Raw genomic sequence first — 115,343 nt, 5'->3', positions numbered from 1 at the left:
CACGCCCTGGACCTCCAGCGCCTCACCGGCCGGATCACCGCCTGGGCCGCATCCCCTTCCGCCACCACCCTGGGCGGCCAGATCGTGCTGCTGACCGCCATCCTGGCCGGCGCCGCCGCCCTCGGACTCGCCGCTCAGGCTCTGGGCGCCCTGACCGAACGCCTCATCCTTGCCGCCGACTGGCGTACCTGGCCTCCGGGCCCGCGCCACCTGGCCGCCTGGCGCGTCGCCCGCCGTCAGAGCCGATGGCGGCAGGCCCACGACACCTACCATCGGCTCCTCAACGAGGCCACCACCGCCCTGGCGACCACCGGGCAACGCCCCGACCCCACCCCGCGCCACCGCGCGTACCACGATCGCCTGCGCGTCGCCCTCGAATACCCGGACCGTCCCACCTGGAGCGGCGACCGCCTCCAGGCCCTCGCCGTCCGCCTCGACCGCGACCTGCACCTGGACGTCGCCACCATCTGGCCCCACCTCTGGCTGATCCTCCCCGACCAGGTCCGCGCCGAGATCACCGCCGCCCGAACCGCGCTGACCCGCGCGACCACCCTGGCCGGCTGGACCCTCCTGTACGCCCTGCTCACCGTCTGGTGGTGGCCCGCCGCCCCCCTGGCCCTGATCCTGGCCTCCATCGCCCGCCACCGCGTCCGCACCGCGACCACCGCCTACGCCCAACTCGCCGAGGCCGCCACCCGCCTCCACGCACCGAACCTGGCCCACCACCTCGGCCTCATCGCGACCCCCGACACCGCCTTGACCCCCCGGACCGGCGACGCCCTCACCAGTCTCCTGCACACCCAGCCCCCACCGCCCGACCCCGCGCCTGCGGACCCTGCGCCACCCGCGCGGCGAACCGCCCCGCCCGAGTCCGCATCCGCCGAACCCGATTGACGTGCCCCGGCTTGCCGGAGGGCGGGGCGTTTTCGTGTTTTCCGTGGTCAGGCGATGGTGGCCGTCCAGCGTCCACGCCGCAGATGGATCGTGCCGTCCGGCGTGATGCGCACGTTCGCGCCGTACGGGGGAAGTGTGCCGGTCTGGAGCCAGTAGTCGCGTGCCTCGTCCAGGAAATCCCACAGGCGGCGGGGCCGCCTTGGTGGCGGCCTGCATGGTCGAGGACGACTTGCTGATCGGCACCGCGACACTGCGGCTCGCCAACGTTCTCTTGGCGGCCGGTCGCTTTGCGGAGGCGGTTGAAGTACGGGAAGGCCACTCCTTCCGGGCGTTTCGCGGCCCGTTCGCCCACCATCCTGCTCACCACGCTGGCCACCCTGCCCAGTCGCTGGTCAAGGCGCCGGCTTCGTCCTGCAGGCCATCCAGGAAGATCGCTCCCCAGGATGAAAAGGGCCTCACCGGATCACCTTTTTCCAGCCTGAGCGCCACAGACGTATGACACCGTCCGGCAGGATGAACACGCGCGCCCCGCGCAGGGGAAGAGCGCCGTTCATCAGCCAGTACGTGCGAATGTCGTCGAGAATGTCCCACAGCCGTCGCGGTCCGCTTTGATGAACCGTCGGGATGTCCGAGCCTGTGGCCGCCGCCCGCGCCCACGACCCGTCGGCGTGCAGCATCCACGCCGTGCGCTGCCCTTCCTGTCCTTCCTCGTAGCGGTGTTCGATGCCGGGCGCAACGACTTCCAGCATGGACTGCAGTTCCCAGGCGCCGCCGACATCTATGACGGGGTAGCGGCCTTGGGCGACGTGCTCTCCGGGTTGATCACGTGCGGAGGCGTACAACTCGTTCAGCCGAGGCGGGTACTCCCCTCCGTGTCTTGTTGGCATGAACATCGCCCAGTCGGCTTCTATCCGCCCTTCGGCACCGCCGTCTGCGGTCTTGGTCGCGGTGAGTATCAGCGAGGTGTTGGCGATGACCGTCACGAGCCGTCCGCCCGGCTTGAGCGCCGCCAGCCAGGTGGCCGGTATCGGCCGTACCGAGACCATGGACACGATCCGGTCGTACTCGCCCGGCAGCGGGCCGGTGGCGTCGAGGGTCATGACTCGCGGGTGGAACCCGATGGCGCTCAGCCGCGTTGCCGCCGCATCGACCAGGTAGGGGTCGACATCGATACTGGTCACCTGTTGGTCGCCGAGCAGCCGGCACAGCAGCGCGGCGCTGTAGCCCGAGCCTGTCGCGACGTCGAGCACCGACATGCCCTCGCAGATCTCCCCGTGCCGCAGCATCCGCACCACCAGGCTTGGCAGGGTCGAGGAGGAGGTGGGCCGTCCGGCGACGATGTCTCCGGAGTGGGCATGGTCGGCGTGCCGACCCGCGACCTGGGTGATCAGGGTTTGGTCGCGGTAGGCTGCCGCCAGCCAGGCCGCCTCATCGCCAGGCCCGTCGTGCAGTTCCCAGGTTCCGTAGACCGCACCGGCCGGAGTGTCCCACCATCGCGGAACGAACTGGTGCCGGGGAACCGTCGCCACAGGCATACGCCAGCGCGACCCGCAGGGTGTCACGCCGGCTGCCAGTCGTGCGGCGTGGTCGTGCCATGCCACCGCGAAGCCCTCCTAGTCCGGCTCGCAATAGGACGGATTACATGCCTCTGTTTCGGCCGGGGCGCAGTCGGACCCGTCGCCTTGAGCGGGCTTGCATTCAGGGTTGCACACCATGCCGGGCTGCAGAGCCGGGATCATCCCGACGAGGTCTCGCCATGTGTCACCGCTGATGATCTCGACCAGCGGGGTTCGTTTCACGTTACCGGCCCGCATCCACCGGCCGATGACGCACGGCCACACGTCACCGTCAGGGCCGATCGCCGCCTTTCCCCGGCCGCATCGCCCGCACAGTTGGGAGGCGTTGGGGAACTCCTGTGTGCCTCGCCCGACACCCCGCACCCAGTCGGTGCCGACCGTGTCCACCCCGAGCCCGCGAAGGTCGTCGATTGCCTCTTTGACGCGTTGACCGTTGACGACGTTGATGACAGCGGCCCGAACGGGGATGGCACGGCGCACGGCTTCGGCGATGTTCGCCCGCGTGCGCGCGTGGCTTCCGGTCCTACCGGTCACCGCGTCGTGCTCGGCCGCCTGGGGACGGGACGGGTGGGGGTCGTGCCGTCGTCGGCCTGCCGGTGTGGGGGCGGTTCGCCAGGTCGGCGGCCTCTTATTGGGCGAGGTCGAAGGACAGGCCGCTTGAGCCTTCGCCGCGGCCGATCCTGGAGCGCCTGCGGCTCCAGACGACGGTGCCGCCGTCGCTTGTCCGTGCCAGCATGTGATCGCGGATGAGGCGGCGTCCCTCGCGGGGTAGGCGATCGTCGGCGATCGTTTGCCCGATGGCGACGAATTCCCCGAGTGGCACGGACGTGGGGTCGTCGGCCATCTGCTGGACGGCGAAGGCTGGGGCGTCGCCGCTGGGATCACGTTGCGGTACGAGGGGAAACCAGTGCGGTGGCACGGTGGTGCCGAACCGGTATGTCGGGGGGCCGGTGTCGGGCGGATCGTTTTCCGGGGGTCGGTGCCAATGCTCCGTGCGGTGGATCGGCTCGCCGTTTGGGCCCTCGATGGTGGATTCGATGGCCCAGGCCAGGTTGGCCATCTCGTCCCTGAGCAGCAGGACCTCCTCGACGGGTGCGGAAACCAGTGGCTGCACCGCGGTGGCGGGTAGCAGGAAGCCGCCGTGTACCCCGGACTCCTTGATCGGCGACAGGGTGAACATGGTCCAGCGGGCGGCCGTTCCCGTGCTCGGCGGCACCAGGGTGGTGGTGCCGAAGACGTCGGTGACCAGCAGGTGCGTGGTCAGGAAGAAGGCGCCGACGGGCATGTGGACGGGGACGACGAAGTGGTCGTTGCCGTACAGCAGAGCGAACTGGAGTACGGCCATGCGCGCCAGGTCGGCGGGGTGTGCCTCGACGGCGCCGAGGTCGATGACCGCGTCCTCCTCCTGCCACCAGCGGGGGACGGGCATGCCGGGGAAGGTGACTCTGGTGGGCACCGTGGTGACGTCGTAGGCGTCTTCCTGCCCGGCGGAGGGGGCGGGCTCGGCGTCGAAGGCCCACCACTCCAGGGTGCCGCCGCCGTGCTCCACGGCTTCGAGGGTGACGCCGGGGGCTTCCATGGTGAAGTCGTACTCCATGCGGGCCGGGTCCCATGCGGTCGCCGGCGGCGGGATGAGGGCGTCGCAGAATTGCAGCCAGTCGAGTGCGGCGTCGATGAGTGGCTGGTCGACGACCAGATCCGGCAGGTTCGGCAACGTGGGCGGGGTGGCGCGCAGCGGTGGTGCGAGTGTCCGGTGGGCGAGCGCGCCGTCGGGTACACGGCCCGCGGCGAGATCGTCTTTCGGGGCGAGGGGGAACTGCGTGAGGAAGGGGTGGACGCGGTCCGCCAGGCCCGCCGTTCGCAGGCAGCGCAGCAGTGCCCTGCCGACGTCGACGCGGAGCGATCTGGGCCATCTGGGCCAAGTGACCGGTACGGCTTCCGCCATCGCCTCCACGGGCCCGGCGTCCGGGGGGAGTTCGCGTCGGCCCGCGCGGTCGGCGTAGGCGGTGCACCGGGAGATCCGGCCGACGTGCCGGGCCGTGACGGGACTGCCGCCGTCGTCGCCGAGCAACTCGCCGAGTTGCCACTGGCGTGACAACGTCCAGGCCGGGTCGTAGACCCGCGCGGCCAGTCCTTCCTCCACATCGTCGCTTCTCGTGTGCGGCTCGAAGCGGGCGTAGAAGCCGATGGGCATCGGGCACCTCAGCTCGGGTCGGTCAGGTGGCTGACGCTCAGGCCCGCGCCGACGCCGGGCTCGACATCCTCGCGGTCCATCAGCGCGGGCAACAGCTGCCCCGTCAGCGGCAGCGTGTGCGGATCGACGGCGCGGAGCCTGGCCAGGGCCAGCCCTTCTTCGACGATCCGCACTGCGGCGTCGGCGCTCCACTGCTCCGCGTTGGGCGGCAGCACTCCCAGAAGCGCGACATTCGGCGCGGCGCTGGTCGGCGCGTCGTAGTGGAAGGTCAGGCTGGTCGTTTCGTGGGTGGCGGGCACCACCTCGGTCCAGTCGTCGAGCAGGAGCCCCGCCACGGCGCCCGTCTCCCCGGGGAACGGGGTGTGCGCGAACACGGAGACACGTCCGCCGGGCGTGCGTTCTCCCGCGGACGTCAGGGCCACCCAGCGTTCGCCCGGTGCGATCGGGTGCTGGGTGACCGCGAAGGCGGGCACGGTGGCGTGCACCGCCTCCACGCAGCCCAGCAGCCGGTCGAGCCGGGCGACTCCCGGCCGTACGCGGGCACGCTGCGCGACCACCACGGCGACCGACCGCGGCGTGACCCCGGCGGGCACGCCGCCGGCGAAGGCCGGGTCGGCTCGGCTGCCGAGGGCGGGCAGCACCCAGCCGGTCGGTCCCATCGCGGCGCGGACCCGCTCGTACGCCCATGCGGCACGGGCGGACTCGTCGGCCGGGTCGGGCGCGGGCAGCGCGTCGTGCGCCGCGAGGCGGGTGGTGAGGTCGGCGGCCACGGCGGCGGCGAGCGCGGCCAGTTCGGCGGTCTCGCCGCCGGGTGGCGGGACGGCGTTGGCGGCGCCGACCTGGTCCGCCGCCAGCAGGGCCGCGACCAGGGCGTCTCGATCGTCGGCGGCCCGCAGGGCGTCGCGAACGGCGATCATCTTCTGGACGAGGGCGTCCACCCGCGCGAGCGCCGGGCCGGGGGCCGGAGCGGGCATGATCGGGACGGGAAAGTCGCGTGACTGCAGCGGGCGGGCGGCGGTCAGCAGGTTCCGCAGGGCCGTCGCCATCTCCTCCGCCACGGTCAAGGAGTCGCTTGCCGCCAGGGCGCTGACGGCGGGGTCGATGAGCCTGGCCATGGCGAGCAGCCGCGCCTCCAGGGCGGGCCGCGCGCAGGCCACGAAGTCGAGCGCCGACATGCGCAGGCCGGTCGTGGCGGCGGCCTGAAGCTGGGCGAGGGTCTGGGCGAGGGTTCTGTCGGCGCCTCCGGTGAAGGCGATGTTCACGGTGGCCGGATCCGGGAGTACGGCTCGCGCCCACCGCTCGAGCGCGGGCTCCAGCTCGGCCCTGGGGCCGACCGCCCAGCCCTCCGGCCGGTCGGCCGGTAGGGGGCCCTCGGCCGGGAGCACGATGGCGGCGCGCAGCGTGACGCCGGTCCCGGTGCGCGGCTGGGCGACCACTTCCGGCTCGGGGGGTGGGCTGCCCGCGCCGCTGAGCGCGTCGGTTCCCCCCGCGCTTCGCGCGGGGTTGCCCCGCACCAGTTGGAAGACGCCTTCCGACACGAGCACGTCGGCCACGGCGTCGGCCGCCTCGCGGGCGTCCGCGAGGGCCTCGGTCACCGCGTCGACGGCGGAGGTCCGCTGCGCGTCGGTGAGCGTGCCGAAGTGCGGCCGCAGCGCCTGCCGCACCGCCTGGGCGTCCCCGGAACCGGTGAGCGCGATGAGCCGGAGGGCGTCCACGACGTTGTCGGCGGCGACCTGCTCGACGGGCCCTTGGGGGCTTGTCTTGTTGGCGACGAGGGGGGCGGCCCGTCGTACCACGGCGACGGCGTGCGGGGCGCGGGCGCGTAGGATGCGCTCGACGCGGTAGCCCAGCAGGGCGGCCAGGGGCTGGCCCTCGCGTACCCCGTCCAGCAGGGTGAGCGCGGTGCGGACGCGCCGCGAGGACAGGTCCACGCTGAACGCCTCACCCGCCGCGGTGCTCTGCCCCGGCCGCCGGTGGGCGAGATGGGCCGAGCGGAGCACGGCGGCGGCAGCGGCGTGGCCCACGCCGGGCGCGTGCACGTGGCCTGCGTTCATCGGGTCGAGCAGCACCTCACCCGGCGCGTCCCCGGGCAGGTCGGCGGGGGCCGCCGCGGTGCGGCGCACAGCGGTCACGTCGTACAGCACGCCCCACGCGCCGATGGTGAGACCACGCTCCCGTCCCGGCATCGCCCTGATCCGGCGGAGCCGCTCGGTCGCCAGGGCGGTGAACCACGCGTCGAGCCGGTGGGAGAGCAGGCCGAGCTCGGATCTGAGCACGGCCTCCAGCAGTTCGGGCGGGTGGCGTCGATGGCGGGAGGTGCCGAAGCCGGTGGAGTAGGCCAGCTCGCGCACGGTTTCCAGCGTGTTCAGGAACGGTTCGGCGCCGCTCGGCGGCGGCGTGCCGAGCAGCAGGTCGGCCACCGGGGCGGAGGGATGGGCGGGCAGCACGATCCCGAACCGGTCGTCGAGCCGGTAGTAGATGGTGGGCCCCAGGGGGGTGCGGTCGAGTTCGTGATCCCAGGCGTCGATCGTCTGCGGGTCGAAGACGCCTTCGTCGCGCAGGATCGCCCGGACGGCGTGGTCGGCCGTGGTGAGCAGCGCGGTGCGGGCCAGGGCCGACAGCAGCGAGCCGGAGAACGCGGCGGGGTCGATGAGCTGCCGCACCGTGGTCAGGGTGGAGGACCAGCCGAAGGAGAGCTGGTCGAGGTACTCGTGCGCGGACCGGCCGGGCCCGGGTTCGTCCGGTTGCACGAACGGCACCGTGACCGGCGTGGTCCCCGACAGCGGCGACGTCTCCGCCAGACGGGCGGGGCCGGCCGGCTGACCGCCGGCGAGCATGCTGATCAGGTCGGTGACCTGCTGCCTGGCCTGCGTGATCTCGGCGAGCCTGCCGGGGGCGAGCGCGGGGAGCAGCGCCGCCGCCACGACGGGCCCGAGCATGGTCCGTACGGCGAGCCGCCGGGTGACGCCGTCGGCCCTCAGCAGCGAGAGCAGCGTCCGCGTCGGATCGGTCCCTTTGCCGCCGATCCTGGGCAGGTCGGCCGCGGCGGGTTCCCAGATGTTCGTGCGGAGCCGGTTGAGCAGCCGGAGCAGGCGCGACTCGAACGGCGTCAGGTCGTGGTCGCCCGGCTCCACAAAACCGACGGGAAGGATTCCGTACGGCTGGTCGCCGACGCGGATCGCCGGGATGGGGCCGAGCCCTTCCACCGCCTCGGCCAGGAAGGATCCGGCTTCGAGCAGGTCGCCGGAGGTGAGCACGGGCGACCAGAGCAGGCGCAGCGTGGGGAGCGCGACATCGGCCAGCAGGCGCCGGACGCACCGGGCGGCCTCGCGGACCCGGAGGTCGGCCCCGTGGACGTGGCCGAACACGGAGGGGCCGATCCCCAGCAGCCGGGCGGCCTCGTTGCCGTCCGCCGCCGGTTCGTCGACCAGCGTGGCGCCCGGCTTGACCAGCGGCCAGAGGTCCCCCTCGACCCGGAACACCTCCTGCGCCGGGGGTCTGCTCGTGCGGTCGGGCCGGGTGCCCGGCAGGGCGTTGGTGGGGGCGCCCGGGCGTACGAAGGAAAGGCCGTCGGTGTAGTGGTGGGCGTCGAGCAGCGCTTCCAGGGCGGCCGCGGACGAGGCGGGGTCACGGGAGACGTGGGCGCCGACCACGATGAGCTCGTCCACCCGGGGGGTGCCGGACGTGGGCGGCAGCGTGATGGTCAGGGCCATGCCGGCCTTCCGGGCCGCCGCGAAGTCGAGCATCCAGTCGGGGACCGCGGTGAGCGGTGCGGGGCTCACGTCGAGCGGCTCCCGGACGAGGGTGCTCGCGCCCGGGAGGATCTGCTGTCCGATCCGGGCCCGCGCGAGCCAGCGGTCGGGGAGCAGCGCCGCCCGGGCCCCCCTCCTCCAGCGGTCGGGCGCCTCCCGGGGATTGCCGAGGCGGGCGGAGTGAGCGATCCAGGCGGCGCGGGCCGGGGAGGTCGCCGCGATCAGCTCCTCCCAGGCTCTGACGAAGTCGATCAGGTCCCGGCCCGCCTCGACCCGGTCGAGGAAGGTCCTTCGCAGGCTGCGTTCCCTGGGCGTCAGGGCGGGGTCGTGGGCGTCGACATGGAGGTCGTCGGGGAAGATCCGGACGAGCAGGACGGGCGTTCCGGCTCCTGCGGCGGGGCGGGCGAACGTGTGCCGTCCCGGTACGCCGGGATCCTGCCAGGCGAAGCGGGTCTCCAGCCGGGCGGGCAGCAGGAGCAGCGGCAGGCGGCCGTCCAGAAGCGCGAAAGGGTCGGCGATCGTGCCGAGCAGCGCCTCCCGGTGACCGGTGAGCTCGTCGGCGGCCCGGGCGCGGGCCGCCTCGAGATCGGGGATCGCCGCGTCGAGGGCGGCGATCCGATCGGCGGCGGCGTCCGCGGCGGCGCCGTCGCCTCGGGCGATCGCCGTGTCGCGGGCGAGAACCGCTCCGTCGCGGCTCCCCCGGGCGGCCCGCACCGCCTCGTCGGCGGCGCGCAGCGCCTCGCGGGCGGCGCCGACGGCCGTGAGGGGGGTGGTCATGCCCTCCTCCTCGGGAGGATGTCGGAGCCGTGGACGAGCAGGCGGAAGGGGCGCCGCAGCAGGATGGCCGCCAGGGAGTCGGAGCGCCCGTCCCACTCGGGCGGCATGCCGGGGATCCTGCTGAGGAAGCCGGGCGTGGTGGTCGCGGTCAGGTCCAGGTAGCCGCCCGCGGTCGTCGCGACGTCGGGGCGGCCGAGGCCCGCCCAGGTCGTGTAGCGGCCGTCGGACGTCTCTCCGGAGACCGCGCCGAGGCCGAAACAGGGCTCGGTCGGCTGTTCCTGGAAGACGACGTAGTGGCCGGGGTCGCCGGCCGCCTCGGCGGCCGACACCTCGAACCCGAAGAACACCGCGTCGGGCTCTAGCCCTCCGGAGAACACCGGCAGTTCGGCCGTGGCGTCCACCGGCGCCGGCACGCGCCTGCCGTCCTTCAGCATCGCCTTGACCATGAAGACGGCGACGCGGGGGAAGCGGCGCACCAGTTCGCCGCGGATGACCAGGACGAACCGGTCGGCCGGTCCCGCCCTCGCCGCATGAGCGCCCAGCGGGCCGGATCCCCAGGTGTGGATCTCGGTGATGTCTCCCGGCGAGGGACCCGGCGCGGATCCGGGGTCGAAGAAGTGCCGGAAGACGGTGCCTCGCTGGTCGGTGGGGTAGCCGCGCCACAACAGCTCGCGGCTCATCTCGTGGTTCATGCCGGTGAGGAACGCCTCGACGAACATCTGGTTGGCGACGACGCCGGCGACCGTCTCGGCGGGAACGTGCGCGAGGCCCGGAAGTATCCAGTCCTGCCCCTGCTCGGCCAGGAAGCGGGCCATCGGCGCGGTGATCCGCGGAGCGACCATGATGGGGTCGATGCGGTCGGCGGATCGCGAGCCCGCGGGGAGGCGCAGCCGGGCGCCCACCCGCCGCGGGATGGTCGTGGCCGGATGGAGTCTGTCGCGGGCGTCGGCGGCGATCACGTCGAGGGGGGTGGGCCGGCAGGGCGCCGTCGTGCCGCGTTCTCGCAGCGTGTCGAGGAGGTCCGCCAAGGCCGCGCGGTCCTGCGCCCGCCCGGCCGGTACGCCTGCGCGGAGGGCGCCCACGACCTCGTCGGGGGTGACGAGGGCGGCGGGGGCCGGATCGGGCGGCGGGGCCTGCCGGTCCCCCCGCGCCAGGGCGGCGGTGATGTCGGCCGGGTCGTAGCGGGTGTCGTCGTGCCGGCGCTCGACGCGGCGGATGAGCGGGCCGCGCCGCCGTACCAGCCGGATCCACTGGCCCGACAGGCACACGCGCGGCAGGCAGTGCTCGTCGATGACGCCGGCCGGCGTGCGGGCGGGATCGGCCGTCGAGCGCAGCCGCGACAGCGCCGGACCGGCGAACTCCAGCGCCCGCACGTCGGGCAGCGGCATCAGGTGCCGCAGGTGGAGCCGGGCGGCTGCGGCCACGGCCAGTTCGGCCTGGCGCAGGAGTTGATTGGCCTTGAGGATCTCGCCCGCCTGTTCCCAGGCGGCGGCCATGAACTCCTCCTGCCTGGCGCGCACGACCTCCGCCCCCATGCCCGCGGCGACCCGAAGGCCCGGGTGCAGGTTGAGCGCGGACAGCCAGGCGGGCCAGTCCGGGTTCGGTACGCCGACCGGCGCGGCCGCGTGCCATCTGCCGTACACGGGCGGGGCGACGGCGTCGGTCACGTTGACGGCCGCCAGGAGCGCGTCCGCGAGGCCGCCGTCCGCTCCCGCCGCGGGGTCGTCGCCCTCCAGCCGCAACGCGCCGAACAGGTCGGCGACCGTCCCCGGGGGAAGGCCGAAGCCGGGCGAGCCCGTGTCCATCGGCCGCCTGCCCACCAGGGGAATGCCGTCGGCGTCGACGATCTCGTCGAGTCTGACCGGTTTGAGCCTCCTGACGAGCTGCTTGAACTCCCCTTCGGGACCGGTGGCGAACGTCCAGGAGTCGTAGACGGGTAGAACCGCCTCCGTCGCGCCGGGCGCCCAGGCGAGATCGTCCGGCCCGGCCGTCACCTCCTCGCCCAGCCCCGCCTGCCGCCCCGCCTCGAACACCGGCACCACGCAGGCCAGGTAGGGGGTGCCGGAGTCGAGCAGCCGGGGAGCCACCAGGCGGGACAGGGTGCGTCGCGGCTCGGTGTCGAACATGCCGGTGATCTCCGCGGCGGTGCCCGGCAGATCGCCGATGACCTGGACGTGCGCCCAGGCGTGCAGCTCGTCCGGAGGGGGCAGTTCCTCGCCCGCCCTGTCCGATATGCGCAGCACCGGCAGGGGAGAGCCGGGCGTCAGGCCGAACGAGACCCCCGTCCGGAGCCTGACGACGATCAGGCACAGCCAGGGCCTGAGCGTGCCGTGCCGCAGCGGCGCCCGCCCGTCCGCGTCCGGCGCGGTCCGCTCGCCGAACGGCGTGTAGCGCCACGGCAGGTCGGGGTCGTCGAACTCCACGTGCGCGAAGACGTCGGTGCCGACGGCCGGGCTGTCCGGCTCCGGAAACCGGCGGATCACCTGGGCCGGATTGAGCCCGATCACGTCGCCCGGGCCGTGCAGGAAGATCTCGCGGCGTGCCCCGGATCGCAGCCCCTGCACCTCGACGTCCACGGCGAAGCCCGCCCGGCGTTCGGTGCGGCCGGCCCCCTCGACGCTTCGGATGGCGCCGGCCGCGCCGGAGCGCAGCCACCGCAGGAAGGTGTACCGGTTCACCTCGTCACCTCCCCGGCGGTGACGAGCTGTCCTTCGCCCCGTCGCTCCGCGGCCTGGGCGTAGCTCGTGGGGGCGGCCGGGGGCGTGTCCGGCAGGGCGCCGACGGGCACGACCACATACCGCTCCTCGACGACCTCGACGCGCTGATCCGGCCCGCGTACGGCCTGCGCCCGCCTGGAGGCCGACCCGGCCGCCGCACCGGACGCCACCAGCAGGCCGGCCAGAGCGGGATCGAGCCTCCTGCCGACCGGGTCGGGTGTGGGGGCGTCGACGTCGTCGATCACGGCCTCGTCGTAGACGATGTCGGCCGTCCGCGCGATCGGCGTCCCCGCCGCGTCCTGCGGCCAGCGGTGCGCGGAGACGGTCGCGGTCACCCCGGAGGGCATCTGCTCGAACGCCGGGCGGCTGAGCCGCTCGTCGTCGCTGAGCTCGGCGTACTGGGCGGCGGCGAAGCCGTCGAACACGGCGGGCGGGTCCACCTGGCGCGTCCCGCCCACGGTCACCGCCCGCACCTCGAAGCGCGTGGCCGTGCCCGGCTCGGGTACGGCGGCGCCGTACCGCGTGATGGTGGTGGACAACGGCAGCGCGCGCTGGCGGACGGTGAAGCGGCCGAACGGGCTCATGACGAGCCCTCCGGCCGGCCCGCCGCGCAGGCTCACCCCGGTGGTCGCCGAGGGCGGCGAGTCGGTGGTCCACGCGTCGTCGGCCTCCAGCGCGGAACGCAGCACCGTCTCCAGGTCGACCCTCGGCGCCTGCGCGGAGACGGCCTCGCCGACGGTGATGTCGACGTCGATCCGGCCCTTCAGGAACAGGATCCCGAACTCCAGGTGGCCGTAGGCGTGCCAGGGCGCCGGACCTTCCAGGTTCGCTTCGAGTTGCGCGTGCAGAAGCGGCGTCCCGCCCCACGACACGTCGATGCCCATGCTCAACGCGACGACGAAATGGAACGGGCTGAACCGGACGAGCGCGTCGAGGCCGGCATGGGCGGCGGCGCTGAACGGGCCCGCCTCCACATGGAGGTCGAGCCGCGCGCCGAACTGGATCGTGTTGGAGGTGATGGCCAGGTACGCCTCCAACCGGATCCGCGGATTGTCCCCTTCGCCGAGGCTGATGCTCAGCCGTTTGAGCGCGGGAAAGCCCGGCGGCGGCGTGAACCGGGGATGGAATCCGCCGACGGCCAGCGCGAACCGGGTGCCGCCCGTCCAGCCGACCCGCATCGCCATGTCCCCGCAGATGGTGAACGCGGCGATCCGCGAGTCGACCAGGGAGGCGTCGATGGACGCCTCGCCCCGGTCCAGGTCGAGGATGCCCACCACGTCGAGGCGGAGCAGGACGACGGGGGCCTTCTCGTCCGGAAGCCGCAGCCGCATCCGGCCCGCGACGATCAGCCGCAGGGGGGACGGCAGCTCCAGGACGAGCGCCAGCTCCATCTCCAGCAGCTGCTTGGGACCCCAGCCGAGCCGCACCATCGGCCCGAAGGCGTGGCGGGCCTCGGCCGGCGGGAACAGCGTGCGCAGCGCGGGCAGGAGCCGGGTGGCGTTGCCGACGGGATCCTTGGGGAAGAGCACGGCATCCAGCGCACCCGTGCGCACGCCCTCGCGCAGCGGCTCCAGCGCCACGGTACGGTTGACCCCGAGCAGTCCGCCGACGCCGAGCAGGGTGAACCCGAAGCCGAGCGGGATCGGCGGGAACTCGGCCGTGATGATCAGCAGCAGCGAGAATCCGGGCCGGCCGTCGGGCAGCCTGGTGTTCAGCAGGCCGATCGCCTTCAGGCTCACCACCTTGACCGACAGCTCCAGCACTCCGGCGTACTCGCCCTTGTCCGGGTCGAGGAACAGGTAGCCGCCGCCGGAGACGGCGGCGGCGTCCAGCGACAGGCCGATTCCCTTCGGAGGTCTGAGGCCGGCTCGGGCCGAGACCGGCCCGAGGCTGCCGGTCCCATCGTCCAGGCGGAGGGTGAGCCCCACACCCTCCACGGTGGCGGTGAGCGGGCCGAGACGGGCGACGACGTTCGACACCAGCCCCACGGCGAACGCTCCGTCGGCGGGTTCGGCCGTCAGCGTGAGCCGCCGGACCGTCACGGGCCCGAGCGCGAGCTGCTCGGCCAGGACCACCGACAGCCGGTCGAGGCCGCCGGTGACGCGCAGGCCGCCCCCGCGCGTCCAGTCCGCCGCCACGTCGACCGGGGCGGCGAGGGCCTGGCCGAGCAGCCTGGCGACGAACGAGTCGCTGCCGCCCGGCCCGAAGGCGACCTGGATGCCGTGGAGCCCGACGCTGACGCCGAGGTCGGGCGGGGCCCCGTCGGTGAGGGTGGCCGACAGGCCGAGGGTCAGCCGGCCCAGGTCGATGTGGAGGCCGTCGTCGGGCCCTAGGCGTACGACCGGCGACGCGACGGAGGCGACCTCGGCGGCGATCGTGATGTCGGCGTCGGCGGTGACCGCGGCGCCGGAGACGGTGAAGGCGCCGCCCGCGTCGAGGGCGAACCGGGCCTTCCAGGCGGCTCCCTCGTGCGCCGCTTGCCAGGTGCCCCGCGGGACGACGTGGGCCAGCACGGTGCCGCCGTCGGCCTCGACCGCGATCGCGATCCACGCGGGTGGCGTCGCCGAGCCCGCGCCCAGCAACTCCTCGCCGGTGAAGATCCACATCGACGGGGGTGACAGCGCGTCGCCCGGACGCCACACGGCCGGGAACCCGGCCCCGATCAGCGAGCCGACCAGTTGCGGGCCGAGGAGATCCCAGGCGACGGCGACGAGGTCCGGCCAGGGCAGGTTTCGCGTGGCGGCCGCCGCGACCAGGTCGTGCAGGGCCGTGCCCGGATCGGTGAGCCACCGGCCCAGCCGGTCGACGCGCACGCCGAGCCGTACGCCGGGCCGTCTGACCACGTTCGGACCCAGACGCACCTCGCCGACAGGGTCGAGCCCGATGACGCCGAGCGCCAGCAGGACGGCGCGGAGCCGGGGCGCGCGGGTTCTGAGCGCCAGGTCGGCGAGGCCCGCGATCACGTCCCGGGCCAGTTCCCCCGCGAGCGCGGCCGCTTCGTCGGGGGCGATCGAGGGCGGCCGCCAGGCCGAGACGACGGCGGCGACCCGGCCGGTGGCCGCGCCGACGGCGGCGACCGCCGCGGCCACGTCCAGAACGTCGGCGGGCTCCTCGGCGAGGGCGTCGTCGAGGGCGAGCGCGCTGCGGGCCAGCTCCGACAGCGGCTCCGCCACCGCCGTCAGATCGGCGATCGAGGTGAGGTCCCAGCCGAAACCGGCGAGCAGATCCCGGACGGCTCTGACCGGATCGTCCGAGTGGACGGCGTCGATGAGGGGGGCGGCGATCACGCCGACCCACCGGCCAAGGTTGTGCTCGGCGCGTTCCACGATGCGTCTCTATCACAGGCACCGGCCCCGGTCTACCATCGCGACGGGAGGCCCACATGCCGCTGCCCCGGCTGGTCGATCTGGTGAATCTCGTCGCGTCGCAGGCCCGCCCGGACGCCGGCGTACTCGGTCCCGTGCTGTTCGCGGGCGAGCGGGGGGCGGGCGCCCGGCCGCTCGGGGAGTACGCCGCCGCCCTGCGCGTGGCCTGTGCCGGACTCTCCGGATGGCCGGAACTGGTCACCCGGCTCCGGCTCCTGCAGCATCCCGTCCGCGACGCGGCGCTGTTCGCCAATCCGGGCGAGTACACCGCCCCGCCCGCCTTCTACGGCGGGCGGTCCCGCGACGAGGTCGATCGCGGCGCCGCATGGGATCTGCTGGCCACCTGCGGCTACGTCGAGGCGACCGGCCTCCCCGTGCCGGTGGTGTCCACGCGGCGGATCTGGCTCGCCCTCGACGTCGAGACCGGCGTCAGGCAGTCGTTCCGGCTGCCGCACCGGGCCGGGGTTCACCGGCTCGATCTCGTCACCTGGGCCGGTGACCTCGGCCGGGTCTGGGCGGAGTGGCACCGGTGGCGGGTGGAGTTCCATCGTTCCGGCGGCAACGAGCCGCGGATTTGGGACGAGGTGGAGAAGGGCCTCGATTTCACCGTGGACGCCAGGCCGCGGCTCGTGGCCGCGCTGACCCGGCGGCTCGGCGCCGAAGACCTCTACGGCTCCGTGGACGCGCTCCGGGTGAGACAACTGCTCACCGACTCCGGCGGCATGACGCCCGCCGACGCGCTGGAGATCATGTACGATCCGGCGGCTCCGCCGTACGATCGGGCGGCCATGCTCGAAGCGGCCAGCCCGGCTCTCCGGCACGGCGATCGCGAGGTGCTGCTGGACACCGTCCGCTGCGGCGCGCTCTGGCACGGCGGGATGGCTCACGGCGCACCGGCCCGGCCGTTGATCCAGGCGCTGAACACGTCGTGGAGCCGGCAGGTCGTCACCACCCTGGCCGACTGGTTCGCCACCCTCTTCCGGCCCGACCTGGCGCAGACGCCCGTACCGGATCCGTGGCCGTCCGGCTTCCTCGTCCACCGGCCGGGAGCCGCGGCCGGCGCGCCACTGTACGGCGGGTTCGACCTGCAGCACGGCGACGCCGACGCCGGGCGCGTCTACGGCGGGACGGCCCGTCCGGCCGATGCCGGCGGCCGGGTGGCGCAACTCGTGGCCGACCTCGCGTCCCTGGGATTCACCGGCGTTCCCGCCGGGACGTCGCAGTTCGACGAGAACGTCCGCGCCACGGTGCGCGAGTTCCAGATCGAGGCGAGCCAACCCTGGCTCTTCGCGCGGCTGGGCGGCGCGGACGCCCGAGTCCGCCCGTGGCGGCGCTACCTGGGACAGGCCCATGGCGTCGTGGACTGGGAAACCCGCCGCTGCCTCCAGATCTGGCTCGAACTCCCCCGCGTGCCCGCGGACGGGCCCGAGCTTTCCACCGAGGCGGGCGTGACGTCCCCGCGCAATCCGGTCAGGATCTGCGCCTGCCGGTCCACCCCGGCGACCGCACCCAGGGAGCCACGGCCGATCTTCGCCGACGACCTGTGGGCGTGGGACTCCATGGTCACCCCCGACCGACGGGTCTGGGCCTTCGACCGGCTGCGTCGCGTGCCCGCGTTCCCCGCCGACGAGCCGGACGGCTCCCACCCCGGCTTCGGCGGGCTGGACCCGCGCTTCGCCTCGGCCGACGTACACGCTCATCGGCTCGGCCGATGGTTGTCCGACGCCGCCGCGAACTTCCACGGCCCTTCGACGTGGCCCCCGTCCGACACCTGGACCACCACGGTGCTCACCTGGCCGCGCTTCCTGCTCGCCTTCGCCGACGCGGTGGTGACCTTTTCGGTGTTCCGCGTCATGTACGCGGCCAGCGCGGTCGAGACCGGCGGCAAGATCGACGCGCTCAACTGCTACGACAGGGCCAGGCTCTCGCTGGGGCCGTTCCACTGGACGCTCTTCCTCAACCCCAAGTCCCAGCCCGGCGATCCCGACGAGGACGCCGTGGGCGAACTCGGCGCCATGCTGTCGTTCTACAAGCACCGGGCTCCCGCCGCATTCCGCCGCGACTTCCAATCCTGGGGGGTGGACGCCGTTCCGTGGCCGCCGCCGCCGGAGTCGCCGGGCAAGTATCTGGCCCCCGTACTGCTGCTGGGACTGCGCCGCCCGGGTGACTCGGCGCTCGACCGCAGCACGCCCCGCGCCCTCAACAACGGCGTGGCCGACCTGGCCGCCATGGAGTGGTTCCGCTCCTGGCGTTCGTTCTTCCGCGTGATGACGGCGCTGCGCACGAGCCCGGACTTCCTCGACCAGGCGCTCCGGTTCGGCCTGCACCGGCTCGACGCGGTCAGGGCGATACCGCTCGACATGCCGAACGTGTTCACCGGCGGCACGCTGGGCGACATCGTGACCAGCGAGCAGGGCTGGGCGGCGCTGATGCGCTACCACATCAACATGCCGGGACTGCTGGTGCAAACGATCGCCGCCGGTGGCGCGGTCGCCGCGCACACGAGGACCCGGCTCACCGAGGCCGCCCAGAACGCCTTCCCCGGCGCCCTTCCGGTGGCTCCGGCGGTGGCGGCGGCGGATGCCAGGTTCCAGGAGGATCTGGTGGACAGGATGGTCACCACGGCACCGCAGTACGTCGGGGCCGATCTGGCGATCAACGCCCAGGTCCCGGCCGCTGGAGTGCCGGCGGGCACGCCACGGGGACTGTCGAACGCACCGGGCTCCTTCATTCGATAGCCGCGGACGGGTACGGTGGCGCGATGGCGCCACGGTGCCACGGCTCCCTTCTCCTATCGGCGCGACAGGAGCCGGCCGAAGAGCCGGTGGAAGGCGGGTGCGGTGATGGGCCGTGCGGCGGTGGTGCCGGACGTGCTGCGGAGAGCGGCCGAGGAGGCGCCGGACCAGGTCATCGTGCACATCCGCGGCGACGGCGGCGAACGCGTCGTCACCTATCGCGCCTTGTGGGAGGAGTCCCTGCGGGTCGCCGGCGGCCTGCTCGACGCCGGTCTGACGCCCGGGAGTCCGGTGCCCCTCATCGCGGACCGTAGCGATGACTTCCAGCCGCTGTTCTGGGGAATCCTCGCCGCCGGTCTCCTGCCGGTGCCCCTCGCACCCGACAAGCGGCGGGTCCTCCCCGTGTGGGAGTTCCTCGGTCGGCCGCCCGTCGCCGTCGATACGGCCACCGCGCCGTTGCTCGCGGCGCTGGGGGACGGCGTGCGGCCCCTGCCGCTGGACGAGTTGCGCGAGGGTCGCCCGCCTGTGGCCCTGCCCGTGCGGGCGCCGGATGACGTGGCGTTCCTGCAGTTCTCCTCGGGCAGCACCGGGGCGCCCAAGGGCGTCGAGCTGACGCACGCGGGCGTACTGGCGAATCTGGAGCAGATCCGGGCGGCGACACAGGCCGGCCCGGACGACGTGGTCGTCAGCTGGATGCCCTACTTCCACGACATGGGGCTGATCGGCACCCACCTCGCGCCGCTCGCCGCGCGGATCAAACAGGTGAGGCTGGGGCCGCTGTCCTTCGCGAAACGGCCCGCGCTGTGGCTGGAGACGGCGGCGCGGCACCGGGCGACGGTGCTCTGCGCGGCGAACTTCGCCTTGGCGCTGGTGGAGCGGCGGGTGCCGGAGGAGACGCTCGCCCGGCTGGATTTGACGAGCGTCCGGTTGGTCCTCGTGGGCGCGGAGCCGATCTCTCCGGCGGTGTGGCGCGCGTTCGCCCGCCGGATGTCGGTGACCGGGCTCGCCGCGCGGGCGCTTCAGCCGGTGTACGGCCTCGCCGAGGCGACGCTCGCGGTCACGATGCCGCCGCCGGGGGAGGTGGCCGAGCCGCTCGTGCTGGACAGGGCCGAACTCGGCCGCGGGCGGGCGGTGGACGCCGGGCCGGGGGCGCACGCCGTGGAGCTCATGCCGGTGGGACGTCCCGTGCCGGGGTGCGAGGTGCGGATCGTGGACGACGCGGGCGCGGCCCTCGGGGACCGGCGCGTCGGGCACATCGTGGTACGCGGGCCGCAACTCGGGCGCGGGTATCACCGGGCTCCGGAGGAGACCGCGGCCGCCTTCGGCGGGGGGTGGCTGCGCACCGGGGACCTGGGCTTCCTCGACCGGGGGCGGCTGTGTGTGACCGGCCGGTTCAAGGACGTCGTCTTCGTCAACGGAACCACGTACCACGCCGCCGACCTCGAGGAGGTGGCGGCGGGCACGCCCGGCCTGCCGCGTGGCCCGGTGGCGGTCGTCGGGTCCGCCGACCCGTCGTCCGGCCGGGAACGGGTGGTGGTCTTCGTCCCGGCGAAGGCGGCCACGGCGGCCGGACCGTCGGGAACGGGCGGGAGGGGTGGTGTGGCGCGTGAGGTCGCGGCCCGGGTCGGCGCCGCGATCGGACATGACGACGTGCGGGTGGTGGCCCTGTCCGCGCGGGCGTTCCCGCGCACGACGAGCGGGAAGCTGCGCCGGGGGGTGATGCGGGAGCGCTTCGAGGCGGGGGCGTACGCGGAGTTCGAGGTGTTTCAGGCGACGGCCGCCGCCGATGGCCGGGAGCGCGGCCCGGGCACGTCCGAGCCTCGTTCCCGCAGGGAAGTGGAGAGCGGGATCCGCGGCATCTGGGCTCGGGTGCTCGGCCTGCCCGCCACCGGCATCGGGCCGGACGACCGGTTCTTCGCCCTCGGCGGATCGTCGATCAAGGCGATGGAGGTCCTCGCCGCCGTGGAGGACGAGTTCGGCGTCTCGCTGCGGCCCGCGGATGTCCGCGACCACGACACCGTGGCCGGGCTCGCGGGTCTGGTGCTCGCCGGGGGCGGGCGGGGCGAGGAACCGGAGCGGCGGGACGGCGATCCGGGCGGCCCGGTGATCGCCGTGACCGCGATGGCGTGCCGTTTTCCCGGGGCCGACACGCCCGAGGCGTTTTGGGATCTGCTCGTGCGGGGGCGCGACGTCGTCGGCGGCGTACCGGCCGGGCGGTGGGCGGACCCCGCGGGTTCGGCGGGCCGGTGGGGCGCGTTCCTCGACGACCCGGCCGCCTTCGACGCCGGGTACTTCGGCATCGGCGAGGAGGAGGCCGTCGCGACCGATCCGCAGGCCCGGATCTTTCTTGAGTTGGCCCACGAGGCTCTGGAGCGGGCCGGGTACGCCGGGCCAAGGCGGCGGGGACTGCGGGTCGGGGTGTTCGCCGCGGCGGGGGAGAGCGGGTACCGGCGGCTGCTCGAACAGGCGTACGGCGAGGCGGGGCCGCCCGCGTCGGCGCTGATCGGAACGCTCGGCAACATGCTCGCCGCGCGGGTCGCGCACTGCCTGGACCTGACCGGTCCCGCGCTCGTCGTCGACACCGCCTGCTCGTCCGCGCTCGTCGCCCTGCACCTGGCGCGCCGCAGCCTGCAGCAGGGCGAATGCGATGTCGCAGTCGTCGGCGGCGTGAACCTCAACCTCACCCCCGACGGGTACGCGTCGCTGGAGAAGATCCAGGCACTGTCGCCGACCGGGCGCTGCCACACGTTCGGGGCCGCCGCCGACGGTTTCGTCCCGGGGGAGGGCGGCGCGGCCGTGGTGCTGTCGCGCCTCGACGACGCGCAACGGGCCGGGGATCCCATCGTGGCCGTGCTGCTCGGCACCGCCGTGAACAACGACGGCCGCTCGCTGAGCCTGATGGCGCCCAACCCGGCGACGCAGCGGGAGGTGATCACCCAGGCGTATCGCGAGGCGGGGGTCGACCCCGGCGGCGTGTCGTATGTGGAGGCCCATGGCACGGGAACGGCGATCGGGGATCCCGTCGAGATCGCCTCCCTCGTGCACGCCTTTCCGCCGCGCGCCGACGGACGCCCCCGGCTGCTCGGCTCGGTCAAGACCAACATCGGCCATCTGCTCAACTCGGCGGGCATGCCCGGCCTGGTCAAGGTGCTGCTGGCGCTCGGACACCGCAGGCTGCCCCCGTCCCTGCACCACGCGCCGTCGGCGTCGGCGCTGCACGGTTCGGGTTTCGAGGTGGTGGCAGAGGCGCGTGACTGGGACGAGCCCGGGCCGCTGATCGCCGGGGTCAACGCGTTCGGCTTCGGCGGCACCAACGCGCACGCCATCCTCGCGGAGCCCCCCGCCCGGAGGCCGTCCGGCGCCTCGGTGTCCGCGCGGCCCCGGCTGCTCACGTTGTCGGCGCGCAGTGCGCCGGGGCTGCGGGCCGCCGCGGCCGAGCTGGCGCGGCACCTGCGGGAGCATCCGGAGCTCGACGAGGGGGATGTCTGCGCGGCGGTGGCCGCGGCACGCGACGAGGGGTCCCACCGGCTCGCCCTGGTGTGCGACGGCGATCTCGCCGAGCGGTTGGAGGCGGGACCGGCGGGCAGGTCGGCCGGGTCCCGGCCGCGGCTGGTCCTGCTGCTGCCCGGGCAGGGGGCGCAACGTCCCGGGCAGGGGCGCGCCCTGTACGCGGACGCGCCGGTGTTCCGGGAGGTCTTGGAGGAGGCGTCCGATCTCGCCGGTGAGATCGGGGGGCGGAGTCTGTCCGCCTGGTGCCTGGATCCCGGCGTCTCCCCGGCCGAACTCGCGCGGACGGACATCGCGCAACCGCTGCTGGTGGCGTACGGGGTCGCGCTCGCCCGTCAGATGCGGGCCTGGGGGATCACACCGGACGCCGTCGCGGGGCACAGCGTCGGCGAGATCGCCGCCGCCTGTGTCGCGGGGCGGCTCACGATCGGCGACGCCGTACGGTTCGCGGCGGAGCGGGGACGGCTGATGCGGGACCTGTGCGCCCCGGGCACCATGGCCGCCGTGCACGCGGGCGAGGAGACCGTGGCGGAACTCGTGGCCGGATCCGGGGGCGCGCTGAGCGTAGCGGCGATCAATGCGCCGGGGCGGACGGTCGTCGCCGGGACGCCGCAGGCCGTCGATCACGCCGTGCGCGAGCTGACCGGTCGGGGCGTCGCCGTACGGCGGCTTGAGGTGTCCCACGCCTTCCACTCGCCGCTGATGGATCCGGCGCTGGGGCCGCTGGCCGAGGTGGCGAGGGCCGTGACCCTCCACCCGTACGCCCTGCCGCTGATCAGCACGGTCACCGCCGAGTGGCAGCCGGACCTCGACCCCGGCTACCTGCGGGAGCACGCGGCGCGGCCGGTCCGCTTCGGCGCGGCTGTGGAGCGGATGCTCGACGACGGCTACGACCTCTTCCTGGAGCTCGGCTCCGGGCCTGTCCTGAGCGGGGCCGTCCGGGAGGTCGCGGCGGGGTGGGGGCGGACGCCGGTCATATTGGCGAACCGGGGCGAGGACGGCGTACGCGGCCTGCTGGAGATGGTGGGGCGGCTCTGGGAACACGGCGTAAGCCTGGACCGCACGGCCCTGGACGCCGGACGGGCGCGCGTCGCCGTGCCGACCTACCCGTTCCAGCGGCGACGGTACTGGCCGACGGCCTCGCCGCGTCGGCTGCTGCACCGGTTCGTCTGGGAGGACGCGCCATTGACCGGCGGCCCCGAGCCGCACACGGTGCTGCTGGCCGGTCCGGACTGTCCGCTCTCCCGCGCGCTGGCGGACCGGCTCGCCGGGCGTGACGTCGCTGTGCTGCGAGACCCGATCGGGGAGCGGGGGCCGCGTCCGGACGTCGTGGTCTTGTTCGGCGGCCCGGCCGTGGAGCCGGATTCGGCGGACGCCCTGGAGGCCGCGCAGCTCGCCATGGTGCGTGACCTTCACGGGCTGCTGCCGCGCCTGGCGGAGGACAGGTCGCGGGTGCTCGTCGTCACCGAGGACGTCCACGTCACCGGCGAGGGGGCGGAGCGCCCGCGTCCGGCGCAGGCGGTGCTCACCGGGCTCACGTCGGCGCTGCCGGACGAACTGCCCGGCGTGGAGGCCCGGAGCGTGGACCTGTCGTCGCTGGACGATCTCGCCATGCGGCTGTCCGCGCTCGACCGGGAACTCGCGGCCCGGGGTGGGGCTCGGAGGGAGGCGGTGAACGCGGTCACGATCGCCTGGCGAGGCGGCAGGCGGTTTGGCCGTGTGGCCGGGCCGGTTGAGGCGGGGGCGGCGGTGTTGTCTGCGGATGGCGGAGGTGTGAGGGCTGGGGGTGGTGGGCGGTTTGGCCGTGTGGCCGGGCCGGTTGAGGCGGGGGCGGCGGTGTTGTCTGCGGATGGCGGAGGTGTGAGGGCTGGGGGTGGTGGGCGGCTTGGCCATGTGACCGGGCCGATTGAGGCAGGGGCTGTGGCGTTGCCCGCCGAAGGCGTGTACCTGATCACCGGGGGCGGTGGGGGGATCGGCGGCGCGCTCGCGCGGGACCTCGCCGACCGGGGGCGGCCGACGCTGGTGCTGATCGGCAGATCGCCGGAACCGCCGGCCGGGCTGCTGGCCGACCTGCGGGCACGCGGCGCGGTCGCGGAGTACCGCGTCGCCGATGTGGCGCGCGAGGCCGACGTCGACGCCGTGCTCGCGGATTTGCCGCATCTGGACGCGGTGTTCCACGCCGCGGGGGTGGTACGACCGGGGACGCTTCGGGCGAAAACCGTCGAGGAGGTTGCCGGGAACCTGGCTGCGAAGACGCGGGGCAGCCTCCTGCTGGCACGCGGGATCCTCCGGCACGGTTTGCGTCCCGCGATCTGTGTGGCCTTCTCCTCGGTGTCCTCGGTGCTGCCCGGCCTGGCCGGTGCCCTCGGCGATTACGCGGCGGCCAACGCCTTCCTCGACGCCTTCGCCGCCGCCGAGCGTGCGGCAGGGCGGCCGTGGCTGGCACTGAATCTCGCCGCGGTCGCCGGGACCGGTGTGGCCGCAGGACTGCCTGCGGGCGGAGTTTCCGGTCTCAGGCCGCTGGCCCTCGCCGAGGCACTCGGGGCAGTGCGCGACGCCTGCGGGATCGAGGCCGCCCAGGTGCTGATCGCCGACCTGGAGCCGGATCCGCAATCGGCTTCGCGCGCCAGCGGCGGCCCGAAGGAGTCTCATCCCGACGCCGTCATCTCCGTGAGCGCCCCTGTAAGTGTCGCCGTGAGTGCGTCCCAGCCCCGCTCGGTGGGCTCGGATCGGCAGGCCGAGGACATCGCGGACCTGCTGCGTCGGCTCGTCGCCGCGGCGCTGCGGCGTCCGGTGGACGACATCGGCGACGACGAGCCGTTTCTCGGCCTCGGGCTCGACTCGCTCACGGCCGTTGATCTGGTCAAGCGCCTGGAGCGGGAACTGGGGCGGTCGCTACCGATCACGCTGTTCTTCGAACACCGGACGCTGCGTGAACTGGCGGCGCACCTCCAGACCGGTGAGCCGCGCCAGGCCGACGCACTGCGCAACCACGACGTGCAGGGTGACGTAGCCCGAGACGGAACCTTCCTGGACGGCGCATCTCAGGGTGGGTCCTTGCGCGGAGGTGGCTTGCCGGGCGGTGGTTCGCACGGGGACGGTGCGCTGGGTGCATCTCAAGGTGAGTCCTTGCGCGGTGGCGGATTTCCGGGCGGTGGTTCGCAGGATGATGGTGCGCTGCGGGACCGCCGTGAGGCGGTGACCGGCGACGCGTTTCCGTTGACCCCGATACAGCTCGCGTTCCACGCGCAGAGTCGCCTATATCCGGATGTCGCCGCCTTTGGATATGTGCGCCAGACCATCGAAGGGCCGCTGGATCCCGAGCTGTTGGGGCAAGCGCTGGGGCATCTCTCCGACCGCCATCCCATGCTCCGCCTGCGCGTCCGCGCCGGTGGCGACTCGCCCGTGCAGATCTTCGTCCCCTCCGGTGACGGCGCGACGCCCGGCTGGTACGAGGTACGCCCCGGCGTGTGCGCGGACGACGAGGAGTTGGCGGCGATCGAGACGGCGCTGTGCAACCGGCCGTTCGACCTCGCCACCGAGGCTCCCATCCGCGCGTTGCTCGTGCGAAACGGCGCCGACAGTGCCCACCTCGTCGTCGTGGTCCACCATGCTGCGGCCGACGGTTTCAGCCTCAACATCCTCAACCGGGAACTCTGGGACGTCTACACCGCGCTCGCCAGGGGCAGGACGCCTTGCCTGCCTTCGCTGGACGCCACGTTTCGCGTGTACGCGGCGCGGTTGCGTGCGGAACGTTCGGAGGCGGCCTTCCGGGACGATCTGGCGTACTGGCGGGAAGTACTCGCTCGTCGCGGTGAGCCGCTCGCGCTTCCCTACGACGGGGATCCGCACGGGCCGCCCGTGGCTCCGCTGCTGGCCCATCAGGTCGCGATCGGACCGGACCTGTCGGCCGCGCTGCGCGACGTGGCCGCCGCGCACGGCGTGTCCGTGTTCCATTTGCTGCTCGCCGCGTACCTGCGGTGCCTGTCCCGATGGAGCGGCGATCGGCGGGATGTGGCCGTGAACATCGCCCGGGCCCGCCGCGACATGCGGCTGCCCGGAGTCGAGGGGATCGTCGGGCCGCTGGCCGACACCCTGCCGCTGTTGGCTCGGGTCGTGCCCGGCGAATCCGTGCACGCGCTCGCGGCGCGGCTGCGGGACACGTGGTCGGTGGGGGAGCGGCACGCCCGGCCCACCAGCCTGGATCTGGCCCGGCTGCTGCCCGGCCGCGCGGCCGGGCCCCGCACGGTCAGCCCCGCGTCGTTCAGCTTCGCCCGTTTTCCGATCTCTCTCGATCCCGACTGTCCGGTCCGGGTCAGGTCGGCCGCCGCAGGGACCGCGTCGGCCGCCACGCGGCTGAGTCTGCTGTGCTGGGAGTCCGGCGACGAGCTGCATTTCTCGTGGAATTTCCCGGCGAGGTTGTTCGAGCGGGCGACGATCGGCGAACTCGCCGGGCAACACCTCGCCGAACTGGCGGCGGCGGTCCACGCGCCCCACCGCATGAGGGAACATGCCGAGCCGGGGGCTGTCGCATCACAGAGCGTGCGACACGGTGCGACACACCGGGCGGAGCATGGAGCGAAACGGGAGATCCTGCCGCAGGAGGCTGTGGAACCGCAGGCCACGGCATCGAAGGTTGTGGCAGCGCCGGTCGCGGCGGCGCGAGATGAGACGGCCCGCGATGAGACGGCCCGCGATGAGACAGCGCGAGATGAGACGGCCCGAAAAGAGACGGCCCGAAAAGAGACGGCGCGAGATGAGACGGCCCGCGATGAGACGGCGCGGGATGAGACAGCGCGAGATGAGACACGGTCGGGCGGCGTTGTCGCGCGGCTGAGGGCGCAGGTTCTCGCGACGCCGGACGCCATCGCCGTGGACACCGGCGAGGCCACGATGACGTACGCCCAGCTCGATCGCGTTTCCGCGGCCCTAGCCTCCCGTCTGCGGGCGGCCGGCGTCGCCGCCGGTGACCTGGTGGGGCTGCTCACCGAACCCGGCGTCGACACCGTGGCGGGCGTCGTCGGGATTCTGCGGGCGGGGGCCGGATGGGTGCCACTGGACGCCACGTATCCGCCGTCGCGGCTGGCCTGGCAACTGGCGCGTACCGGGGCGCGGGTCGTCGTCTGCCATGACGGGACTCTCGCCGCGGCGACGACGCTGGCCGACACCGCGTCCGCCGCGCTCGTCGCCGTCGACGACCGGTCGCCCGCGCCGCCGTACGACGAGGTCATGGACATCACGCCCGAAGCGGTCGCCTACGTGATCTTCACGTCGGGTTCCACCGGCCGCCCCAAAGGGGTGCCGATCACGCACCGCTCAATGGAGAACTATCTGGACTGGGCGCTGGCCACGTTCGGCTACCGTGGCGGCGACCGGCTCACCCAGACCGCCTCAGCGTGCTTCGACGCCTCGGTGCGCCAGATTCTCGCGCCGCTGCTGGTCGGGGCCACCGTGGTCACCTTCCCGAGGCACCTGGTCCGGGATCCCGAGGCGCTGCTGGACAGGGTCGAGCAGGGGCGGATCACCGTGTGGAGCTCGGTGCCCGGCCTGTGGTCACGGCTGCTCGACGCCGCGGAGACCCGGATGCGGAACGGCGGGAGGAAGCCGGACCTCGCGGCGTTGCGCTGGATCCATGTGGGCGGGGAGGCGCTGCCTGCGGCGCACGTGCGGCGCTGGTATGACCTGTTCGGCCCGGGGCAGCGGATCGCCAACCTGTACGGGCCGACCGAGGCGACCATCAACGCCACCTTTCACATCATCGACGCCCGTCCCGCCGACGATGTCCGTTTCGTGCCGATCGGACGTCCCATCGCCGGGACGTACGTCGAGGTGGTGGGCCCGGACGGACGGCGATGCGAGCCCGGCGAGCCCGGCGAACTGCTCATCTCCGGCGTGGGCCTCACCCCGGGATACCTGGGCGAGCCGGAACTGACGCAGGCGGCGTTCACCGAACGCGACGGGAGACGCTGGTATCGCAGCGGCGACCGGGTCGTCCGCACACCGGACGGCGATTTGCAGTTTCTCGGCCGCCTGGACGACCAGGTGAAGGTACGCGGATACCGGGTGGAGCCCGGGGAGATCGAGGCGGCGGCGCAGACGCATCCCGCCGTCGCCCGCGCCGCCGTCATCCTGCGGGGCGATCGCCTCGTCGCCTTCGTCGAACCCCGGCCTGGTGCCTCCCCGCCCGACGCCGTGGACCTGCGCGCGTACCTGGCCGGGATGCTGCCCGCGTACCTGCTTCCCTCCCGAATCCACGTCGTGGACGAGCTTCCGCTCACCGCCACCGGGAAGATCGACCGCAGCGGGCTCGGCGACCTCGCGTCCCGATCCGCCGACGCCGGGAACGTCGCAAAACGGCCGTCGGACGGCGACGCGGCGTCGGCGGCGCCGATGACGCCGACCGAGACCCTGCTGGCGCGGATCTGGGCCGAGCTCCTGGACGTCCCGTCGATCGGCCGGGACGACGACTTCTTCGCGCTCGGCGGAGACTCCATCCTCATCCTCCAGGTGTTCGCACGGCTGCGCGACCAGATCCCGGCGCTGCCCAGGCCCACCGTCGTCTACGCCCACCCGACCCTCGCCGCCCTGGCCGCCGCGGTGGACCGGGCCGGGACCGAGCACGGCGCACCGGCGCATGGCAACGCCCTGGGAGGCGACGGCCGGAGCGGTCCCACGCCGTTCCCGCTCACCCCCTCCCAGCGCGGATTCCTGCTCGCCGAGGCGATCGCGCCCGACGCCCCCTCCACCTGGCCGGCCTGCGTACGGGTGCACGGGCGGGTGAATCGGGACGCGTTCCAGCGCGCCGTGGACGCGTGCGTCGTCCGCCACGGCATGCTGCGCACCATGTTCCCCGCCGGTGCCCGCCCGCCCGTCCAGCAGGAACTTCCACCCGCCGTACGGATCCCCGTCGCCTTCGAGACCCTGACCGACCGGGACGCGCTGCCGTCGAGAATCGCCGACGAACGCGCCCGCCGGTTCGAGTCGTGGGCGTGGCCGCTGCTGCGGCTCCGGCTGATCACGCTCGCGCCCGACGAGCACGTGCTGATCGTCAACGCCCATCACCTGATCGGCGACGGATACAGCGTGGCGCTGCTGGGCCGCGAGCTGCTCGCCGCGTACGACCGCCTGCTGCGCGGCGACGCCGCCGAGCCGCCGCCGCTGCGCAGCACCTTCCGCGACCATGTGGCGCTGCTGGAACGCGAATCCGCGACCGCCGGGCGGCGCGCCCGGTTCGACATCCCGTACCGGCGTCCGGTCCTGGGCGGCACGCGCGACGGTTCCGTGCTTGCGTCGGCGTACCGATCCGCCGCGTTCACGCTCGGCCCCGGCCGGGTGGCGGCCCTGCGCCGGATGGCCCGCGAGGCGGGGACGACGCTCTTCGCCCCGGTCCTCACCGCGTACTACCGGGCCCTGGTCGCCGTCACCGGCCAGGACGACCTCATCCTCGGGCTCGCCGTAACCGGCCGTGATCACGGACTGCCCGACGCGCACCTGGTGTTCGGGCCCTTCGCCGCCGCCGTACCCCTGCGGCCGAGCCCGCCGGACGGGACGGGCGGCCGGGGCACGACGCGCCGCGCCTTCGCCGACGACCTGCGCAGGATCGCCGCCGAAGTGGCCGCCGCCCGCGGCGAAGGCGGGGAGGGCATCCAGGAGGGCGGGAACCCGCCGGTGGCCGCGCAGTTCTTCCTCACCTTCCTCGACTTCTCCGCGCTTGGACCGCTCAAGGGCGACACCTTGACCCTGACCTGGGACGACATCGACGCCGAATCGGCCCCGCCGCCGGTCGGCACCGACACCTTCCTGGCCGCGCGGCCGGTCGGGTCCGGGGAACTGCGGCTCGCGCTGCGCGCCTCCGCCACGGCCTTCACGCAGGCGGCCTTCGACGCGTTCGCACGCCTGCTGCAGGACGAGCTGAATGCCGCCGCGCGCCCCCAAGGCGGCACCGGCGGGGCGGCGCGCGTGCTGGACGCCGCACTGATCGGCTACCTGCCCGCGCCCGGGCACCTCGCCGCGCTCGCCGGAGCCGACGCGGGGGCGTGGCCGCGCGAGCGGCTGCGGAGCCTGCTCTTCCCCGAGAGCCGCCCCCGCCTGGTCGAGGAGATCGGCACCCCGCTGGGCCGGTCCGGCTTCGTGTGCCTGCCGTTGTTCGCCGACGAGCTCGCGAACACCCCCGATCTGGCCGGGCGTACGGCCGGGGCGGTGGAGTACGCCGCGTCGCTGGGCGCCCGCTGCGTCTCCCTCGCCGGGATGATCCCCTCGCTCACCGGGTACGGCTTCGACGTCCTGCGCGCGACCGGAACGACGGCGGACATCACCACCGGCCACGCGGCGACCGTCGTGTCCGTGGTCAAGACCGTCCACGCCGCGCTCCGGCGCTCGGGGCACACCCTGGACGCGCTCACCGTCGCGGTGGTCGGCCTCGGCTCGATCGGCAGGGCGTCCCTGGAACTGCTCCTGACGCTGGCCGCCCGGCCGCCCGCCCGGCTGATCCTGTGCGACGTCGCGGGAAGCGGCCCCCGCCTCGCCGAGCTGGCCGCGGATCTGATCGGCCGCGGCCTGGCGGAAGCAGTCGAGACGCACGAGTCCGATCCGGCCCTGCCCGCAGCCGTGTACGAGTCCGGCCTCATCGTGAGCGCGGTCAGCGGCGGCGGCGCGCTGCTCGACATCGACCGGCTCCGGCCCGGCGCGATCGTCGTCGACGACTCCTTCCCGCACTGCTTCGACACGGGAAAGGCCCTGGCCAGGATGACGGAACGGCGCGACGCCCTGATCGTGGGCGGCGGCCTGCTGGCCGTCCGCGACGTCGAACGGCGAATCGCCGAAGGGCTCCCCCCTGCGGCGGCCCTGGGGTACGCGTCGCAGCCCTGGCTCCCCGGCACGATCGCCTCCTGCCGGCTCGAATCGCTGCTTCGGGCCGCGCATCCCGACCTTCCCCTGGTCCACGGCCTGGTGAGCCTGCCGCCCGCCCTCGCCTACTGGGAGAGTATGGCAGCCGCGGGCGTCGACGCCGGGCCATTGCACCTGCTCGGCCGTACCGTGGACCAGGCATCCCCGGCCGCTCCAGAGGCCATCGGCTGACCGTGCGGTGAGCGGCGAACGGCGCAGGCCGGGGGAGTCGGTCGGCGTGTTCGTCACCGTCGTGGCGGGCGTCGACGTGTCGTGACCGCTCACACCGAGGCGATGAGACCGCCGTCGACCCGGATCATGCTCCCGGTGATGTATCCCGATCGAGGACTCGCCAGGAAGGCCACCACGTCGGCGTACTCGGACGGCCTGCCGTACCGGCCGAGGGGGATCGAGGCGACGCTTTCGGCGGCGACGTCCTCCACCGACCGGCCCTCCCGGGCCGCCTTGGCCTCGTCCAACCGGGTGATGCGGGCGGTCGCGATCCGGCCCGGCACGACGATGTTGCTCGTGACCCCGTACGGCCCCACCTCGCGGGCGAGCGTCTTGCTCCACCCCACCAGACTCGACCGTAGGGCGTTGGACAGGCCGAGGTTGGGGATCGGCGCGACGACTCCGCTGGACGTGCTCGTGATGACCCGTCCCCAGCCCCGCTCCCGCATGCCCGGCAGCAGGGCGTCGGTGATGGCGATGACCGGCAGCACCATCGACTGGAAGTGGCGCGACCAGGCGGCCGGGTCCTGTCCGGAGACCGGGGTGGGCGGGGGACCGCCGGTCATGTGCACGACGATGTCGATCGCACCGAGCCGCTCCTCGATGCTCGCGATGTTCCCGGGAATCGCGTCGAGATCCGTAAGATCCCACCGCCGCACGGCGACCGCCGTCCGGCCGTCCAGCCGTTCGCGGGCGGCGTCGAGCGCCTCCTCGTTGACGTCGGCGAGGCCGACCTTGGCGCCCTCGGCGGCGAGCGCGTCGGCGATCGCGCCGCCCAGGCCGCCGCCCGCGCCGAAGACCAGCGCCACCTTGTCCTTCAGGTTCAGATCCATATGTTCGCTTCCGTTGAGTGCCCGGCCAGGCGAGCGGCCGTGACCGGCCCGCCGTGGCTCACTTCTCGGCCTTCACCCCGGTGCCCAGGCGCCCGATGCCGGGGATGACGGCCTCGGCGAAGTCGCCGTCGGCGACCACGATCGCGCCGGGGGTCCCGGTCGAGATGATGTCGCCGGGGAACAGCGGCATCATCTGGCTGTGGAAGCTGATCAGCGACGCCGGGCGATGGGTCATGTTGGCCACGACGTTCGAGCGGCGCCGGTCGCCGTTGACCACCGTCGTCACCTCGATCTCCTCCAGCGACCCGAACCGTTCCCGCACCAGTGACATCGGCACCAGTTCCGGGCCGAAACAGAAGAACGTCGGGAAGTTCTTCGACCGCGTGAGGTAACGCGGGTTGAGCTGCAGAATGTCCTCCGCGGTCTGGTCGAGGATCGTGGTCACGCCCCAGACGTAATCGAAGGCCTCGTCCTCGGACACGTCGCGGCAGTACCGCCCGATGATGATCCCCAGTTCGGCCTCGACGGTGGTACGGCGGCTCTGGCGGGGGATCACGATCGGCTCGTCGGGCCCGATGATCGTGTGGTCCGCCTTGATGAACGACGCCGGCTGGTCCGGCGTGCTCTCGTTCAGGTCGGCGGCGTGGTCGCGATAGTTGAGGCCGATGCCCCAGATCTTGCGCGGGCGGCGGTACGGCGCGGTGAAGACGACGTCGCCCTTGGGGAGGAAGACGCCGTCGGGGGCCTGCCGCGCGAGGGCCACAACGTCAGGCCAGGCCTCCAGGTCCACGAACGCCATGGCGTCGGCGGGAAGGCCCGGCTTGAGGTCCTCGATCGCGACCACGCCCCGGTCGCCGACCAGGGCGGGGACCGCTCGGCCGTCCCGCAGAATGCTCGCCAGTCGCACCTGATGTCCTCTCTGTTCCATCTGCAGCGTGTGTTGTCGATCGTGCCCGTGGCGCGCCGCCGGGACGCAGGCGGGTCCGTGACAAGGCACGGCCGGGCGTCGCCTCGGCGAATGCCGCCGGACGGGAGCCGGCGCGTCGTCCGTCGGACGGGTCATGCCGGCGACGGGTCATGTCGGCGACGTCTCCGCGAACGGCGGGGCGAGTGCGCGGGCGAGGACGGCCGGGTCGATGTTGCCGCCGGAGAGGACGGCGACCGCCCGCCCGTACCTGCCCGGATCGGCGAGGTGGGCGGCGACGCCGAGGGCGCCGCTGGGTTCGGCGACGAGACGGGCGCGGCGGGCCAGGATGCCGACCGCCGCCAGGATCTCATCCTCGCGTACGGTGACGATCTCGTCGACCGTCGCCCGCATGATGGGGAAGGTGATCTCGCCGACGACCGGCGACCGCGTCCCGTCGGCGATCGTGCCCCGGGTCGCCGCGGAGTCCCACGCGACCCGGCGTCCGCTCGCCAGCGAGTCGCGCGCGTCCGCGGCCGGCTCCGGCTCCACCCCCACGATCCGGGTGCGCGGGGACAGCGACGCGACCGCGACCCCCACCCCGGAGATCAGCCCGCCGCCGCCGACCGGCACGAGCACCGTGTCGATGGCGTCCAGGTCCTCGATCATCTCCAGGGCGAGCGTCCCCTGCCCGGCGATGACGTCGGCATGGTCGAAGGGCGGGACCGGCGCCATCCCCCGCTCCGCCCGTACGGCCTCGACCGCGGACTCCCGCTCGTCGGCGGGAACCATGATCACCTCGGCGCCCAGCGCCCTGGTCGCGTCCACCTTGACCGCCGCCGCCCCGAGCGGCATGACGATCACGGCGGGTACGCCGGCCGCGCGTGCGGCCCAGGCGACGGCCTGGCCGTGGTTGCCGCTGGAGTGCGTGACGACGCCCCGTGCTCGGGCGTCCGGCGCAAGCAGGCCGATCGCGTTCATGGCCCCGCGGAGCTTGAAGGCGCCGGTCGGCTGGAGGCTCTCGGCCTTCAGCCATAGATCCCCGGGTGCCCAGGGGGCGGGCAGCAGCGGCGTCCGCAGGACCTCCCCGGCGATCCGGGCACGGGCCGCGCGGATGTCGCGTACGGTCACCGCGAGATCCGACAGCGTCCCGGCAGCGGCGGCGGGGGTGCCAGCGGGGGTGCTAGTGGGGGCGTCAGCGGGAGTGCTAGCGGGGGTGCCAGCGGAGGCGTCAGTGGGGGCGTCAGTGGGAGTGCGGGCGGGCATTGTCGTGGTGTCGCGAAGGCGCGGGCGCGACGCCGCCGGGCCCCTGGCCGCGATGGCGTCCAGCTCGACCCGGGCGCGGTAGGGCAGCTCCGCGACGGCGATGCACGTGCGGGCCGGCAACGGCTCGGGAAGGGTCTCCTGGTAGACGGCGTCCATGGCGTTGCGGTCGTCCATCGACGCCAGATAGACCGTGATCTTCACGAGGTCGCGGAAGTCCAGGCCCGCCGACGTCAGCCTGCCGTGCAGATTCGCCAGGGCCTGGCGCGTCTCGGCGGCGACGCCACCGGCCACGATCCTGCCGTCGGCGACGCCGAGCTGCCCGGAGATGTAGACCAGCCCGCCCTCGGTCTCGCGCACCGGACTGTACGGGTGCCGCGCCTGCGCCGGACTCGCCGGTGCGAGATTCGTCTTCGTCATGTCCCCTCCCCGGCCTCTAGCCCCGCACCGCGGGCCCGCCCGTGACCCCAGATCGGCGCATCCTGCGAATGAGAAGCGTCATGGGGATCGCGGCGAGGACGAACGCGCAGCCGCCGACGGCGATGTAGGTGTGCACGCCGAGCGAGGAGTTCACCGTCTCCCCGCCGACGACCATGTCCGTCGAGTTGAGGATCGCCGTGCCGATGAAGGACATCATCACCGACCCGATCGCGATCATGACCATGACCACGCTGGAGATCGTGCCCTGCTTCTCCGGCGACGTCAGGAGGGACGCCAGGTTGAAGCCCGAGGTGACCATCGAGCCGGCCGTGAGGCTGAGCATGAACGAGCAGACCGCGGCGATCGCGAGATTCCCGGATCCGGCGACGAACATCACCAGGGCCGCGGTCGTCCCCGTCACCAGACCGGCGGCGAGGGGCCAGGCGGGGCCCACGCGCGTCGCGACCGCGCCCGCCAGGATGCCGCCGAGCGTGATCCCGAACGAGGGGACGCCGAACATCAGGCCGAGCGCCGCCGGGCCCGCGATGCCGTAGCCGAGGCCGTCCTCGGGGGCGACGTCGACCAGCAGGCCGAACAGCGAGAGCATGCTCCGGTAGGCGCCCGTCCCCATGGTGACCACGAGGAAACCGAGCCCGAGGGTCGGCGTGATGGCGCGGATGTCGATCACGGGCTCGGGCGCGCGGCTCAGCACGAGGAACCAGACGAGCAGCGCCACGACGCCCGCGGCGAGGACGGCCAGCGGAAGGATTCCCAGCCAGCCGAGGTCCTGCCCGAGGCTGATGTACATGAGCACCCCCGCGAGCCCGCCGCCGAGCACGAGGGCGCCCGCGACGTCGAGTCTGCCCGGCGTCCTGACCGCGGAGTTCGGGATCGCGAGGCGTACGCACAGCGCGCCCACGGCCGCGAACCCCGCGGCGACCACGAACACGAACCGCCAGCCGAACGCGGCCGTCGCGATCTGCAGGACGAACGGGGTCACGATCCCGAAGGCGGCCGAGCCCGAGGTCACCACCCCGGTCACGACCATGGCGAACCTGGACGCGCAGACGTCCCGGATGAGCGCGACGGTGAGGAACAGCGACGCGACCGCGGCGCCTTGCAGGGCCCGCCCGAGGACGAAGACGGCGAGGTTCGGGGCGATCAGGCACACGATCCCGCCCAGCGCGGCGACCAGCAGCGTGAACACGAGGATCCGGCGCTTGCCGTGGATGTCGGCCGCCTTGCCGAGCAGCGGCGACCACATCGCGCCCGCCAGCATCGCGCTCATGTCGAGCCAGGCGAAGTGGGTGGTCTGGAAGGCGTCCTTGAGCTGGGCGATGATGAAGGACGGCGCGGTGACCACGGTGTCCACCATGACGTTCACCAGCATGAGGATGGCGACGTAGCCGATCACCCGGCCGTTCCAGCCGGTCTGCAGGCCGGTGGACGGCTCCTCCGTCGTGGCACGGGAGCTCATCTCTTGCATGAGCGGTTCCTTTCTGCTGCCGGACGCCCCGGCGGTTGTCGCCCCGGGGCGGGTGGGGGGACGGACCCTTGGTCCCTTGGTCCCGTGGGTCCGCGGTCAGCGGCGCGCCTTGGCGGGGCGGCCGTTCCGGTCGGCCGTCGGCTCCGGGGACGGGTCGGTGGCGGGCGGCGCGAGCTTGCGGATGACGCCCTGTTGGGCGACGAGGACGATGTTCTCGGGCGCCGCGAGCACACCGATGTCCCGCAGCGGGTCCCCCGCGCAGAGGACGAGGTCCGCGGCGTACCCGGCGCGCAGCGTCCCGAGCGTGTCCTGCACGCCGAGGAGTCGCGCGCCGGTGGACGTCGCCGCGCGGATCGCCTCCATGGGCGACATGCCCAGCTCCACCAGGTACGACAGTTCGGCGAGGTTCCGCCCGTGCGGGGCGATGCCGGCGTCCGTGCCCATCGCGATGTTCACCTTGCGCGCGATCGCCTCGGCGATGTTCTCCTTGGCCCGCTCGTTCCAGCGCAGCTTCTTCCGGTAGCGCCACGGCGTGGTCGTCGCCGGGTCCAGCGGCCGGAAGACGGCCGACAGGGTCGGCACGAGGAACGCGCCCCGCTCGCCGAGCAGGTCGCAGCCCTCGTCGTCGATGCCGAAGCCGTGCTCGACCGAGCGGACGCCGCCGCGGATCGCGGCGAGGACGCCGGCCCGCCCCTGCGCGTGCGCGGCGACCGCCCGCCCCCGGTGGCGGTCCGCCTCGTCCACGACCGCCGCGATCTCCTCGTCGAGGAGATCCTGATCGTCCGGATCGTCGCGGGCGCTGCTGATCCCGCCGCTCGTGCAGATCTTGACGAGGTCGGCGCCGTCGCGCAGCATCCGCCGCGCGGCGCTCCGCACGCCCGCCACGTCGTCGGCGAGCTCGCAGTACTCGATGCCGAGCCGCCTGCCGCCGGGCATCGTGTCGTCGGCGTGCCCGCCGGTGTGGCTGATCACGCCGACGGACGTCTGCACGCGCGGGCCCGGGATGAGTCCGGCGGCGACGGCGTCGCGGAATCCGGCGGGCAGCCCGCCCAGGTCACGGACCGACGTGATGCCGGCCTCGAGCGTCCGGCGCAGCCGCTCGGCCGTCTGGAACACGTTCACGACAGGGTCGGTCAGCAGCGCGGTCTCCACGAGCGACCGATCGGAGGCGACGCCGAGATGGGTGTGGCAGTCGAACAGTCCCGGGAGCAGGGTCCCGCCCGCGCCGTCGATCGTCCGCACCCCCGGGCGTGCCTCGGGCGCCCGCGCCGCGGGGCCCGCGTAGGTGATCCAGCCGTCGGCGTCGGCCTCGAGCACGGCATCGTCCACGGCCTCGGCCCCGGTGCCGTCGATGAGCCGTACGTTGTGGATCCGCAGGGCGGCTGCGTCGTTCACTCGCACTCGTCGCCAATCTCGCTCGCTCCGCTGTGACGGTGGTCACGGTAGGGTGACCTCGGGAAACGGCCGCCGAAATGCAGGAAATCGACATCGCAGGCCAGGTTTGTGCAGGAAAGGAGCCGGCGCGCAATGGCCGCGTCCTTCGATGAACTCGACGTCGCGATCGTCGACGCGGTGCGGTCGGCGCCGCGGGCGAGCTGGCAGAAGCTCGGGGGAGTGCTCGGCGTGGACCCGGTGACGGTGAGCCGGCGCTGGGCGCGGCTGGAGTCCGAGGGGGTGGCCTGGGTCACCGCGTACCCCTCGGGACGCCTGACCCCGGCGTGCGCGCTGGTGGAGGTCGACTGCTCGCACGGGCGGTCGGCCGACGTCGCGCTCGCGCTCGCGGAGGACCCGCAGGCGGCCACGGTCAAGGTGACCAGCGGCGCGCGGGACGTGATGCTGCTCGCGCAGGCGCCCACGCTCGACGCGCTGTCGGCGTACCTGCTCGACCTCGTCGGGCGGGTCCCGGGGATCGCGCGGGTCCGCAGCCATGTGGTCACCGGATCGACCCTGGAGGCCAGCCGCTGGCGGGAGGGCGCGCTCAGCCCCGAGCAGCGGCGCCGCCTCGGAGCGCGCCCGGGGCCGCGCTCCGACGCCGCCGACGCGCTCACCGACGCCGACACGCGCATCCTGCGCGCGTTGCACCTCGACGGGCGGATGTCGTTCGAACGGCTCGCCGAGCACGCGGGCGTCAGCCCGGTGACCGCCCGCCGCAGGCTGTCCCGCATGCTGGAGGCGGGACTGGTCACCATTCGCTGCGACGTCTCCCGCCATCTGTCCGGCCGGTCGGTCTCCGCGGTGTTCTTCGGCTCACTGGACGTCCACGACCTGGGCGGTGCGGAGGAGCGCATCCGGGCGCTGCCGGGGGTCCGGGCCTCGACGTTCGTGGCTGGGCCGTTCAACGTGATCGTCGACGCGTGGCTGCGCTCGCCGGCCGAGGTGCACGACCTGGAGTGGCGGATGGGGCGGGAGCTGCCGGAGCTGCGCGTTCAGGACCGCTCGGTGGTGCTGAGGATGACCAAGCTGCTGGGCCGCGTCCTGGACGAGGAGGGGCGGTGCGTGCGCACCGTGCCGCTCGTCCCGGACGGGGACGCTCAGCGGTAGGCGCGCAGGAACGCGTCCACGCCGTCGGCGATGACGGCGAGGATCTCCGGCTCGTCCGGCTTGTCCGGCTCGCCGTCCCGCCGGTCGTCGAGCGTGTCGAGCGTGTCGAGCGCGAGGCCGACCGTCAGGGCCGTGAAGTGCCGGGCCGCGACGCGGGGATCGGCGGCGCGGATCTCGCCGGCCGCCGCGAGCGCGGCGAAGCGCTCCTCCAGCATCCGCTCGGGGCGGTCGCGCACGTCCTCGGGCAGCCGGGGCGTCGCCCAGTGCTGCGCGGTGAGGCGGCGGAAGGTCACGTAGTCCGACGACGGGAAGGTGCGCAGGACGACGCGCCGGGCGAACGCCGTCAGCGCCTCGCGCAGGTCGCGCCCCGGCGTCAGCTCCTCGTCGATCGCGGCGCGGACGGTGCTCGCCAGCGCGTCGTTCACGCGTTCGAGCACCCGTAGGAAGATCGTCCCCTTCTCCCCGAAGTGGTCGTAGACGGTGCGCTTGGAGACCTGCGCGCGAGCCGCGATGGCGTCCACGCTCGCCCGCTCGTACCCCTCGGCGACGAACAGCGCCTCCGCCGCGTCCAAGATCGCGGCCTTCTTGCCCTCCGACCTCCGGCGACGGCCGGGAGTCTGCACGGTCGCGATGCCCCTCGACATGATCCAAGCGTACGCCGCTCGAAAAACCACACTGATTGGTGTACTTTCTGCGGCAGGCCGACGCGCGTCGGCGCGTCCATCCCTCTCGCATCCCTCGTGCCGTCCGCGTACCGGCGGATCGGGCGCGGTTCACTACACGCAATCGGAGGCAGCCGCATGGCGATCAACCTGGCCGATCACTGGGAGGGCTACCTTGCCCCGCGCACGCTCGAGGAGTACTCGGCCACGTACGCCGACTTCTTCCGGATGCGGCGCGAGGACGGCATCATCGAGGTCCGCCTGCACACCGCCGACGGCCCGTACGTCCACACGCACGCCGCGCACAACGCCTGGCCGCGGGTGTGGCAGGAGATCGGCAACGACCCCGAGAACCACGTGCTGATCATCACGGGCACCGGCGACCGGTGGATGACGGGCAACCCGCGGGGGCTCAACCCCGTGCCCGCCTCCGACCTGGACCCGGATCTGACCTTTCAGCGCATGATGGACGGCTGGAAGCTCATCGAGAGCTTCGTCAACAGCATCGACATCCCGACGATCGCGGCGGTCAACGGCGCGGGCGTGCACACCGAGTTCGCGATGATGAGCGATATCACGCTCGCTGCCCCGGACGCCGACTTCATGGACCCGCACTTCTGGCTGGGCTCGCCGCCCGGGGACGGCCAGGGCATGGCGCTGCAGACGCTGATGGGCCACAAGCGCGCCGCCTACTACATCTACGGGGCCAAGCCGATCCCGGCCGAGAAGGCCCTCGAATGGGGCATCGTCAACGAGGTGCTTCCGCGCGAGCGGCTTCTCGACCGCGCGTGGGAACTCGCCCGTTTCATCATGAAGCGGCCGCGGTACGCCCGGTGGGCGGCCCACAACATCATCTCGCGGCACTGGAAGAAGATGGTGGCCGAGGACTTCGGCTTCCACATGGCGCACCAGATGCTCGCCAACATCGCGAGCAAGTCCCGGGTGCCCAATCCCGATCTGATCAATGACTCCGCGGCGCGCACACTGTTCTGACCTCGAAGACCTCGAAGACCTCGAAGACCTCGACGAAACGCCCGGCGCTCGCGCACCGGGCGTTTCGTCGTCGTCTCGTCGTCTCGTCGTCTCGTCGTCTCGGCGTCGGACGCGGGGCGGTAGGGCGGCGGTACGGCCGAGGCCAACGGCGGCAAGGCGCGGCCCGAGCCAGGTCGTCAACGCGGGGCGGCAGGGCGGTACGGCGGCCGCCCGGTCACCCGCCGACGAGCTCGGTGAACCTCCGGGTGTCGATGTTGCCGCCGGAGGCGATGACGCCGACGCGGCGCGGCGGGTCGGCGACGCGTCCGGCGATGAGGGCGGCCAGGGCGGACGCGCCGCTCGGCTCCAGGACGATCTTCAGGCGTTCGAAGACGAAGCGCATGGCGGCGATGATCTCCGCGTCGCTCACCAGGGCGATGGCGTCGACGAGGTGCCGGTTGACGGCGAAGGTGAGCTCGCCGGGGGTGGGCAGGGCCTGGCCGTCGGCGATCGTGCGGGGCACGGGGATGGTGACGCGCTCGCCGCGTTCCAGGGAGCGCTTGGTGTCGTCGCCGTTCTCCGGCTCGACGCCGACGATCCGGATCGCGGGGTGGAGCGCCTTGGCCGCGATGGCGCTTCCGGCGATGAGCCCGCCGCCGCCGACGGGCACGACGAGGGCGTCGAGCTCCCCGGTCTCCTCCAGGAGTTCGAGGGCGGCGGTGCCCTGACCGGCGATGACGTGGGGGTGGTCGTAGGGCGGGATGAGCGTCAGGCCGCGGTCTTCGGCGAGGGCGCGGCCGAGCGCGGTGCGGTCCTGGGTGTAGCGGTCGTAGGTGACGATCTCCGCGCCGTATCCGGCGGTCGCCTCCCGCTTGGAGCGCGGGGCGTCCTCGGGCATCAGGATCACGGCGGAGGAGCCCAGCTCGCGGGCCGCCAGGGCGACGGCCTGGGCGTGGTTGCCGGAGGAGTAGGCGGCGATGCCCTTGGCGAGCTGGCCGGGGATGAGCCGGGCGGCGGCGTTGTAGGCGCCGCGGAACTTGAACGCGCCGACGCGCTGGAAGTTCTCGCACTTGACGAACACCTCGGCACCGACGAGGGCGTTCAGGGTGCGGGAGGTGAGCACGGGGGTGCGGTGGGCGACGCCGTCGAGGCGAGCGGCGGCCTCACGGACGTCGTCGAACGTCACGGGCGACGTGGCGGTCCCGGCGGGCACCGGTTCCGCGTCGGTCGAGGGTGGCAACGGCGTGCACCTCCACAGCGGGTCCGTAGAGCCGTTCCTGTACGGCGGCGGTCACGCGAATTCTCTCACCAGCGTCCGGCGGCCGGGTCCGCCCCTGCCGACGCCGCGCCCCGCCCGGCCGGGCCGGGCCGGGGTCGGCTCGGGTCAGCCGGCGTTCGGCAGGGTGGTGGGCGGGGCTGTGGCCGGTTGCCGGGGCGGGGGCGCCGGGCGGAGGCGCTCGACGATCGGGAGCGCACGGTGGGCGTAGAGCGGGTCGACCGGCAGCACGTGCCGGGCCCACCAGCGCGCCACCTCCGGGGCGGGGGAGGGCGTGACGAGACCGGGCAGGTAGTCGTCGTACGGCGGGTCGTACAGGTAGCCGGTCGCCACGCCGTGCCGTTCCAGGGTGGCGATCGCGGCGTCGCGGTCCTCGACGAGGAGCGGAACCCGGAAGAGCGGCTGGTCCGCGTGGAGGCGTACGCCCTCGGCGGCGGCGGGCAACTCGGCCAGGCGGTGTACGCCGGCGATCCGCGCGTCTCGCTCGCGGGGCAGGGCAAGCAGTCGTCTGCACTGGTACCAGCGGCGCAGGGCGCCGTTCCGGTCGCGGTAGTGATGCAGGTCGGCGCGTACCCAGGCGTCGAAGGGCGGCAGGCGCGGCGTCTCGGCGAGGGCGGCGGACAGGGCGCGGCGGCGGCAGTCGATGCGGTAGCCCTCCCGCTCCTCCTCCAGGCCGAGGGCGCGCGACAGGGCGAGCGCGGGGCGTACCAGGTTCAGTCGCAGTGCCGTCCGGCGTGCCGTGGAGGTGAGCACGGAGGTGACCTCGCGGCGCAGCGATCCCGGCCGGAGCAGGAGGTCGCGGTGGCGCTTCAGGGCGCGGTAGTCGGCCTCGTGCTCGACCGCGAGGACGCCGCCGGAACCCGCGCCGGCGTGCTTGGAGAGGCTGAACACGCCGGCGACGCCGAACGTGCCGAGGGGCTGCCCGCCCACGGTCGTCTCCATGGCGTGCGCGACGTCCTCGATGAGGATCTTGCCGGTGAGCTCGGTGACGCGGTCCGGCAGGCCGTACAGGTTGGTGGTGAGGACGGCGTCGACCGAGTCGAGGAGGGCGAGGGGGACCTCGATGTTGCCGTCGAGCAGGGACAGCGGTGCGATGACCGGCAGCAGTCCGGCGGCGAGTACCACAAATATGATCTCATCGGCGGAGATGGGGGACATGAGCAGTCGCTGACCGGGAGTGCACCAGTGCCGGAGCGCGAGGAACAGGCCGAGCCTGTTCGACGGCAGATGGAGGCACCGGCGACCGATCCGATCTGACACGATTTGTGCGGGATCCACCGCAGATCGCTATCACATATTCGGGTAAAGCCGCCATCGGAACGGGGATGGCGGCCCGGACCGGTTTTCGTGATCTTTCGGGTGCCGGGGAGTTCCGGCACCTCACCGCGAGGTGGCGCCGGTCGTGCCGTGACCAATGTCACCCGTGTGGCCTCCGGGGGAGTTATCCGATTTGTCCGGGTAGGTGGGAAGCATGGCCGACAAACGCAAGCGACAGGAACCCGCCGTCGGTGACGAGGTCACCTGGAAGAGCCACGGATCCACGGCGTCGGGCAAGGTCGAGAAGAAGATCACGAAGCGGACGGAGGAGGCCGGGCGCACGGTGGACGCCTCGCCCGAGGAGCCTCAGTATCGCGTGCGCAGCGAGAAGAGCGGCAAGAGCGCCGTGCACAAGCCGTCGGCGCTGCGCGGGAAGCGCCGCCGCTGAAACGGTGTGCCGCCGGACAGGGGGTCCAAAAGCGCTCATATCGGATAATTGGGCGCGATGAGGTCCTCCACCGGTGAATCCGTGTTGTCGCGAATCGTGCGCATCTTCGAGGCGTTCGGGCCGGACGCGCCCGCGCTGCGGGTATCGGAGATCGCGCGACGGTCCGGCCTGCACGTGGCGACCGCCTCGCGGCTGGTGAACGAGCTGATCCGGTACGGCTGGCTGCAACGCGACGCCGACGGGATCCGGGTCGGGGTGCGGATGTGGGAGCTGGCCCTGCGCGCGTCGCCCACGCTGAGCCTGCGCGAGGCGGCGATGCCGTACATGGAGGACCTGCACGCCGTGGTCGGCCACCACACCCAGCTGGGCGTGCTGGAAGGGGAGGAGGTGCTCTTTCTCGAGCGGCTGTCGGCCCCCGAGTCGGTCGTCAACTTCACCCGGATCGCCGGGAGGCTCCCGCTGCACGTCTCGTCCGCGGGCCTGGTGCTGCTCGCCCACGCGCCCGCCGACCTGCAGGAACGCGTGCTCTCCGCCCCGCTGCGGCGCTACCGCGCCGCGGTGACCGAACCGCGCCGGCTGCGCGCGATGCTCGCCGAGATCCGCCGCGTCGGCTACTCGTACTGCCCCGGCTTCATCGACGAGCGCGCCACGGGCATCGCCGTCCCCGTGCGCGGCCCCGGGGGCGAGGTCGTCGCGGCGCTCGCCGTCGTGGTGCCCAACGACGCGGGCGCGCGGACGCAGGTCCCCGCCCTCCTGGCGGCGGCGCGCGGGATCTCGCGTCGTATCGGCGAGACCGTACGGTGAAGTGCGTCACAACTCGTTTCTCACTCAATGAGAACGGCGTGGTGAAGGGGACGCCCCCCGGTTCATCCTCGGTGCCACCATGCCGAACCGAGGAGGAGCGATGGCGGGCAGGGCGTTCCCCACACGGACCACGATCGAGCTGCGGGTCGCGGCCAAGACCCCGGTGGCCGAGGGCGTCGTCGCGCTGACGCTGGAGCGTCCCGACGGGCGGCGGCTGCCGGACTGGACGCCCGGCGCGCACGTGGACCTGGTGCTGCCGACCGGGCTGACCCGGCAGTACTCGCTGTGCGGCGACCGCTGGGACGCCCACCGCTACCGGGTGGCCGTGCTGCGCGAGCCGTACGGGCGGGGCGGGTCGGCCCTCATCCACGACGAGCTGGCCGAGGGGGCGACGGTCGCGATCGGCGGCCCGCGCAACAACTTCCGGCTCGTGCCGTCGGATCGGTACCTGTTCATCGCCGGCGGGATCGGGATCACGCCGCTGCTGCCCATGATCCACCAGGCCGAGCTGCTGGGGGCCGAGTGGCGGCTGCTGTACGGCGGGCGCAGCCGCTCGACGATGGCGTTCCTCGACGAACTGGAGCGCTACGGCGACAAGGTGACCGTCGTTCCGCAGGACGAGTACGGCCTGCTCGACCTGGACGCCTGGCTTCCCGCCCCCACCTCGGCCGTCAAGGTGTACTGCTGCGGGCCGGCCGGCCTGCTCGACGCGGTGGAACGCGCGTGCGCCGGCTACCCGGAGGGCATGCTGCGTACCGAGCGATTCGTCCCGAAGGACCAGGGCCGGCCGGCCCGCGACACGCCGTTCGAGGTGGAACTGCGGCGCTCCGGCCTGTCGGTCACGGTCACACCGGATCGCAGCGTGCTGCAGGCGATCAACGAGGCGGGCGTCGGGGTGCTGTCCTCCTGCGGGCAGGGACTGTGCGGCACCTGCGAGACGGAGGTGCTGGCGGGCGAGCCCGACCACCGCGACGCGATCCTCGACGACGGCGAACGCGCGGCCGGTGACCGCATGTTCGTCTGCGTCTCCCGCGCGCGCTCCGACCGTCTCGTCCTCGACCTGTGACGGTGTGGCGGGCGGTACCGCCGCATATCCCGCCCCTATCCCGTCCCCACCCCGCCCTCATCCGGCCCCCATCCGGCTTTCGAGAAAGGCACGCCGGTGACCCTGCCGTCGATCGACGCCGACCCGTTCTCCCACGACGTCCTCGAGGACCCGCTGCCGCTGCACGCCAGGCTGCGTGACGCGGGACCGGTGGTCTACCTGACCCGCTACGACGTGTACGCGCTTGCCCGGTACGAGCACGTGCACGCCGTGCTGACCGACTGGCAGAACTTCCAGTCGGCGGCGGGCGTGGGCCTGAGCAACTTCCGCTACGAGAAGCCCTGGCGGCCCCCGAGCCTGCTGCTGGAGGCCGACCCGCCCCGGCACGACGCGCCAAGGGCCGTCCTGACGAACGTCCTCGGCCCACGGGAGCTGCGGAAACTGCGCGCGGCCTGGTTCGCCGACGCCGAGGAACTCGCCGATGCCGTCCTCGGCGCGGGCTCCTCCGGCGAGCTCGAGTTCGACGCCGTGACGGAGCTGGCGGAGGCGTTCCCGCTGCGGGTGTTCCCCGACGCGGTCGGCCTCCCGCCCGACGGCCGGGAGAACCTGCTGCCCTACGGCGAGCACGCCTTCAACGCCTTCGGCCCCGTGAACGACCTGGTCGAGAAGGGCCTGCCGCGGGTCGCCGAGCTGTCGGCGTGGGTGAACTCCCGATGCCAACGCGACATGCTGGCCCCCGGCGGCTTCGGCGCCCGCATCTGGGCGGCGGCGGACCGCGGCGACATCACCGCCGAGCAGGCGCCGCTGGTCGTGCGCTCCCTGCTGTCGGCCGGGGTCGACACTACCGTGCACGGCCTCGCCGCCGTGCTGTACGCCTTCGCCACCCACCCCGACCAGTGGCGGCGCCTGCGCCGCGAGCCGCACCTGGCCCGCGTCGCGTTCGACGAGGCGGTGCGCTGGCAGTCCCCGGTGCAGACGTTCTTCCGTACGGCAACGCGCGACGTCGTCGTCGGCGGCACGCTCATCCCCGACGGCAAGAAGGTCGTCACCTTCCTGGGATCGGCCAACCGCGACCCGCGCCGCTGGGCCGACCCCGACGCGTTCGACCTGTCCCGCGACCCCTCCGGGCACGTCGGCTTCGGCATGGGCATCCACCAGTGCGCCGGGCAGCACGTGGCCCGCCTGGAGGCGGAGGCGCTGCTGACCGCGCTCGCCCGGCGGATCGAACGCATCGAACTCGCCGGCCCGGCGCTGCGCCACCACAACAACACCCTGCGCGCGTGGAGGTCGATCCCCGTCCGCGTCCATCTCGCCTGAGATCTCGGTACCTGAGATTTCGGTACCTGAGATTTCGGTATCGGCTACGGCCGATCCGCCAGGCCCCCGAGGCCGAAAGGGAACCGTAACCGACCGAAACGCCGCCCAATGCGGGTCATTCGAGGTTTCGGACCTGGGCGGGCGGCTTTCCGGACAAACGCGTCTGTTCGTGGCAAAGGCGCTGTGTCAGGCTGGTAAAGGTGGAGCGGGCGCGTCATACGTTCGAGAACGTGCTCGGTTACGGGGAGAAGTGTTGGTCGGCAAGCAGGGGAGAGTCACCGGAAAGATCGGTCCGGGGCTGGTCGGAGAGGTGATGGTGCAGGTACGCGGGGGCGTGGAGGCGTTCTACGCCCACCCGAACCTGCCGGACGAGGAGTTCCCCGTCGGTTCGATCGTCGTCGTGGTCGAGTATTTCCCGCCTCGTACGGTGTACGTGGCTCGCGCCATCGTCTGAACCTTCCGCTCCGATTGTGGAGGCTCCGATGACGGCGGAGTATTGGATCACCGGGGGTGCCGCGTTCGCGGTGCTCATCGTGCTCATCATGGTGTTCAAGGCGGTGTGGCGGGTCGCCGAGCCGAACGAGGCCCTGATCATCTCGGGGCTTGGGGCGCACGGGCAGTCCGACGCCGCCGACTCGCTGGGATTCAAGATCGTCACAGGCAAGGGCACGGCCGTGCTGCCCGGCTTCCAGACCGCGCGCCGGCTGCGTCTCGACAGCCGCGCCGCGAACCTGACGGTGTCGTGCGTGACCCAGCAGGGCATCCCGGTCCACGTCCGCGGCGTGGTCATCTACAAGGTCGGCGACGACCTGCACTCGATCGCCAACGCCGCGCGGCGGTTCCTGGAGCAGCAGAACTCGATGGACGGCGCGATCCACGAGCTGTTCACCGGCCACCTGCGCTCGATCATCGGCAACCTCACGGTGGAGGACCTGATCCTCAACCGCGAGCGCCTGACCAGCGAGACCCGGATGAGCGCGGCCGACGAGATGAGCAAGCTCGGCCTGGTCGTCGACTCCCTGCAGATCCAGGAGATCGACGACGAGACCGGCTACATCATCAACCTCGGCAAGCCGCACGCGGCCAGGGTCGCCTCGCTGGCCCGCATCGCCGAGGCGCAGCGCGACCAGGAGGCCACCGAGGCCGAGCAGGTCGCCGCGGCCAAGAAGGCCGAGGCCGTACGGGACAGCCAGATCCAGCAGGCCGGGTTCCAGGCCGAGGTGGACCGGGCGGCGGCCAGGTCGCGGCAGGCCGGGCCGCTGTCGGAGGCGACCGCGCGCCAGGAGGTCGTCGTGCAGGAGACCCGCGCCGCCGAGTTGGAGGCCGAGCTGGCCGAGCAGCGGCTCCAGGCGCAGGTGCGCCGGCCCGCCGACGCCAAGGCGTACGAGACGATCACGCTGGCGCGGGCCGAGCGCGACGCCCGCATCGCCCAGGCCGAGGCGGAGGCGCAGGAGACCGAACTGCGCGGCCAGGCCGGCGCCGCCGCCACCAAGGCCACCGGTCTCGCCCAGGCCGAGGCGGTTAAGGCGCGCGGCCTCGCCGAGGCGGAGGCCGCCAAGGCCAAGGGCCTCGCGGAGGCCGAGGCGATCCGGGCGCGCTCCCAGGCCCTGGCCGAGAACCAGGAGGCCGTCATCGCCCAGCAACTCGCCGAGAAATGGCCCGCCATCGTCGAAGCCGCGTCCAAGTCCTTCGGCAACGTCGATCACATGATCGTCCTCAACGGCGCGCAGGGCGTGGAGGAACTCCTCGCCAAGGCCCTCACCCTCGGCGGCACCGGCCTCGGCCTCGCCCGCACCCTGCTGTCCACCGGCCCCGCCCAGCCCGCGGCCCCCGCCAGCCCCAACGGCGTCGACGCCCTCGTCACCCCGAACGCCGACCCGCCTTCCTCGGCCAAGTCGTAGGGGCCAAATCGTAGGGTCAAACGTTCCTCGCCCGGCTCCCGCTTCCCGCGGCGGCATCGGACGCCGGACGGACGCCGACGAGAGCGAGCGTCCGTCCGGCGGGCCGACGCGCGAGCCGCGCGGGCTCTCCACCTGCTTGGCGGTGGGCCGGTTCGTGTTGAACCGCTGAGGGGCGTCGTAACGGCGTTCCGTTCGGTTCCGCACGGCGCGGTTCCACCCCATCTCCACCCGGCGTACGGAGCCGGAGCCGTCAGATGGCGCCGTCAGGCCCTCTCGACGGGCAGGCGTGCGATCACCACGGCCACGGCGAGCCACACCGCGCCAATGATCACCGGTCCGGTGGGTCCGATCGCCATGGCCAGGGGCACCCCGGCGGCCAGGGCCACGGCCAGCGGCCAGGGCAGCAGCCGCGCCCGCACCAGCGCCGCCGCCACCAGGACGCCGCCGAGCAGCCACAGCGCCGTGCCGGGCAGGAACAACAGGTCGAGGGCGGTGCGGCCGTTGATCAGCGTGGCGCCGGTGGTGATGCCGAGCAGGACCTGACCGACGGCGTACATTCCCACCGCGATCCGGCCGAACCACCCCCAGCCGGGCACCGGGCGGTGCACGCGGTCGAGCACCAGGGCCGCCCCGGCCCCGGCCCACAGGCCGGTCACGAAGCAGGCCTCAATCAGGTAGTCGCCGAACCCGGCGAACGGCTGCCGCTGATCCGGCAGGACGAGTTCGCTCAGCGCGAGGGCGATGAAGCCCAGTCCGCTCAGCACCGGGAGGACCGCGCGTACGACGGAACCCTTCCGCGCGCGGTCCGCCTCCCGTTCGCCGAGGCCCGGCGGGTTCCCGGGGCCGATGGTGGAACCCATCGCATCGCCGGTCCGCCGGGGAACGCCGTGGTCGCCGCTTGACATCGTCATCGAGACTCCTGCTGGGTCGTGGGAGCACGCCATCAAGGTGCTCCGCCTTTTCGGACCGGGGCCGACGGCATCCCTGCCCCTCCAAGGGACGCCTCGCGTCGGCCCTCGCGCCGTCGGATTCGAGCCTGCCGACGGCCATTTCCCGAGGTCAGCGGAAACGCGTCCCATCAACCCAGGAACGGTTCCGGCCCCGGCCGGATGGGAGCGCGGCGGACCAGACGAAACCTCGGCGAGCCGGAAGGAAGCGGGGCCGGGCGGAGCCGAGCGGGTCAGCTGGTGCCGCCGCCGAGGCCCGCTTCACGGGCGGCGGCGATCGCGGCTGCCCGGTCGCGTGCGTGGATCTTGACCAGGATCGCGGACACCGCGTTGGCCACCGTCTTGGGCCGCACCGCGAGACGCCGGGCGATCGCCTGGTTGCCCAGGCCTTCGGCGACCAGCGCCAGAATGCTCCGCTCGCGGGGTGTGAGCTGCGGGAACGGCTCCTCGTCCGGCCGGTCACGCGGCATCAGCAGAGACGTGACCGCCGGGGCGATGCTGGTCCCGAACACGAGCTGGCCTTGCGCGGCGGACCGGACCGCGGCCAGCATCTCCTGCTGCGTGGCGTCCTTGAGCAGATAGCCGCGCGCGCCCGCGCGCATCGCCGCCAGCACCGAGGCGTCGTCGTCCGACATGGTCAGCACCAGGACCGCGACCCCGGGCCGCTGCGCGGTCAGGCGGCGGGTGGCCTCGATCCCGTCCACGCGCGGCATGGCCAGATCCATGAGCACGACGTCGGGCCGCCGCTCGGCGGCGACGGCGAGCGCCTCGGCCCCGTCGGCGGCCTCGCCCACCACCTCGTAGCCCTCCACCGTGCCGAGCAACGCGGCGAGGCCGTTCCGGACCACCGGATGGTCGTCCACTATCAGCACGCGGATCACGCGACACCCCCGACGGGTAGCCGGACGCGGACCTCGGTGCCGCCGACGGGCGGCGAGCCGATGGCGAAGTCGCCGCCGAGTTCCTCGGCACGCTCCCGCATGGCGGCAAGGCCCACGCCCGCGGGCGGCGTGCCGGGCAGGCCGCGGCCGTCGTCCGTGATCGTGATCGTCAGCCGGTCGTCGCCGAAAGAGATCCGGACCCGGCAGGAGGACGCGCCGGCGTGCCGGGCGCAGTTCGTCAGCGCCTCGCGGGTGACGAGATAGGCGGCGACCTCGGTGGCCGCGTCCAGCCCGTACGGCTCGCCGGACACGGTGACCTCGACCTTCGGCGGGGAGAGCCGGGCGGCCGCCGCCTCGATCGCCGGAACCAGGCCGAGCGCGTCGAGATCCGGCGGGCGAAGCCCGCGGCTGAGCCGGCGCACCGTGGCGGCGGCGTCCCTGGCCTGCTGCCGCACCGTGCCCAGCAGGTGCTCGGTGCGGACCGGATCGGACCGCAGCGCGTTGCAGGCCGCGTCGGCGGTGAAGCCCAGACCGGCGAGCACGGGTCCAAGGCCGTCGTGCAGGTCGCGCCGCAGCTTGCGGCGCTCCTCCTCGCGGGCGGTGACCAGGTCCCGCCTGGCCCGCTGCAACTCCAGGGCGCGCAGCGCCGCCGCCAGGGGGCCGCCCGCCTGCAGGGCGATGTCGTCGAGCAGCCGCCGGTCCCGTGGATCGAAGCCTTCGCCGGGTGCGCGCGGAGCCAGCCGCACCTGACCGAGGGGCGTCCCCTGGAACGTCAGGGGCACGGTACGCTCCAGCGGCACCGACGGATCACCGGCCTCCACCTCGGCGGGCCCGACCCGGACGTGCACGCGGGGGACGCGCAGCGCCGAGGCGATCGAGGCGGCCAGCACGGTCAGGGTCGCCCTCGGCTCTGCCGCCTCGGCCAACCGGCGCGACAGGCCGGTCAGTACGCCGTACGGGTCGCCGCGCTCGCCGTACAGGGCGCGGTCCACCAGTCGGGCGAGGAAGCCCCGCACCGGATTCACCGCGATCGCGACCACCACGGCCGCCGACGCGGCGACCACGGGCCGGTCCGGACCGGCCAGCAGCCCCAGCCCGGCCACGACCGCGACGTAGGCCAGGGCGAGCGCCCCGGCCAGCAATCCGTAGGTGAGGGTACGGCGCAGCACCCGATCGGTGTCGTACAGGCCGTGACGCAGCATGGCCACGCCCACCCCGGCGGGGAACGCCAGCACCCCGGCGACGGCGACCCAGTCGTTCCAGGGGGCGGGGAACCAGACGTTGCCGAACGTGGTGAGCACCAGCGTGGCGGCCCCGGTCAGCACCCACAGCAGTTGCAGGCGCACCTCTCCGCGCGCCCGCCGCAGCCGCAGCGGCAGCGCGGCCACGCAGCCCACGCAGGCGACGATCAGCGCCGCGATCAGCACCGGGAAGGCCGGGGTCTGCGCGGACAGGCCGGGCGCCGAGATCGGAGCGGGCAGGCCGTACCGGACCTGCGGCACGAGGGCCATGAGCAGGGTGAAGGCGGCGACGAGCGCACCCGTGACGATCGCGAACGGCCGCCAGCGGCGCGAGGGCAGGCGGCCGTCCGGCACCAGCAGCACGACCAGGGTGGCGGGGATCAGAACGGCCGGCGCCCACACCCAGCCGGACAGCCACGCCGTCCACCGCGCGCCGGGCAAGGCGGCCGCCGCGTGGTTGTCCGCGGCGTACGCGACCGCGCCCAGCGCGGGAACCAGGCACAACGCGCCGAGCAGCACCACCTTCCGGGCCAGCAGGAACGCACCCAGGGCCGGGAACGCCAGGCCGAGCGCCGCGTCCACCACCGTGCCGTGCCCACCCGTCGGCCCGCCGCCCGCCACGACGCCGCCTCCGACCAGCACGCACGACAGCCCGAACACCGGCCAGCCCCAGGTGTTCCGCATGAACCGCCTCCCGCCCGCGTCCCCGCTCCCATGCTCTCGCGGCGGTCATCCCGGCGGAACGGGACGAACATCCCTGGATCCCGGGAATCCCCAAGAATCCCCAGGGAATCCGGGAACTTCAGGGAATCGACGCACGTCCGGGGCGAGGCACCAGCGCCTCGCCCCGCCCGCCGCCGTCGGGGTGGACCGCACGCCCATCGGGGAGCCGCGCGCCCGCGAGCTCCGCGCGCCTGGCCGGCCGCTCCCGCGCCGGGCACGCGGATCGGCTCCGGCCAGGGGCATCGCGGCGAGGTCAAGCGCGCGCAGCTCCAGATCGCCGGGGACGGCCGGCGAGAGGTCAGGCTTCGCCCGCGCCGCCCATGAGGAGGCCGTTGAGGCGGTCGACGAACGCGGCCGGGTCCTCCAGGCGGGCGCCGAGGGTGAGGATGGACTGGTCGTACAGGACGTGTGCCCAGTTCGCGAGGCGCTCGTCGTCGGTCTCGTCGCGCAGGCGCCGGATGATCGCGTGGTCGGGGTTGAGCTCGAGGATCGGCTGGCTCGGTACGCCGGTGCCGCGCAGGCGGCGGGCCAGGTTGAGCTCGATGTCCGGCTCGTTGGCGACGATGCAGGCCGGGGACGTGGTGAGGCGGTTGGTGGTCCGTACGTCGAAGACCTTGTCGCCGAGGATCGTCTTGAAGCGCTCGACGAGGCCGGAGAGTTCGGTGCCGGCCTTCTCGTTCGCCTCCTTCTCGGCCTCGTCCTCCAGGGCGCCGAGGTCGGCGACGCCCTGGGCGACCGACCGCAGGCGCTTGCCCTCGAAGTCCTGCAGGCTCGTGACCAGCCAGTTGTCCACCGGGTCGCCGAGCAGCAGGACCTCGATGCCCTTCTTGCGGAAGATCTCCAGGTGCGGGCTGTTCTTGGCGGCGGCCAGGGACGGGGCGAGCAGGTAGTAGATCTTGTCCTGGCCGTCCTTCATGCGGCCGACGTAGTCGGTGAGGGAGACGTCGGGCTCGTCGGTTTCCGACCGGGTGGTGGTGAAGCGCAGCAGGCGGGCGATGTCGTCGCGGTTGGAGTAGTCCTCGGCCACGCCCTCCTTCAGGACGGCGCCGAACTCCCGCCAGAAGGTGGCGTACTTCTCCGGCTCGTTCTCCGACAGGTCCTTCAGCAGGCGCAGCACCCGCTTGACCGCGCCGGACCGGATGGAGTCCACCACCCTGCTGCTCTGCAGGATCTCCCGGGAGATGTTCAGCGGCAGGTCGTTGGAGTCGATGACGCCGCGGACGAACCGCAGGTACTGCGGCATCAACCGGCTGCTGTCGTCCATGATGAAGACCCGCTGGACGTGCAGCTTCACGCCGCGGCGCGCGTCGGGGAACCACAGGTCGTACGGGGCGTGCGCCGGGATGAACAGCAGCAGCGTGTACTCGTACTTGCCCTCCACCTTGGCGTGCAGGTGGGCGAGCGGGTCGGTGAAGTCGTGCGCGACGTGCTTGTAGAACTCGTTGTAGTCCTGCTCGCTGATCTCGTTCTTGGGCCGGGCCCACAGCGCGGACGCGCGGTTGACGACCGTCTCCTCGGCGTCCTCGCCCTCGCCCGGCATGAGGATCGGCAGGCTGATGTGGTCGGAGTACTTCTGGATGATCGTGCGCAGCCGGTACGCGTTGAGCAGGTCGTCCTCGCCCGCGCGCAGGTGCAGCACGATCTCGGTGCCCTGCTCGGGCCGCTCGACGGTCTCCAGCTCGTACTCGCCGCGGCCGTCGGACTCCCAGCGGACCCCCTCGGAGGGGGGAAGGCCGGCGCGCCGGGTGGTGAGCGTCACCCGGTCGGCCACGATGAACGCGGAGTAGAAGCCGACGCCGAACTGCCCGATGAGGTTGGCGTCCTTGCGCTGGTCGCCGGTGAGCCCCTTCAGGAACTCGCGGGTGCCGGACTTGGCGATGGTGCCGATGTTCTCCATCACCTCCTGCCGGCTCATCCCGATGCCGTTGTCCGACACGGTGATCGTGCGGGCGTCCTTGTCGAAGGCGACCCGGATCTGCAGCGGCTGGTCGCCCTGCTCGATGCCCGGCTCGGTGAGCGCCGCGAACCTCAGGCGATCGATGGCGTCCGAGGCGTTGGAGATCAGCTCACGGAGGAAGATCTCCTTGTTGCTGTAGAGCGAGTGAATCATCAGGTCGAGGAGTTGCACCACCTCGGCCTGGAAGCTGAATCGCTCCTGCTGCGTCGGCGCGCTCATGGGTGAACACCGCTCCTTTGAGATCGTTGTTATCCCGTTGCCCGGCCACAGCGTAGCGAGCCCGCACACCGTGCTCCATCGAAGCGGCTCGTGTGCCCGGCGGACGACGATCGGCCCGGTGATCGTCCGCGGGGCACGGCCCTCTAGGGGCGCTGGTTTCCGGTGAGCGGATAGGCGGGGGTGTCCGGGACGACCTCCGGAAGGGTGCGGATGACGCTGCGCAAATGGGCGCGCATGGCGCGTTCGGCGAGGTCGGCGTTGCCGGTGCGGATGCCGTCGATGATGGCCAGGTGCTCGGGGAGGGAGAGCGCCGGGCGGCCCGGGTGCATCGACAGGCGGAACTGGTGGCGCACGTTCTGGGCGCGCAGCCGTTCCAGCATGCGCATGGCGGTGCGCTGCCCGCTCATCTCGCGGACGTGGGCGTGCAGCCGTTCGTTGAGCCGCGAGTAGCCGAGCAGGTCGCCGGCGGCGACGGCCGTGCGCATCTGCTCGCCGAGGCGCTGGAGTTCCTCGGCCTTGGCGGGGGTGACCCGCGCGGCGGCCTTGGCGGCGCACAGGCCCTCCACGACCATGCGGACCTCGCAGATCTCGATGGCCTCCTCCAGGGGGACCGCGCGCACCCGGGCGCCGCGGTTGCGTACGCGCTCGATCAGGCCCTCGTTGGCGAGTTCCAGCAGCGCGGCGCGCACGCCGGCGCGGCTGGCGGCGAAGCGCTCGGAGAGGTCGGCCTCGACGAGCCGCTGGTTGGCGACGAACTCGCCGCGCAGGATGGCCTCCCGGATCCCGGTCACCACCTGGCCCTGGCCGTCCCCGGCACGCCGGGAGCCGTCGTGATCGTTCACCGGCACCGCCTCACTGTCATTCCGAAAAACCCTACACCAATATTGTTTGCAATTTTGTTATTGATATGGTGAGCCGGTACGACGACGCGGTGGCTCGTAGGTGGCTTCGTAGGTGGCTTCGTAGGTGGCTTCGTAGGTGGCTAGGTGGGAGGAACGATGACAGCAGCCAGGTCAGCAGCCGACGGTGAGGGGCCCGTCATCGCCGTTCTCGGGCTCGGCGAGGCCGGAGGAGCGATCGCCCGCGACCTGGTCGCCGCCGGAGCGACCGTGCGCGGATACGACCCGGCGGTGCCGGCCCCGCCGCCGATGGTCGCCGCCGCCGGCGAGGCCGACGCCGCCGCCGGAGCCGACCTGGTCCTCAGCGTCAACAGCGCGCACGACGCCATGGAGGCGCTGGTCAACGGCGCCCCGGGCGTCCGCGAAGGAACGGTGTGGGCCGACCTCAACACCGCCTCGCCCGGCCTCAAGGGCGAGCTGGCCGCCGCCGCCCGCGAGCGCGGCGTGCGCTTCGCCGACGTGGCGATCATGGCCCCGGTCCCCGGCCGCGGCCTGCGCACCCCCCTGCTCGTCAGCGGCGAGGGCGCGGCCGACGTCGCCGCGCTGCTCACCCCGCTCGGAGCGTCCGTCCAGGTGCTCGACGGCGAGCCCGGCCTCGCCGCGAGCAGGAAACTGCTGCGCAGCGTCTTCTTCAAGGGCATGGCCGCCGCCGTCGTCGAGGCCCTCGAGGCCGCCCGCGCCGCCGGATGCGAGGAGTGGCTGCGCCAGGACATCGTCGGCGAGTTGTCCGCCGCCGGTCCCGCGACCGTGGACCGCCTCGTCGAGGGCAGTCACCGCCACGCCGTACGGCGTACCCACGAGATGGAGGCCGCCGCCCGGATGCTCACCGAGCTGGGCGTGCCGCCGCTGGTCGCCACCGCCAGCCGGGATCTGCTGGCCCGTCTCGCCGCCGAGGCCGAGGCGGCCAAGGTCTAGCGGGACCGGCCGCGTCCACGCCCCGGCGTACCGGGGACTCGTCGAGACCCCCGGTACGGCGAGCCCCGCCCGCGGCCTCCGCCGGGCGCGGGCGGGGAGGACGCGGGCGCGCGCCGTCATCGCCGCCTCCTACCAGGCGTAGGGGAAGACGGTGCCGTCGAACAGCTTGCGGGCGGTGCGCACCAGGCTGGAGCGGCGGACCCGCGGCGGTGTCGCGGACGTGTCCAGCTCGACGCCGACCTCGAAGGTGCCGGTGGGGTGCTCGACCTTCATCGGGGACCCCGGCGGCGGGATCACCGCGAGGTCGTGGCCGACCGCGTCCTCCATCAGCAGCGCGGTGGCGACCGTGACGGCGCCGAGCACGCCGATCGAGGTGTGCGGCCGGATCGGGATGAACGTGCGGGTGCAGATCAGGCCGCCCTCGCGGGGCGGGGCGACCAGCGTCGTCTTCGGCACCGAGGCGGCGCTGACGTCGCCGAGCCCCATCAGCTTGCCCGCCTGCAGCCGCAGCGACTGGATCCGCTCGCGCAGCGCCTCGTCGGCCCCGAGCTCGGCCACCGGCTCGTAGCCGGTCAGGCCGAAGTCCGAGGCCCTCGCCACCACCACCGGCATGCCGTTGTCGACGCAGGTCACCTCGATGCCGTCGATCACGTCCCGCACCTGCCCGGTGGGCAGCAGGCTGCCGGTGATCGAGCCCTCGGTGTCGGCGAACTCCAGGTCCACCGCCGCCGCGGTGCCCGGCACCCCGGAGATCGCGGTGTCCCCGCGGTAGTCGACCACCCCGCCCGGCGTCGGGAAGGTGGCCGTGGCCAGGCTGCTGGAGTTCACCATCCGGATCCGCACCCGGGTCGTGTCCGGTCCGGCCGGCACCAGGCCGCGTTCGACCGCGAACGGGCCGACCCCGGCGAGCAGGTTGCCGCAGTTCTGCTTGTCGGAAACGGTCGGCTCGTCCACGCCGAGCTGCAGGAACAGGTAGTCGACGTCGGCGTCGGGCTCGGCCGAGCGCGAGACGATGGCGACCTTGCTGGTGAGCGAGTGGGCGCCGCCGACGCCGTCGATCTGCCGGGGGTCGGGGGTGCCCATGATCCGCAGCAGCAGGTCGTTCCTGGTCGCGGTGTCGGCGGGCAGGTCCTCGGCGAGGAAGTAGGCCCCCTTGGAGGTGCCGCCGCGCATCAGCATGCACCGGATTCCTCCGGCCACCGCGGCGTCGAGCGAGAAATCGGATGTCTCGGGCATCGGACCTCCTTGCGTTCAGGCCCCCGTACGGCGGGCGTATTCGTCGGCGGTGATGTACTCCACGCCCAGCCTGTCCAGCGTGGCGCGCATGCCGTAGCGGTCGAGGCCCAGCTCTCCCTGGCGGAACGCCTGCCGGGTGGCCTCCTCCTTGTCCGACCGGGCCTGGGCGGCGTCGATCGCGCGGGACACGTCCTCGCGTGGCACGCACATCACGCCGTCGTCGTCGGCGAGGATGACGTCGCCCGGCCGGATGAGCTGCCCGCCCACGACGATCGGCACGTTCACCGAGCCGGGGGTGGCCTTCACGGTGCCCTGGGCGCTGATCGCGGCCGACCAGACGGGGAAGCCCATCTCGCCCAGCTCGGCCGAGTCCCGCGAGCCCGCGTCGATGATCGCGCCGCGCACGCCGCGCTGCTGCAGCGAGGTGGCGAACAGCTCGCCGAACATGCCGTCGGTGCTCGGCGAGGTGGTGGTCACGACCAGGATGTCGCCGGGGCCGCACTGCTCCACGGCCACGTGGATCATCAGGTTGTCGCCCGGCCAGCACAGCGCCGTCACCGCCGTGCCGCCGATGCGCGAGCCGCGATTGACCGGGCGCAGCCGCGGCCCGAGGAAGCCGACCCTGCCGAGCGCCTCGTGCACGGTCGCCACGCCGTACTTGGCCAGGGCGTCGACCTGCTCCAGCGGCGCACGCTCGTGGCCGGTCACCACCACGCCCCTCATGCCGCCACCTCCGTCACGCGACGATCGGATCCGGCGTACGGCTCGCGCGGCAGGCGGAGCATCCGACCCGGCCATGCTGGTGATGCCATCGAGTACCCTCTCATGCAATCGGGCGTGCGGCCGGTGCGTGCCGCGCGAGGCCGCCCGGCAACGCCTGAGCGCGCGCTCTGACCGGCACTCCGCCGCCCTTCGCCGTTCATCGTCACCCACATTGCTGCCTGTCGCCGATATTGTCAACAATTTTGGTGTTGTCAACAATTTCGGCTGCGTTCCCGCGCCGTCGCGCGGGCGTCCCCATCCGAAGGCCGAGCGCCTCGATCTGGCGTCGCGGGCCTGGGACAGGTACGAATGGATCACAACCGGACGGCGATCCCGAAAGCGCGGGCCGGGCGGCGGCTGCGGGAAGGGCGGATGCGGCATGGCGGACGGGACGGGCGGCACGGCGGAGCGGGAGCCGCTGCGGATCGGCGTGCTGGGAGCGGCGCGGATCGCCGGCGCGGCGATCGCCCGGCCGGCCCGGGACGGGGGACACCGGCTGGTCGCGATCGCGGCCCGGGACCGGGCGCGCGCCGAGGAGTTCGCCGCCCGGCACGGCGTGGAAAGGGTCGCAGGCTCCTACGCCGAGGTGGTCACGGACCCGCGGGTCGAGGTCGTCTACAACCCGCTGCCCAACGGCCTGCACGGCCCGTGGAACCTGGCGGCGCTGGCGGCGGGCAAGCACGTGCTGACCGAGAAGCCGTCGGCCGCCAACCGCGAGGAGGCCGCCGAGGTCCGCGACGCCGTCGCCAAGGCGGGGACCGTCTTCATGGAGGGGTTCCACTACCTGTTCCACCCGGTCACCCGCCGCCTGCACGAACTGGTGGACGGCGGCGAACTCGGCGAGATCCGGCACGTCGCGGCGTCCTTCCAGGTGAAGGGGCCGCCCGACGACGACCCGCGCTGGTCGCTCGCGCTGGCCGGCGGGGCGCTCATGGACCTCGGCTGCTACAACCTGCACGCCCTTCGCATGCTCGCCCCGTGGACCGGCGGCGAGCCCCGGGTCGTCGCCGCGCGGGGCGGCGAGCGGGCGGGCCTGCCCGGCGTGGACGAATGGCTCGACGCCGATCTCGAGTTCCCGGGCGGGGCCACCGCGTCGGCCCGCTGCCACATGTCCTACGACGGGCGCGTCATCGCCTTACGCGTCGTCGGCTCCCGGGGCGAGGCCACCGCCGTGTCGTTCGCCCTACCCCACCAGGACAACCGCGTCATCATTCGCACGCCGGACGGCGAACGCGTCGAGACCCCCGGCGACCGCACCTCCTACCACTACCAACTGGAGGCCTTCGCCGCCCACGTACGGCACGGCACGCCCCTGCCGATCGACGCCGACGACGCCGTCGCCACGATGGCCCTGATCGACGACGCGTACCGGGCCGCCGGATTCGAGCCCCGGCCGCGTCACGACCGCTCCGCGTGAGGGCCCGCGCGGCGTGCGGTGACGGACGATCGAACCGGGTGCAGTACGCTGCCGTCCATGGCTGACATCCGGCCGGGCGACGGCGCACGAGACCTGGACGAACCGGTGAAGTGGACGCCGGTTCGCGAATACGAGGACATCCGGTTCGAATACAGCGGAGACGGCATCGCGAAGGTGACCATCTGCCGCCCCGAGGTGCGCAACGCCTTCCGGCCGCAGACGCTGATCGAGATGTCCGACGCGCTCGTCATCGCGCGGGAGGACCCGTCGATCGGCGTGATCATCCTCACCGGCGAGGGGGACAAGGCCTTCTGCTCCGGCGGCGACCAGCGGGTGCGCGGCGACACCGGCTACCTGACCGACCCGTCCGACGCCGCGGGCGTCGGCCGCTTCCACGTCACCGACCTGCAGATCCAGATCCGGCGGCTGCCCAAGCCGGTCGTCGCCATGGTCGCCGGGTACGCCATCGGCGGCGGCCACGTGCTGCACCTCGTCTGCGACCTCACGATCGCGGCGGACAACGCCCGCTTCGGCCAGGTCGGCCCCAAGGTCGGCTCCTTCGACGGCGGATACGGCGCCGGTCTGCTGGCCGAGCTGGTCGGGTTCAAGAAGGCCAAGGAGATCTGGTTCCTGTGCCGCCAGTACGACGCGCGGCAGGCGCTGGAGATGGGCCTGGTCAACACCGTGGTCCCGCTGGCCGACCTGGAGAAGGAGACGGTCTCCTGGTGCCGCGAGATGCTGCGGATGTCGCCGACGGCCCTGCGCCTGATGAAGGCGAGCTTCAACGCCGCCGTGGACGGCATGGCCGGCATCCAGCAACTCGCCCACGACGCCAACCTGCTCTTCTACGCCACCGAGGAGGCCAAGGAGGGCCGCGAGGCGTACAAGGCCAAGCGCGTCCCCGACTTCGGCAGGTTCCCCCGCCGCCCCTGACCCCGGACGCCCAGACCACGGAAACCGCGATGCCACGGGCACGCCGACCCCCGGCGTGCCCTTCGTCGTCTCCCGGGCCGATCGCCATCGGCTCGCTCTGCCATCTGTAGCGCTCTGATCTGCGGGAGCGGATCCGATCCCCGGGACTTGCCGTGAAGGCGATCAAACTGTCGGCGGCCCCCGCTACATTCCCGGTGCATTGATCGGCCGGTCGCGAAGGTGCCGCCGTACAGGGGCCGGCATCCGCGAGCCGAAGGGCTGGAGGTCGCAATCGTGAACGCGGACGCAACCGCGTGGGAGCACATGCCAGAGCGCATGTGGGAGCGCAGCAGTACGGTACGGGTCGTCCCGCCCGTACGGCCGCGCAAACTGGCGAAGGTCCCCTTCGTGGAGCTGGCCGACGGACGCCTGCAGGGCGTGGTGTCGAGCGGCTCGGACATCGCCCGGGTGTACGTCTCATCGATAGCCGCCGGGAGCCACGACTACAACTGCAGCACCAACAACAACCGGCCGTGCGGCGCGCTGCGCGGCTCGCCGTGCAAGCACCTGATCGCCCTGGTCGAGGAGGCCGTGCTGCAGTACGGGGTGGAGCGCGTGGCCCGCTACCTGCGCATCGACGCCGGTGACGACGCCACCACGGGGGTGGACCTGATCCTGCTGCTGAAGGGCGGCCACCAGAAGACGGCGGGCGCGATGGTGTTCAGCCGCTTCCTGCGCCATTTGGCCTACCTGGAGCTGCCCGTCACCACGGCGCCGCTGCCCGAGATGCACTGGTTCCCGGCCACGGGGGCGGTGCGCTGATGCTGGGGACGCAGGCGGCCGAACTGCAGGACGGTCCTCCGCCCGGCGTCGCGGAGGCCCTCGAACTGATCGACGGCTTCGACGGGGCGCTGGCGCACGGGTTCGCCCGGCTGGGCGAGGATCACGGCGCCGCCCTGGCAGCGCTGGCCGGCGCGCTCGCGGCCACGCCGCTGGGCGACCGGCTCGCCGAGGCCGTGGCCAAGGCCGCCGCCGGGTCGGCCGGGGAAGAGCACCTGTCGGCGCTGGCGGGGGCGCGGACCGCGTTGTTCGGCGCGGTGCACGACGCCCTGCTCGCCCGGCTCGACGCCGCCCTGGGGCGCGGCCGTACCGAATGGGAGCTGGAGCGCGGCGGTGCCGAAGGGGATGATCCCGCCGCCCCCGCCGCGACGGAGGCGGGCAACCTGCTCGCCGGGTGCCGGTCCTGGCTGCACGAGCTGGCCGTCGCCGGCTGGCGCGGCGTCGACCACGACCTGGTGTCGGCGTCGAGCCAGATGCTGGAGGCCCTGCTCGCCGAGCCGGGGCTGCGGCGCGCGGCGGTGCTGCTGGACGGCCTCGCGGCCGAGCTGCGCGCCTCCTGCCCGGTCGGGACCATGGAACACCTGCCCGCACGGCGCTGGGCCGACCTGTGGGCTCGCGCGCTGCTGCTGACGCAGACCCCGCCGGACGGCGGCCCCGCGCCGATGGCGGCCGAGCCCGTCGGCACGGCGTCGGGGCGGCTGCTGATCCTCGGCGTGGACGTGCACGAGCACGCCACGGCCGTGCAACTGCAGGTGCACGCGGTGCTGGAGGGCGACGGCCCGCCCCGCCTGGTGCGCACCGCCGTCGCCGCCGCGAAGGTGGACACGATCGTCGGCCCGGCCCTGTGGAAGCTGTTCGCCGACCACCCGGTGCTGCTGGGCGCGCTGGCCGGGCGGGTGTCCCTCGACGTCACCGACCTGCCCCTGCTGCCCGGCGGCGACCTCATCTGGCAGGATGACCGGGCGCGGCCGGGTGAGCCCGCCGACCCGTTCGTCACAGCCCGCGTACGCCTCGCCGAGGCGACGGCCCCCGCCGTACCGCCGCTGGAACGGCACCCGGTGCGCATCGCCGAGCCGGTCCTGCTGGAGGGGTACCGCGCCTCGACCGGCGACGGCGGCTCGCTCACCTTCACCCTGGACCAGGGCGCGGCCCTGCCGGTCGCCGTCGACCGGCTGCCGTCCTGCGGCCCGCTCACGCCGCAGTCGGTCGCCAAGTCCACGGCCTGCGTCGGGCTGCTGCGCTGGGACGCCGGGCGGTGGTGGCTTCAGCCGCTGGCCGTCCAGTCCACGGTCAAGGGCAAGACGACCACGGCCCACAACGGCGAGTGGGCGCTCGGCCCCACCGATCCCAAGGTCGTCAAGGCCGAGGCGCGGGCCGGCGACGCGGTCGCGGTGCTGCGCGAGCGGGCGGGACGGTTGCTGCGGCGATGACCGATCCCATGAGTGACACCATGCGCGCCCCTGCGCGCGACTCCGTGAGCGACTCCGTGAGCCGCATGCACGAGAACCGGCGGCAGGTCCTCTACTGGCGGCTGCTGGCCCGCCTGTTCGACCCCGAGGAGCAGCCGTCCCTGGAGTCGGTCAGCGTCGCGATCGTGGACGACATCGGCCTGCCCGCCGCCCTGCTCGACCCGTCCGTTTCGGTCGACAACGTGATCCAGCGGTTCCCCGACCTCGCCGCCGAACTGCGGGGGCTCATGGTGCCCGACGAGACCCCGAACGGCTCGGCCCCCGGAACGGGGCACGGCCCGGCGGGTGATGCCGTACCCGGGGACGGCGAGAACCAGGTCGGCCCAAGCGGTGACCCGGCCCCGCATTCTCCAGGCCGAGGCGGCTCCGGCACCGAGCGGCCCGGCGATGGCGAGGCAACTGTCCCGGCGGCGGAGACGAACGGAGCCGGGAAGACGGACCATGGCGGGATCCGAGCGGACGATCAGCCCGCCACGCAGGCGGAACGGGTCGGCTCCGCTGCCGAACCGTCTGGCTCGGGCGAGGCGGAGCATGCCGGGACCGGGGCGGGCGAGCATGCTGCGACCGAGGCGGGGCGGGCCGGGGCCGCGGAGGTGCGGCGGGCCGCGCTGGTGTCGAAGCTGCTGCTCAACGTGTTCTCGACCGGCACCGGCAACGTCACCGCCGGTCAGCTCGCCGGGTGGCAACAGGACGCCGGATGGTTGGAGTGCGCTCTCGGCTGCGAGCCGGGCGAGTTGCGCGCCCACCCCGCGCGCAGCGAGTTGGGCGGCGTCCTGGCCGGGCTGGAGGGCGACCTGGTCAAGCGCATGCACCTGCGCGAGGTGCTGGCCGACCCGAGGCTGGCCCGGCGGCTCACGCCGAGCATGTCGTTGGTCGAGCAGTTGCTGCGGGACAAGGCGAACCTGTCGGGGGTCGCGCTGGCCAACGCCAAGGCGCTGATCCGCAGGTTCGTCGACGAGGTGGCCGAGGTGCTGCGCACCCAGGTGGAGAAGACCAGCGTCGGAACCATCGACCGGTCGGTGCCGCCCAAGCGGGTGTTCCGCAACCTCGACCTGGAACGCACGATCTGGAAGAACCTCACCAACTGGAACGCGGAGGACGAGCGGCTCTACGTCGACCGGCTCTACTACCGCCACACCGCCCGCCGTACCACCCCGGCCCGGCTGATCGTGGTGGTGGACCAGTCGGGGTCGATGGTCGACGCGATGGTCAACTGCACCATCCTGGCGTCGATCTTCGCCGGGCTGCCCAAGGTGGACGTGCACCTGATCGCGTACGACACGCGGGCGCTCGACCTGACCCCGTGGGTGAACGACCCCTTCGAGGTGCTGCTGCGCACCACGCTCGGCGGCGGCACCAACGGCACCGTCGCGATGAACCTCGCCCGCCCGAAGATCGCCGACCCGCGCAACACGGCGATGGTGTGGATCTCCGACTTCTACGACGTGCGGGAGCTGATGACCGAGTTCGAGGCCGTGCACCGCTCCGGGGTGCGCCTCATCCCGGTCGGCTCGGTGAACAGCTCGGGCCACCAGAGCGTGGACCCGTGGTACCGCGAACGCCTGAAGGACCTGGGCACCCCGGTCATCTCCGGGCACATCCGCAAGCTCGTGTTCGAGCTCAAGACCTTCCTCGGTTAGGAGATATCAACATATGTCCGAAATGCTGCGTGCCCCGGCCGAAGTCAAGTACGCCGAGGAGCTGGACTGGCTGGAGTCCGTCGACGACGGCCCCAAGCCGTTCTCGTGGCGGCTCAGCCCCCGCATGGTGCGGCTGTTCGTGCTCGGCTCCGAGCCGTCCGACGGCCTGGACCGCGAGATCCCGCAGAAGTGGTTCGGCGACCGCTCGTTCGTCGAGCGCAGCATCGTCACCCTCGCCTCCGACCGCGGCCTGCTGCTGATCGGCGACCCCGGCACCGGCAAGAGCTGGCTCGCCGAGCTGCTCGCCGCCGCCATCTGCCGCAACTCCACCCTCGTCGTGCAGGGAACGGCCGGCACCACCGAGGACCACATCAAGTACTCGTGGAACGTGTCCATGGTGATCGCCCGCGGCCAGTCCCGCGAGTCGATGATCCCCTCGCCGATCATGACGGCGATGGAGCAGGGCGTGATCGGCCGCTTCGAGGAGCTGACCCGAGCCACCAGCGACGTCCAGGACGCGCTCATCTCCATCCTGTCGGAGAAGTACGTGTCCATCCCCGAGCTGGAGGAGGACAACATCGTCTTCGCCAAGCCGGGCTTCTCCGTCATCGCCACCGCCAACAGCCGCGACCGGGGCGTCAACGACCTGTCGTCGGCGCTGAAGCGCCGCTTCAACTTCGTCCGCATCCCCGTGGTGTCGAACAAGCGCAGCGAGGCGGAGATCGTCCGCTTCCGCACCACCGAGCTGCTGCGCCGCCACCGCATCGAGCTGGAGGTGCCGCCGAGCCTGCTCGACATCCTGCTGCAGAGCTTCGCCGACCTGCGCGCCGCGTCCGCGTCGGCGAGCAGCGACGACGAGCGGCTGGAGTCCGCGCTCTCCACGGCCGAGCAGATCGGCGTCCTCGAGGACGCCATCCTGCACAGCCACTTCTTCGGCGACCGCACCCTCAGCCCCGAGACCCTCGCCGGATCGCTCGTCGGCTCGCTGGCCCGGCGCAGCCCCGAGGACCTGGCCATCCTCAACAAGTACTGGCACGGCGTCGTCGAGCCGCGCGGCAAGGACGGCGGGCCGTGGCAGGGCTTCCTCGAAGGCGGACGCCAGGCCCTCACCACCCTGTCCTAGCGGGGTCCCGGCCCGGCAGGGCGCGGCCTCCGGCTCACCCGGCAGGCCGCCGCCCGGGGCACGCACCACCGTCCGCCCGCCGCCGCGGCGGGCGGACGGCCACGCCCGTACACCACGGTAAGGAGAGACGTGACCCCTCCGCCCCCTCCCCGACCCGACCGACCGGCCCTTCCCGGAGGCCCCCGATGAGCGAGATGACGGCCACCGGCACCGGCCCCGGCACGGGTCCCCTCCCCGGCGCGGGTCCTTTCGACGCCCTGCGCGGGCAACTGCTCGACGCCGCCGCCGCGTTCGCGGACACGCCCGACGCGCTGTCGGGCATCCTCACCGGGATCGTCGACGACGTGGACCGCGCGCTGCGCGAAAAGCTGGAAATCTTCCCGGTCTGCCACCACTCGCCCGCCTCGGCGCTGGCGATGGCCCGCCGCCTGTGGGAGAAACAGCCCAAGGTCATCTACCTGGAGCTGTGCGAGGACCTCCGGCCGCTCCTCACCGAGCTGCGCAACTGCCGGCTGCCGGTGGCGCTGCAGGCGTTCGCCTCCGAGACCGACGGCTTCCCGCCCGACTGGACGCCGCTCAGCGTCGTCGCGCCGATCACCGAGGCGTCCGCCGAGTACCAGGCGATCGCCTACGCCCTCGACACCCCCGGCGTCGAAATCGTGCCGGTGGACCGGTCGACCGACCACGTCTTCCAGTGGGAGCCCAGGCGCGCCGTACCCGGGGACGACGGGCCGCGGGCGGAGGGCGAGGAGGAGGCCGAGCACGAGGACGCGTCCCTGCACGGCGACGCCGTCGGCCTCGAGATCGGCGACCTGCGGCCCCGGTTCGCCGAACTGGAGGCGCACCTGCTGCACCACGGCAAGGTGCGGCACTGGTCGGAGTGGTGGGACCAGTACGTCGAGCAGCCGCTCAGCGGCGCGGACTACGCGACCTACCGCCAGGTCATGGTCCTCATCGGCAGCCTGTTCCGGCGGCTGCGCCCCGACGACCCCGAGCGCGTCCGCGTCGACGAGGACCGCGAGCGCTACATGTGGACGCGCATGCGCGAGCACCTCGCCGCGTCGGGCGCCGACCCCGCGGACTGCCTGTACGTGTGCGGCGCCTTCCACGCCGCCAGCCGCGTCGAGCAGTTCGGCCTGGCCTCGGACGCGCCGCCGTTCGAGATCAGCCCGCGCACCGGCACCCGCTGGCTCTACGGGCTGATCCCGTCCAGCCACTCGGCGATCGAGGCCCAGTTCGGGCTGGCCCCCGGCTCGGTGTCGATCGCCGCCGCGACCTTCGGCAAGGCGGTGAAACGCACCGGCGTCAAGCCGTTCCGGCTGCAGGGGCAGAAGGGCGGCAGCAGCGGCGGCGGCCGGGCCGCCGCGACCGGCAGGACCGCTGCAACGGCGACGGCCGCCGAGCAGCCGGTGGCCGACCGGCTGTCCGGCTTCCTCACCCGCCCGCCCGCGCTCGACGGCCTGGACGAGGCCGAGCTGCTCGACTGGTGCGTCGAGATCGTCCGGCTCGCCCGCCGCAACGGCTACCTCGCCAGCACCGCCGACGCCATCGCCGTGTTCGAGACCTCGATCCTGCTGGCCGGCATGCGCAACCGGGCGCGCCCCACCCCGTACGACTTCCAGGACGCGGCCGTCACCTGCATCGAGAAGGACACCGTGCCCGGCCGCCGCGACGTGCGCCGCCTGTGCGAGATCCTGCTCGGCGGCGACAGGATCGGCCAGGTCGGCTACCACGCCCTGCCGCCGCTCGCACGCGACGTCTACGACCGGCTCGCACCTCTGGGGGTGAACCTGGACAAGCGCACCATCCAGCGGGCGCTGCTCGACCTGCGGGCCGACCCGCACCTGGAGCCCTGCTCGCGGCTGCTGTGGATGCTGCGCTACCTGCTGCCCGACCGCGCCGTACGACCGATCATGGGGGAGCGGCGGCTCGGCGAGCGCTCCATCCAGGAGTCGTGGGACCTCGACATCGGCCGCAACCAGCGGGCGATCATCGAGCTCGGGTACGAGGGCGTCACCGTCGAGCAGGTGCTGGAGCAGCGGCTGCGCCGGGCCGTGTACGACCCGAAGGCCACCGCCGCGACCGCGCTCGCCGCCGTCGAGGACGCGATCCTGTTCCTCGGCTCGCGGCGGCTCGCCGACGAGCTCGGCGCACGGGCCGTGGAACTGCTGTCCGCCGAACGGACCGTGGACGACGCGCCCGAGGTGCTGCGCCGCATCCGCCGCCTCCTCGCCTACCACCGGTCGGCCGAGCCCGCGCTGCCCGCCTGGTGCGAGGCGTTCGTCACCACCGGATACGCGCACTACTGCACGCTGCTGCCCACCGCGTTCGTGGACGACGACTCCGGGGTGCGGCAGGTCGCCGCGATGCTCGGATTCCTGTTCACGCTGGAGAGCCTGGCGCTGTCGCTCGGCTGCGACCGGGCCCAGCTCGAGCTCGCCGTACGCCAGTCGCATCCCGAGACCCCGGCGAAGACGGCGCTGCTGTGGGCCGCGCAGACCCAACTCGGCGTGCTGCACCGCGACGAGCTGCGGTCCCGCTGCGACGAACTGCTCGCCAACCCGCTCATCGTCCCCGCCGTGCCGGAGTACTTGAGCGGCTTCATGCAGGCCCTCGAACCGGCGCCGGGCCTGACGCCCTTCGTCGTCGAACTCATGTCGAAGGCGTTCGCCCGGCTGCCCGACCCGGTCCTGCTGCCCTGGCTGCCCAGCCTGATCACCACCCTCAAGCGGCAGGGCCCCGAACTGGTGCCGGTGCTGATCCGCGAGGCGGGCCGTACGTTCCCGGCGAGCCTGGCGGCCCTCGACGCCTGGACCCCGCCCTGGTCGGCGGCGAAGACGCCGCAGGCGTCGCCAACCGCCCTCGCCCCTGCCGCGTCCGGCCCTGGGTCCGGCCCGGCGTCCGGCCCTGTGCCCGAACTGCTGGCCGAACATCCGGCCACGACCGACGCGGTGGCCGCCCTGCTGGGCTGCGCGGGCGAGTGGCAGGCGGTGGCGCAGGACGTCGAAGCCCCCTTCCACCGGGAGGTGGCCGAACTGCTGGCGCACCACCCGCAGACCGCCGACGCCGTCGGCGCGCTGCTCGCCCCGGCCCGCTGACCCGTCCCACCGCCCCGACCCGCCGTCAGGCCGTCAGCCGTCAGGACGTCCACGGTCGCGGCCTGACGGCACGGTGGGCGGCGGAAGCATGGGGGCTGCCGGCCCGTAGCAGGGACGCGCCGACGTTGCCGTCAGGAGACGATCGCCTGGTGGACGAGTTGCCTCAGCCGGGTGCGGATCGGCCGCACGCCGTGCTGGGTGACCTGGGTGAGGAAGACGACCGTGATGTCCTCGGCCGGATCCACCCAGAACAGGGTGCTCGCCGCGCCGCCCCAGTGGAACTCGCCCTCCGAGGCGATGGTCTTGACCCTCGCCGCGTCCTGCACGACCGCGAAGCCGAGCCCGAACCCCTCGCCGTCGACGGCCTCGCCGAACGGCGTGGCGCCGTACGCCTTCAGGTCGGCCTCGCCCGGCAGGTGGTTGCGGGTCATGTAGGCGAGCGTGCGCGGCCCGAGCAGCCGCATGCCGTCGAGTTCGCCGCCGCGCAGCAGCATCTGCGTGAAGCGGTGGTAGTCGCCGGCGGTGGAGACCAGCCCGGCCCCTCCCGAGGGCGCCCGCGTGGGCCGCAGGACGGCGTCGCCCCCGGCGGCCGGTACGGCACGGCCGCCCAGCGAGGTCGTGTACAGCGACGCGAGCCGGTCGGCCTTCCCCTCCTCGACCCGGAAGCCGGTGTCGGACATGCCGAGCGGCCCGAACACGCGCTCGGCGAGGAAACGATCGAACGGCATGCCCGAAACCACCTCGATGACCCGCCCGAGCACGTCCGTCGCGACCGAGTAGTTCCACCGCGAACCGGGCTCGAACAGCAGCGGCAGCCCGGCCACCCGGTCGGCGAACCCGGCGAGGTCGTCATCCGGTATGCCCTGGGTCAGCCCGGCCGCGCGGTACAGCTCGTCCACCACGCCGGCGCGCTGCCAGCCGTACACGAGCCCGGCGGTATGCGTGAGCAGATGCCAGATCCGCACCGGCTCGTCCGCCGGACGGGTCACCGGCGCGGACGCGGGCCCGCTCTCGTAGACCCTGACGTCGCCGAACGAGGGGATGTAGTCGGCGACCGGATCGTTCAGCGTGATCCGGCCCTCCTCGTACAGCATCATGGCCGCGACCGAGGTGACCGGCTTGGTCATCGAGTACATGCGGAACAACGTGTCGGTCTCGACCGGCGCCCCCGAGGCGATGTCGCGCGCCCCGTACGTGGACAGGTACGCGATCTCGCCGCCCCTGCTCACCAGCACCAGCCAGCCGGGCAGCCGCCCGCCGTCCACGTACGCCGAGAAATGCGCGTCGATCCGCCGCAGCCGCTCACCGTCGAGACCGACCTCCGCCGGATCGCAGGTGACCTTGAGCTCGCCCATCTCCGCCTCCTCGCCGCTCGATGACCGCGCCTCAAACCTGGGCCCCAAACCTAAGCCCCGAACCTAAGCCCCAAACCTAATGCGGCGACGCGCATCGGTGACCGGCGGGTGGGACATCGGCTCGCCGAGAGGCGCGCGGGGGTTTCCCAAGGAGGTACGCGGTGAGAAGGTGGCGTGGGCCCCCGAGCGTGCCGCCCGATCGCGGTGACGGGCACTCGGCACGGGGGGGCGAGGCGTTGGCTCGACGGCAAGGGGGACATCTTGGCAGCGCACTCCGACGGCTTCCACCGGCGTCTCTACCAGGTGACACCCGCGGCGTTGTCCGGCGACACCGCCCAGACCAGCGGCATGCGGCGGCTGGAGGCGATCTCCGGCCGGGCCCTGGGCTCGGACCGGCTGTGGATGGGACAGACCCACGTCGCCCCCGGCACGGCTTCGGGCGACCACCACCACGGCGACTCGGAGACCGGCATCTATGTGGTGAGCGGCCACCCCGAGTTCGTGTTCCTCGACGAGACGGGGGAGGAGCCCGTCGAGCGGCGCCTGCGGACCGGCCCCGGCGACTACGTCTACGTGCCCCCGTGGGTGCCGCACCGCGAGGAGAACCCCGACCCGGACGAGGAGGCCGTGGTCGTCATCGCCCGCACCACGCAGGAGGCGATCGTCGTCAACCTCCCCGACCTGCGCTGGACCGGCCCCGCCGGAGCCCCCGGTCCGGATCCGGAAGGGCGACACTAGAGTTCACCCTGTGGGCAGGTGAGCGGTCGGGGCCGGCGCGCCGAGGCGCGGGATGGGCCGGATCCGGGCGCGGTCCGCGTCCGCACGCGGGCCCGGCCGGAAGCCCGAGACGGTCGCGGCCCCAGAAGACGAGGAGGCGGAGCATCTTGGTTGAGCCTGCCGGTGGGCGGCCGTGCCGCCCGACACGGGCGCAGGGCCGGAGAAATCCCGTTTCCACGGGCACGGTACGGCGAAGCGAGGCGGCCCGCCCATGCTGAAGCTACGCGACCGCACCTTCACCGGCGAGCCGCTGATCATGGCGATCGTCAACCGCACCCCCGACTCCTTCTACGACAAGGGCGCGACCTTCGACCGGGAACAGGCGCTGCGCCGCGTCGACGAGGTCGTCGCCGAAGGGGCCGACATCGTCGACATCGGCGGCGTCAAGGCCGCCCCCGGCGCCGAGGTGGACGTGGCCGAGGAGATCGCCCGCACGGTCCCGTTCGTCGCCGAGGTCCGCGACCGCCACCCCGACCTGATCATCAGCGTGGACACCTGGCGGCACGAGGTGGGACGCGAGGCGTGCCGCGCCGGCGCGGACCTGCTCAACGACGCCTGGGGCGGCGTGGATCCCCGGCTCGCCGAGGTGGCCGCCGAGTTCGGCGTGGGCCTGGTCTGCACCCACGCCGGCGGCCTGCCGCCGCGCACCCGCCCGCACCGCGTCGAGTACCGGGACGTGGTCGCCGACGTCATCGAGGGCACCACGGCGCTGGCGAAGCGGGCCGTCGAGGTGGGCGTCGATCCCGAGCGGGTGCTCATCGACCCCGGCCACGACTTCGCCAAGAACACCTGGCACTCCCTGGAGGTGACCCGCCGCCTGGACGAGATGGTGGCCACCGGCTGGCCGGTGCTGGTGTCGCTGTCCAACAAGGACTTCGTCGGCGAGTCCCTCGGCCTGCCCGTGGAGGAGCGCATGTACGGCACGCTCGCGGTGAGCGCGCTGTGCGCCTGGCAGGGGGCACAGGTGTTCCGCGCGCACAACGTCGCGCCCACCCGGCAGGTGCTCGACATGGTCGCCGTGACCCGGGGCGTGCGCGCCCCCGCGCGGGCCGTACGGGGGCTGGCGTGATCGTCGCCGTGGCCTGCGTGCCGCAGGCGCCGCTGCTGCTCCCCGAGGTCACCGGCGGGCGGGTGCCCGAGGTCGAGCGCCTCCGGACGGCCGCCCGCGACGCGGTCCGCGCCGTCCTCGACGCGGGCGTGGACGAGCTCGTCGTGCTCGGCGGCGCCCCGGCCACACGCACCTACCCGGCGGACGCGCCCAGCCCGGCGGGACGCCTCGCGCCCACCCCGGGCCGCCGCCCGGAGGCGGACGCGCTGCCGGTGTCGCTCGCCGTGGGCCGCGCGCTTCTGGACCGCTGCCCGGTGCCGTGGCTGCTGGAGGGAGTGGGCCGGGACGAACCCGCGCAGGCCGCCGCGGCCCTCGGCGAGAAGATCGCGGCACGGCCGGCCCGCACCGGCCTGATCGTGGCCGCCGACGGCAGCGCCCGGCGCGGCGAGAAGGCCCCCGGCTACGTGGACCCCCGCGCCCCCGAAGCCGACGCGCTGATCGGCGACGCGCTCGCCCGCGCCGACACCGCGGCCCTGCTCGCCCTCGACGCCGCCCTCTGCGCCGAGCTGATGATCGAGGGCCGCGCGGCCTGGCAGGCCATGGCCGCCGCCTGCCGCGACACCGCCTGGACCGTCCACACCCGGTACGCCGACGATCCGTTCGGCGTGGCGTACCGGGTGGCGACCTGGCTGGCCGCCGATTACCCGAGGGCGGCCGCGTCGTGATGCGTCGCATCCACTCCGCGCAGGAGGCCGAGGCGCTGGCCGACCTCGCCACCGCCTGGACCGTCCGCACCCGGTACGCCGACGATCCGTTCGGCGTGGCGTACCGGGTGGCGATCTGGCTGGCCGCCGATTACCCGATGGGGGTCGCGTCGTGATGCGTCGCATCCACTCCGCGCAGGAGGCCGAGGCGCTGGCCGCCCTCGCCACCGCCGCCCTCACCCTCGACGTCGCCGAGGCCCCGGCGCTGTTCACCCGCCTGGCCACGCCACCCCCCGAGCGCCGCTGGACCGCCCTGGTGGCCGGCCGCGACGACGGCGTCGTGTTCGCCTCGATCTCGGGCCGGGACCCCTCGGTGGGCCACATCGACCTGCTCGCCGTACACCCGCGAGCGCAGGGTCGTGGACTCGGCCGCGCCCTGGCCGAGGCGGCCGAGGACTGGCTGCGCGCCGAGGGCGCGACCCGCGTCCGCCTCGCCGGGAACCCCCCGTGCTACGCCTGGCCGGGCATCGACGTCCGCGCCACCCCGGCCGCCTGCCTTGCCGAACGACTCGGCTACACACACGACGGCATGGCCTGGAACATGACCGCCGACCTCACCCGCGACCTGTCCGCCCCCGTCCCGCCCGGCGTCACCGTATCCACCGCCGCCCCCGGCGAACGGGGCGAACTCGCCGCCTTCGTCCGCGAGCACTGGACCCCCGAGTGGGCCTGGGAGGTCGAGCAGGCCACCGGCTGCCACTACGCCACCCGCGACGGCGAGATCCTCGGCTTCGCCGCCTGGGGCGCCCGCCCCGCCTGGTTCGGCCCCACGGGCACCGCCCCCGCCGCCCGCGGCCTCGGCATCGGCCGCGTCCTGCTCCTGCGCTGCCTCGCCGAGCAACGCGCCACCGGCATGACCACCGCCCAGATCGGCTGGGTCGGCCCCCTGCGCTTCTACTCCCGCGCCGTGGGCGCCCGCGCCGAACGCGTCTTCTGGCAGTACGCCCGCGACCTCGCCACCTGACCGAGCGCCGAGACGGCGAGGCCGGGGCGATCAAAAACCCACGGCACCTGGCGGACGAAACCGCAGGGTTCGGCGAGTCGCGTCCCCAGCGACCGGCCGGAACCGGTCCCCGGAACGGAGAAGCGGTCCCGCCGACCGCCGTGGGACCCCCGTCGGCGCGATGGTTACCCAAATCGTCAGCGAACCGGCCGTTCGATGATCGTTAGTCGCCCCAGGCGAGTAGGCTGGCGGCGTCCCATGCGCTGATCGAGGAGCCGCCGATGACCGCTGACCCGACGATGGCCCGCATCGGCGAGGCTGTGGAACTGAACCACCACCGAGGTCAGCCTGGGGCCGCTCGCGAGTTGTTCGCCCAGATCTGGGAGGACATCGGCGGCGAGCAAGGCGATCCGCTGCACGTGTGCGTCCTCGCCCATTCGATGGCCGATGTGCAGGACGACGTGCAGCAGGAACTGATGTGGGACCTGCGGGCGCTCGCCGCCGCCGATCTGATCACCGACGAGCGGGTCGCCCAGACCGGGCTGCCGATTTCCGTGGCCGGACTGTATCCGTCATTGCACCTCAACCTGACCGACTGCTACCGCAAGCTGGGCGATCTCGACCGCGCCCGTGAGCACCTCGAAAAGGCGCGGGCCACGATCGGCGCGCTCGGCGACGACGAGTATGGACAGCTCATCAAGGGTGGCCTGGAACGGCTGGCCGAACAGCTGAGTGACGCTCCCTGATCGCCCCGAGGCGACCGCCCATCGAACTGCAGAGCCGGTCAGGACGGACGTATCGGTGGCGCAGCGGTCAGATGACCACCTTTTCGGCGCGGGACATCCCCCGGCGGAAGCGGTCGGCGGACAGCGGGGTGAGATCGAGGGTGGGCTCGCGATCGAGGATGAGTTCGGCGAGGTGCTCGCCGACGGCGGGGGACTGCTGGAAGCCGTGGCCGGAGAAGCCGGTGGCGTAGTAGAGGCCCTCGACGGGCGCGGCGCCGATCATCGCGTTGTGGTCGGGGCTCATGTCGTAGAAGCCCCACCAGGACGAGCCGATCGGGAGGTCGGCGATGGCGGGCAGCCGTCGTACGGCGGGGAGGGCGAGGTCCTCCAGGGTGCGCTCGCGTCCGCCGAACAGCAGGCCCGGGCCCTCGCGGTGGAAGTAGAAGCCGGTGGAGAAGTCGATGGTCAGCGGGGCGTGGGCGGGGACGCCGCCGTCGGCGCCGGAGAAGTGGATCCAGCGGGCCTCGCCGTGCACCGGCAGGTCGTACCCGGCCTGGCGGGCGATCTCGGCCGAGCCAACCCCGGCGGCGCAGACGACGGCCCGGGCGGCGATCGGGCCTTCGGCGGTGTCGACGCCGGTGACGCGTCCTGCGGCGGTGCGGACGCCGGTCACGCCGCAGCCGGTTCTGACCGTGACGCCGAGCCGCCGGGCCGCCGCCGCGTACCCCTGGACGACCGATTCGGGGGCGGCGTAGCCCTCCCACGGGCAGAACGTGGCGGCCAGCAGGTCGTCGGCGCGGATCGGCGGGACGAGCTCGCGGGCCCGGTCCAGGTCGATCGTCTCGGTGGGGATTCCGAGGTCGCGCTGCATGCGTACGGCGCGCTCGAAGACGGCCACGTCGTCGGCCCGGTCCAGCAGGAACAGGTAGCCGACCTGCTTGAAGTCGATCGGTACGCCGGTGAGTTCGGCGAAGGACGTGAACTCGGGCAGCGAGCGCAGCACCAGCCGGCAGTTGAGCTCGTCGGCGTGCTGGAGCCGGATGCCGCCCGCCGCCTTGCTGGTCGAGCCGCCGCCCAGCTCGCCCTCCTCAAGGAGGACGACGTCGGTGCACCCCAGCGCCGCGAGGTGGTAGGCGACGCTGGTGCCGACGCAGCCCCCACCGATGATCACTACCTCTGCCGTCCGCACCGGCATCGCTCCTCGATCGGGAATTCCAATGGGATGGTAACTACCGATTCGTCCGTTGGCGCATGGCGGGCCGGGATCGGGGCGGCCGGAGGCACGCCCGGTGCACGGGCTCTCGCCTCCGGCCCGTCAGCCGGGGGGAGCCGCCGGGCGGATCAGCGGGAGCGCCCGCCCCCGCGACGCAGGTGCCGCAGCGCGGACCGGGCGGCGTTGTAGCCGCACATCCCGTGCACGCCCGGACCGGGCGGGGTGGCCGACGAGCACAGGAACACACCCGGGATGCCGGTGGCGTAGGGGTCGAGGGCGGGGCGGGGCCGAACCAGCAACTGCGCGCCGGAACTCGCGCCGGTGCCGATGTCGCCGCCGACGTAGTTGGGGTTGTAGGCGGACATCCGGGCCACCGTGCGGATGTGGCGGGCGGCGACCCGCTCGCGGAAACCGGGGGCGAACCGTTCGATCTGGTCCACGATCGCCTCGGTGGCGTTGCCCGGATGGCCGTGCGGCACGTGCGCGTAGGCCCAGACCGGGTGGAGGTCGCCGGACGAACGCGTCGGATCGGCCAGGTACTGCTGCCCGACGAGCACGAACGGGCGCTCGGGCATGCGGCCGCGCACGATGCTCTCCTCGGCCGCCGCGACCTGCTCGAAGGTGCCGCCCAGGTGCACGGTCCCGGCCCTGCCGGAGTACTCGTCCCGCCAGGGGACCCCGCCCTCGACGGCGAAGTCCACCTTGTACGCGGCCGGGCCGTACCGGAACCGCCGGTAGGCGCGCGCGACCCGCCCCGGCAGCCGATCGCCCGCCATCCGCGTCACCGCCAGCGGCGACATGTCCAGCAGCACCACGTCGTATCCGTCCAGCGCGTCGAGGGAATCGACCCGCACCCCGGTCTCCACGGTCCCGCCGAGATCGGCGAGCAGCGCCGCCAGCGCGCCGACGATCGACCGGGAGCCGCCCTCGGCGACCGGCCACCCGTGCGCGTGCCCGGCCGCGATCAGCAGCAGCCCGATCGAGGCGCTCAGCGGCGCCCGCAGCGAGCCGAACGCGTGCGCCGCCGCCCCGGCGAACAGCGCCCGCGCCTCCGGCCGCCGCCACGTCCGCGCCACCCACGACGCCGGGGCGACGGCCCGGCTTCCGAATCGCGCCAGCGTGAACGGATGCGCGGGCCAGTGCGCGATCGGCCGGAACACGTCCTCCACCAGGTCGTCGAAGTCCCGGCCGAGCGGCCCGAACACCCTCATCCACGCCCCGCCGTCCGGCCCCAGCGCCCGCGCCGTGCGCCTGATGTCGCGCCACAGCACCCCGGCCGCGCCCGAGTCCAGCGGATGCGTCAGGTCGATCTCCGGCCACCGCCACCGCAGGCCGTACTTCTCCAGCCCGAGCGACCGCAGGTACGGCGAGGCCACCCCCGCCGGATGCACCGCCGAGCAGTCGTCGTGGATGAGCCCCGGCAGCGTGAGCGCCGACGACCGCGCGCCCCCGCCGATCGTCGGCATGGCCTCAAGCACCCGCACCCGGACCCCGTGACGGGCCAGGCAGACGGCGGCGGCGAGCCCGTTCGGGCCGCTCCCCACCACGACGGCAGTGGCCATGTCCCGCCCTCCGTCCTGGCCCTCCGAGCCGGTCCCGCTCCGCCGGATCCTTTCCGACCATTGAACCAACCGCACGGCCGACCGGCCCCGCCCACATGAGCAAGTCCGGATATGTCCAAGGAAATCCGCGGCTGACCGGGGCGTCCCGCGCCGTACGGGTCAGCTCACCGGCTCGGGGGAGGGCTCCGCCGCCCGGCGCAGTTCTTCGACCGTCGCGACGAGATGCTCGACCTGATCCTCCAGGCGGCGAATCCGCGTCTCCAGTTCGGTAATCGACGGACTCTGCCAGCCCGTGCCGATCTGCCTGCTCATCTGCACCCTCCGCTCACCCCGCACGACCGGGACCCGGTGTGCAGTTCAACACTTCGCCAACGGAATCCCTTCCACCAGGGCCGATGGTCCCCTCAACACGGCGGCGAGAGCCGATCCCGGCCACGATGCCGGAACCTGACAGGGGATGTCAGGTATGTGGGGCAGGTTCATAGGCGACCCAATGACCGATCACCGCATCACCGACGGGAGCGACCCATGCCACGCGCCGAGGGCACCTTTGAGATCGACGGCTGGGACGAGCAGCCGTACGACGAGCGAGAGGGCGCCAAGCTGTCCCGGGTGCACGTCACCAAGACCTTCCGGGGCGGCCTGGACGGCACCAGCACCACCGACATCATCACCGCGATCAGCCAAGTGGAGGGCTCGGCGGGCTATGTCGGCTTCGAACGCTTCACCGGCGCCCTCGACGGCCGCCCGGGCACCTTCGTCCTCCAGCACAACGCCGAGGGCTCCGGCGGCGAGGGGTGGATGACCTGGCACATCCTCCACGGCTCGGGCACCGGCGACCTGCGCGGCATCCGCGGCGAAGGCCAAGTCGTCGTCGAGGGCGGCAAGCACTCCTACCACCTCGACTACGAACTGGACTGAACGCGCGAAGGCGGGCCGGCGCGATGTCGTACGGGCCGGAGTTCCCGTGACACGTCGCCCACGCTCGCACGGGCGACGTGTCGCCGACGGCGGATCCGACAGGTGCACCGCGCGTCAGCCGCCGAAGTGACCCGACAGCACCCGCTGCGGCACGGCGGGGACGGGCCGGTTGCGCCACAGCCACAGGATGTCGCGGCCGAACGACCACGACAGCGAGCCGAGGGCCACCCCCGCCAGCGCCATGGCGGCCAGGTGCGGGAACAGGCCGGAGCTCACCGCGACCAGCAGGATGCCCTGCGCGGCGGCGACCGTCTTGCGGGCGAAGCTCGGCGGCAGCGGCTCGCGCAGCCACGGGGCCACCCACGCGGCGGCGGCGAAGCCGTACCGCATGAGGCCGATCAGGAGCACCCAGGCGCCCAGCGTGCGGGACACGTTCACGCTCAGCACCAGGATGAGGAACGCGTCGATCTCCATGTCGAAACGGGCGCCGAGCGCGGACTCGGTGCCGGTGCGCCGGGCCACGTGGCCGTCGACCGCGTCCAGCGCCAGGGCCACGGCGGCGAGCGCGACCAGGAACGCGACCGGGGTCTCGTGGCCGATCAGGTTCATCGTCACCAGGGCGGTGACGCCGCCGACGAGCACCGCGCGGGTGAGCGTGACCCGCCCGGCCGGGCCCAGCGGGGTGCCGGAGCGGGTCATCGCCCCGGCGAGCACGCCGCACACGATCACCGCGTACGCGGCGCCGGCCAGCCAGGCCACCGGGTAGAGGCCCGCGACGACGGCCAGCAGGGTGAGCAGGACGGCCTGGGCTCCGACCCCGGCCGCGGGCTCCCAGACCGAGACCCTGACCTCGCGCCAATCCAGTACCGTCACCGTGCGCCTCCTGCTGCGTGCTGCGTTCTCATATGCTCGTTCGGCTGCCCCCGATCCCGGTCGGGGTGCGTCCGCTGCCTTAGACAACGTGGGGAAAGCCGATGCGGATCGATTCGTTCGCCTTCTGGCTTCGTTCGCCCGGCGAGGGCGAGATCCGGGCGGTCGACGTGCCGCCGCCCGGAGACGGGGAGGTGCTGGTGCGCACCCGGTACTCGGGGGTGAGCCGGGGCACCGAGACCCTGGTCTTCACCGGTCGCGTGCCGCCGAGCCAGCACCAGGCGATGCGGGCGCCGTTCCAGGAGGGCGACTTTCCCGCACCGGTCAAGTACGGCTATCTCAACGTGGGCGTCGTCGAGGAGGGGCCGCCGGAACTCGCGGGCCGTACCGTCTTCTGCCTGTATCCGCACCAGACGCGGTACGTGGTGCCGGCCGCCGCGGTGACGCCCGTGCCCGACGACGTCCCCGCCGGGCGCGCCGTGCTCGCCGGGACGGTCGAGACCGCCGTGAACGCCCTGTGGGACGCCGCGCCGCTCGTCGGCGACCGCGTCGCCGTCGTCGGAGCGGGCATGGTCGGCTGCTGCGTGGCCCGGCTGCTCGCCGGCATCCCCGGCGCGCGGGTGCAGCTCGTCGACGTGAACCCGGCGCGGGCGGCCGTCGCCGAGGCGCTCGGCGTCGAGTTCGCCGCCCCCGAGGCGGCGACCGGCGAATGCGACCTGGTCGTGCACGCCAGCGCCACCGAGGCCGGGCTGGAACGATCCCTGGAACTGCTCGCCGTCGAGGGCACCCTGCTTGAGCTGAGCTGGTACGGCGACCGCCGCGTGGCGCTGCCGCTGGGGGAGGCGTTCCACTCGCGCCGCCTGGTGGTGCGGGCCAGCCAGGTCGGCATGGTGTCGCCGGCCCGGCGGTCGCGGCGCACCTACACCGATCGGCTCGCGCTCGCGCTGCGGCTGCTCGCCGATCCCGCCTACGACGCGCTCATCACCGGCGAGTGCGCCTTCGCCGAACTGCCCGAGGTGATGGCCAAGCTCGCCGAGGGGGAGTCCTCGGGGCTCTGCCACCGGGTCGTGTACGGTTCGCCCGAGGAAGGGTAGTTCGGGCGGGGATGGTTGGCGTGGGCGGAGCCGTACGGGATGGGCGGGGTCTGCCCGCGCGATGAGAGCAGATTGGCGCAGGGCTCCGGGGCGAGGACCGAGCGGCGGCCTGCTCGCATCCGTCGCCCCGGCCGTCGAGACAGATCGAGAACCGACCGCACGGGAAGGTGGACCCGTTTGTTCAGCATCACCGTCCGCGATCACCTGATGGTCGCGCACAGTTTCCGCGGCGAGGTCTTCGGACCCGCTCAGCGACTGCACGGGGCGACGTTCGTGGTGGACGCGACGTTCCGCCGCCCGCAGCTCGACTCCGACAACATCGTGGTCGACATCGGCCTGGCCACCAAGGAACTGGGCGCCGTCCTCGCCGATCTGAACTACCGCAACCTCGACGATGAGCCCGCCTTCGCCGGAGTCAACACGACCACCGAGTTCCTCGCCAAGGTCATCGCCGACCGCCTCGCCGACCGGGTGCACGCGGGGGCGCTGGGCGAGCAGGCACGCGGACTGACGGGCATCACCGTCACCCTGCACGAGTCCCACGTCGCCTGGGCGTCCTACGAACGCGAACTGTGACGACCCACCGGCCCGCGGCGGGGACGACACCGGGGTCCACTCCTGGCGTGACGCCTCGGACGCGAGCCGAGACCGACGCGACGATGAGTGCGGTGCTTTGGCCGGTGCTACGGCGGCGGGCTGAGTCCGGTGCGGTGTTCGCGGCAGTGGGGACGACGGCCGGGGCGATGATGAGTGCGGTGCTTTGGCCGACGCCTCGGAGGCAGGCTGAGTCCGGTGCGACGATCGCGGGGACGGCGACCGGCGCGGCGATGAGGGCGACGCCTCGGACGCCGATCGGGACGCTGATGAGGGCAGGCCGGGCGGCGTCGCCGTTCCGGCCGCGCCTCCGCGGGTCCGTCCCCGCGCGTCGTGTCGATCCATGTCCGCCTTCCCCAATTCGGGTCCGGGGCCAGTAGACGACGACCTCTCCCCAGGAGATACGCATTAATACGCTTTGGCGCGGAGAATTCGGCGGACGCGTGGTTCACGTGGTTCTGCCCGGTGACGTCGATGACCCGAACGCGCCGAGCGGAGGCAACGTCTACGACCGGCGCGTGTGCCAGGGGCTCGAGGAGCTGGGGTGGCGGGTCCACCGCGTCGGGGTCGGCGGCGCGTGGCCGCGGCCGGGGCCGGGCGGCCGGGCCGCGCTGGCGCGGGCGCTCGGCGAAATGCCGGACGGCGCGATCGTGCTGCTGGACGGGCTGGTGGCGTGCGGTGTGCCCGAGATCGTGGTGCCGCACGCGGACCGGCTGCGGGTGGCGGTGCTCGTTCACCTGCCGCTGGCGGCCGAGACCGGGATCCCGCCGGAGACGGCGGCGGAGCTGGACCGCCTGGAGCGGGAGACGTTGCGGGCGGCGGCCCTGGTCGTGGCGACCAGCGAGTGGGCGGGGCGCGGCCTGGTCGAGCGGCACGGACTCGACCCGGACCGCGTGGGAGTGGCGGCCCCAGGCACCGATTCGGCCCCGATGGCGCCCGGCACCGACGGCGCGTCCCGGCTGCTGTGCGTCGCCTCGGTGACCCCGCGCAAGGGCCACGACGTGCTGGTCCGCGCGCTGGCGTCGCTCGCCGACCTCGCCTGGGACTGCGTGTGCGTCGGCCCGCTCGGCCGCGACGGCGGCTTCGCCGACCGCGTCCGCGAGATGATCGCCGCCGGCGGCCTCGGCGACCGGATCCGGCTCGCGGGCCCGCTCGCCGGCGAGCCCCTGGAGGCCGCCTACGCCGCCGCCGACCTGATGGTGCTGGCCTCCCGGGCCGAGACGTACGGCATGGTGGTGACCGAGGCCCTGGCCCGCGGAATCCCGGTGCTGACGACGACGGCCGACGCCCTGCCGGAGACCCTCGGACACGCCCCGGACGGCAGCGTCCCGGGCCTGCTGGTGCCCCCGGACGACCCGGCCGCTCTCGCCGACGCCCTCCGCCGCTGGTTAACTGAACCCGTCGTACGCGTAAAAATCCGGACATCGGTGCGGCATCGTCGTGGCATGCTGCACGGGTGGACGGTGACTTCGCGGCAACTGGCGGCCCTGCTGGAGCGGCTTCGGCGGTGACCTCCGGGCCCGGGGACGACTCCCCCCGGCACACCCCCCGCTACACCCCGGAGTGGCTCGCCCTGCGCGAGGAGGCGGACGCCGCCGCCCGCGCGGCCGAGCTGCTGGACCCGCTGCGCGCCCGGCTCGCCGCCGTCCCCCCGCCCGGCGGACGGCTGGTCGTGCGCGACCTCGGCTGCGGCACCGGCTCGATGGGCCGCTGGCTCGCCGGCCGCCTGCCCGGCCCGCAGCACTGGATCCTGCACGACCTCGACCCCGACCTGCTGGCCCGCGCCGTCACCGGCATCCCCGGCCCCGCCGCCGACGGCACCCCGGTGACCACCGCCGCCGCCCAAGGAGACCTCGCCGCGCTGCGCGCCGACCACCTCGCCGGCACCTCGCTGGTGACCGCCTCGGCCCTGCTCGACCTGCTCACCGCCGACGAGATCGACGCCCTCGCGGCGGCCTGCGCCGAGGCGGAATGCCCGGCCCTGCTGACGATCTCGGTGGCGGGCCGCGTCGAGCTGGACGCGCCCGACCCGCTCGACGCCGCGTTGGCCGCCGCCTTCAACGACCACCAGCGCCGCGAGCACGCCGGCCGCCGCCTCCTCGGCCCCGACGCCGTCGCCGCGGCGCGGACCGCGTTCGAGAACCGGGGCATGGCCGTGCACACCCGGCCGAGCCCGTGGCGACTCGGCCCCCGCCAGGCGGCCCTGACCGCCGAGTGGCTGCGCGGCTGGGTCGGCGCGGCCTGCGAGCAGAACCCTGAACTGATCCCGGACTCGCGGACGTATCTCCAGCACAGGCTTGACCAGTGCGCGGCGGGGAAGCTGACGGCGGTGGTCTGGCATGACGACCTGCTCGCCCTTCCCGCAACCGGAGGACGCCCATGACCCGACGACTGTGGCCGTGGCTACGCACGCTGATCGCCGTGGCGATCATGGCGGTGCTGGTGTGGCGGCTCGGCACCGAGGCGTTCCTCGACGGCCTGCGCCTGGTGGACGGCCCGGCGATGCTGGCCGCGCTCGGCATCGGCCTGTTCACCACCGTGCTGAGCGTGTGGCGCTGGTGCCTGGTGGCCGGGCGTCTCGGCCTACCGCTGCCGCCGCTGGCGGCCCTCGCCGACTACTACCGCTCGCTGTTCCTGAACGCGGCGCTCCCGGCGGGGATCCTCGGCGACGCCCACCGCGCGGTGGTGCACGGCCGGTACGCGGGCGACGTCGGCCGCGCCGTCCGCGCCGTCGTTCTGGAACGTACCGGCGGGCAGATCGTGCTGGTCGCCGCCGGGGCGGTCGTCCTCATCGCCGACCCCTCGCCGGCCGCCGCGATCGTGCGGGACGTGGTGCCGAACCCGTGGGCCGCCGCCGGCGTCCTGACGCTGATCGCCGCCCTGATCGCGGTGGCCGTACGGATCCGGCGTACCCGCGCCTTCTCGGCCACCGGCCGGGGCGGCGAGCGGACCGTCCCACGCGACGACGCCGAGCGGACCGCGCGGCCGACCGGCCCGGGGGAGACGACCCCGGCGGGCGGCCGGTGGGCCGCGATCAAACGGTCGCTCGCGGCGTCGGCGGCGGACCTGCGGGCGGGGCTGCTCGCCCGCGACACCTGGCCGCCGGTGTTCGCGCTGTCGGCGGCCGTGCTCGCCGGGCACGTGACGATGTTCGTGGTCGCGGCGCGCACGGCGGGATCGGACGCCCCGGTCGGCCGCCTCCTCCCGATCATCCTGCTCACCCTGCTGGTGATGGCGGTGCCGGTGAACGTCGGCGGCTGGGGCCCGCGGGAGGCGTTCGCCGCGACGGCGTTCGGCGCGGTGGGGCTCGGCACCGAGCTGGGGCTCACCACGTCCGTCGTGTACGGCGTGCTCGCCCTCGTGGCCGGCCTGCCCGGCGCGGTGGTGCTGCTCCTGGGCCGCGGCACCCGGGCGGACCGGGGCGAGGCCGTACCCGAGCCGACGGCGGACCGGGGCGCGCTCGCGCCGGTGGCGCGGGCCCTAGCGCTCCAGGACGGCAAGGTACTCGGCGAACGACTTGACCAGGCTGTCGAGCATGTCCTGCCCCTTGCGGGCCGAAGCCAGTGATGGACGTCCGATGATGCCCGATTCGGTGTACTCGGCCATGCCGAGGGTCAGCAGGTGCCGGCGGTCACCCGAAAGATGATCACCCGTTTCGTAGCCGGGACGGACCATGTGCGGGTGGGCGTGCAGCAGGATCGAGGTCTCCAGTTCCCCGGCGTGCATGTCGTCCCAGGCCGAGGTCTCCACCCCGGCCGCCGCCAGCGCCGCCGCCCAGTCCGCCGGGCCGGGGAACAGCGCCATGCGCCGCCCCTCCGCCGCGGCCTCCTGCACCACGTTGCCGAGCACGTAGTTGCCCCCGTGGCCGTTGACCACGACGAGCCGGGTGACGCCGGAGCGGCGCAGCGACTCCGCCACGTCGCGCACGATCGCGTACAGGGTCGCGGCCGAGATGCTCACCGTCCCCGGCCAGTCGGCGTGCTCGTGCGAGCAGGAGATCGTGACCGGCGGCAGTCGCAGCACGGGATGCGCGGCGGCGATCGCCTCGGCGATCGTGCAGGCCACGACGGTGTCGGTGGCCAGCGGGAGGTACGGGCCGTGCTGCTCGAAGCTGCCGACGGGCAGCAGAGCCACCCGGGCGCCGCGCCGCCGTTCGTCGGTCGTCGTGCTGAGCGGCAGCAGGTATCCGCCGCCCCCGGTGTGACCGCGCGATTCCGGGGCAGCAGTGGACGAATCATCGACATCAAGATCGTCGCTGGCCGTGCCGCCCGCGCCCCCGCCGCCCGGCGCCGTCTCCCCGGGTCCCCCGGCATGACCGGCGGCGAGCCCGCGCGTCCGCTCCCCGGCGGCGGCGCGAGGCGCGGTCCGATCAGGGGTCCGGTCATCCGCGGCGGGGGTGTTCGTGTTCGGAACGCTCATAGTCGGTCAGCCTGTCGGGCCGCTCACGAACTCGCAACATTCCCAACCGGAAGGGCGTGTTGTCCGTTGTGTCCAGTACCGGTAGTAAGTAGCAAGGAGAGTTAAATGGGTGAGCACGACCTCGTGGCGGAGGACGTCGCCGAGGCGGATCTGGTGACCCGGCGTGGCACCTTCCGTACCGTCGCCTTCCGGGATCCGCTCGACGGGCACGAGCACATCGCCCTCGTGCTCGGCGAGACCATGGAACGGGAGAACGTCCTGGTCCGGGTGCACTCCGAATGCGTGACCGGCGACATCTTCGCCGCCATGCGCTGCGAGTGCGGGGACCAGCTCTCCGCCGCGCTCGACGCGATCGTGGCGGAGAAGAGCGGCGTCCTGGTGTACCTGCGCGGGCACGAGGGCCGGGGCATCGGCCTGGTCGCCAAGGTCCGCACCCACGTGCTCCAGGACGAACAGGGCCTCGACACCGTCGACTCGGCCACGGCGCTCGGCTACCCGGTCGACCGCCGCGACTTCGGCCCGGCCGCCCGCGTACTGAAATACCTGGGCGTCCGCTCGGTCCGCCTGATGTCCAACAACTCCGACAAGATCGAGGCCCTGGAGTCGCACGGCATCGTGGTGGCGGCCCGCGTCCCCCTCCTCGTCCAGGCCACCGACCACAACATCCGCTACCTCACCGCCAAGCGCGACCGCCTCGGCCACGACCTCCCCCACCTCGACAAGCCCGCCTTCCGAAAGCTGGGCACGGCGGGTGGCTGAGATGAGCGCCCCACCACCCGGACCGGACGGCCACCGGAAACGGCACGGCGGCTCCGCCGCCGGCGCGCCCCCGGATCCGCCGTCTTTCCCGTCTCCCGATCCAACGCCGCCGGGCCGGGAGGTCCGGTCGGTCTCGGATCGGCCGTCTTTCCCGCCGCTCGACCCGCCGACGCCGGGCCGGGAGGTCCGGTCGGCCTTGGATTTGCCCGCGGGTTCGTCGTCGCGGCCGCCGGAGCCGTTCCCGGGTCAAGGCGCTCGGCCGCCCCGCGACACGGCCGCCGAGCCACCGCGCCCGTCATCGTCCGACCTGCCATCGTCCGACCTGCCCACCCGACCGCAGCCCCGGCCACGCGCCGGCGTGCCGTCGCCCACCTCCCCGGCCGGACCCCCGCCCGACCTCCCCCCGTCGCTCGCGCGGTCCCTGCCCGGCCTGCTTGACGTCGCCACCGAGGCGGTCGCCGTGGCACGCCGGATCATCCGGTCCCGCGCACCCGGCTCGGTGCGCACCAAGGGCGACCGCGACATCGTGACCGACGTGGACCTCGCCGTCGAGGACGCGGTCCGCGACTTCCTCCGCCGCGAGACCCCCGAGATCGGCATCCTCGGCGAGGAGCACGGCCGAACCGGGCCGGGCGAGGACGCGCCCTGGTGGGCCCTCGACCCGGTCGACGGCACCGCCAACCTCGCCTGCGGCATCCCCCTGTGCGCGGTGTCGCTCGCCCTGGTCTCGGGCGGGAACGCCGCGCTGGCCGCCATCGACCTGCCGTTCCTCGACGTCGTCTACACGGCGGCGTCCGGCCGGGGCGCCTACGCGGACGGCAGGCCCATCCGGGCCTCCCACGTGTGCGAGCCGTCCGACGCGGTGGTCTCGATCGGCGACTTCGCCGTCGGCCGCGACGCCGAGCCCAAGAACCGCGTCCGGATCGCGCTGCTGAACATGCTCGGCGCCCGCGTCCGGCGCATCCGCATGCTCGGCACCGCCGCCATCGACCTCGCCTGGGTCGCCCAGGGCAGACTCGACGCCTCGATCATCCTGGCCAACCTGCCCTGGGACACGATGGCAGGCGTCCTTTTGGTCCGCGAGGCCGGCGGCCTGGTCCTCGACCACGACGGCACCGACCACACCGTCGCCTCCGCCACCACCATCGCCGTCTGCCCCGGCCTCCGCGACCCCATCATGACAACACTCCACCGAGCGTACGAACAGGCCGACGTCCCCCCACCGCCACGAACAACGACGAATTAATCCCGCTTGCACCATGTTCGCGACGCATCTCTTGGTGCCATCCGTCGACGCGATCGGCGATCGGATGCGAAGGGTACCCATCTCATCTACGCTCCGGATCGGCGGATCGTTCTCCTGACCGTCTTCAGGAAGACCCGGGCGAGGGAGAGCAGAGAAGTGGATCGGGCGCGGCGTGCTCTATGGCGGTGCATCGCCGAGGCGCACACGGCGGACGAGGAGTCATGATGACCGATCGGACGGACTGGGCGGAGCTCAGGGAGCGGCGGATGGCCGAGCCCGGAGCGGCCGAAGCCTACGACGCCGCTCGACTCGCGTTCGAGCTCGGCCGTACGGTACGCCGCATACGCGAGGAGCGCGGCTAAAGCCAGAGCGAGCTGGCCGGGGCGGCGGACATGACGCAGTCAGCGGTGGCCCGTTTCGAAGCCGGAGGCACCGTGCCCACGTTGCCGGTCCTTGAGCGGCTGGCCAAGGCTCTGAACGCCGACCTGGAGGTGCGGATCAGCCCGCGTACGCCTGTCGCCTGAGCCTTTTCAGTGCGGGGTGTCCGCCCGGTCCCGGACCGATGCCGCCGATCGGGCGTAGTCGGTGGGGCTGCTGTCGGCGAACCGCCAGTGGGCGGCGAGCTCCGAGACGGTCAGCGGGTTCGACTCCGGCGAGCCCTCGAGACCGGGGGCGATGTCACCAGAGCGTGGCGGGCAGTACGGCGAACACGCGTGCCGCGTCGACGAGTTCACTGACGCTGATGCGCTCGTCGGTCTGATGCATCAGGCCGACGTCACCCGGCCCGAACACGACCGTCGGGACGCCGGTCGGCGGCTGCAGCACCGAGGCGTCCGTGAAGAAGCCGACGCCGCCGATCTCCGGACAGCGGCCCAGCACCGTCTCCGCCGCGCCCTGAACCGCGGTGACGAGCGCGTCATCGGGCGAGATGGTGACGGGCGCCCGGTCGTACGTCAGCTCGACCGTGGCCTGAAAGTCCGGATCGCGGCGGGCGGCGTCCGCGAGCACGGCCTCGAATCGCGCGGCGATCTCCCGATGGTCCTGCCCGGGAACCGTCCTGATGTCGAAGTCCACAGTGCAGGCGTCTGGCACCACGTTCAACGCGCTGCCCCCGCTGATCATTGTGGCCGCGGACGTCGAGCCGGTGAGCAGCGGATGCGGCGGCCCGGAAACGTCGACCGCGGCCAGTTCCTGCAGCACCCGCGCCATCTTCAGGATCGCGTTGACGCCCACGTCGGGACGCGACGCGTGCGCTCCGACCCCGCGCACGACCACCCGCAACCGGGCACACCCCTTGTGCGCGACGACGGCCCGCAGCCCGGTCGGCTCGCCCACGACCATCCAGGCGGCCTCCGCCATGCCGCCGGTGGCCAGCAGATGCTGGGCCCCTGCGCAGTCGACCTCCTCGCCGACCAGCGCCCGCAGCACGACGTCGCCCGGCAGTCGGACGCCGGACCGGCGAATCGCGATCATCCCGGACAGCATGGCCGCGAGACCGCCCTTCATGTCCACCGAACCGCGCCCCCACAGCAGCCCGTCGACCACCTCCGCGCCGAACGGGTCCCGCGTCCAGGGCGTCGTTCCGACGGTGACGGTGTCCAGATGCCCGCAGTACACCAGGGTGCGCGGATCGGCCCCGGACCCCGGCAGGCGGACGGTGACGTTGGTACGCCCGGCCGCGACCTCATCCGTGGTCACCCGCAGCCCCGCGGCGTCGGCCTCCTCCGCCAGCACCCGCGCGACCCACGCCTCGTTTCCCGGCGGATTGCACGAATCAATCCGGATCAGCCGCTGGGCGAGACGTACCACCCCATCGCCGTCGACGGCCGCCGCAGGACCGTCACCTGCAGGAACCGCGCGACCGGACCGCGTGTCCGGGTCATTATGGACGACCACGACGGCGATCCTACAGATCTGCCCCGCCGCCACGAGCGAGGCACGGGCCGCGTACCTCGCCGGATCCGGCACCGATCGCCGAGCATGTCGCCGCCGTGACATCGGCGGATACCGTTCCGGTCGCTCGGCGTGAACTTCTGCGACCTTGGTGGCATCAAACCCTTCGTGAAAGTCATTCGGAAAGCCACCGTGGCGGCCGCGTTGCTGCTCGTCGGCAGCGCGGCACCGGCCGCGGCGGCGCAGACGGCAACACCGGCCGCAGTGCATACGGCGACACACGCGGCTGCGGCGGCGCGGTGTTCAGCCGGTCAGCTCAAGGCGTCGCTGGGCAGGATCGACGCGGGCGCAGGCCAGCGCCACACACGCGTCCGGCTCACCAACACCTCCTCACGCACCTGCTGGCTCAAGGGATACGCCGGGCTGGTCATGTTCGACGGCGCGGGCGACGTGCTGCGCACCCGGCCACGCAGGGACGCCGGACCGGTCAGGAAGGTCACACTACGCCCGGGCAAGTACGCCTCGTTCGCGATTCACTGGGGGACCGTCCAAACCGGCGGCGAGCAGAGCTGCCCGCAAGCGGCCGAGCTGATGGTCCTGCTGCCCGACGACTTCGCCTACCGCAGCATCCACGCGCCATTCGGGCCAATCTGCGACCAGGGCCGCATCGGCTTCGGGCCGATCAGCGGGTGACAGCCGTCGGCGGGGGAGGGCAGGTTCAGGTCAACGCGAACCGGCTTGCTCTCCCCGTCGCGTTGAAAGTCTCCGAACGCACCCGTTCCTGCGGTTCAGGAACAGGCCCCCCTGACGCTCCAAGTGGCCGAGAGTCGGCCCGCTCCGCCGGCGGGCCGCCCCGAAGTCGCCGAGGTCGAGCCGGAACGCCGACTCCTGGCCGTCACAGCGGAACGATCAAAGCGGTGTGCCCATGACGACCGCTCGATAGTCATCGAAGGCGCTGCCCTTGCGCCGGGCGACCGGGACCATCTCCTGTACCTGACGGGCGGTGTGAAGGATCATTTGTGACCGGTACGCGGGGGCAAGGCCCGAAATGGCGTCCGTGGCCAGACGCAGGGCGTCGTCGTGGCCACCTTCACGCGCGATGGTGATGGCCTCGTGCAGGCGGAGGTTTGTGGCGTTCTGGTAGGCGGGTGCACGTTTCGCCGCCTCTTCCCGGGCCTTGTCACCCGCCTTCGACGAGCCGCCGTACGAGTGGACCCAGCTTGTGACGAACCAGAGCGAGTCTGGCGTCCAGCCGAGTTCGCTACGCTCGCCGACCTTGTCGGCGAGGGTGTGAAGACGTCGGAGGGTCTCCCGGGCCTCGCGGTGCCGACCCATGAGCGCGAGCGCCTGCGCCTCTCCGGCGAGTGTCTGAAGGGTACTCGTGGACACCATGCCGCCCGCCAGTCGCTGGCCCTCCTGCGCCAGCAGGATCGCCGAATCGAGGGAGCGGGGCGTGTACAGGGCAAATACCGCTTCCTTGCCTCGTGTCCTGACGCGCATGTCCAGATCGCCCGAGGCGTCCGCGGCATGCCGCGCGGTGGTCCACCACCGCCGCGCCGTGCCGTAGTCCCCGAGTCGGGTAAGGACGTCGCTGTACAGAATCGCCAGCCAAGCCATCGATCGCTGCAAATCCGCCTTGTGCTCGGCCTTCGCGCGGGCGAGCGACCACTGCAGGGCCGTCAGATCCGCGACCAGATTCTCGCGTACCTCGGCAGGCGGCCGGGTGCGAAGGGCATGACGGTGTTCCACGCAGGCCGCCTCCCAGTCCTCCGCGGTGGACGACTCGGCGGCACCGAGCGTTTTCTCGATGAGCTGCCGTAGTGCCTCGGCGTCGGCAAGGGCAGGGCCTGTGGTGATGAGGCCGAGACCGGTGAGGCGGAAGAGTATTCGTCGCTCCATGTCATCGTCCTGACACTGGGGGATACCGTTCCGGTTATTTCCACTATCGGCGGCGGCAACCAGATCGTCGATGGAATGCCGCCCCAGCCGCTGCACCAGCGGCCACAGACGGATCAACTCGCCGTTGGCGGCCAGCACCTCATCCAGAGCCTTGACCCGGTCGCCGCCGTCCGGCAGGTGCTCGCCGCGCTCGATCGCGCTGATCATCGAGGGCGAGTACCCGGTACGCGAGGCGAAATCGCCGAGCCGCAAGGGGCTGCCGACGCGTTGGTCGTAGCTGTCACGCAGGTCGCGCACCCGCGCGCCGAAGTAGTGGGCGAGGGAGCGGTACCGCTCGGGCTGCTTGCGGCGCGCAGACATGGATTCCACCTCCGATGACGGGCCGGACGCCACTGGCCGTTCGACCTGGAACGATGACGGAATGAGTGCGATCGTAAGCGCACCGTACACCAGTGCGGCACTGCGTGTTTACGTTTCCTCGACAGTCAGGAGAACCGGCCTTGACGCGCGACGACCCGGCGGAGACCCTGCGGCGCGTACGGCGCTGGGACGCGGCCCGGCGATGGGCACAGCCTGGCGGGCTGGCACGCATTCAAGGTGAGCCGCATCGAGCATGGCCGTCGACGCCCAGTCGCGGCAATGGCCGAGTACGGGTGGCAAAGGATCCCATCAGTCCTCGCCTTTCGGTCATTCGCGGCTGTACGTTCTTGAACGTTTCAAATGATCACCGGCGCTGGCCGACATATTCCCAGCTCATGCCGGTATGGGTCGAGTGGGATTGTAGCACCCCTGGACGAGGGAGTTGTTTTTGATTAAAAGGAAGTATCGTCACGGCGAAGAGAAAGGGGCTTGCCATGGGTGTGGCCCTTAGCAGGCTGCGTAATATCTCCGTTGCTGCGGCCATGGTCGCAGCCATGACGGTGACGCTTCCGGCTGAGATCGCGCATGCGACGAACGAAGTCTTCTGCGCTGGGCGCAGGGACTTCCTGATCATCACATGGCACACCTCCATCAGCCGTGGGATATCATGTTTCGCGAATGCGGGGTACGTCAATATCTTGGGCGGTACCTGGGTCGATGAGATCTCCACCGGAAACAACGACATCATATACGACGATATGAACGGCGACAGGGTCTTCATAAAACGCTGGACCGTTGAGCGCTATTGGGACATGCCGCGGCACGTCAAAGGATTCACGATTCTCTGAGGTGGCGACATTCGGCGCGCCTGTTGACTCGGGCGAGTCGCGCTCGCGGCACCCGCAGCGGCCGAGACATGCGCCCGCCCCGCCTCGTGTTCGCGGCCGCCGACCAGGCCGCCGCCGGCACGCCTTTGACCGTACGGCCGGGGCACGGGCGCCGGCCCTCGTCATCGCACGGCCGGACAGGACGATCGGAGGCCGCCCCATCTCACGGCAGCGGCCTCCGGCCCGTGCTCATGGGGGACGGTCAGGGCTCGCACACCACGCCGTCGCCGTCTCTGTCCTGGTACCAGGAGTACTCGGGGTCCTTGCCCCGGACGTACGGGCCGTAGCCGGCGGCGTTGGCGTCGCCGCAGGTGCGGTAGCGCGGGTCGGTGCCGCCACCGCCTCCGGTGCCGCCGCTTCCGCCCTTGCTGCCGCTGCCGGAGCCGCCTCCGGTGCCGCCCGTGCCGCCGGCGGCGGTGCCGCGGCCGAGGGGGCCGCACTTGCCCGACCAGATGCGCAGGCGCTCCTTCTTCGCCTTGGCCTGGTCGGCGCGCATCTGGGCGATGAAGCGGTCGTTGGGCTTGAACAGGACGGCCTTGCCGAAGCCGTAGCGGACCAGGTTGCGGTTGACGAACGTGCCGGCCGGGTTCCACGCGTAGTACAGGTAACGGCCGTAGCGGTCCTTCAGGGCCTTGTCGCGGAGCAGGTAGACGGCCTTGCCGGGCTTCAGCAGGGCGGCGGTGCGGGCGGTCGCCTCGCGGTTCCAGCACTGGCCGCGCTCGGGTGTGTCCACCTCGAGTAACTGCACCCGCCGGAGCTTGCCCTGGTAGCGGACGTCTAAGGTGTCGCCATCCACGATCTTGACGACCTTTGCGGTGATCGTCCCCTTCGGCAGGCGGGGCTTGGCCGCCGCGGCGGCGTCGGCCGGGGTGACGGAGAGGACAGGGAGGGCCGCGGCAGCGGTCAGGGACGCGGCAGCGGCGGACAGCCGTGCGAATCGGTTCATCGGGGAGTCTTCCTCGTGCGATTGATACCGGCGTGGCGTTGGACGTGTGGAGATGCGGGCGGGTTTTCGCTGGTGCTCCACCTTGACCTGCGCCGGGATGGGCGGGTGAGCATGTCGGTAAGGGGGACCAGTGAGTCAGGCCTGTTCTCATCAACGAATTCGCCTGCCTAAGCAGGGGAAAGCTTCCATCCGAACCGGGCCGGGACGTCCGGCTACGCGACCTTCGTCAACAACCTTCTCAGCAGTATCGGCTATACCGGTGTGTAGCACGGCGAGCGGAGGTCGTGCTGCGGGTGCCGTCACGCTCAACCGGTTGTGGAAGCTCTGCGGTCGCCGTCAACGCTGGAGTATTAGGCTGGCGTGGTGACCGGATCCACAGGCCGCCGAAGTCGCCCAAAGTGGGCACGCTGGGTTCGGATATTGTTCGGCGGCGTCCTTATCCTGATCGCTCTCGGAATCCTCGGAGTGGTCGCCGTGTCAGTGCTTCTCCCGCAGGCGATGATGTCCCAGCAACGCACTCTCGCAGAGATGGATCTGGCCAAGATGCGCCGCGATGCGGTCACGATCGGAGAACGACTGGCGGCGCGGGCGGAGGATGGCCGCCTGACGGATAGAGAGATTCATGAAGCGGTGTACCGGAACGATTGGCAGGTCACCCGAGGGGAGGAGCAACTCTCAATCGTCGTCAGGCTGAACGCGTCCACCGCGGCAGGAGCCCAATGCTTCTCCTACTCGTTTCCCATGCCCTTGGGGCCGCATACCCGAGTAGCCCCTCGCCAAGTCCCGAAATGTGATGAGGCACAATATCATCCCGAGTTGCGGAGCCCAGGGTGACCTGTGGCGTCCATTCGGATCCTCACACGGCTCGGGTTGCGGATCAGGGTCCATCAGGCCGCTGGCCGTCCTTCTGGGGCACGCCGGCCACTGAACCCTTTTCAACCTCATGCTTGCCGGTCAGGACAGGTATGCGCGGCCTCGGCCACCGCGCCCCAGGCGGCCCGTGATGCAGGGCGGCCATAATCCGACCAACGTCGGGTGGGCCCAGCTCCGACCTTCTGGCCAGGTTGAAAAGGGTTCACTGAGGCGGTGCCGGCGCAGCGCCGGGGCCGCCGTTTGGCGGGGATCGTCCGACGGGCGGCGCTACGGTTCCGTCGCCGGAACGTGCAGGATGGGGACGCCACAGGGCGACCTCTTCTGTTGCGGGAGTAGCGATGACCGTCACACCTTCGTCCGACGCTCGTGTCGGGCCGCCTCCTCCGTTCGATCCCGAGCTCGCCGCGGCGCTGAGCGTGATCAATGAGGTGGTTCCCACGTCGTTGACGCCCGACATGATCGAGGCGCGGCGGCAGACCTCCGCCGCCGCGAGCGCGCTGTCGGACGAGGAACTGTCCCGGGAGGGCGCGTTCGAGGTGTCCGAGCGGACGGTGCCCGGCCCGGCCGGGGAGCCGGACATCACCCTGCTGATCTGCCGTCCGGCGGACGCGCCGGTGCCGACACCGGCGATCTACTTCATTCACGGCGGCGGAATGATCACGGGGACTCGGTACGGCGGTATGCCGGACATGCTCGATATCGCCTTGGAGGTGGGGGCCGCGGTCGTGTCCGTCGAGTACCGGCTCGCCCCCGAGCATCCGCATCCGGCGCCGGTGGAGGACTGCTACGCCGGTCTGGCGTGGGTCGCCGCGAACGCGGCGGAGCTGAACGTCGATCCGGGGCGCGTCGTGGTCGCCGGGATCAGCGCGGGCGGCGGGCTCGCCGCGGGGGTGGCGCTGATGGCGCGAGACCGCGGCGGTCCGGCGCTCGCCGGGCAGATGCTGCTGTGTCCCATGCTCGACGACCGGAACGATACGCCCTCGGCCGTGCAGATGGTGGGCCTGGGGATCTGGGATCGCACGTCGAACCGCACCGGGTGGACGGCCCTGCTCGGGGACGCGCGCGGCGGGCCGGACGTCTCGCCGTACGCCGCGCCCGCTCGGGCGACGGACCTGTCCGGGCTGCCGCCGGCGTTCATCGACGTGGGCTCCGCCGAGACGTTCCGCGACGAGGACGTGGCGTACGCGTCCGCCATCTGGCGGGCCGGCGGCCAGGCCGAGCTGCACGTGTGGCCGGGCGGCTTCCACGGTTTCTCCCAGTTCGCACCGCACGCCGCCGTGTCCCAGGCGGCCAAGGCGGCCCGACCGGCCTGGTTGCGCCGCATCCTGTAGTCCCACCGTGTAAACCCTGGTACGGGTGGACTCGGGCCGGATGGGACGATTGACCGGTGGAGGAGCTGGCAGGTCGGCTGGCCGCGCTCGATCCGGAGGCGGGCGCCGCGCTGAAGGTCGTCGTCTACTTCGACCGGTTGGTCGAGGGGCGCGCGAACCTTGAGGCGATCGTTCGCGGGGCGGCCGTGCTCGCGGGCCGCCCCGCCCGCCTCGTCGACGAGGCCCGGCACCTCCGGATCCGCGTCACCGCCGAAGGCGTACGCCAGGACCGGACGGATCCGGCCGACCCGGCCTGGCCGTGCGTGACGGCCGACGGCGCCACGCTCTGGCTGGAGCGGCCCGGCGCGTCCGGGCCCGTGGACCTGATGGTGCTGGATCGTGCCGCCAAGGCGGTCATGACCACGCTCGAACGCACCCGCGGCCGGGCCGCCCCGGCCGACGACGCCGCCCTGATCGAGCTGGTCCTGGACGAGACCGCGTCCGAGCCGTCCCGGGTCCACGCGGCCCACAGGCTGGGCCTGCGCACCGACGTCCCGGTGCGCGCCCTCGCCCTCGGCGGCCCCGGCGGGAAGGTCGAGGCGAGGGTCGCCGAGGGCCGCCGGTTCCCCGGGCGGACGATTCCTCTGCGGCACCCGGCGGGGGAGGGGCGTCGGACCGGTGTCGGCCCCGCCGTTCCCTTCTCCGAGCTGCCCTCCTCGTGGCGCGCCGCCCGGGTGGCCGTGCGGTTCGCCGCGGACGGCACCGACCAGGATCCGGGGCCTTCCACCGTGTACGCGGACGAACTCGGCGGCCTCGCCGTCCTCGCGGGCGCGGTCGGTCCCGAGACGCCCCCGGTGGCCGACGTCGAGGCGCTTGAACGCGCGGGCACCACCGCCCCATGGATGCTCCGCACGCTCCACGCCGCCGCCCACGCGCCGAGCCTGCGCGCCGCCGCCTCCGACCTCACCATCCACCACTCGACGCTGCGCGACCGGCTCGTACACGCCGAACGCGTACTCGGCTGGAACGTCCGCGAAACCTCCGGCCGCCTGCGGCTCCAGCTCGCGTTCGCCCTGCGCCGCCTCCACCGGCACCCATGATGCTCACGAATCCGGGCGGTTGGACCAGGTCAGGTTCGCTGACCACCCGAAAAGCGGGCTGCAAGCCGGGTGGCAGCGGGTACCGTGAGGGCTATGACCGCTCAGCCTGTGCACTCGTCCGGGCCCGAGGAACCTCGGGTCCCCCGAACCGTCGATGGAATCGCCGCCGCCCTGTCGCCCGCTAAGCGCATGGACTTCTACCGGCAACTCGGTACGGCTCGGCTTGAGCAGGCGGAGGCGGTCCTCCGCCGCTGGTGGTGCGAGGCGATGCTCGATACCGATCCGGAGGCCGAACAGGTGCGGATCGAAGCTGAACAGGGCATCAACTGTTTTCCTGCCGAGGATGTGTTCCCCGAGTTCGCCGAACTTGTAGCCAGAGCCCGGGCGGAACGGCACGAATGAGCTACCGCTTCACGCTGCACGGCAGAGCGATTCACGACATGAAAAATCTGCCTTTCGAGGCCGTCCACGCACTTGCCCAGCGAACCGCCGACCTCATTGAAGCTCCGTGGGACGCAACCGCGATCTATTCCGACGGCTCTGCGCATCGCCGGACCACCTTCGGAGATGGCCGAGGCATCGTCGAATTCCACGTCAACGACGAGGCTGAAGTGATCACGATCTACCGCGTGGTCTGGGCAGGCTGAACGGGTTCGGGTCGTTAGTACACGGCGAGATTGCCGCCGACCGTACGTGAGCCGGGGAGGCCCAGGTCAGGACGCGGGGCCCCGCGTCGGCACCCGGGACGTGGCGGAGGCGGGTGGCCAGTACCATCGACGGGTGACCGAAATGACCGAAACCGCGTCCGCCTGGCTCAGTCCGGAAGAGTTGGAGGTGGTGCGGGGGCGGATGCCGATCCTGTACGTCGATGCCGTTCCGGTGCGCGTGGACGAGAGCGGAGTGGTGACCCGGGTGGGGCTGCTGCTGCGCATCGGCTCCGACGGCACCGTCAGCAGGGCGCTGGTCTCCGGGCGCGTCCTGTACCAGGAGCGGGTGCGTGACGCGCTCCTGCGGCATCTGGAGAAGGATCTCGGGCCGGTCGCGTTGCCGCAGGTGCCGCCCTCCCCGCAGCCGTTCACGATCGCCGAGTACTTTCCGACGCCTGGCGTCACGCCGTATCACGATCCGCGGCAGCACGCGGTGTCGCTGGCGTACATCGTGCCGGTCGCCGGCGACTGCCGCCCCCGGCAGGACGCGCTCGATCTGATCTGGTTCACCCCGGAGGAGGCCGCGTCGCCCGCCGTGCAGCAGGAGATGACGGGCGGGCAGGACGTCCTGCTGCGGCAGGCCCTGGCGCACGTCGGCTGCCTGAGCTGACCACCCGCCGGGTTTCCGCCGTCGCGAGGCGACCTCAGCCCGCCGAGTACGCCGAGAGGTCGATCAGGTCGGACACCGGGACCGGGCCGCCGGTGACCAGGGAGCGGTTCGCGGCGAGGCCGGTGAGCAGCGACAGCGCGCCGTCGATCTCGGTGGCGGAGCGGCCCAGCGGGTCGGGTTCGCCACCGGGGGAGAACAGGTCGGCGACCATGCGTTCGTCCGCGCCGCCGTGGCCTTCGCGGGTCTGCTCGCCGAGGTCCACCTCGTACGGCCGCCGCCAGAACGGGCACACCCGCAGCCGCGCCCACCCGTCCTCGGCCGCCGCCTCCACCCCGTGCAGCGAGGCCCACTTCAGCCCGCCGCTGCGCGGCGCGACGTGGTCGTTCTCGACGACCTCCAGCTCCAGGCGGCCCTTGCTGCCGTTGAACATCACCCGGTAGCCCTCCCACGGCGAGTACGCCGTCAGGTGGTACGACATCGTCGCCCCCGTCGAATACCGCACCAGCACCGCCATGTCGTCCTCGATCGTGATGCCGGGCGCGAAGACGTTCCGGTCCCGGTGGTAGCCGTCATGCGCCTCGGCGTTCAGGTAGAGCCGCGTGAGCCCCTCGCTGTCGGCCATGTGCAGCGCGAACGGGTCGTCGGCCGCCTCGGGGGCGCCGTGCGCCCGCTCGTAGTCGCGGGCGTACCCGTGCCGCCGCCCCGCCTCGTCGCCGTAGAAGAACAGCCGGCCCTGCGCGTACACCTGCTCGGGCGCCGCCCCCAGCCACCAGTTGACCAGGTCGAAGTGGTGGGTGGCCTTGTGCACGAGCAGCCCGCCGGAGTTGTCCTTGTTCCGGTGCCAGCGGCGGAAGTAGTCCGCGCCGTGCCGTACGTCGAGGAGCCACTCGAAGTGCACCGAGCCGACCTCGCCGATCTCGCCGTCGGCGAGCACCCGCCGGACCGCCTCGTGCACCGGGTTGTAGCGGTAGTTGAAGGTGACGGCGACGCGCCGGCCGCTGCGGGCGACGGCGTCGAGGATGGAGCGGCAGCGCTCGGCGTCGATCGTCATCGGCTTCTCGGTGATCACGTCGCGCCCGGCGTCGAGGGCGGCCACGATGTACTCGTCGTGGTACCGGTCGACGGTGGCGACCAGGACGACGTCCACCCGCTGCTCGTCGAGCATCCGCCGGAAGTCGGCGGCGTGGTACTCGGCCGCGGCCGGGGCCCCCAGCGCGACCAGCGCCTCGTTGTGCGCCTTCACCCGCGCCGGGTTGGTGTCGGCGAGCGCGACGAGCTCGCAGCGCGCGGCGTGATCGACGGCGATCGCCCGGACGAACATCTCCGCCCGCGCCCCGGTGCCGACGATCGCGTAGCGCCGCCGTCCCGTCGCCGCGCCGTCCGAGGTCGTTTCCATCGTGTTCATGCCTCCTTGATCGGATGGGCGGCTCATCGCGCCAGGTGCTCGGCGAGCACCCGGACCAGCTCGGTTCGGCGTTCGCACCGTTCGAACGCGAAGCAGCCCGCGAGCTCCTCGGCCTCGTCGGGCGTGACGCCCTCGAAGCAGCGGGCGAAGTCGTCCACGAGCGGCTCGGCGAGCAGGATGTTGCGCACCAGCGTGTTGATGTAGTCCCGGCGACCCCACGGATAGGGCGCGAAGGCCGGGAACTCCTTCTCGAACAGCTCCTCGATCGGCGCCATGATGTGCCGTACGTGGGTGTCCACACCGCCCCACGAGTCCGCGCCGAGCCGGATCTTCTTCTCCAGCGCGGGCGCGATTCGCCGCAGGTAGGGGCCGTCCTTGCGGGCGAACGTCAGCCCCTGCAGGCCGACGTCCTTGTAGGTCCACAGCGACCAGCTCGCGCCGTGCTCGCGGTAGATCTCCAACTGGTCGCGCAGCAGCCGCAGCCGGGACGCGTCCCGCTCGGGCTCCCCGGTGTACACCGGCCCGAACTCGCCGATCCAGATCGGGGTGCCGGTGCGGCGCATGAACTCGGTGCGACGCAGGAACGTCTCCTCGACCACGTCCCGGTCGAAGTACTCGCCGCGGGTGACGCCCGGGTACTCGCCCCCGGCCGCGATGCCGGGCAGCGCGTAGTCGTGCGCCGTGTAGACGGTGTTGGCGAACGGCTCGTCGAACGCCGAGAAGTCCGAGGAGTACCGGTTCCCGTCGAGGAACAGCACGTGCCGTGGGTCGATCGCCCGGATCGCCCGCTCAAGCCGCGCGTAGAACGGCCCGATCACCTCCCCGGAGGCGTCGGCGGGCTCGTTGACCGGGTTGTACCCGGCCACCTCGGGCCGGTCCCGGTACCGCTCGGCGAGCGCCTCCCACAGGTGCACCACCCGGTCCTGGAAGTGCGGATGCCGCCAGAACAGCGCCCGCCCCGACGGGTTGTCGCTGTGCCAGTGCTGGTTCTGCCACCCCGGTACGGCGTGCAGGTCGAGGATCGCGTACAGCCCCGCCTCAGCGCAGACCCGGACGACCCGGTCAAGCCTGGCGAACCCCTCCTCCTTGGGCTCGAACGGCCGCTCGTCGTCCTCGAAATGCCGGTAGCTGAACGGAATCCGCACGGAGTTCAGCCCCAGCGAGGCGAGGAACCGCGCGTCCGCCGCGTCGAAGAAGCCGTCGAGGAACCGCTCGAAGAACCGCGCGTACCCCTCCTCGCCGAGCGTCCGCCGCAGCGCCTCCCGCATCGCGGACTCGGTGAAGGGATGGCCGGTGATGAAGTTCTCCATGTTCATCCAGCCGCCCAGCCCGACCCCGGCGAGCGTCACCGGCTCGCCGGAGTCGTCCACGAGGCGATCCCCTCGCACCGAGAGCCACGCAAGGCCCCGGCCATCGGTCGCTTGCCCGTTCATCGCATCTCCCTGAATACGCAGAAGGCATCGCGGAGGCCCGGAAGGTCAGCGGGTGCGCCGCCGACGCGCGGCGGGCGCCGGCCCGGTGCTCTCGCGGACGATCAGGCGCGGCTGGAACCGCACGTTGTAGCCCCCCGGCTCGCCGTGCATCAGCGCCCACAGCCTGCTCCACGCCTGGCTGCCCAGCTCGTTCTTCGGAATCGAGGCCGTGGTGAGCGGCGGCGTGGTGTACCGGGCGAACGGAATGTCGTCGAAGCCGGTGATGGAGATCTCGCCGGGCACCGGCACCCCCAGCTCGTGCAGCCCGCTCAGCGTGCCGAAGGCCACCATGTCGTTGTACGCCACCACCGCGCTCGCCCCGGTCGCCACCACCGCCTGCGCGATCGCGTGCCCGTCCTCGAACGTCGAGCCGCACTCCAACTCGGTCAGCGTGAAGCCCGGATCCCCGGCGGACGCCGCCCGCAGCACCGCGATCCGGTCGCGATTCGGCGCGCTGGCCGCCGGCCCGGACAGGTACGCCAGGTGCCGGTGCCCCAGCCCCAGCAGATGCGTGACGATCTCCCGCATGCCCGCCGCGTAGTCGACCGACAGCGACGGCACGGTGGAGCCGAGGATCTCCCGGTTGAGCAGCACGAGCGGGGCCACCCGCTCGCTGAGGGCGCGCAGCTCCGCCTCCGGCATGCGCGGCGAGGCGAGCACCAGCCCGTCGGAGCGCCGCCGCGCCTCGACGGCGAGGATCGCCTCCTCCTCGGCGTTCTCGCCGGTCTCGGCGACCAGCAGCCGGTGCCCCTCCCGCCCGGCGGCGTTGCTCAGCCCGCGCAGTACGTCCTGGAACATCGGGTTGGCCAGGTCGGGCACGATCAGCGACACCGTGCTGGTACGGCCGAGCGCCAGGCTGCGCGCCACCTGGCTCGGCTCGTAGTTCAGCGCCTCGGCGGCGGTCCTGACCCGCTCGGCCAGCTCGGGGGCGACGGTGGGGCTGCCGTTCATCACCCGCGACACCGTCGCCCTGGACACGCCGGCCATCTCCGCGACGCGGGCGATCGTCGCCTTGGCGTGGTCCGGGCGCCCGCCCCGCCGCCGCGCCGGCCGCGGGCGCGTCTCGTCCCCTCGCTCGCGGTCTGCGGTCTCCGAACTCATCTCGACTCTCCCCCTGGCGAGAAGCCCGCGGGCGCGCCGCCGGTCGGGCGTTGGACGGGCGGATGGTGGGTGGGTGGGTGGTAGGTGCATGGCAGGTGGATGGGCGGGTGCCCCGGCGGGCCGCCGTGACCTGCGCCGGAGCGTCCGGAAGGCGGTGCCGCCCTGAAGATACCGGTTACTCAAATGCCCAGGCAACCGGTTTCTGTATCGCTTCCAAAGTCGACCGTTCCAGCGTTTACGCAGGTCAACGAATCGCTAACGTACCGTTGACAGTTGATGTTGGCTCTGTTAGAAACTGGTTACCCGTAGGCCGAGCGCCTGCGGCGCGGTTTCGCATTCTCGTTTCCGACCCGCGTTCTCCCCGACTCCCGCGCTCCTCGCGAAGGGTGATTCCATTGAGCGATCGTGTGGGCGCTCCGCCGTCTTCTTCCCCGCCCGGCGTGGAGGGCGCGACGCCGGTGGCGCCCGTCCGCGCCGGTCCCGCCGATCCCGCCGGTCCCGCAGGTTCCGCCGGTTCACAGGGGCGGCGGCGCGGCCGCCGCAGGCCATCGCAGCTCTCGCCGGTGAGGCGGGAGGGCAGGGCCGGCTACCTGTTCCTGATGCCGTGGTTCATCGGCATGGTGGCGTTCACGATCGGGCCGATCCTCGGCTCGCTCTACCTGTCGTTCACCAAATATCCGCTGCTCAAGCCGCCGGAGTGGACGGGCCTCGCCAATTACGAGCGCATGCTGGACGACCCGCGCCTGCACAAGGCGATGTGGAACACCGCCCAGTACGTGTTCGTCTCGGTGCCCCTGCAGCTCGTCCTGGCGCTGGCGCTGGCGATGCTGCTCAACCGCGGCGTGCGCGGCCTCGCCTTCTACCGGTCGGTCTACTACCTGCCCTCGCTGCTCGCCGGAAGCGTGTCGATCGCGATCCTGTGGCGCCAGATCTTCGGCGCCGACGGCCTGATCAACCAGATCCTCGGGCTGTTCGGCATCGAGGGCGAGAGCTGGGTGCAGCACCCGGACTTCGCGCTCGGCACCCTCGTGGTGCTCAACGCCTGGACGTTCGGCGCGCCGATGGTGATCTTCCTTGCCGGGCTGCGGCAGATACCGGTTTCCCTGTACGAGGCGGCGGACGTGGACGGCGCCACCGGATGGTCGAAGTTCTTCCACATCACGCTGCCGCTTCTGACGCCGGTCATCTTCTTCAACCTGGTGATGCAGATGATCGGCGCCTTCCAGAGCTTCACGCAGGCGTTCGTGGTGAGCGGCGGCGAGGGCGGCCCGGTCGACTCCACCCTGCTCTACACGCTCTACCTCTATCAGCGCGGGTTCCGCGCCTTCGACATGGGATACGCGTCGGCGCTGGCCTGGGTGCTGCTGGCCGTCATCGCCCTGCTGACCGCGCTGAACTTCCTGCTCGCCAAGCGGTGGGTGTTCTATGGCGACTGACTCGATGACCGCTCCGCGGACGCCGCCGGGCCGTACGCTCAGCCGGGGCCGGCGGATCACCAAGCACGCGCTGCTGATCGGCTTCGGCCTGATCATGCTCTACCCGCTGCTGTGGATGGTGTCCAGCTCGTTGAAGCCGACCGAGACCATCTTCCGCGACCCGTCGATCTGGCCGACCGAGCTCGACCTGTCCAACTACACCGAGGGCTGGACGGCGCTGACCCACCCGTTCCACTACTACATGTGGAACTCGGCGGTGATCGCGATCCTGTCGGTCGTCGGCAACCTGCTGTCGTGCTCGCTGGCCGCCTACGCTTTCGCGCGGCTGCGGTTCCGGGGGCGCAACTTCTTCTTCGCGCTCATGCTCGCCACCCTGATGCTGCCGATCCACGTGCTGATCGTGCCGCAGTACGTGCTGTTCTCCCAGCTCGACTGGATCAACACGATCCTGCCGCTGGTGGTGCCGAAGTTCCTGGCGCACGACGCGTTCTTCATCTTCCTGATGGTGCAGTTCATCCGCGGGCTGCCGAGGGAGCTGGACGAGGCGGCGCGCATCGACGGCTGCGGGCACTTGCGGATCTACTGGCGGATCATCATGCCGCTGTGCGTGCCGGCGCTGGCGACCTCGGCGGTGTTCACGTTCATCTGGACCTGGAACGACTTCTTCAGTCAGTTGATCTTCCTGACGGATCCGGACCAGTACACGATGCCGATCGCGTTGCGCTCCTTCCTGGACGCGCAGGGCGAGACCTCGTGGGGCCAGCTTTTCGCCATGTCCATCGTCGGACTCGCCCCGATCTTCGGCTTCTTCCTCGCCGGTCAGCGCTACCTCACCCAAGGGGTGGCGACGACGGGCTTCAAGTAGACGCGCGTTTTCGGGGACGCGCGATCGAGTTCACGCAGTACCGCCATTCACCGCGAGCCCTTCCGCCCGCAGGAGTCACCGCCCGCGACGGTCTCGGCCGTGTCAGGGCTAAATCGATTTAATCCATCGGTTCACGTAATCGAGGGGAGACACGTACATGAGATCCACACGTTTCCGAGCCCGAGGTCTCGCGGTGGCCGGTCTCGTCGTCGCGATGCTGGCGACCGCCTGCGGCGGCGGCTCGTCGAGCGGCGGGGAAGGCTCCGGCCCGGTCGAGCTGCGCTTCAGCTGGTGGGGCAACAACGACCGCGCGGCGATCACCCAGAAGGCCCTGGACGCCTTCATGAAGGCCAACCCGAACATCAAGGTCAAGGGCGAGTTCACCGACTTCAACGGCTATTTCGACAAGCTCGCCACCCAGGTGGCCGGCGGCGACGCCCCCGACGTGATCACGCTCGGCGGCGCCTACCCGCGTGAGTACGGCGACCGCGGCGCGCTGCTCGACCTGTCCACGGTGAACGACGTGCTGAAGACCGACAAGATCGGCCAGGCGGCGCTCGGCAACGGCAACTTCAACAACGTCCAGTACGGCGTGCCGACCGGCGTCAACGCCATCGGTGTCGTCATCAACCCGGCCATCTTCGAGAAGGCCGGCGTCGAGCTGCCGAACGAGGACACCTGGACCTGGGACGACTTCACGACCATCGCCAAGGACCTGGCGAAGAAGCTGCCCAAGGGCACCTACGCCATCAACGACCCGACCCGCACCGACACCCTCGACCTGTTCTCCCGGCAGCGGGGCGAGGGCCTCTACACCCCCGACGGCAAGGTCGGCATCAGCCGGCAGACCCTCACCGACTGGTGGAAGATGACCACCGAGCTGCGTGACGCCGGGGCGACCCCGCCCGCGTCGACGACGGCCGAGCTGACCACCCAGCCCGCGCCCGAGCAGTCGCTGATGGGCCGCGGCCTGTCCGCCATGCAGTTCGACTGGAGCAACCTGCTCGGCCAGCTCCGCAAGGCGTCCGGCGCCGACCTGCGCATCATCCGGGCCCCCGGCGAGACCGGCGGCAAGCAGGCCGGTCTGTGGCTGCAGGCCTCCCAGCTCTACACGATCAACGCCAAGAGCGAGCACCCCAAGGAGGCCGCCAAGCTCGTCGACTTCCTGGTGAACAACCCCGAGGCCGGCAAGATCATCCTCAACGACCGGGGCGTCTCCGCCAACTCCGACGTACGCGCCGCCGTCACGCCGCTGCTCGCCAAGGAGGACACCGGGCAGGTCGAGTACATCGACAAGCTGTCCGCCAAGGCCGGCCCGCCGCTCGTGATCGGCCCGGCCGGGTCCGCCGAGGCCTGGCGCATCTCCGACCGCATCAACGGCGAGGTGCTGTTCAAGCGGATGACGCCGGAGCAGGGCGCGGATGAGTTCATCAAGCAGGTCGGGCAGGCGATCCAGCAGTGACCGCTTCCGGGCCGGGCCCGCGGATCGACCGGCGGGCGCTCGTGGACCGGCACGCGGTCGAGGTGACGGGCCTCCCCACCGATGACACGGCGCCCTCGCCGCTGTCGGTGGGCAACGGCGAACTGTGCTTCACCGTCGACGTCACCGGGCTGCAGACGTTCCCCGAGCGCTATCCGGTCGCCGACCCCTCCGGGGCCCGGCCCGGGACACTGCTCGGCACCATGTCCTCCTGGGGCTGGCACAGCACGCCGGTCCCGGGGCGGGGCGGCGAGCCGTACGCGCTTGAGGAGACGATGCGCGTCTACCGGACGCCGCGCGGGCCGGTGCCGTACGTGGACATGCGCGGCGACCTCGGCGCGGGAACCGAGTCGCCCGCGTCGCCCGCCGAGTCGTGGCTGCGCAACAACCCGCACCGGCTCGACCTGGCCAGGATCGGCCTGGTCGTCACCCGAGACGGCGCGCCCCGGCCGCCGGATCCGGGGGAGTTGAGCGAGGTACGGCAGCGGCTCGACCTGTGGACGGGCGTGATCGTCAGCCGCTTCCGGCTGGGCGGGACCCCGGTCACGATCACCACCGTGTGCCATCCGGAGCGCGACGTGCTCGCCCTGCGCGTCGAGACCGTCCCGGACGGGGACGCCGCACTGGCCGTGCGGCTGGCCTTCCCCTACGGGTCGGAGTCGTGGAACAACGCCGCGGACTGGACCCGTCCCGAGGCGCACTCGTCCACCGTGCGACCCTCCGGGGAGGGGCATGTGGTGGAACGCGCCCTCGACGACACCGCCTATCACCTTACGCTGGTGTCATCACCCGGTGGTGAACCCGCCCGGATCGGACAACACGAACTGGCGGTGCCCTGCCGCGCCCCGGTGACCGAACTGTGCGTCGCGTTCGGGCCCGGACGGCCGGACGACGCGGACGTGCCCGGCTTCGCCGAGACGCTGGCCGCGTCGGCGCGGCACTGGGAGCGATTCTGGACCACCGGCGGGGCGGTGGAACTCGCCGGCAGCCGCGACGAACGGGCCCCCGAGCTGGAACGCCGGGTCGTGCTGTCGCAGTACTTGACCGCGATCCACTGCGCCGGGTCGCTCCCCCCGCAGGAGACCGGTCTGATGGTGAATAGCTGGCGGGGACGCTTCCACCTGGAGATGCACTGGTGGCACGGCGCGCACTTCCCGCTGTGGGGCAGGCCCGAGCTGCTGGAACGCGGCCTCGGCTGGTACGAGACGATCCTGCCCTCCGCCCGCGAGACCGCCCGCCGCCAGGGCTGCGCGGGCGCACGCTGGCCCAAGCAGGTCGGCCCCGACGGCAGAGAGGGCCCAAGCCCGATCGCCCCGTTCCTCATCTGGCAACAGCCCCACCCGATCTTCCTCGCCGAACTGGTACGGCGCGGCAGCGACGCCCCCGCCGACGTGCTGCGCCGGTACGCCGACGTCGTCTTCGCGTCGGCGGCGTTCATGGCCGACTTCGCGGTCAAGGGGGAGGGCGGTTACACGCTGGGGCCGCCGCTGGTGCCCGCGCAGGAGTCGTACGCCGACCTGCGGACCGAGCTCACGAATCCGACCTTCGAGCTGGCCTACTGGGCGTGGGCCCTCGGCATCGCCCAGCGCTGGCGGGCCATGCTCGGCCTGCCGCCCGAGCCGTCCTGGGCACGGGTGGCCGAGGGGATGGCGCGGCCGTACGTGCGTGACGGTGTGTACGCCGCCGTGGACGTCCCGCCGTACACGGTGCACGAAGACCACCCATCCATGCTGTACGCGCTGGGCGTCGTACCCCCGACCGGCCTCATCGACCCCGACATCATGCGCGCCACGCTCCGCCACGTCCTGGACACCTGGTCGTGGGAGACCACCTGGGGCTGGGACTACCCCGCGATCGCGATGACCGCCGCCCGCCTGGGCGAGCCGCAGACCGCGGTGGACGCGCTGCTGATGCCGGTCGCCAAGAACACCCACCTCCCCAACGGCCACAACCGCCAGACCCCGTACCTCCCGATCTACCTGCCGGGCAACGGCGGCCTGCTGTCGGCGATCGCCCTCATGGCGGCGGGCTGGGACGGCGACGGCGACCGGCACGCCCCCGGCTTCCCCGCCGACGGCACCTGGACGGTCCGCCACGAGGGCCTGCACCGAATGCCGTGATTCGCTGCGGCAAGGGTGAGGGCGTACTGCCGGACAAGGCTGCACAAAGACCCCCTAAGCGGTCACCAATGCCGGGTCCGGCCCTGTACGGCGAGGGTAGGGGAACCGCGAGAGTCGCCGGTTGACCGGTTCACCGGCGCAACGCGGCAAGGGAGATCCGTCCATGCGTGGAGTGGTCCTCAACGCCCCGGACGACGTGTACGTCGAGGAGCGCGACGATCCGCGGATCGTCGAGCCGACCGACGCCGTCATCCGCGTGGCGGCGACGTGCGTCTGCGGCTCCGACCTGTGGCCGTACCGGGGCGTGGAGAAGATCGACGGTCCCGCGCCGATGGGACACGAGTACGTCGGCGTCGTGGAGGAGGTCGGCGACCAGGTCACGACCATCAGACCGGGCCAGTTCGTGGTCGGCTCCTTCTTCGCCTCCGACAACACCTGCGAGATCTGCCGGGCGGGCTACCCGAGCTCGTGCGTCAACCGCGTGCTGATGGGCACGATCGGCACGCAGTCCCAGCGGGCACGGATACCGCTCGCCGACGGCACCCTCGTGGCCACTCCCGAGCCGCCGCCGGCGGACCTGGTGCCGAGCCTGCTGGCCGCCTCCGACGTGCTGGGCACCGGCTGGTTCGGCGCGGTTGCGGCCGCCGCCGGACCCGGCAAGACCGTCGCGGTCGTCGGCGACGGCGCGGTCGGCCTGTGCGCCGTGCTGGCCGCCACGCGCCTGGGCGCCGAACGGATCGTCGCGATGAGCCGCCATCAGGACCGGCAGAACCTCGCCCGCGAGTTCGGCGCCACCGACATCGTCACCGAGCGGGGCGCCGAGGGCGTCGCCAGGATCAAGGACATGACGGGCGGGCTGGGCGCCCACAGCGTCATCGAGGCGGTCGGCACCCTCGAGTCGATGACGCAGGCGATCCGCTCCACCCGGCCCGGCGGCCACGTCGGCTTCGTCGGCCTCGCCCACGACGTCCAACTGCCCGTCGAGGAACTGTTCTACGCGCAGGTCCACCTGCATGGCGGCCCCGCCCCGGTACGCCGGTTCCTGCCCGAACTGATCGAGCTGATCTGGAACCGCGAAATCGACCCGGGCAAGGTCTTCGACCTCACTCTCCCCCTGGAGCAGGCGGCCGAGGCTTACCGGGCCATGAACGAGCGCCGCGCCATCAAGGCCCTGCTCACCCCCTGACCTGGCGCGTCCTGACCTGGCGCGTCGGCCGACCACGCGGCGACAGCCCGACGGCCACGGCCTTCCCCGGATCCCCAGGGCCGCATGCGCCGTGCGCCGTTCCGCGGATCCGATTCGCCCGACCGCCCCTGGTGCAGTAAATTGCACCACCAGTGCAATGTGAAGGGGGCGTCGTGGCGCACATAGTGCCGGAGACCGAGCGGAACGTTCAGCGATGGCTCGCGGAGGCATACGTCGACCAGACGGTGACCGCGCTGCGGCCGGACTACGCCGCCCTGCTGATCGTCGTCGAGGGACTGCGCCCCGGCCCGTCCGACGCCGAAAGCGACAAGCTCCTGACCGCCGCCGAGTCCCGCGCCCGCGCCCTGCTCGACGGCCGCGCCCCACACGAGCTCGACCACCTGCGGCAGTGGCGCGAGGCCTTCCAGGCGTTCGGCGCCAAGCCGCAGCGCACCCGCCCCAGCGCCGAGGCCCTGCTCCGCCGCGTCGACGCGGGCCTGCCCCGAGTGGACCGCATCACCGACGCCTACAACGCCGTCTCGGTCGGCCACCTGCTCCCCATCGGCGGCGAGGACCTCGACACCTACACCGGCCCCGCCCGCCTGGTCCGCGCCACCGGCGAGGAGACCTTCGACACCCAGCGCGACGGCGAAACCGCCCTCGAGCACCCCGACCCCGGCGAGGTCATCTGGCGCGACGACGAGGGCGTCACCTGCCGCCGCTGGAACTGGCGCCAGTGCGTCCGCACCCGCATCACCCACTCCACCACCCGCGGCCTGTTCATCCTCGACGGCCTCGCCGCCCTCGGCCCCAACGGCCTCAAGTCCGCCGCCGAGGACCTGATCGCCAACCTGACCCTCCTCAGCCCCGGCGCCACCGCCGTCACCCGCCTGCTGAGTCCCGCTCAGCCCGCCTGACCGGCTCCGCCGTACGCGATGCGATGTGCATGGTCCTCAGGGCCTGTTCTTCGCAACCCACGGCAGACTCGGCCCCGGTGCGGTGAGGCCACCGTGTTCTGCACAGGAGCCGCCAGTCCAGCAGTACGATAAGGACGACTCCAGAAATCACATTCTCCAGAGGACGCTTTTCACCAGGCCGAGCGTGGCACGCTCACTCCCATTCGATCTCCCGTCCGTGACGCGGCCTCGATCCCCTGGCGGCGTCATGGATCATTACGGGGGCGTGACACGCGGTTCCATCCCGTGACACTCCTCCCTGGGGTGGACCCTCTGGCCGTTGGGACACTCGTGTCACTTTGTCGTCAGAGGTCGCCGCTGTGCTGAGGAGGTGTCCGAGGCCGCGTGAGGCGGAGTTTCGAGCTCTGCCCCACGCCGCGTTCCGAGGTAAGGACAGAAGGCCTGCGTCAGTCACCGGCCAGCGCGACGGCCACCGGAGGAGGCACCACGTGCCATCCGCGGCCTAAGCGATCAGTTGGCCTCGCTTTCCCCGAGCCAGACGAGGTAGGCGCCGAGCATTGACGCGGCTCGCTCGGCGTTACTCCAGCGTCCGATCAGTCGGCCATCCGCATGCACGATGGCGGCACCGCCGGGCAGGCTCAGGCCGTAGCTGACCGTCTCGGTGACGACGTCGTCATCCCCGGCGACCTCTTTGATCAAGGCGAACAGACGCGGCAGCGTACCGGTCAGCTCGCGCAGATCGTCCTGCGTGACCAGGGACAGCGTCCGAGTCGGCGGCCGCGTGCCCTCGATGATCTCGTCACTGCTCGACTCCGGTCCGTGATAAACAGGTGGGGAGTCGGAAGCCGCGAGATGGTCCATTCGCATTTCCCTTCCGGCGTAGGACCGGGGTGGGCCTGGTGGTGGAACGCGAAGCCCACCCCGGTCCTTTGCTATCTCCTTGCTCTCTGTGACGAATCGTAATCACTCTGCTACTCTGTTGCCAAGCTGTTCCTTGAGAAAAGTTGTCCACGAACAAATATCCCTATCGTCCATTTTGGGAGGTGATCCCGTTTTGTCGGGACTGCGCAGCGGTGGTGACACGAACAACCGGCGAGCGCCCACACTTCGGGCGCAGTTGCTCGGTAAACAGCTCCGCGAGCTTCGCGAGTCGGCCAAGCTGACCCTCAAGCAGGCCGGCGACTATCTGCAACGTGAAATCGGGACCATGAGCCGCATGGAGTCCGGAATCATACCCATTCGGGCCGCGGATGTGATGGCCCTGCTCAATCTGTATGGCGTAGAAGACCAGAAACTGCGTGATGGGCTCGAAAGACTTAGCCGCGACATCTGGCGCAAGGGCTGGTGGGACGGCTACGACACGGACTCGATGGGTGTCATGATCGACCATGCCTGGCTGGAGTCGCGCGCGGAGGTGATCAGCTCCTACGACGCCATGGTGGTCCCCGGGCTGTTCCAGATCCCGCAGTACGCCGAGCGCATGTTCGACGGCACCAACCCCGATGCCTCCGGTGGAGACATTGAGCGCTGGGTCGAGTTCCGTATGAATCGCCAGTGCATCCTGGAGAAGGATGAACCGCCGCAGGTCACGTCGATCCTGGATGAGGCCGTTCTTCGACGCATGATCGGTGGCCCGGAGGTGATGCGCAAGCAGCTCCGCCGGATCGCTGAATTGGCGGCACATCCCGCCGTCACAATTCAGGTGCTGCCCCTGAACACCACCACAATCCACCCCAGTCCCGAGGGTCCCTTCACGATCTTCACAATGCCCGATCCCTACGTCACCATCGCCTACGTAGAGACCCGAGGTGGTGGGATTTATGTGGAATCGCCGAAGGCCGATGACTTTCTACGCGCTTATACTCATATACGGCAAGCCGCCCTCGCCCCCGAGGAGTCGGCGGCGCTCATCTCGGCAGCGGCCGAGCGAATTATGTGAGCTGAACACAGGAGTTCAACGTGATCACTCCCGACGAACTTGCCGGTGTGGCCTGGCACGTCAGCTCCAAAAGCGCGAACGGCGGCCCGCAATGTGTCGAAGCCGGACCGCTGGCGGACGGCAGTGGCCGCGTGGCGGTGCGGCACAGTCGCCGCCCCGACGCGGACGTCATCGTCTACACGCGCCGTGAATGGGAGTCCTTCATCGCCGGTGCCAAGGACGGCGAATTCGACTTCTTCTGACCATGACGTTCGGGGGTGGCCCCTCGCCGAACATGGTCGGCGAGGCCGCTTCCGCTCGCGCGGGTCAGGACTGGGAGTGGGTCTCCTCGGGCTGCTGCAGGAAGTCCAGAATCGGCAGCGAGCGGCCGGCGATCAGGTGCCCGGCGTCAGGCAGGAAGTCGATCCTCGCGTGCGGTACGGCCTGTTCCAGGCGTCGTCGGGTGGCGTGGGAGTCGAGCATGCGGTCGTGGGCGCCCAGTGTGGCCATCACCGGCATGGTCAGGCGGGCGAGTGCGTCGTCGCCGAAGACCGGCAACTGCTCGTGGCGGGGGCGGAAGTTTCGGTGGATGAGCTGGATGTAGTCGGTGAAGTCCTTGGCCTTCGGAGTCGCGGGGATGTTGGGTCCAAGGGCCATTCGCATGGCGGCGTTTCTGCCCCGGTTTCCGAGCGGGAGCAGTAGGACCGACGCCAGCAGCACACCGATCTTCTGGCGGCCGATGCCGCCCGGGCAGAGCAGGGCCAGGCGTTCGACTCGCTCGGGGTGGCGGGTGGCGAAGTCGAGGGCCGTCCAGCCGCCGAGTGACGCGCCGACGAACGCGGTGTGGTCGAGGCTGAGGCCCTCGAGTACGTCGCCGAGCCATCGGGAGGATTCCTGTGAGTTCAGCGCGGGACGGGAGGGGGCGCTCAGGCCGGGCTCGCCGACGATGTCCACGGCGTACAGGCGCAGGTGGGGCGCCCAGTCGGGTATGTCGCCCAGCCACATCGCCGAGTTTGTGCCCGAACCGTGCAGGAGCACGACCGGCGGAGCGTCCGCCGGGCCGCATGTGACCACGAACGTCTCGCCCTGGCTTGTGGGTACGCGCAGGTGCTCGCTCGGCACCGGCCAGCGGTCCAGGAGGTCGCGGTAGTGGCGTTTGATGGCCTGCTCGCCCTCGGGGGACGCGTAGATGGCGCTCATCACAGGTCCCGTGTAAGCGCCGCGACTAGCCTGAGCATCTCGGCGGTGGACTCGAGGCCGCCCACCACGATGATCTTCATGCTGGCCCTCTCCTCGTCGTAGACGGTTTGGATGTGCAGGGGCTCGCCGTCGCGTGGCTCACGCGCGGCGGTGATGACCATCGTGCTCAGGCGGCTCATCGCCTCCGGGCTGATCGCGTCGAGGTGCACGACGCCGGACACCTCGGCGTGCCGGGTGCGCCTCGCGCTCTCCCGCGCCGGGACCGGTGCGGGGTGGCCGAGGAAGCCCTCCAGGTCCTGGCGTGAGATGCGGTACTGCTTGCCGATGCGGACCGCCTTCAGCCGGCCGTCCCGCACATAGCCGCGCACCGTCTTCACGTGCAGGTCCAGCAGGTCGGCCACCTGCTCCACCGAGTAGAACTGCTCCGGCACACCATTGCCCTTCTGTCTGTAACACTCCCTAATGTACTCCATGATAGGGAGTGATAGGGGGTGATGGAGTCTTCGCGTTGTCGCCTTGGCGGGTGTACAGGCACGCTGCCGGTAGTCGGCGGCCAGGGTGGGGCGGTGGGGAACGTTTGCGGCAATGGATTATGAGGCAATGGATGTCGAAGCGTTTCTTCAGGTGGCCGAGGAACTGATCGCCGTACCGTCCACCGCCGACCGTCCGCGCGAGCTGGAGCGGGCGCTGGAGCTGGTGCTCGAATTCGTCGGGCCGGGGTTCACGGTCGAGCGGTTTGAGCGTGCGGGCAAGCCGAGCGCGCTGGTGTATCCGGAGGGCGCGGGCGGGCGGCCCGACTTCCGGGTGATCCTCAACGGGCATGTCGACGTGGTGCCCGCGCTGCCCGAGCAGTTCCGGCCGCGCCGGGAGGGAGACCGCCTGTACGGCAGGGGCGCCCAGGACATGAAGGTGTCCGCGCTCGTCGAGGCGCAGGTCTTTCGGGAGCTCGCCACCATGGTGCCGTACGCGCTCGGGTTGCAGGTGGTGACCGACGAGGAGGTGGGCGGGCGGAACGGCACCCTGCACCAGATCGAGCAGGGGGTGACCGCCGGGTTCGTGGTCATCGGCGAGTTCAGCGGGCTGCGCGTGGTGAACGAGTCCAAGGGCATCGTGGTCGCCCGGCTGCACGCGGTGGGCCGGGCGGCGCACAGCGCGTATCAGTGGTCCGGCGACAACGCCCTGCTGAAGCTGCAGCGCAGCGTGGACAATCTGCTCGCCAAGTACCCGGTTCCGGAGGCGGAGCAGTGGCGGACCACGGTCAACGTGGCCCGGATCCACACGCCCAACCAGGCGTTCAACCAGGTGCCGGCGCTCGCCGAGGCGTGGCTGGACATCCGTTTCCCGCCCGAGGACACCGACTTCAACGGCAGGTCCGCAGAGGAGATCGCCGGCTACCTGGCGGACTTCTGCGAGCCCGGCGTCACCCCGTCGATCGACAGCGCCGACCCGCCGCACCACGCCGACCCCGCGAGCGCCGAGCTGCTGGCGTTGCAGCGGGCGGCCCGCGACCAGGGCTACTCGGGCGACCTGCTGCGCAAGCACGGGGCGGCCGACGGGCGCTTCTACTACCAGCACGGCGTCGATGCGGTCATCTTCGGCGTCGGCGGCGACGGCCTCCACGGGCCCAGCGAATACGCGGACATCTCCACCATCGCGCCCTACCATCGGGCACTGACGCGGTTCTTGCGGGAGCTCTGACCTGCGGTGCGGGCCGGACGAATCGGGCCTGATCGTCAGGCCGCTTCCCTGTAACGCCATGTCCGGTCTTTCCGCAAACTTGTCCCCCGTGCGAGCTACAGGCGAATGTCCTCTGTTTGGTGACGACGCCGGGACTGGTGAGTCCCTAGCGTTTCGGTGTGGCCAGGCCCTTCGGCCGATTTTCCGCCACACCGTCTCGTCGATCATCTCGGCGTTGATTCTCTTCATGGGGGGACATCGTGCATCGCAAGTTCAAGGCATCCGTCGTGGCCGCGCTGTGCGGAATCCTGGTCGGCGCGGGGGTCGCGGGCTGCGACGCCGACTCGCTGGAGGACTGGGACCCGCTGGCCCCGGCCTCGCAGAAGGCCGAGGCCAAGCCGATCTCCGGCACCGAGAAGATTCAGCTGGAGGGCCGTTCGGTGAACGTGTCCTGCTCGGGGAAACCGGCGGACGGCAAGCCGGTCGTCGTCCTGATGCTCGGCCTGGGCGACGGGCTGGACAAGATGGCCGCCCTGCAGAAGACGCTGAGTGAGAAGAATCGGGTCTGTTCCTATGATCGGCTCGGGGCGGGTGCGAGCGACAAGCAGGACGGCCCCCAGGACTTCGCCGGCGCCGGGAAGATCCTGACCGGGGTGCTCGACCAGGTCGCCGGTGACGGCCCGGTCGTTCTGGCCGGTCACTCGTTGGGCGGCCTGATCGCCGCCCGGTACGCGCCCGACCATCAGGACAGGGTTAAGGGGCTGGTCCTGATGGACGCCACGCCGCCCACGATGGGGGGCGACCTGGCGAGGATCATTCCCGAGTCCGCCACGGGACCGGCGGGGGAGCTGCGGGCGCAGAACCTGGCGGTCTTCCAGGGCCAGAACCCGGAGCAACTCGTCGTCCGCGATGGGGAGGTGCGGGCCGCCGGGAACATCCCGGTGGAGGTGATCCAGCACGGGCAGCCGTACCTCGGGGCCGTCCCCGAGTACGGGCCGCGCCTGGAGCAGGCGTGGTCCGCGGGCCAGCGCAAGTGGCTCGCCCTGTCCGGTGACAGCAAGCTGAGCACGGCCAAGAAGAGCGGGCACTACATCTATGTCGACGAGCCCGACGTCGCCGTCCAGGCCATCGAGCGCGTCGCCGCGCAGGCCGCCCGCTGAGCGCCCGGGATCGCACACCGCGGGACCTACCCGGCCTCGTTCGCCGTGCCGACGTCCTGCCCGGCCAGGGCGAGGGCGATGATCGCGGTGACGACGAGGCCGCCCGAGCCCGCGACGACGAGGGGCGACGAGGGTCACGCTCGCGGAGGTCGTGTCGAGCAGCAGACGCCGCCTACGTACGAGACGGCGGCCGCCGCGCGTCGCGGGTGCCCGCGACACAGTCGACGACGCCGATGACCAGGAAGAGCGGGGCCTTGAACAACGCGTGGGTCGGCGGCCTCGTGGCGGGCGCGGTCGTCGTGCTGCTCGGCGGATGGGCGGCGCTGCGCCAGCACGACCTGATGCTGCGCGCCGGCCGCGCCGTACAGGCTGCCGAATCACGGCCGACGACCACGCCGATGACCAGGAAGAGCGGGGCCTTGAACAACGCGTGGGTCGGCGGCCTCGTGGCGGGCGCGGTCGTCGTGCTGCTCGGCGGATGGGCGGCG

91 protein-coding genes (1 of these 91 only partly in view) are annotated in these 115,343 nt (G+C 72.4%); 54 read left to right on the top strand and 37 right to left on the bottom strand.

The annotated features are described in order from the left end of the window. Together AB0K60_RS16035 and AB0K60_RS16030 are read left to right on the top strand one after the other, a co-directional pair. Positions 1–894: the 3' portion of a hypothetical protein gene (locus AB0K60_RS16035; RefSeq protein WP_364054360.1), read on the top strand. It extends 120 nt beyond the left edge of the window; the window shows 894 of its 1,014 coding nt (coding positions 121–1,014); its start codon lies off the left edge, out of view; it ends in the stop codon at positions 892–894. 214 nt (positions 895–1,108) lie between these two features. Beyond that, positions 1,109–1,393: a hypothetical protein gene (locus AB0K60_RS16030; RefSeq protein ID WP_364054357.1), complete on the top strand. Its 285-nt coding sequence runs from the start codon at positions 1,109–1,111 to the stop codon at positions 1,391–1,393. Here AB0K60_RS16030 and AB0K60_RS16025 read toward each other — a convergent pair. From AB0K60_RS16025 to AB0K60_RS16000, 6 genes are all read right to left on the bottom strand, one after another. Next, positions 1,350–2,495: a methyltransferase domain-containing protein gene (locus tag AB0K60_RS16025; RefSeq protein ID WP_364054354.1), complete on the bottom strand. Its 1,146-nt coding sequence runs from the start codon at positions 2,493–2,495 to the stop codon at positions 1,350–1,352. The two genes, AB0K60_RS16030 and AB0K60_RS16025, sit on opposite strands and share 44 nt — an antisense overlap. 12 nt (positions 2,496–2,507) lie before the next feature. Then, positions 2,508–3,005: an SPASM domain-containing protein gene (locus AB0K60_RS16020; protein ID WP_364054351.1), complete on the bottom strand. Its 498-nt coding sequence runs from the start codon at positions 3,003–3,005 to the stop codon at positions 2,508–2,510. Between the two features lie 94 nt (positions 3,006–3,099). After that, positions 3,100–4,665, bottom strand: coding sequence for a hypothetical protein (locus AB0K60_RS16015; protein WP_364054348.1), 1,566 nt, complete (start codon positions 4,663–4,665; stop codon positions 3,100–3,102). 8 nt (positions 4,666–4,673) lie between these two features. Continuing rightward, positions 4,674–9,194, bottom strand: a complete 4,521-nt coding sequence (locus AB0K60_RS16010) for a hypothetical protein (RefSeq protein WP_364054345.1) — start codon at positions 9,192–9,194, stop codon at positions 4,674–4,676. Next, complete coding sequence (locus AB0K60_RS16005) at positions 9,191–11,872, bottom strand: hypothetical protein (RefSeq protein WP_364054342.1); 2,682 nt, start codon at positions 11,870–11,872, stop codon at positions 9,191–9,193. The genes AB0K60_RS16010 and AB0K60_RS16005 overlap by 4 nt, the downstream gene beginning before the upstream one ends. Then, positions 11,869–15,237 (bottom strand): DUF6603 domain-containing protein, encoded by a 3,369-nt coding sequence (locus AB0K60_RS16000; RefSeq protein ID WP_364054339.1) that lies wholly within the window; start codon positions 15,235–15,237, stop codon positions 11,869–11,871. The genes AB0K60_RS16005 and AB0K60_RS16000 overlap by 4 nt, the downstream gene beginning before the upstream one ends. Before the next feature lie 56 nt (positions 15,238–15,293). On the opposite strand from AB0K60_RS16000, the gene AB0K60_RS15995 reads away from it, so the two are divergent. Beyond that, positions 15,294–18,014 (top strand): hypothetical protein, encoded by a 2,721-nt coding sequence (locus AB0K60_RS15995; RefSeq protein ID WP_364054336.1) that lies wholly within the window; start codon positions 15,294–15,296, stop codon positions 18,012–18,014. 105 nt (positions 18,015–18,119) lie between these two features. Beyond that, positions 18,120–30,596, top strand: a complete 12,477-nt coding sequence (locus AB0K60_RS15990) for an amino acid adenylation domain-containing protein (protein WP_364054859.1) — start codon at positions 18,120–18,122, stop codon at positions 30,594–30,596. Between the two features lie 89 nt (positions 30,597–30,685). On the opposite strand, the gene AB0K60_RS15985 is transcribed toward AB0K60_RS15990, so the two are convergent. The 5 genes from AB0K60_RS15985 to AB0K60_RS15965 form a co-directional block, all read right to left on the bottom strand. Beyond that, positions 30,686–31,468 (bottom strand): SDR family oxidoreductase, encoded by a 783-nt coding sequence (locus AB0K60_RS15985; RefSeq protein ID WP_364054333.1) that lies wholly within the window; start codon positions 31,466–31,468, stop codon positions 30,686–30,688. 58 nt (positions 31,469–31,526) lie between these two features. Then, on the bottom strand, positions 31,527–32,375 hold the full coding sequence (locus AB0K60_RS15980; protein ID WP_364054330.1) for a fumarylacetoacetate hydrolase family protein: 849 nt from the start codon (positions 32,373–32,375) through the stop codon (positions 31,527–31,529). 168 nt (positions 32,376–32,543) lie between these two features. Further along, positions 32,544–34,055 (bottom strand): pyridoxal-phosphate dependent enzyme, encoded by a 1,512-nt coding sequence (locus tag AB0K60_RS15975; protein WP_364054327.1) that lies wholly within the window; start codon positions 34,053–34,055, stop codon positions 32,544–32,546. Between the two features lie 16 nt (positions 34,056–34,071). Then, the gene (locus AB0K60_RS15970; RefSeq protein ID WP_364054324.1) at positions 34,072–35,541 is read right to left on the bottom strand and encodes an MFS transporter; all 1,470 of its coding nucleotides are present in this window, start codon (positions 35,539–35,541) and stop codon (positions 34,072–34,074) included. Positions 35,542–35,637: 96 nt separating this feature from the next. Continuing rightward, a complete protein-coding gene (locus tag AB0K60_RS15965; protein ID WP_364054321.1) occupies positions 35,638–36,936 on the bottom strand; it encodes an amidohydrolase family protein in 1,299 nt (432 codons plus the stop codon). Positions 36,937–37,068: 132 nt separating this feature from the next. On the opposite strand from AB0K60_RS15965, the gene AB0K60_RS15960 reads away from it, so the two are divergent. Beyond that, positions 37,069–38,082 (top strand): AsnC family transcriptional regulator, encoded by a 1,014-nt coding sequence (locus AB0K60_RS15960; RefSeq protein WP_364054318.1) that lies wholly within the window; start codon positions 37,069–37,071, stop codon positions 38,080–38,082. On the opposite strand, the gene AB0K60_RS15955 is transcribed toward AB0K60_RS15960, so the two are convergent. After that, the gene (locus AB0K60_RS15955) at positions 38,073–38,726 is read right to left on the bottom strand and encodes a TetR/AcrR family transcriptional regulator (RefSeq protein ID WP_364054315.1); all 654 of its coding nucleotides are present in this window, start codon (positions 38,724–38,726) and stop codon (positions 38,073–38,075) included. The genes AB0K60_RS15960 and AB0K60_RS15955 overlap by 10 nt on opposite strands. Before the next feature lie 156 nt (positions 38,727–38,882). Between AB0K60_RS15955 and AB0K60_RS15950 the strand changes: the two genes are divergently transcribed. Further along, on the top strand, positions 38,883–39,737 hold the full coding sequence (locus tag AB0K60_RS15950; RefSeq protein WP_364054312.1) for an enoyl-CoA hydratase/isomerase family protein: 855 nt from the start codon (positions 38,883–38,885) through the stop codon (positions 39,735–39,737). A 214-nt stretch (positions 39,738–39,951) separates the two neighbouring features. On the opposite strand, the gene AB0K60_RS15945 is transcribed toward AB0K60_RS15950, so the two are convergent. Then, entirely contained in the window at positions 39,952–40,956 is a 1,005-nt protein-coding gene (locus AB0K60_RS15945) for a threo-3-hydroxy-L-aspartate ammonia-lyase (protein ID WP_364054309.1), read from the bottom strand. A gap of 144 nt (positions 40,957–41,100) precedes the next feature. Continuing rightward, complete coding sequence (locus AB0K60_RS15940) at positions 41,101–42,150, bottom strand: DegT/DnrJ/EryC1/StrS family aminotransferase (protein WP_364054306.1); 1,050 nt, start codon at positions 42,148–42,150, stop codon at positions 41,101–41,103. Positions 42,151–42,463: 313 nt separating this feature from the next. Between AB0K60_RS15940 and AB0K60_RS15935 the strand changes: the two genes are divergently transcribed. The 6 genes from AB0K60_RS15935 to AB0K60_RS15910 all read left to right on the top strand — a co-directional run bounded on the left by AB0K60_RS15935 (position 42,464) and on the right by AB0K60_RS15910 (position 47,764). Further along, a complete protein-coding gene (locus AB0K60_RS15935) occupies positions 42,464–42,697 on the top strand; it encodes a DUF2945 domain-containing protein (RefSeq protein ID WP_364054303.1) in 234 nt (77 codons plus the stop codon). Between the two features lie 81 nt (positions 42,698–42,778). Further along, positions 42,779–43,501 (top strand): IclR family transcriptional regulator, encoded by a 723-nt coding sequence (locus AB0K60_RS15930; RefSeq protein ID WP_364054300.1) that lies wholly within the window; start codon positions 42,779–42,781, stop codon positions 43,499–43,501. 100 nt (positions 43,502–43,601) lie between these two features. Beyond that, positions 43,602–44,567, top strand: coding sequence for a PDR/VanB family oxidoreductase (locus AB0K60_RS15925; RefSeq protein ID WP_364054297.1), 966 nt, complete (start codon positions 43,602–43,604; stop codon positions 44,565–44,567). Positions 44,568–44,663: 96 nt separating this feature from the next. Beyond that, positions 44,664–45,863 carry a cytochrome P450 gene (locus AB0K60_RS15920; protein WP_364054294.1) on the top strand — a complete coding sequence of 400 codons (1,200 nt, stop codon included), beginning with the start codon at positions 44,664–44,666 and terminating at the stop codon, positions 45,861–45,863. A gap of 253 nt (positions 45,864–46,116) precedes the next feature. Continuing rightward, the gene (locus AB0K60_RS15915) at positions 46,117–46,317 is read left to right on the top strand and encodes a hypothetical protein (protein WP_364054291.1); all 201 of its coding nucleotides are present in this window, start codon (positions 46,117–46,119) and stop codon (positions 46,315–46,317) included. 28 nt (positions 46,318–46,345) lie between these two features. Then, on the top strand, positions 46,346–47,764 hold the full coding sequence (locus AB0K60_RS15910) for an SPFH domain-containing protein (RefSeq protein WP_364054288.1): 1,419 nt from the start codon (positions 46,346–46,348) through the stop codon (positions 47,762–47,764). A 263-nt stretch (positions 47,765–48,027) separates the two neighbouring features. Here the strand turns inward: AB0K60_RS15910 and AB0K60_RS15905 are convergent, their stop codons facing one another. The 5 genes from AB0K60_RS15905 to AB0K60_RS15885 form a co-directional block, all read right to left on the bottom strand. After that, a complete protein-coding gene (locus AB0K60_RS15905; RefSeq protein WP_364054285.1) occupies positions 48,028–48,675 on the bottom strand; it encodes a hypothetical protein in 648 nt (215 codons plus the stop codon). Positions 48,676–48,944: 269 nt separating this feature from the next. After that, complete coding sequence (locus AB0K60_RS15900; protein WP_364054282.1) at positions 48,945–49,583, bottom strand: response regulator transcription factor; 639 nt, start codon at positions 49,581–49,583, stop codon at positions 48,945–48,947. A gap of 5 nt (positions 49,584–49,588) precedes the next feature. Beyond that, the gene (locus AB0K60_RS15895) at positions 49,589–51,517 is read right to left on the bottom strand and encodes a sensor histidine kinase (RefSeq protein WP_364054279.1); all 1,929 of its coding nucleotides are present in this window, start codon (positions 51,515–51,517) and stop codon (positions 49,589–49,591) included. Between the two features lie 337 nt (positions 51,518–51,854). Further along, positions 51,855–53,732: a molecular chaperone HtpG gene (gene htpG / locus AB0K60_RS15890; protein ID WP_364054276.1), complete on the bottom strand. Its 1,878-nt coding sequence runs from the start codon at positions 53,730–53,732 to the stop codon at positions 51,855–51,857. Between the two features lie 143 nt (positions 53,733–53,875). Continuing rightward, positions 53,876–54,574 carry a GntR family transcriptional regulator gene (locus AB0K60_RS15885; RefSeq protein WP_364054273.1) on the bottom strand — a complete coding sequence of 233 codons (699 nt, stop codon included), beginning with the start codon at positions 54,572–54,574 and terminating at the stop codon, positions 53,876–53,878. Between the two features lie 156 nt (positions 54,575–54,730). On the opposite strand from AB0K60_RS15885, the gene AB0K60_RS15880 reads away from it, so the two are divergent. Continuing rightward, complete coding sequence (locus tag AB0K60_RS15880; protein ID WP_364054270.1) at positions 54,731–55,546, top strand: DUF1932 domain-containing protein; 816 nt, start codon at positions 54,731–54,733, stop codon at positions 55,544–55,546. 129 nt (positions 55,547–55,675) lie between these two features. On the opposite strand, the gene AB0K60_RS15875 is transcribed toward AB0K60_RS15880, so the two are convergent. Next, on the bottom strand, positions 55,676–56,782 hold the full coding sequence (locus AB0K60_RS15875; protein WP_364054267.1) for a 4-oxalomesaconate tautomerase: 1,107 nt from the start codon (positions 56,780–56,782) through the stop codon (positions 55,676–55,678). A 15-nt stretch (positions 56,783–56,797) separates the two neighbouring features. Continuing rightward, positions 56,798–57,505: a 4-carboxy-4-hydroxy-2-oxoadipate aldolase/oxaloacetate decarboxylase gene (locus AB0K60_RS15870; protein ID WP_364054264.1), complete on the bottom strand. Its 708-nt coding sequence runs from the start codon at positions 57,503–57,505 to the stop codon at positions 56,798–56,800. Between the two features lie 418 nt (positions 57,506–57,923). Between AB0K60_RS15870 and AB0K60_RS15865 the strand changes: the two genes are divergently transcribed. The 7 genes from AB0K60_RS15865 (at position 57,924) to AB0K60_RS15835 (ending at position 68,043) form a co-directional block, all read left to right on the top strand. Next, the gene (locus AB0K60_RS15865; protein ID WP_364054261.1) at positions 57,924–58,961 is read left to right on the top strand and encodes a Gfo/Idh/MocA family oxidoreductase; all 1,038 of its coding nucleotides are present in this window, start codon (positions 57,924–57,926) and stop codon (positions 58,959–58,961) included. Between the two features lie 57 nt (positions 58,962–59,018). After that, a complete protein-coding gene (menB, locus tag AB0K60_RS15860; RefSeq protein WP_364054258.1) occupies positions 59,019–59,894 on the top strand; it encodes a 1,4-dihydroxy-2-naphthoyl-CoA synthase in 876 nt (291 codons plus the stop codon). A 273-nt stretch (positions 59,895–60,167) separates the two neighbouring features. Beyond that, positions 60,168–60,695, top strand: a complete 528-nt coding sequence (locus AB0K60_RS15855) for a hypothetical protein (protein ID WP_364054255.1) — start codon at positions 60,168–60,170, stop codon at positions 60,693–60,695. Continuing rightward, entirely contained in the window at positions 60,695–62,143 is a 1,449-nt protein-coding gene (locus AB0K60_RS15850) for a hypothetical protein (RefSeq protein ID WP_364054252.1), read from the top strand. The genes AB0K60_RS15855 and AB0K60_RS15850 overlap by 1 nt, the downstream gene beginning before the upstream one ends. 8 nt (positions 62,144–62,151) lie before the next feature. After that, a complete protein-coding gene (locus AB0K60_RS15845) occupies positions 62,152–63,822 on the top strand; it encodes a VWA domain-containing protein (RefSeq protein WP_364054249.1) in 1,671 nt (556 codons plus the stop codon). 13 nt (positions 63,823–63,835) lie between these two features. Next, positions 63,836–64,945 carry an AAA family ATPase gene (locus AB0K60_RS15840; RefSeq protein ID WP_364054246.1) on the top strand — a complete coding sequence of 370 codons (1,110 nt, stop codon included), beginning with the start codon at positions 63,836–63,838 and terminating at the stop codon, positions 64,943–64,945. Positions 64,946–65,130: 185 nt separating this feature from the next. Further along, on the top strand, positions 65,131–68,043 hold the full coding sequence (locus AB0K60_RS15835) for a hypothetical protein (RefSeq protein ID WP_364054243.1): 2,913 nt from the start codon (positions 65,131–65,133) through the stop codon (positions 68,041–68,043). A gap of 131 nt (positions 68,044–68,174) precedes the next feature. Here AB0K60_RS15835 and AB0K60_RS15830 read toward each other — a convergent pair whose 3' ends face one another. Further along, positions 68,175–69,398: a serine hydrolase domain-containing protein gene (locus tag AB0K60_RS15830; RefSeq protein ID WP_364054240.1), complete on the bottom strand. Its 1,224-nt coding sequence runs from the start codon at positions 69,396–69,398 to the stop codon at positions 68,175–68,177. 261 nt (positions 69,399–69,659) lie between these two features. Between AB0K60_RS15830 and AB0K60_RS15825 the strand changes: the two genes are divergently transcribed. The 6 genes from AB0K60_RS15825 to AB0K60_RS15800 all read left to right on the top strand — a co-directional run bounded on the left by AB0K60_RS15825 (position 69,660) and on the right by AB0K60_RS15800 (position 73,676). Next, the gene (locus AB0K60_RS15825; protein ID WP_364054237.1) at positions 69,660–70,136 is read left to right on the top strand and encodes a cupin domain-containing protein; all 477 of its coding nucleotides are present in this window, start codon (positions 69,660–69,662) and stop codon (positions 70,134–70,136) included. Positions 70,137–70,386: 250 nt separating this feature from the next. Continuing rightward, positions 70,387–71,244, top strand: a complete 858-nt coding sequence (gene folP, locus AB0K60_RS15820; RefSeq protein WP_364054234.1) for a dihydropteroate synthase — start codon at positions 70,387–70,389, stop codon at positions 71,242–71,244. After that, a complete protein-coding gene (locus AB0K60_RS15815; protein WP_364054231.1) occupies positions 71,241–71,948 on the top strand; it encodes a hypothetical protein in 708 nt (235 codons plus the stop codon). Before folP ends, AB0K60_RS15815 begins: the two co-directional genes overlap by 4 nt. Then, positions 71,945–72,103 (top strand): hypothetical protein, encoded by a 159-nt coding sequence (locus AB0K60_RS15810; RefSeq protein ID WP_364054228.1) that lies wholly within the window; start codon positions 71,945–71,947, stop codon positions 72,101–72,103. The genes AB0K60_RS15815 and AB0K60_RS15810 overlap by 4 nt, the downstream gene beginning before the upstream one ends. Further along, on the top strand, positions 72,103–72,951 hold the full coding sequence (locus tag AB0K60_RS15805; protein WP_364054856.1) for a GNAT family N-acetyltransferase: 849 nt from the start codon (positions 72,103–72,105) through the stop codon (positions 72,949–72,951). The genes AB0K60_RS15810 and AB0K60_RS15805 overlap by 1 nt, the downstream gene beginning before the upstream one ends. 260 nt (positions 72,952–73,211) lie before the next feature. Beyond that, a complete protein-coding gene (locus AB0K60_RS15800; RefSeq protein WP_364054225.1) occupies positions 73,212–73,676 on the top strand; it encodes a hypothetical protein in 465 nt (154 codons plus the stop codon). 67 nt (positions 73,677–73,743) lie between these two features. Here the strand turns inward: AB0K60_RS15800 and AB0K60_RS15795 are convergent, their stop codons facing one another. From AB0K60_RS15795 to AB0K60_RS15785, 3 genes are all read right to left on the bottom strand, one after another. Then, complete coding sequence (locus tag AB0K60_RS15795; RefSeq protein WP_364054222.1) at positions 73,744–74,844, bottom strand: FAD-binding oxidoreductase; 1,101 nt, start codon at positions 74,842–74,844, stop codon at positions 73,744–73,746. A gap of 152 nt (positions 74,845–74,996) precedes the next feature. After that, positions 74,997–76,430: an NAD(P)/FAD-dependent oxidoreductase gene (locus AB0K60_RS15790; RefSeq protein WP_364054219.1), complete on the bottom strand. Its 1,434-nt coding sequence runs from the start codon at positions 76,428–76,430 to the stop codon at positions 74,997–74,999. 159 nt (positions 76,431–76,589) lie between these two features. Continuing rightward, the gene (locus tag AB0K60_RS15785; RefSeq protein WP_364054216.1) at positions 76,590–76,742 is read right to left on the bottom strand and encodes a hypothetical protein; all 153 of its coding nucleotides are present in this window, start codon (positions 76,740–76,742) and stop codon (positions 76,590–76,592) included. Between the two features lie 216 nt (positions 76,743–76,958). Here AB0K60_RS15785 and AB0K60_RS15780 point away from each other — a divergent pair, with 216 nt between their 5' ends. Next, positions 76,959–77,351: a DUF3224 domain-containing protein gene (locus tag AB0K60_RS15780; RefSeq protein ID WP_364054213.1), complete on the top strand. Its 393-nt coding sequence runs from the start codon at positions 76,959–76,961 to the stop codon at positions 77,349–77,351. Between the two features lie 114 nt (positions 77,352–77,465). On the opposite strand, the gene AB0K60_RS15775 is transcribed toward AB0K60_RS15780, so the two are convergent. Beyond that, positions 77,466–78,224 carry a CDP-alcohol phosphatidyltransferase family protein gene (locus AB0K60_RS15775; protein WP_364054210.1) on the bottom strand — a complete coding sequence of 253 codons (759 nt, stop codon included), beginning with the start codon at positions 78,222–78,224 and terminating at the stop codon, positions 77,466–77,468. Between the two features lie 101 nt (positions 78,225–78,325). On the opposite strand from AB0K60_RS15775, the gene AB0K60_RS15770 reads away from it, so the two are divergent. The 5 genes from AB0K60_RS15770 to AB0K60_RS15750 all read left to right on the top strand — a co-directional run bounded on the left by AB0K60_RS15770 (position 78,326) and on the right by AB0K60_RS15750 (position 83,476). Further along, positions 78,326–79,315: a dehydrogenase gene (locus tag AB0K60_RS15770; protein ID WP_364054207.1), complete on the top strand. Its 990-nt coding sequence runs from the start codon at positions 78,326–78,328 to the stop codon at positions 79,313–79,315. 177 nt (positions 79,316–79,492) lie between these two features. After that, positions 79,493–79,891 carry a 6-carboxytetrahydropterin synthase gene (locus AB0K60_RS15765; protein WP_364054204.1) on the top strand — a complete coding sequence of 133 codons (399 nt, stop codon included), beginning with the start codon at positions 79,493–79,495 and terminating at the stop codon, positions 79,889–79,891. 461 nt (positions 79,892–80,352) lie between these two features. After that, on the top strand, positions 80,353–81,420 hold the full coding sequence (locus AB0K60_RS15760; protein WP_364054201.1) for a glycosyltransferase family 4 protein: 1,068 nt from the start codon (positions 80,353–80,355) through the stop codon (positions 81,418–81,420). After that, entirely contained in the window at positions 81,417–82,292 is an 876-nt protein-coding gene (locus tag AB0K60_RS15755) for a class I SAM-dependent methyltransferase (protein ID WP_364054198.1), read from the top strand. Before AB0K60_RS15760 ends, AB0K60_RS15755 begins: the two co-directional genes overlap by 4 nt. Next, on the top strand, positions 82,289–83,476 hold the full coding sequence (locus AB0K60_RS15750; protein WP_364054195.1) for a lysylphosphatidylglycerol synthase transmembrane domain-containing protein: 1,188 nt from the start codon (positions 82,289–82,291) through the stop codon (positions 83,474–83,476). The genes AB0K60_RS15755 and AB0K60_RS15750 overlap by 4 nt, the downstream gene beginning before the upstream one ends. On the opposite strand, the gene AB0K60_RS15745 is transcribed toward AB0K60_RS15750, so the two are convergent. Beyond that, entirely contained in the window at positions 83,390–84,091 is a 702-nt protein-coding gene (locus AB0K60_RS15745; RefSeq protein WP_364054853.1) for a creatininase family protein, read from the bottom strand. The genes AB0K60_RS15750 and AB0K60_RS15745 overlap by 87 nt on opposite strands. A 342-nt stretch (positions 84,092–84,433) precedes the next feature. Between AB0K60_RS15745 and ribA the strand changes: the two genes are divergently transcribed. From ribA to AB0K60_RS15725, 4 genes are all read left to right on the top strand, one after another. Further along, complete coding sequence (ribA, locus tag AB0K60_RS15740; RefSeq protein ID WP_364054192.1) at positions 84,434–85,087, top strand: GTP cyclohydrolase II; 654 nt, start codon at positions 84,434–84,436, stop codon at positions 85,085–85,087. A 358-nt stretch (positions 85,088–85,445) separates the two neighbouring features. Then, entirely contained in the window at positions 85,446–86,333 is an 888-nt protein-coding gene (locus tag AB0K60_RS15735) for an inositol monophosphatase family protein (RefSeq protein ID WP_364054189.1), read from the top strand. A 224-nt stretch (positions 86,334–86,557) separates the two neighbouring features. Beyond that, the gene (locus tag AB0K60_RS15730; RefSeq protein ID WP_364054186.1) at positions 86,558–86,695 is read left to right on the top strand and encodes a hypothetical protein; all 138 of its coding nucleotides are present in this window, start codon (positions 86,558–86,560) and stop codon (positions 86,693–86,695) included. A gap of 12 nt (positions 86,696–86,707) precedes the next feature. Then, positions 86,708–86,857: a helix-turn-helix transcriptional regulator gene (locus tag AB0K60_RS15725; protein WP_364054850.1), complete on the top strand. Its 150-nt coding sequence runs from the start codon at positions 86,708–86,710 to the stop codon at positions 86,855–86,857. A gap of 154 nt (positions 86,858–87,011) precedes the next feature. Here AB0K60_RS15725 and AB0K60_RS15720 read toward each other — a convergent pair whose 3' ends face one another. Next, a complete protein-coding gene (locus tag AB0K60_RS15720) occupies positions 87,012–88,142 on the bottom strand; it encodes a M20 family metallopeptidase (RefSeq protein ID WP_364054183.1) in 1,131 nt (376 codons plus the stop codon). A 216-nt stretch (positions 88,143–88,358) separates the two neighbouring features. On the opposite strand from AB0K60_RS15720, the gene AB0K60_RS15715 reads away from it, so the two are divergent. Then, positions 88,359–88,919 (top strand): DUF4232 domain-containing protein, encoded by a 561-nt coding sequence (locus tag AB0K60_RS15715; protein WP_364054180.1) that lies wholly within the window; start codon positions 88,359–88,361, stop codon positions 88,917–88,919. Positions 88,920–89,135: 216 nt separating this feature from the next. Here the strand turns inward: AB0K60_RS15715 and AB0K60_RS15710 are convergent, their stop codons facing one another. Continuing rightward, on the bottom strand, positions 89,136–90,485 hold the full coding sequence (locus AB0K60_RS15710) for a helix-turn-helix transcriptional regulator (RefSeq protein WP_364054177.1): 1,350 nt from the start codon (positions 90,483–90,485) through the stop codon (positions 89,136–89,138). Positions 90,486–90,979: 494 nt separating this feature from the next. Between AB0K60_RS15710 and AB0K60_RS15705 the strand changes: the two genes are divergently transcribed. Next, entirely contained in the window at positions 90,980–91,333 is a 354-nt protein-coding gene (locus tag AB0K60_RS15705; protein WP_364054174.1) for a beta/gamma crystallin domain-containing protein, read from the top strand. Between the two features lie 241 nt (positions 91,334–91,574). On the opposite strand, the gene AB0K60_RS15700 is transcribed toward AB0K60_RS15705, so the two are convergent. Continuing rightward, the gene (locus tag AB0K60_RS15700) at positions 91,575–92,318 is read right to left on the bottom strand and encodes a thermonuclease family protein (protein WP_364054171.1); all 744 of its coding nucleotides are present in this window, start codon (positions 92,316–92,318) and stop codon (positions 91,575–91,577) included. Positions 92,319–92,795: 477 nt separating this feature from the next. Next, a complete protein-coding gene (locus tag AB0K60_RS15695) occupies positions 92,796–92,942 on the bottom strand; it encodes a hypothetical protein (RefSeq protein ID WP_364054168.1) in 147 nt (48 codons plus the stop codon). A gap of 587 nt (positions 92,943–93,529) precedes the next feature. Here AB0K60_RS15695 and AB0K60_RS15690 point away from each other — a divergent pair. From AB0K60_RS15690 to AB0K60_RS15670, 5 genes are all read left to right on the top strand, one after another. After that, positions 93,530–94,522 (top strand): alpha/beta hydrolase, encoded by a 993-nt coding sequence (locus AB0K60_RS15690; protein WP_364054165.1) that lies wholly within the window; start codon positions 93,530–93,532, stop codon positions 94,520–94,522. A gap of 56 nt (positions 94,523–94,578) precedes the next feature. Beyond that, positions 94,579–95,601 (top strand): helix-turn-helix domain-containing protein, encoded by a 1,023-nt coding sequence (locus tag AB0K60_RS15685; RefSeq protein WP_364054162.1) that lies wholly within the window; start codon positions 94,579–94,581, stop codon positions 95,599–95,601. A 93-nt stretch (positions 95,602–95,694) separates the two neighbouring features. Further along, the gene (locus AB0K60_RS15680) at positions 95,695–96,003 is read left to right on the top strand and encodes a hypothetical protein (RefSeq protein WP_364054159.1); all 309 of its coding nucleotides are present in this window, start codon (positions 95,695–95,697) and stop codon (positions 96,001–96,003) included. Continuing rightward, complete coding sequence (locus AB0K60_RS15675) at positions 96,000–96,248, top strand: hypothetical protein (RefSeq protein ID WP_364054156.1); 249 nt, start codon at positions 96,000–96,002, stop codon at positions 96,246–96,248. The genes AB0K60_RS15680 and AB0K60_RS15675 overlap by 4 nt, the downstream gene beginning before the upstream one ends. A gap of 142 nt (positions 96,249–96,390) precedes the next feature. Then, complete coding sequence (locus AB0K60_RS15670) at positions 96,391–96,918, top strand: NUDIX hydrolase family protein (RefSeq protein WP_364054847.1); 528 nt, start codon at positions 96,391–96,393, stop codon at positions 96,916–96,918. 34 nt (positions 96,919–96,952) lie between these two features. Here AB0K60_RS15670 and AB0K60_RS15665 read toward each other — a convergent pair whose 3' ends face one another. The 3 genes from AB0K60_RS15665 to AB0K60_RS15655 form a co-directional block, all read right to left on the bottom strand. Beyond that, entirely contained in the window at positions 96,953–98,323 is a 1,371-nt protein-coding gene (locus tag AB0K60_RS15665) for a Gfo/Idh/MocA family oxidoreductase (protein WP_364054153.1), read from the bottom strand. Between the two features lie 23 nt (positions 98,324–98,346). Continuing rightward, complete coding sequence (locus AB0K60_RS15660; protein WP_364054150.1) at positions 98,347–99,693, bottom strand: cellulase family glycosylhydrolase; 1,347 nt, start codon at positions 99,691–99,693, stop codon at positions 98,347–98,349. Between the two features lie 108 nt (positions 99,694–99,801). Beyond that, a complete protein-coding gene (locus tag AB0K60_RS15655; RefSeq protein WP_364054147.1) occupies positions 99,802–100,896 on the bottom strand; it encodes a LacI family DNA-binding transcriptional regulator in 1,095 nt (364 codons plus the stop codon). Positions 100,897–101,459: 563 nt separating this feature from the next. Here AB0K60_RS15655 and AB0K60_RS15650 point away from each other — a divergent pair. The 6 genes from AB0K60_RS15650 to AB0K60_RS15625 all read left to right on the top strand — a co-directional run bounded on the left by AB0K60_RS15650 (position 101,460) and on the right by AB0K60_RS15625 (position 108,900). Next, complete coding sequence (locus AB0K60_RS15650) at positions 101,460–102,332, top strand: sugar ABC transporter permease (RefSeq protein ID WP_364054844.1); 873 nt, start codon at positions 101,460–101,462, stop codon at positions 102,330–102,332. Next, positions 102,322–103,197, top strand: a complete 876-nt coding sequence (locus AB0K60_RS15645; RefSeq protein WP_364054144.1) for a carbohydrate ABC transporter permease — start codon at positions 102,322–102,324, stop codon at positions 103,195–103,197. Before AB0K60_RS15650 ends, AB0K60_RS15645 begins: the two co-directional genes overlap by 11 nt. 157 nt (positions 103,198–103,354) lie before the next feature. After that, positions 103,355–104,659, top strand: coding sequence for a sugar ABC transporter substrate-binding protein (locus AB0K60_RS15640; RefSeq protein ID WP_364054141.1), 1,305 nt, complete (start codon positions 103,355–103,357; stop codon positions 104,657–104,659). Then, positions 104,656–106,797 carry a hypothetical protein gene (locus tag AB0K60_RS15635; RefSeq protein ID WP_364054138.1) on the top strand — a complete coding sequence of 714 codons (2,142 nt, stop codon included), beginning with the start codon at positions 104,656–104,658 and terminating at the stop codon, positions 106,795–106,797. Before AB0K60_RS15640 ends, AB0K60_RS15635 begins: the two co-directional genes overlap by 4 nt. Positions 106,798–106,960: 163 nt before the next feature. Continuing rightward, on the top strand, positions 106,961–107,983 hold the full coding sequence (locus tag AB0K60_RS15630) for a zinc-dependent alcohol dehydrogenase family protein (protein WP_364054135.1): 1,023 nt from the start codon (positions 106,961–106,963) through the stop codon (positions 107,981–107,983). A gap of 173 nt (positions 107,984–108,156) precedes the next feature. Beyond that, positions 108,157–108,900 carry a phenylalanine--tRNA ligase beta subunit-related protein gene (locus AB0K60_RS15625; protein ID WP_364054132.1) on the top strand — a complete coding sequence of 248 codons (744 nt, stop codon included), beginning with the start codon at positions 108,157–108,159 and terminating at the stop codon, positions 108,898–108,900. A 510-nt stretch (positions 108,901–109,410) separates the two neighbouring features. Here AB0K60_RS15625 and AB0K60_RS15620 read toward each other — a convergent pair. Further along, on the bottom strand, positions 109,411–109,761 hold the full coding sequence (locus AB0K60_RS15620) for a hypothetical protein (protein WP_364054129.1): 351 nt from the start codon (positions 109,759–109,761) through the stop codon (positions 109,411–109,413). 193 nt (positions 109,762–109,954) lie between these two features. Between AB0K60_RS15620 and AB0K60_RS15615 the strand changes: the two genes are divergently transcribed. Together AB0K60_RS15615 and AB0K60_RS15610 are read left to right on the top strand one after the other, a co-directional pair. Then, complete coding sequence (locus tag AB0K60_RS15615; protein ID WP_364054127.1) at positions 109,955–110,839, top strand: helix-turn-helix transcriptional regulator; 885 nt, start codon at positions 109,955–109,957, stop codon at positions 110,837–110,839. A 23-nt stretch (positions 110,840–110,862) separates the two neighbouring features. Continuing rightward, on the top strand, positions 110,863–111,081 hold the full coding sequence (locus AB0K60_RS15610; protein ID WP_364054841.1) for a DUF397 domain-containing protein: 219 nt from the start codon (positions 110,863–110,865) through the stop codon (positions 111,079–111,081). A 64-nt stretch (positions 111,082–111,145) separates the two neighbouring features. Here the strand turns inward: AB0K60_RS15610 and AB0K60_RS15605 are convergent, their stop codons facing one another. Further along, a complete protein-coding gene (locus AB0K60_RS15605) occupies positions 111,146–112,018 on the bottom strand; it encodes an alpha/beta fold hydrolase (protein ID WP_364054124.1) in 873 nt (290 codons plus the stop codon). Further along, entirely contained in the window at positions 112,018–112,449 is a 432-nt protein-coding gene (locus tag AB0K60_RS15600; RefSeq protein WP_364054121.1) for a helix-turn-helix domain-containing protein, read from the bottom strand. The genes AB0K60_RS15605 and AB0K60_RS15600 overlap by 1 nt, the downstream gene beginning before the upstream one ends. Before the next feature lie 169 nt (positions 112,450–112,618). Between AB0K60_RS15600 and AB0K60_RS15595 the strand changes: the two genes are divergently transcribed. The 3 genes from AB0K60_RS15595 to AB0K60_RS15585 form a co-directional block, all read left to right on the top strand. Further along, a complete protein-coding gene (locus AB0K60_RS15595) occupies positions 112,619–113,716 on the top strand; it encodes a M20/M25/M40 family metallo-hydrolase (protein ID WP_364054118.1) in 1,098 nt (365 codons plus the stop codon). Positions 113,717–113,955: 239 nt separating this feature from the next. Next, entirely contained in the window at positions 113,956–114,855 is a 900-nt protein-coding gene (locus tag AB0K60_RS15590; RefSeq protein WP_364054115.1) for an alpha/beta hydrolase, read from the top strand. A 233-nt stretch (positions 114,856–115,088) separates the two neighbouring features. Then, positions 115,089–115,343, top strand: a 255-nt coding sequence (locus AB0K60_RS15585; protein WP_364054112.1) for a hypothetical protein, incomplete at its 3' end; no start/stop codon positions are given.

Source organism: Thermopolyspora sp. NPDC052614 (genome assembly GCF_040678635.1).
Classification (GTDB): domain Bacteria; phylum Actinomycetota; class Actinomycetes; order Streptosporangiales; family Streptosporangiaceae; genus Thermopolyspora.
Note: the sequence above shows the minus strand (reverse complement) of the source record. Positions and strands in the feature narration are given on the sequence as shown.

Excerpts from the sequence above, each read along its gene's own strand:
- AB0K60_RS15985 (WP_364054333.1), bottom strand. The coding sequence starts at position 31,468 with ATGGATCTGAACCTGAAGGACAAGGTGGCGCTGGTCTTCGGCGCGGGC.
- AB0K60_RS15655 (WP_364054147.1), bottom strand. The coding sequence starts at position 100,896 with ATGAGTTCGGAGACCGCAGACCGCGAGCGAGGGGACGAGACGCGCCCG.
- folP (WP_364054234.1), top strand. The coding sequence starts at position 70,387 with ATGCTGAAGCTACGCGACCGCACCTTCACCGGCGAGCCGCTGATCATG.
- AB0K60_RS15780 (WP_364054213.1), top strand. The coding sequence starts at position 76,959 with ATGCCACGCGCCGAGGGCACCTTTGAGATCGACGGCTGGGACGAGCAG.
- AB0K60_RS15970 (WP_364054324.1), bottom strand. The coding sequence starts at position 35,541 with ATGCAAGAGATGAGCTCCCGTGCCACGACGGAGGAGCCGTCCACCGGC.
- AB0K60_RS15595 (WP_364054118.1), top strand. The coding sequence starts at position 112,619 with ATGGATGTCGAAGCGTTTCTTCAGGTGGCCGAGGAACTGATCGCCGTA.
- AB0K60_RS15950 (WP_364054312.1), top strand. The coding sequence starts at position 38,883 with ATGGCGATCAACCTGGCCGATCACTGGGAGGGCTACCTTGCCCCGCGC.
- AB0K60_RS15675 (WP_364054156.1), top strand. The coding sequence starts at position 96,000 with ATGAGCTACCGCTTCACGCTGCACGGCAGAGCGATTCACGACATGAAA.
- AB0K60_RS15605 (WP_364054124.1), bottom strand. The coding sequence starts at position 112,018 with ATGAGCGCCATCTACGCGTCCCCCGAGGGCGAGCAGGCCATCAAACGC.
- AB0K60_RS15840 (WP_364054246.1), top strand. The coding sequence starts at position 63,836 with ATGTCCGAAATGCTGCGTGCCCCGGCCGAAGTCAAGTACGCCGAGGAG.
- AB0K60_RS15700 (WP_364054171.1), bottom strand. The coding sequence starts at position 92,318 with ATGAACCGATTCGCACGGCTGTCCGCCGCTGCCGCGTCCCTGACCGCT.
- AB0K60_RS15705 (WP_364054174.1), top strand. The coding sequence starts at position 90,980 with ATGGGTGTGGCCCTTAGCAGGCTGCGTAATATCTCCGTTGCTGCGGCC.
- AB0K60_RS15990 (WP_364054859.1), top strand. The coding sequence starts at position 18,120 with ATGGGCCGTGCGGCGGTGGTGCCGGACGTGCTGCGGAGAGCGGCCGAG.
- AB0K60_RS15880 (WP_364054270.1), top strand. The coding sequence starts at position 54,731 with ATGACAGCAGCCAGGTCAGCAGCCGACGGTGAGGGGCCCGTCATCGCC.
- AB0K60_RS15805 (WP_364054856.1), top strand. The coding sequence starts at position 72,103 with ATGCGTCGCATCCACTCCGCGCAGGAGGCCGAGGCGCTGGCCGCCCTC.
- AB0K60_RS15935 (WP_364054303.1), top strand. The coding sequence starts at position 42,464 with ATGGCCGACAAACGCAAGCGACAGGAACCCGCCGTCGGTGACGAGGTC.
- AB0K60_RS15790 (WP_364054219.1), bottom strand. The coding sequence starts at position 76,430 with ATGGCCACTGCCGTCGTGGTGGGGAGCGGCCCGAACGGGCTCGCCGCC.
- htpG (WP_364054276.1), bottom strand. The coding sequence starts at position 53,732 with ATGAGCGCGCCGACGCAGCAGGAGCGATTCAGCTTCCAGGCCGAGGTG.
- AB0K60_RS15940 (WP_364054306.1), bottom strand. The coding sequence starts at position 42,150 with ATGTCCCCCATCTCCGCCGATGAGATCATATTTGTGGTACTCGCCGCC.
- AB0K60_RS15640 (WP_364054141.1), top strand. The coding sequence starts at position 103,355 with ATGAGATCCACACGTTTCCGAGCCCGAGGTCTCGCGGTGGCCGGTCTC.
- AB0K60_RS15830 (WP_364054240.1), bottom strand. The coding sequence starts at position 69,398 with ATGGGCGAGCTCAAGGTCACCTGCGATCCGGCGGAGGTCGGTCTCGAC.
- AB0K60_RS16030 (WP_364054357.1), top strand. The coding sequence starts at position 1,109 with ATGGTCGAGGACGACTTGCTGATCGGCACCGCGACACTGCGGCTCGCC.
- AB0K60_RS15910 (WP_364054288.1), top strand. The coding sequence starts at position 46,346 with ATGACGGCGGAGTATTGGATCACCGGGGGTGCCGCGTTCGCGGTGCTC.
- AB0K60_RS15870 (WP_364054264.1), bottom strand. The coding sequence starts at position 57,505 with ATGAGGGGCGTGGTGGTGACCGGCCACGAGCGTGCGCCGCTGGAGCAG.
- AB0K60_RS15850 (WP_364054252.1), top strand. The coding sequence starts at position 60,695 with ATGCTGGGGACGCAGGCGGCCGAACTGCAGGACGGTCCTCCGCCCGGC.
- AB0K60_RS15905 (WP_364054285.1), bottom strand. The coding sequence starts at position 48,675 with ATGACGATGTCAAGCGGCGACCACGGCGTTCCCCGGCGGACCGGCGAT.
- AB0K60_RS15710 (WP_364054177.1), bottom strand. The coding sequence starts at position 90,485 with ATGTCTGCGCGCCGCAAGCAGCCCGAGCGGTACCGCTCCCTCGCCCAC.
- ribA (WP_364054192.1), top strand. The coding sequence starts at position 84,434 with ATGGGTGAGCACGACCTCGTGGCGGAGGACGTCGCCGAGGCGGATCTG.
- AB0K60_RS15845 (WP_364054249.1), top strand. The coding sequence starts at position 62,152 with ATGAGTGACACCATGCGCGCCCCTGCGCGCGACTCCGTGAGCGACTCC.
- AB0K60_RS15690 (WP_364054165.1), top strand. The coding sequence starts at position 93,530 with ATGACCGTCACACCTTCGTCCGACGCTCGTGTCGGGCCGCCTCCTCCG.
- AB0K60_RS15995 (WP_364054336.1), top strand. The coding sequence starts at position 15,294 with ATGCCGCTGCCCCGGCTGGTCGATCTGGTGAATCTCGTCGCGTCGCAG.
- AB0K60_RS15645 (WP_364054144.1), top strand. The coding sequence starts at position 102,322 with ATGGCGACTGACTCGATGACCGCTCCGCGGACGCCGCCGGGCCGTACG.
- AB0K60_RS15865 (WP_364054261.1), top strand. The coding sequence starts at position 57,924 with ATGGCGGACGGGACGGGCGGCACGGCGGAGCGGGAGCCGCTGCGGATC.
- AB0K60_RS15975 (WP_364054327.1), bottom strand. The coding sequence starts at position 34,055 with ATGACGAAGACGAATCTCGCACCGGCGAGTCCGGCGCAGGCGCGGCAC.
- AB0K60_RS15695 (WP_364054168.1), bottom strand. The coding sequence starts at position 92,942 with ATGAATCTCTCTATCCGTCAGGCGGCCATCCTCCGCCCGCGCCGCCAG.
- AB0K60_RS15670 (WP_364054847.1), top strand. The coding sequence starts at position 96,391 with ATGACCGAAACCGCGTCCGCCTGGCTCAGTCCGGAAGAGTTGGAGGTG.
- AB0K60_RS15955 (WP_364054315.1), bottom strand. The coding sequence starts at position 38,726 with ATGTCGAGGGGCATCGCGACCGTGCAGACTCCCGGCCGTCGCCGGAGG.
- AB0K60_RS15925 (WP_364054297.1), top strand. The coding sequence starts at position 43,602 with ATGGCGGGCAGGGCGTTCCCCACACGGACCACGATCGAGCTGCGGGTC.
- AB0K60_RS16010 (WP_364054345.1), bottom strand. The coding sequence starts at position 9,194 with ATGACCACCCCCCTCACGGCCGTCGGCGCCGCCCGCGAGGCGCTGCGC.
- AB0K60_RS15785 (WP_364054216.1), bottom strand. The coding sequence starts at position 76,742 with ATGAGCAGGCAGATCGGCACGGGCTGGCAGAGTCCGTCGATTACCGAA.
- menB (WP_364054258.1), top strand. The coding sequence starts at position 59,019 with ATGGCTGACATCCGGCCGGGCGACGGCGCACGAGACCTGGACGAACCG.
- AB0K60_RS15875 (WP_364054267.1), bottom strand. The coding sequence starts at position 56,782 with ATGCCCGAGACATCCGATTTCTCGCTCGACGCCGCGGTGGCCGGAGGA.
- AB0K60_RS15835 (WP_364054243.1), top strand. The coding sequence starts at position 65,131 with ATGAGCGAGATGACGGCCACCGGCACCGGCCCCGGCACGGGTCCCCTC.
- AB0K60_RS15630 (WP_364054135.1), top strand. The coding sequence starts at position 106,961 with ATGCGTGGAGTGGTCCTCAACGCCCCGGACGACGTGTACGTCGAGGAG.
- AB0K60_RS15770 (WP_364054207.1), top strand. The coding sequence starts at position 78,326 with ATGCGGATCGATTCGTTCGCCTTCTGGCTTCGTTCGCCCGGCGAGGGC.
- AB0K60_RS15730 (WP_364054186.1), top strand. The coding sequence starts at position 86,558 with ATGACCGATCGGACGGACTGGGCGGAGCTCAGGGAGCGGCGGATGGCC.
- AB0K60_RS16015 (WP_364054348.1), bottom strand. The coding sequence starts at position 4,665 with ATGCCCATCGGCTTCTACGCCCGCTTCGAGCCGCACACGAGAAGCGAC.
- AB0K60_RS15800 (WP_364054225.1), top strand. The coding sequence starts at position 73,212 with ATGACCGCTGACCCGACGATGGCCCGCATCGGCGAGGCTGTGGAACTG.
- AB0K60_RS15620 (WP_364054129.1), bottom strand. The coding sequence starts at position 109,761 with ATGGACCATCTCGCGGCTTCCGACTCCCCACCTGTTTATCACGGACCG.
- AB0K60_RS15895 (WP_364054279.1), bottom strand. The coding sequence starts at position 51,517 with ATGCGGAACACCTGGGGCTGGCCGGTGTTCGGGCTGTCGTGCGTGCTG.
- AB0K60_RS15750 (WP_364054195.1), top strand. The coding sequence starts at position 82,289 with ATGACCCGACGACTGTGGCCGTGGCTACGCACGCTGATCGCCGTGGCG.
- AB0K60_RS15680 (WP_364054159.1), top strand. The coding sequence starts at position 95,695 with ATGACCGCTCAGCCTGTGCACTCGTCCGGGCCCGAGGAACCTCGGGTC.
- AB0K60_RS15665 (WP_364054153.1), bottom strand. The coding sequence starts at position 98,323 with ATGAACACGATGGAAACGACCTCGGACGGCGCGGCGACGGGACGGCGG.
- AB0K60_RS15960 (WP_364054318.1), top strand. The coding sequence starts at position 37,069 with ATGGCCGCGTCCTTCGATGAACTCGACGTCGCGATCGTCGACGCGGTG.